Source organism: Microbacterium ureisolvens, assembly GCF_015278315.1.
GTDB classification, from domain to species: domain Bacteria; phylum Actinomycetota; class Actinomycetes; order Actinomycetales; family Microbacteriaceae; genus Microbacterium; species Microbacterium ureisolvens.
Genome location: NZ_JADIJE010000002.1, coordinates 111,626 through 224,996 on the forward strand (window position 1 = coordinate 111,626; position 113,371 = coordinate 224,996).

At 71.2% G+C, this 113,371-nt stretch carries 99 protein-coding genes (2 of these 99 cut by a window edge); 52 read left to right on the forward strand and 47 right to left on the reverse strand.

From position 1 onward, the window contains the following. From IM767_RS02880 to IM767_RS02905, 6 genes are all read left to right on the forward strand, one after another. Positions 1-1,219 carry the 3' portion of a DUF4407 domain-containing protein gene (locus IM767_RS02880; RefSeq protein WP_109208958.1) on the forward strand. It extends 392 nt beyond the left edge of the window, so 1,219 of the gene's 1,611 nt are visible here — the last part of the coding sequence; its start codon lies off the left edge, out of view; it ends in the stop codon at positions 1,217-1,219. 259 nt (positions 1,220-1,478) lie between these two features. Continuing rightward, entirely contained in the window at positions 1,479-3,212 is a 1,734-nt protein-coding gene (locus IM767_RS02885; protein WP_109208959.1) for an ABC transporter ATP-binding protein, read from the forward strand. Next, a complete protein-coding gene (locus IM767_RS02890; RefSeq protein WP_109208960.1) occupies positions 3,209-5,326 on the forward strand; it encodes an ABC transporter ATP-binding protein in 2,118 nt (705 codons plus the stop codon). Before IM767_RS02885 ends, IM767_RS02890 begins: the two co-directional genes overlap by 4 nt. A 53-nt stretch (positions 5,327-5,379) precedes the next feature. Then, a complete protein-coding gene (locus IM767_RS02895) occupies positions 5,380-6,393 on the forward strand; it encodes an aldo/keto reductase family protein (RefSeq protein ID WP_109208961.1) in 1,014 nt (337 codons plus the stop codon). Positions 6,394-6,405: 12 nt separating this feature from the next. Beyond that, positions 6,406-6,888: an NUDIX hydrolase gene (locus IM767_RS02900; protein ID WP_109208962.1), complete on the forward strand. Its 483-nt coding sequence runs from the start codon at positions 6,406-6,408 to the stop codon at positions 6,886-6,888. 187 nt (positions 6,889-7,075) lie between these two features. Then, on the forward strand, positions 7,076-7,438 hold the full coding sequence (locus IM767_RS02905; protein WP_109208963.1) for a VOC family protein: 363 nt from the start codon (positions 7,076-7,078) through the stop codon (positions 7,436-7,438). Between the two features lie 106 nt (positions 7,439-7,544). Here the strand turns inward: IM767_RS02905 and IM767_RS02910 are convergent, their stop codons facing one another. Then, the gene (locus IM767_RS02910; protein ID WP_109208964.1) at positions 7,545-7,889 is read right to left on the reverse strand and encodes a hypothetical protein; all 345 of its coding nucleotides are present in this window, start codon (positions 7,887-7,889) and stop codon (positions 7,545-7,547) included. A gap of 55 nt (positions 7,890-7,944) precedes the next feature. Between IM767_RS02910 and IM767_RS02915 the strand changes: the two genes are divergently transcribed. Further along, complete coding sequence (locus tag IM767_RS02915) at positions 7,945-9,411, forward strand: aminotransferase-like domain-containing protein (RefSeq protein WP_109208965.1); 1,467 nt, start codon at positions 7,945-7,947, stop codon at positions 9,409-9,411. 1 nt (position 9,412) lies between these two features. On the opposite strand, the gene IM767_RS02920 is transcribed toward IM767_RS02915, so the two are convergent. Genes IM767_RS02920 through IM767_RS02935 form a run of 4 tightly spaced genes read right to left on the reverse strand, consistent with a single transcriptional unit; the run spans position 9,413 to position 12,997 of the window. Next, positions 9,413-9,943, reverse strand: coding sequence for a ribonuclease H family protein (locus IM767_RS02920; RefSeq protein ID WP_109208966.1), 531 nt, complete (start codon positions 9,941-9,943; stop codon positions 9,413-9,415). Positions 9,944-9,953: 10 nt separating this feature from the next. Then, positions 9,954-10,445 (reverse strand): GbsR/MarR family transcriptional regulator, encoded by a 492-nt coding sequence (locus tag IM767_RS02925; RefSeq protein ID WP_109208967.1) that lies wholly within the window; start codon positions 10,443-10,445, stop codon positions 9,954-9,956. 6 nt (positions 10,446-10,451) lie between these two features. Further along, positions 10,452-12,071, reverse strand: coding sequence for an ABC transporter permease (locus IM767_RS02930; RefSeq protein WP_109208968.1), 1,620 nt, complete (start codon positions 12,069-12,071; stop codon positions 10,452-10,454). After that, positions 12,068-12,997, reverse strand: a complete 930-nt coding sequence (locus IM767_RS02935) for an ABC transporter ATP-binding protein (RefSeq protein ID WP_109208969.1) — start codon at positions 12,995-12,997, stop codon at positions 12,068-12,070. The genes IM767_RS02930 and IM767_RS02935 overlap by 4 nt, the downstream gene beginning before the upstream one ends. 107 nt (positions 12,998-13,104) lie before the next feature. On the opposite strand from IM767_RS02935, the gene IM767_RS02940 reads away from it, so the two are divergent. The 6 genes from IM767_RS02940 to IM767_RS02965 all read left to right on the forward strand — a co-directional run bounded on the left by IM767_RS02940 (position 13,105) and on the right by IM767_RS02965 (position 18,462). After that, positions 13,105-13,524, forward strand: coding sequence for a DUF1801 domain-containing protein (locus IM767_RS02940; RefSeq protein ID WP_109208970.1), 420 nt, complete (start codon positions 13,105-13,107; stop codon positions 13,522-13,524). 112 nt (positions 13,525-13,636) lie between these two features. Continuing rightward, the gene (locus tag IM767_RS02945; protein ID WP_109209164.1) at positions 13,637-14,365 is read left to right on the forward strand and encodes a GntR family transcriptional regulator; all 729 of its coding nucleotides are present in this window, start codon (positions 13,637-13,639) and stop codon (positions 14,363-14,365) included. Next, positions 14,362-15,888: an MmgE/PrpD family protein gene (locus IM767_RS02950; RefSeq protein WP_109208971.1), complete on the forward strand. Its 1,527-nt coding sequence runs from the start codon at positions 14,362-14,364 to the stop codon at positions 15,886-15,888. The genes IM767_RS02945 and IM767_RS02950 overlap by 4 nt, the downstream gene beginning before the upstream one ends. After that, positions 15,888-16,787, forward strand: a complete 900-nt coding sequence (prpB, locus tag IM767_RS02955) for a methylisocitrate lyase (RefSeq protein WP_109208972.1) — start codon at positions 15,888-15,890, stop codon at positions 16,785-16,787. Before IM767_RS02950 ends, prpB begins: the two co-directional genes overlap by 1 nt. Positions 16,788-16,811: 24 nt before the next feature. Further along, positions 16,812-18,002, forward strand: a complete 1,191-nt coding sequence (locus tag IM767_RS02960) for a bifunctional 2-methylcitrate synthase/citrate synthase (RefSeq protein WP_109208973.1) — start codon at positions 16,812-16,814, stop codon at positions 18,000-18,002. Between the two features lie 4 nt (positions 18,003-18,006). Next, on the forward strand, positions 18,007-18,462 hold the full coding sequence (locus IM767_RS02965) for a hotdog fold thioesterase (RefSeq protein ID WP_109208974.1): 456 nt from the start codon (positions 18,007-18,009) through the stop codon (positions 18,460-18,462). A gap of 196 nt (positions 18,463-18,658) precedes the next feature. Here the strand turns inward: IM767_RS02965 and IM767_RS02970 are convergent, their stop codons facing one another. Genes IM767_RS02970 through fadD5 form a run of 7 tightly spaced genes read right to left on the reverse strand, consistent with a single transcriptional unit; the run spans position 18,659 to position 26,642 of the window. Beyond that, positions 18,659-19,732, reverse strand: coding sequence for a branched-chain amino acid ABC transporter permease (locus IM767_RS02970; RefSeq protein WP_109208975.1), 1,074 nt, complete (start codon positions 19,730-19,732; stop codon positions 18,659-18,661). Then, positions 19,729-20,607, reverse strand: a complete 879-nt coding sequence (locus IM767_RS02975) for a branched-chain amino acid ABC transporter permease (RefSeq protein WP_109208976.1) — start codon at positions 20,605-20,607, stop codon at positions 19,729-19,731. Before IM767_RS02975 ends, IM767_RS02970 begins: the two co-directional genes overlap by 4 nt. 9 nt (positions 20,608-20,616) lie before the next feature. Next, positions 20,617-21,324 (reverse strand): ABC transporter ATP-binding protein, encoded by a 708-nt coding sequence (locus IM767_RS02980; RefSeq protein WP_109208977.1) that lies wholly within the window; start codon positions 21,322-21,324, stop codon positions 20,617-20,619. After that, on the reverse strand, positions 21,321-22,091 hold the full coding sequence (locus IM767_RS02985) for an ABC transporter ATP-binding protein (RefSeq protein ID WP_109208978.1): 771 nt from the start codon (positions 22,089-22,091) through the stop codon (positions 21,321-21,323). The genes IM767_RS02980 and IM767_RS02985 overlap by 4 nt, the downstream gene beginning before the upstream one ends. 3 nt (positions 22,092-22,094) lie before the next feature. Further along, positions 22,095-23,375 carry an ABC transporter substrate-binding protein gene (locus tag IM767_RS02990; RefSeq protein WP_162564202.1) on the reverse strand — a complete coding sequence of 427 codons (1,281 nt, stop codon included), beginning with the start codon at positions 23,373-23,375 and terminating at the stop codon, positions 22,095-22,097. Positions 23,376-23,393: 18 nt separating this feature from the next. Continuing rightward, positions 23,394-25,052 (reverse strand): alcohol dehydrogenase catalytic domain-containing protein, encoded by a 1,659-nt coding sequence (locus IM767_RS02995; protein WP_109208980.1) that lies wholly within the window; start codon positions 25,050-25,052, stop codon positions 23,394-23,396. 3 nt (positions 25,053-25,055) lie between these two features. Further along, positions 25,056-26,642, reverse strand: coding sequence for a fatty-acid--CoA ligase FadD5 (gene fadD5 / locus IM767_RS03000; protein ID WP_109208981.1), 1,587 nt, complete (start codon positions 26,640-26,642; stop codon positions 25,056-25,058). Between the two features lie 196 nt (positions 26,643-26,838). On the opposite strand from fadD5, the gene IM767_RS03005 reads away from it, so the two are divergent. Beyond that, a complete protein-coding gene (locus IM767_RS03005) occupies positions 26,839-28,071 on the forward strand; it encodes a TetR/AcrR family transcriptional regulator (RefSeq protein ID WP_162564203.1) in 1,233 nt (410 codons plus the stop codon). Between the two features lie 172 nt (positions 28,072-28,243). Here the strand turns inward: IM767_RS03005 and IM767_RS03010 are convergent, their stop codons facing one another. Continuing rightward, entirely contained in the window at positions 28,244-29,737 is a 1,494-nt protein-coding gene (locus tag IM767_RS03010; RefSeq protein WP_109208983.1) for an aldehyde dehydrogenase family protein, read from the reverse strand. Between the two features lie 156 nt (positions 29,738-29,893). On the opposite strand from IM767_RS03010, the gene IM767_RS03015 reads away from it, so the two are divergent. Then, positions 29,894-30,505 carry a TetR/AcrR family transcriptional regulator gene (locus tag IM767_RS03015; RefSeq protein ID WP_198425634.1) on the forward strand — a complete coding sequence of 204 codons (612 nt, stop codon included), beginning with the start codon at positions 29,894-29,896 and terminating at the stop codon, positions 30,503-30,505. A 113-nt stretch (positions 30,506-30,618) separates the two neighbouring features. Here the strand turns inward: IM767_RS03015 and IM767_RS20660 are convergent, their stop codons facing one another. From IM767_RS20660 to IM767_RS03040, 5 genes are all read right to left on the reverse strand, one after another. Continuing rightward, positions 30,619-30,879 carry an endonuclease domain-containing protein gene (locus IM767_RS20660; protein WP_239453141.1) on the reverse strand — a complete coding sequence of 87 codons (261 nt, stop codon included), beginning with the start codon at positions 30,877-30,879 and terminating at the stop codon, positions 30,619-30,621. A gap of 1,055 nt (positions 30,880-31,934) precedes the next feature. Next, the gene (locus IM767_RS03025) at positions 31,935-32,963 is read right to left on the reverse strand and encodes an NAD(P)H-dependent flavin oxidoreductase (protein ID WP_194398792.1); all 1,029 of its coding nucleotides are present in this window, start codon (positions 32,961-32,963) and stop codon (positions 31,935-31,937) included. Further along, positions 32,956-35,145, reverse strand: coding sequence for a 3-hydroxyacyl-CoA dehydrogenase NAD-binding domain-containing protein (locus IM767_RS03030; protein ID WP_109208985.1), 2,190 nt, complete (start codon positions 35,143-35,145; stop codon positions 32,956-32,958). The genes IM767_RS03025 and IM767_RS03030 overlap by 8 nt, the downstream gene beginning before the upstream one ends. A gap of 71 nt (positions 35,146-35,216) precedes the next feature. Beyond that, entirely contained in the window at positions 35,217-36,419 is a 1,203-nt protein-coding gene (locus IM767_RS03035) for an acetyl-CoA C-acetyltransferase (protein WP_109208986.1), read from the reverse strand. A gap of 11 nt (positions 36,420-36,430) precedes the next feature. Next, complete coding sequence (locus tag IM767_RS03040; protein WP_109209166.1) at positions 36,431-37,582, reverse strand: acyl-CoA dehydrogenase family protein; 1,152 nt, start codon at positions 37,580-37,582, stop codon at positions 36,431-36,433. Positions 37,583-37,773: 191 nt separating this feature from the next. Here IM767_RS03040 and IM767_RS03045 point away from each other — a divergent pair, with 191 nt between their 5' ends. The 4 genes from IM767_RS03045 to IM767_RS03060 are packed head-to-tail and all read left to right on the forward strand — an operon-like array spanning position 37,774 to position 42,051. Next, on the forward strand, positions 37,774-38,532 hold the full coding sequence (locus tag IM767_RS03045) for an SDR family oxidoreductase (protein WP_109208987.1): 759 nt from the start codon (positions 37,774-37,776) through the stop codon (positions 38,530-38,532). Beyond that, positions 38,529-39,755 carry an acyl-CoA dehydrogenase family protein gene (locus tag IM767_RS03050; RefSeq protein ID WP_109208988.1) on the forward strand — a complete coding sequence of 409 codons (1,227 nt, stop codon included), beginning with the start codon at positions 38,529-38,531 and terminating at the stop codon, positions 39,753-39,755. Before IM767_RS03045 ends, IM767_RS03050 begins: the two co-directional genes overlap by 4 nt. After that, entirely contained in the window at positions 39,752-40,840 is a 1,089-nt protein-coding gene (locus IM767_RS03055; RefSeq protein WP_109208989.1) for a phosphotransferase family protein, read from the forward strand. The genes IM767_RS03050 and IM767_RS03055 overlap by 4 nt, the downstream gene beginning before the upstream one ends. A 32-nt stretch (positions 40,841-40,872) precedes the next feature. Continuing rightward, on the forward strand, positions 40,873-42,051 hold the full coding sequence (locus IM767_RS03060; protein ID WP_109208990.1) for a thiolase family protein: 1,179 nt from the start codon (positions 40,873-40,875) through the stop codon (positions 42,049-42,051). Between the two features lie 8 nt (positions 42,052-42,059). On the opposite strand, the gene IM767_RS03065 is transcribed toward IM767_RS03060, so the two are convergent. Next, the gene (locus IM767_RS03065) at positions 42,060-42,362 is read right to left on the reverse strand and encodes a hypothetical protein (protein WP_109208991.1); all 303 of its coding nucleotides are present in this window, start codon (positions 42,360-42,362) and stop codon (positions 42,060-42,062) included. Between the two features lie 144 nt (positions 42,363-42,506). Here IM767_RS03065 and IM767_RS03070 point away from each other — a divergent pair, with 144 nt between their 5' ends. Both IM767_RS03070 and pulA read left to right on the forward strand, forming a co-directional pair. Then, positions 42,507-42,824 carry a hypothetical protein gene (locus tag IM767_RS03070; RefSeq protein ID WP_194398793.1) on the forward strand — a complete coding sequence of 106 codons (318 nt, stop codon included), beginning with the start codon at positions 42,507-42,509 and terminating at the stop codon, positions 42,822-42,824. Positions 42,825-43,043: 219 nt separating this feature from the next. Continuing rightward, positions 43,044-49,073 carry a pullulanase-type alpha-1,6-glucosidase gene (gene pulA, locus IM767_RS03075; RefSeq protein ID WP_109208992.1) on the forward strand — a complete coding sequence of 2,010 codons (6,030 nt, stop codon included), beginning with the start codon at positions 43,044-43,046 and terminating at the stop codon, positions 49,071-49,073. Between the two features lie 79 nt (positions 49,074-49,152). Here the strand turns inward: pulA and IM767_RS03080 are convergent, their stop codons facing one another. The 3 genes from IM767_RS03080 to IM767_RS03090 are packed head-to-tail and all read right to left on the reverse strand — an operon-like array spanning position 49,153 to position 50,126. Continuing rightward, on the reverse strand, positions 49,153-49,500 hold the full coding sequence (locus tag IM767_RS03080) for a hypothetical protein (RefSeq protein WP_109208993.1): 348 nt from the start codon (positions 49,498-49,500) through the stop codon (positions 49,153-49,155). A 37-nt stretch (positions 49,501-49,537) separates the two neighbouring features. After that, entirely contained in the window at positions 49,538-49,906 is a 369-nt protein-coding gene (locus IM767_RS03085; RefSeq protein ID WP_109208994.1) for a bleomycin resistance protein, read from the reverse strand. A gap of 40 nt (positions 49,907-49,946) precedes the next feature. Beyond that, positions 49,947-50,126 (reverse strand): hypothetical protein, encoded by a 180-nt coding sequence (locus IM767_RS03090; RefSeq protein ID WP_109208995.1) that lies wholly within the window; start codon positions 50,124-50,126, stop codon positions 49,947-49,949. Positions 50,127-50,253: 127 nt separating this feature from the next. On the opposite strand from IM767_RS03090, the gene IM767_RS03095 reads away from it, so the two are divergent. From IM767_RS03095 to IM767_RS03105, 3 genes are all read left to right on the forward strand, one after another. After that, complete coding sequence (locus IM767_RS03095; protein WP_109208996.1) at positions 50,254-50,718, forward strand: winged helix-turn-helix transcriptional regulator; 465 nt, start codon at positions 50,254-50,256, stop codon at positions 50,716-50,718. Beyond that, positions 50,715-52,028: an MFS transporter gene (locus IM767_RS03100; protein WP_109208997.1), complete on the forward strand. Its 1,314-nt coding sequence runs from the start codon at positions 50,715-50,717 to the stop codon at positions 52,026-52,028. The genes IM767_RS03095 and IM767_RS03100 overlap by 4 nt, the downstream gene beginning before the upstream one ends. A 95-nt stretch (positions 52,029-52,123) precedes the next feature. After that, positions 52,124-52,465 carry a YciI family protein gene (locus tag IM767_RS03105; protein ID WP_109208998.1) on the forward strand — a complete coding sequence of 114 codons (342 nt, stop codon included), beginning with the start codon at positions 52,124-52,126 and terminating at the stop codon, positions 52,463-52,465. Positions 52,466-52,534: 69 nt separating this feature from the next. Here IM767_RS03105 and IM767_RS03110 read toward each other — a convergent pair whose 3' ends face one another. Next, the gene (locus IM767_RS03110) at positions 52,535-56,374 is read right to left on the reverse strand and encodes a choice-of-anchor I family protein (protein WP_109208999.1); all 3,840 of its coding nucleotides are present in this window, start codon (positions 56,372-56,374) and stop codon (positions 52,535-52,537) included. A gap of 201 nt (positions 56,375-56,575) precedes the next feature. Here IM767_RS03110 and IM767_RS03115 point away from each other — a divergent pair, with 201 nt between their 5' ends. The 3 genes from IM767_RS03115 to IM767_RS03125 all read left to right on the forward strand — a co-directional run bounded on the left by IM767_RS03115 (position 56,576) and on the right by IM767_RS03125 (position 59,612). Continuing rightward, positions 56,576-57,748 carry an acyl-CoA dehydrogenase family protein gene (locus IM767_RS03115; protein WP_109209000.1) on the forward strand — a complete coding sequence of 391 codons (1,173 nt, stop codon included), beginning with the start codon at positions 56,576-56,578 and terminating at the stop codon, positions 57,746-57,748. A 28-nt stretch (positions 57,749-57,776) separates the two neighbouring features. Continuing rightward, on the forward strand, positions 57,777-58,679 hold the full coding sequence (gene mmsB / locus IM767_RS03120) for a 3-hydroxyisobutyrate dehydrogenase (protein ID WP_109209001.1): 903 nt from the start codon (positions 57,777-57,779) through the stop codon (positions 58,677-58,679). 126 nt (positions 58,680-58,805) lie between these two features. Next, positions 58,806-59,612, forward strand: coding sequence for an enoyl-CoA hydratase (locus tag IM767_RS03125; protein ID WP_109209002.1), 807 nt, complete (start codon positions 58,806-58,808; stop codon positions 59,610-59,612). A gap of 31 nt (positions 59,613-59,643) precedes the next feature. Here IM767_RS03125 and IM767_RS03130 read toward each other — a convergent pair whose 3' ends face one another. Further along, positions 59,644-60,180, reverse strand: coding sequence for a MarR family winged helix-turn-helix transcriptional regulator (locus IM767_RS03130; protein ID WP_109209003.1), 537 nt, complete (start codon positions 60,178-60,180; stop codon positions 59,644-59,646). A gap of 179 nt (positions 60,181-60,359) precedes the next feature. Here IM767_RS03130 and IM767_RS03135 point away from each other — a divergent pair, with 179 nt between their 5' ends. The 3 genes from IM767_RS03135 (at position 60,360) to IM767_RS03145 (ending at position 63,947) form a co-directional block, all read left to right on the forward strand. Continuing rightward, positions 60,360-61,136: an electron transfer flavoprotein subunit beta/FixA family protein gene (locus IM767_RS03135; protein ID WP_109209004.1), complete on the forward strand. Its 777-nt coding sequence runs from the start codon at positions 60,360-60,362 to the stop codon at positions 61,134-61,136. Positions 61,137-61,149: 13 nt separating this feature from the next. Continuing rightward, positions 61,150-62,115, forward strand: a complete 966-nt coding sequence (locus tag IM767_RS03140; protein WP_194398794.1) for an electron transfer flavoprotein subunit alpha/FixB family protein — start codon at positions 61,150-61,152, stop codon at positions 62,113-62,115. A gap of 446 nt (positions 62,116-62,561) precedes the next feature. After that, complete coding sequence (locus IM767_RS03145; RefSeq protein WP_239453143.1) at positions 62,562-63,947, forward strand: cytochrome b/b6 domain-containing protein; 1,386 nt, start codon at positions 62,562-62,564, stop codon at positions 63,945-63,947. Between the two features lie 22 nt (positions 63,948-63,969). Here the strand turns inward: IM767_RS03145 and IM767_RS03150 are convergent, their stop codons facing one another. Then, entirely contained in the window at positions 63,970-64,656 is a 687-nt protein-coding gene (locus IM767_RS03150) for a pentapeptide repeat-containing protein (RefSeq protein ID WP_109209168.1), read from the reverse strand. A 132-nt stretch (positions 64,657-64,788) separates the two neighbouring features. Between IM767_RS03150 and IM767_RS03155 the strand changes: the two genes are divergently transcribed. From IM767_RS03155 to IM767_RS03165, 3 genes are read left to right on the forward strand one after another with little or no spacing between them, the layout of a single operon-like run. Next, positions 64,789-66,054, forward strand: a complete 1,266-nt coding sequence (locus tag IM767_RS03155) for a sensor histidine kinase (RefSeq protein WP_109209007.1) — start codon at positions 64,789-64,791, stop codon at positions 66,052-66,054. After that, positions 66,042-66,749, forward strand: coding sequence for a LuxR C-terminal-related transcriptional regulator (locus IM767_RS03160; protein WP_109209008.1), 708 nt, complete (start codon positions 66,042-66,044; stop codon positions 66,747-66,749). The genes IM767_RS03155 and IM767_RS03160 overlap by 13 nt, the downstream gene beginning before the upstream one ends. Next, positions 66,746-67,603, forward strand: a complete 858-nt coding sequence (locus IM767_RS03165) for a DUF4097 family beta strand repeat-containing protein (RefSeq protein WP_109209009.1) — start codon at positions 66,746-66,748, stop codon at positions 67,601-67,603. The genes IM767_RS03160 and IM767_RS03165 overlap by 4 nt, the downstream gene beginning before the upstream one ends. 120 nt (positions 67,604-67,723) lie before the next feature. Here IM767_RS03165 and cofE read toward each other — a convergent pair whose 3' ends face one another. Together cofE and IM767_RS03175 are read right to left on the reverse strand one after the other, a co-directional pair. Continuing rightward, the gene (gene cofE / locus IM767_RS03170; RefSeq protein ID WP_109209010.1) at positions 67,724-68,527 is read right to left on the reverse strand and encodes a coenzyme F420-0:L-glutamate ligase; all 804 of its coding nucleotides are present in this window, start codon (positions 68,525-68,527) and stop codon (positions 67,724-67,726) included. A gap of 110 nt (positions 68,528-68,637) precedes the next feature. After that, positions 68,638-69,144: a GNAT family N-acetyltransferase gene (locus IM767_RS03175; RefSeq protein ID WP_109209011.1), complete on the reverse strand. Its 507-nt coding sequence runs from the start codon at positions 69,142-69,144 to the stop codon at positions 68,638-68,640. A 235-nt stretch (positions 69,145-69,379) separates the two neighbouring features. Here IM767_RS03175 and IM767_RS03180 point away from each other — a divergent pair, with 235 nt between their 5' ends. Then, entirely contained in the window at positions 69,380-69,940 is a 561-nt protein-coding gene (locus IM767_RS03180; protein WP_109209012.1) for a thioesterase family protein, read from the forward strand. 1 nt (position 69,941) lies between these two features. On the opposite strand, the gene IM767_RS03185 is transcribed toward IM767_RS03180, so the two are convergent. Beyond that, positions 69,942-70,247 carry a hypothetical protein gene (locus IM767_RS03185; protein ID WP_109209013.1) on the reverse strand — a complete coding sequence of 102 codons (306 nt, stop codon included), beginning with the start codon at positions 70,245-70,247 and terminating at the stop codon, positions 69,942-69,944. A 62-nt stretch (positions 70,248-70,309) separates the two neighbouring features. After that, complete coding sequence (locus IM767_RS03190; protein WP_109209014.1) at positions 70,310-70,624, reverse strand: DUF7882 family protein; 315 nt, start codon at positions 70,622-70,624, stop codon at positions 70,310-70,312. Between the two features lie 177 nt (positions 70,625-70,801). Between IM767_RS03190 and IM767_RS03195 the strand changes: the two genes are divergently transcribed. Then, positions 70,802-71,590 carry an EAL domain-containing protein gene (locus IM767_RS03195; protein ID WP_109209015.1) on the forward strand — a complete coding sequence of 263 codons (789 nt, stop codon included), beginning with the start codon at positions 70,802-70,804 and terminating at the stop codon, positions 71,588-71,590. 56 nt (positions 71,591-71,646) lie between these two features. Here IM767_RS03195 and IM767_RS03200 read toward each other — a convergent pair whose 3' ends face one another. After that, positions 71,647-71,907, reverse strand: a complete 261-nt coding sequence (locus tag IM767_RS03200; RefSeq protein WP_109209016.1) for a hypothetical protein — start codon at positions 71,905-71,907, stop codon at positions 71,647-71,649. A gap of 43 nt (positions 71,908-71,950) precedes the next feature. On the opposite strand from IM767_RS03200, the gene IM767_RS03205 reads away from it, so the two are divergent. Beyond that, positions 71,951-72,253, forward strand: a complete 303-nt coding sequence (locus IM767_RS03205; protein WP_109209017.1) for a DUF7882 family protein — start codon at positions 71,951-71,953, stop codon at positions 72,251-72,253. A gap of 31 nt (positions 72,254-72,284) precedes the next feature. Here IM767_RS03205 and IM767_RS03210 read toward each other — a convergent pair whose 3' ends face one another. Further along, entirely contained in the window at positions 72,285-74,219 is a 1,935-nt protein-coding gene (locus IM767_RS03210; RefSeq protein ID WP_239453146.1) for a diguanylate cyclase domain-containing protein, read from the reverse strand. Between the two features lie 240 nt (positions 74,220-74,459). Here IM767_RS03210 and IM767_RS20665 point away from each other — a divergent pair, with 240 nt between their 5' ends. Together IM767_RS20665 and IM767_RS03220 are read left to right on the forward strand one after the other, a co-directional pair. Next, entirely contained in the window at positions 74,460-75,095 is a 636-nt protein-coding gene (locus tag IM767_RS20665) for a hypothetical protein (RefSeq protein WP_239453147.1), read from the forward strand. A gap of 72 nt (positions 75,096-75,167) precedes the next feature. Beyond that, positions 75,168-76,538 (forward strand): hypothetical protein, encoded by a 1,371-nt coding sequence (locus IM767_RS03220; RefSeq protein WP_109209019.1) that lies wholly within the window; start codon positions 75,168-75,170, stop codon positions 76,536-76,538. Here IM767_RS03220 and IM767_RS03225 read toward each other — a convergent pair. Genes IM767_RS03225 through IM767_RS03240 form a run of 4 tightly spaced genes read right to left on the reverse strand, consistent with a single transcriptional unit; the run spans position 76,442 to position 79,090 of the window. After that, entirely contained in the window at positions 76,442-76,966 is a 525-nt protein-coding gene (locus IM767_RS03225) for a hypothetical protein (protein ID WP_162564204.1), read from the reverse strand. The two genes, IM767_RS03220 and IM767_RS03225, sit on opposite strands and share 97 nt — an antisense overlap. After that, entirely contained in the window at positions 76,951-77,496 is a 546-nt protein-coding gene (locus IM767_RS03230) for a hypothetical protein (RefSeq protein ID WP_109209021.1), read from the reverse strand. The genes IM767_RS03225 and IM767_RS03230 overlap by 16 nt, the downstream gene beginning before the upstream one ends. 7 nt (positions 77,497-77,503) lie before the next feature. After that, entirely contained in the window at positions 77,504-78,172 is a 669-nt protein-coding gene (locus IM767_RS03235) for a hypothetical protein (protein ID WP_109209022.1), read from the reverse strand. Between the two features lie 9 nt (positions 78,173-78,181). Further along, positions 78,182-79,090 (reverse strand): LysR substrate-binding domain-containing protein, encoded by a 909-nt coding sequence (locus IM767_RS03240; RefSeq protein WP_109209169.1) that lies wholly within the window; start codon positions 79,088-79,090, stop codon positions 78,182-78,184. Between the two features lie 185 nt (positions 79,091-79,275). Here IM767_RS03240 and IM767_RS03245 point away from each other — a divergent pair, with 185 nt between their 5' ends. Together IM767_RS03245 and IM767_RS03250 are read left to right on the forward strand one after the other, a co-directional pair. Further along, positions 79,276-83,046 carry a proline dehydrogenase family protein gene (locus IM767_RS03245; protein ID WP_109209023.1) on the forward strand — a complete coding sequence of 1,257 codons (3,771 nt, stop codon included), beginning with the start codon at positions 79,276-79,278 and terminating at the stop codon, positions 83,044-83,046. A gap of 157 nt (positions 83,047-83,203) precedes the next feature. Continuing rightward, positions 83,204-84,205: a LacI family DNA-binding transcriptional regulator gene (locus IM767_RS03250; protein WP_109209170.1), complete on the forward strand. Its 1,002-nt coding sequence runs from the start codon at positions 83,204-83,206 to the stop codon at positions 84,203-84,205. Positions 84,206-84,342: 137 nt separating this feature from the next. Here the strand turns inward: IM767_RS03250 and IM767_RS03255 are convergent, their stop codons facing one another. From IM767_RS03255 to IM767_RS03270, 4 genes are read right to left on the reverse strand one after another with little or no spacing between them, the layout of a single operon-like run. Then, positions 84,343-85,002 carry a YesL family protein gene (locus tag IM767_RS03255; protein ID WP_109209024.1) on the reverse strand — a complete coding sequence of 220 codons (660 nt, stop codon included), beginning with the start codon at positions 85,000-85,002 and terminating at the stop codon, positions 84,343-84,345. A gap of 2 nt (positions 85,003-85,004) precedes the next feature. Continuing rightward, positions 85,005-85,907 carry a carbohydrate ABC transporter permease gene (locus tag IM767_RS03260; protein WP_109209171.1) on the reverse strand — a complete coding sequence of 301 codons (903 nt, stop codon included), beginning with the start codon at positions 85,905-85,907 and terminating at the stop codon, positions 85,005-85,007. 11 nt (positions 85,908-85,918) lie between these two features. After that, positions 85,919-86,899: a carbohydrate ABC transporter permease gene (locus tag IM767_RS03265; protein WP_198425637.1), complete on the reverse strand. Its 981-nt coding sequence runs from the start codon at positions 86,897-86,899 to the stop codon at positions 85,919-85,921. 55 nt (positions 86,900-86,954) lie between these two features. Further along, positions 86,955-88,298, reverse strand: coding sequence for an ABC transporter substrate-binding protein (locus tag IM767_RS03270; RefSeq protein ID WP_109209025.1), 1,344 nt, complete (start codon positions 88,296-88,298; stop codon positions 86,955-86,957). A 266-nt stretch (positions 88,299-88,564) separates the two neighbouring features. Between IM767_RS03270 and arfA the strand changes: the two genes are divergently transcribed. The 7 genes from arfA (at position 88,565) to rocD (ending at position 95,320) form a co-directional block, all read left to right on the forward strand. Beyond that, on the forward strand, positions 88,565-90,076 hold the full coding sequence (arfA, locus tag IM767_RS03275; protein WP_109209026.1) for an arabinosylfuranosidase ArfA: 1,512 nt from the start codon (positions 88,565-88,567) through the stop codon (positions 90,074-90,076). Further along, positions 90,066-91,112, forward strand: a complete 1,047-nt coding sequence (locus IM767_RS03280) for an arabinan endo-1,5-alpha-L-arabinosidase (protein WP_239453149.1) — start codon at positions 90,066-90,068, stop codon at positions 91,110-91,112. Before arfA ends, IM767_RS03280 begins: the two co-directional genes overlap by 11 nt. Before the next feature lie 117 nt (positions 91,113-91,229). Next, positions 91,230-91,664 (forward strand): hypothetical protein, encoded by a 435-nt coding sequence (locus tag IM767_RS03285; protein ID WP_109209028.1) that lies wholly within the window; start codon positions 91,230-91,232, stop codon positions 91,662-91,664. Further along, the gene (locus tag IM767_RS03290; RefSeq protein WP_109209029.1) at positions 91,664-91,879 is read left to right on the forward strand and encodes a helix-turn-helix transcriptional regulator; all 216 of its coding nucleotides are present in this window, start codon (positions 91,664-91,666) and stop codon (positions 91,877-91,879) included. The genes IM767_RS03285 and IM767_RS03290 overlap by 1 nt, the downstream gene beginning before the upstream one ends. A 1-nt stretch (position 91,880) precedes the next feature. Then, complete coding sequence (locus tag IM767_RS03295) at positions 91,881-92,936, forward strand: NAD(P)-dependent alcohol dehydrogenase (RefSeq protein ID WP_109209030.1); 1,056 nt, start codon at positions 91,881-91,883, stop codon at positions 92,934-92,936. 228 nt (positions 92,937-93,164) lie between these two features. Continuing rightward, positions 93,165-94,073 (forward strand): dimethylargininase, encoded by a 909-nt coding sequence (gene ddaH / locus IM767_RS03300; RefSeq protein ID WP_339327382.1) that lies wholly within the window; start codon positions 93,165-93,167, stop codon positions 94,071-94,073. Positions 94,074-94,093: 20 nt separating this feature from the next. After that, a complete protein-coding gene (rocD, locus tag IM767_RS03305) occupies positions 94,094-95,320 on the forward strand; it encodes an ornithine--oxo-acid transaminase (RefSeq protein ID WP_109209031.1) in 1,227 nt (408 codons plus the stop codon). 65 nt (positions 95,321-95,385) lie between these two features. On the opposite strand, the gene IM767_RS20670 is transcribed toward rocD, so the two are convergent. Continuing rightward, positions 95,386-97,461: a molybdopterin-dependent oxidoreductase gene (locus tag IM767_RS20670; protein ID WP_239453150.1), complete on the reverse strand. Its 2,076-nt coding sequence runs from the start codon at positions 97,459-97,461 to the stop codon at positions 95,386-95,388. 84 nt (positions 97,462-97,545) lie between these two features. Here IM767_RS20670 and IM767_RS03315 point away from each other — a divergent pair, with 84 nt between their 5' ends. Genes IM767_RS03315 through IM767_RS03325 form a run of 3 tightly spaced genes read left to right on the forward strand, consistent with a single transcriptional unit; the run spans position 97,546 to position 101,149 of the window. Further along, positions 97,546-99,381 carry a circularly permuted type 2 ATP-grasp protein gene (locus IM767_RS03315; RefSeq protein ID WP_239453152.1) on the forward strand — a complete coding sequence of 612 codons (1,836 nt, stop codon included), beginning with the start codon at positions 97,546-97,548 and terminating at the stop codon, positions 99,379-99,381. Continuing rightward, positions 99,375-100,307 carry an alpha-E domain-containing protein gene (locus IM767_RS03320; protein ID WP_109209032.1) on the forward strand — a complete coding sequence of 311 codons (933 nt, stop codon included), beginning with the start codon at positions 99,375-99,377 and terminating at the stop codon, positions 100,305-100,307. The genes IM767_RS03315 and IM767_RS03320 overlap by 7 nt, the downstream gene beginning before the upstream one ends. Continuing rightward, positions 100,304-101,149: a transglutaminase family protein gene (locus IM767_RS03325; protein ID WP_109209033.1), complete on the forward strand. Its 846-nt coding sequence runs from the start codon at positions 100,304-100,306 to the stop codon at positions 101,147-101,149. Before IM767_RS03320 ends, IM767_RS03325 begins: the two co-directional genes overlap by 4 nt. A gap of 54 nt (positions 101,150-101,203) precedes the next feature. Here IM767_RS03325 and IM767_RS03330 read toward each other — a convergent pair whose 3' ends face one another. Then, positions 101,204-102,814: a DHA2 family efflux MFS transporter permease subunit gene (locus IM767_RS03330; RefSeq protein ID WP_109209034.1), complete on the reverse strand. Its 1,611-nt coding sequence runs from the start codon at positions 102,812-102,814 to the stop codon at positions 101,204-101,206. A gap of 61 nt (positions 102,815-102,875) precedes the next feature. After that, positions 102,876-103,019 carry a hypothetical protein gene (locus IM767_RS03335; RefSeq protein WP_194398795.1) on the reverse strand — a complete coding sequence of 48 codons (144 nt, stop codon included), beginning with the start codon at positions 103,017-103,019 and terminating at the stop codon, positions 102,876-102,878. 178 nt (positions 103,020-103,197) lie between these two features. On the opposite strand from IM767_RS03335, the gene IM767_RS03340 reads away from it, so the two are divergent. Further along, positions 103,198-105,459, forward strand: a complete 2,262-nt coding sequence (locus IM767_RS03340; RefSeq protein WP_109209035.1) for a beta-glucosidase family protein — start codon at positions 103,198-103,200, stop codon at positions 105,457-105,459. Positions 105,460-105,527: 68 nt separating this feature from the next. After that, positions 105,528-106,535, forward strand: a complete 1,008-nt coding sequence (locus IM767_RS03345) for a LacI family DNA-binding transcriptional regulator (RefSeq protein ID WP_109209036.1) — start codon at positions 105,528-105,530, stop codon at positions 106,533-106,535. A gap of 17 nt (positions 106,536-106,552) precedes the next feature. Here the strand turns inward: IM767_RS03345 and IM767_RS03350 are convergent, their stop codons facing one another. From IM767_RS03350 to rhaI, 5 genes are all read right to left on the reverse strand, one after another. Continuing rightward, entirely contained in the window at positions 106,553-107,542 is a 990-nt protein-coding gene (locus IM767_RS03350; RefSeq protein WP_109209037.1) for a serine hydrolase domain-containing protein, read from the reverse strand. Then, complete coding sequence (locus IM767_RS03355) at positions 107,539-108,960, reverse strand: rhamnulokinase (protein ID WP_109209038.1); 1,422 nt, start codon at positions 108,958-108,960, stop codon at positions 107,539-107,541. Before IM767_RS03355 ends, IM767_RS03350 begins: the two co-directional genes overlap by 4 nt. A gap of 136 nt (positions 108,961-109,096) precedes the next feature. Next, on the reverse strand, positions 109,097-111,133 hold the full coding sequence (locus tag IM767_RS03360) for a bifunctional aldolase/short-chain dehydrogenase (protein WP_109209039.1): 2,037 nt from the start codon (positions 111,131-111,133) through the stop codon (positions 109,097-109,099). 53 nt (positions 111,134-111,186) lie between these two features. After that, positions 111,187-112,068: an alpha/beta hydrolase fold domain-containing protein gene (locus IM767_RS03365; RefSeq protein ID WP_109209040.1), complete on the reverse strand. Its 882-nt coding sequence runs from the start codon at positions 112,066-112,068 to the stop codon at positions 111,187-111,189. Positions 112,069-112,219: 151 nt separating this feature from the next. Continuing rightward, positions 112,220-113,371, reverse strand: partial view of an L-rhamnose isomerase gene (gene rhaI / locus IM767_RS03370; protein ID WP_109209041.1) — the 3' portion only. Its footprint extends 15 nt past the window's final position; only the last 1,152 of its 1,167 coding nucleotides appear in the window; its start codon lies beyond the right edge, outside the window; it ends in the stop codon at positions 112,220-112,222.

The following is a 113,371-nucleotide window of genomic DNA, read 5'->3' on the forward strand; positions in this document are numbered from 1 at the left end:
CGCGCGTCGAGAGCGGACTTCGGGCTGGCGCAAGCTCGCCGTCCTCGGCGGTGCGGACGGCTCGGTGCTCGACGAGGTGCCGACCGAGACGCCGCGCTTCGTGCAGATGTTCTTCGTGATCGCCGGCACGGCGCTGATCTCGGCGATCTCGATGTACTTCGCGCTGACCACGGGAGTGCGGATCGTCATGTGGGGCGCGCTGCCGCTGGCGATCGTGTGGGCGCTCATCATCTTCAACCTCGACCGCTTCCTCACCTCGACGATGCGCTCCTCGCAGAGCATCGGGCGGCTGATCGCGCTCGCCATCCCTCGCGTCATCATGGCCGCCGTCATCGGCATCGTCGTGGCAGAGCCGCTGGTGCTGCAGATCTTCCACAACGACATCGCGCGCGAGGTCAACGCGACGAACATCACGCAGGCGCAGTCGGATCAGGACGCCGTCACCGCCGGCCCGGAGAAGCAGGCGCTGGACGCCGCGAGCGAGCGTGTCGCCGCGCTCGAGAGCCAGGCGGCGAGCGGCGTCGTGGCCGGAGCCGACACCACATCGGCGTCGGCGGCGTCGGCGCAGCAGACCGTCGACGACCTCACCGCGAAGCTCGCCGCCCAGCAGCAGGTGATCGACCAGGCGCGCGCCATCTACCAGTGCGAGCTCACCGGCCAGGGCGCAGGCGAAGTGCCCGGCTGCAGCGGCGTCGCCGGGGAGGGCGCGAGCTCTGGCGCCGCGGAGGCGCAGCTCGCGGCCGCGCAGGCGGCGTACGACGACCTGAACACGCAGCTGACGGCCGCCCAGGCCGACCTCGCCGCCGCGCAGGCGGCGGGCACGGCCGACGCGAGCGCGTCGGAGGAGGTCAACAAGCAGCAGGCGAGGGACGAGCTGCCCGGGGCGCGGGAGCAGTATCAGGCCGCGCTCGCCGCGTACGACGCGCGGGCGGCCGAGATCGCGAGCGGCAACTCCGGTGCGGTGGGCCTGTTGAGCCAGATCAGCGGGCTCGAGCGGCTGTCGGAGCGCGAGCCCACGCTCGCGTGGGCGCACTGGCTGATCGCCGGGCTGTTCTTCATGATCGAGCTGCTGCCGGTGCTCGTGAAGGTGCTCACGAGCTGGGGCGAGCCCTCGCTCTACGAGAAGGCCGACGCGCTGCGCCGCCAGGTGGCCCTCGATCGGGTGACCGCCCGCAGCTGGCGCGAGCGCGCCGACATCGCGCAGGGCGGCCCGGCCTGAGACGGACGACGGATGCCGCGGGCCGCGGCACCGTCCCGCCTGTCGGGATGCGGATGGCGCGTGGGAGCGGTCTCGCGCGTCGCGATATATCGTGTTAGAGTGACCCGCGGCCGCCACTGGGAGGCGGCCGCGACCTCCGTTCCGCCCTCAGTGAACGGGACTGCCGCGATGTCGGCGGCCCGTGCGAAGGTGGGTCGGCACCCTCAGATCCGTAGAGGCGGAGCCCTGCCAAGGCTTCGCCGCGTCCGGGAGAACCCTCGTGCTGGCAAAACTCCTCGTCCGATATCTCAAGCCGTACGGCTGGCTGCTGCTCGGCGTACTGCTGTTCCAGTTCGCCTCTGCCCTTGCATCGCTGTACCTGCCCAGCCTCAACGCCGACATCGTCGACAACGGCGTCTCGAAGGGCGACACCGACTACATCTGGCGCACCGGCCTGGTGATGCTCACGGTCTCGCTCGGGCAGATCGTCGCCGCCATCATCGCGACCTATTTCGCGGCGAAGGCCGCCATGCGCATGGGTCGCGACCTGCGCGACGCCATCTTCGAGCGCGTCTCGGGCTTCTCCGAGCGCGAGGTGACCGGCTTCGGCGCCGGGTCGCTCATCACCCGCAACACCAACGACGTGCAGCAGGTGCAGATGCTCGCGATGATGGGCGCGACGTTCCTCGTCTCGGCGCCCCTGCTCGCGATCGGGGGCGTCATCCTGGCGATCGAGCAGGCCGCCAGCCTCGCGTGGATCATCGCCGTCGCGGTGCCCGTGCTGCTCGTGGTGGCCGGCCTCCTGATCGCGCGCATGGTGCCGCTGTTCCGCAGCTTCCAGGGCAAGCTCGACGGCGTGAACCGCATCATGCGGGAGCAGCTCACCGGCATCCGCGTCGTGCGCGCGTTCGTGCGCGAGCCCATCGAAGAGGAGCGCTTCCGAGAGGCGAACACAGACATCATGGTCGTCGGCCGCAAGGTCGGGTCGCTCTTCGTCGTGCTGTTCCCCGCGGTCATGCTCATCCTCAACGTCACCGTGATCGGGGTGATCTGGTTCGGCGGCATCCAGGTGGATGCGGGCGAGATCCAGATCGGCACGCTGTTCGCCTTCATGCAGTACGTCATGATCATCCTGTCGGGCGTCATGATGGCGAGCTTCATGGCGCTCATGATCCCGCGCGCCGCGGTCTCGGCCGAACGCGTCACCGAGGTGCTCGGCACCCGCTCGTCCCTCGTCCGGCCCGACGACGCGCGCGCGCAGTTCCCGGCACCCGGTGCCGTCGCGTTCGAAGACGTCTCCTACACGTACCCGGGTGCGGCGCATCCGATCCTGTCCGGCATCACGTTCCGCGCGGAGCCGGGCGAGACCGTCGCCGTCGTCGGGTCCACCGGCGCCGGCAAGACCACGCTCGTCTCGCTCATCCCGCGCCTGTTCGACGTCACGGGCGGCGTGGTCCGCGTCGGTGGCGTCGACGTGCGCGAGGCCGACCTCGACGCGCTCTGGAGCACCATCGGCCTGGTGCCGCAGCGGCCGTTCCTGTTCACCGGCACGGTGGCGTCCAACCTGCGATTCGGCAAGGAGGACGCGACCGATGCCGAGCTCTGGCGCGCGCTCGAGATCGCCCAGGCGAGCGACTTCGTGAGCCAGATGCCGAACGGCCTTGACTCCCTCATCGCGCAGGGCGGCTCGAACGTGTCGGGCGGGCAGCGCCAGCGACTCGCGATCGCGCGAGCGATCGTGCACGCCCCCAGGATCCTCGTGTTCGACGACTCGTTCTCGGCGCTCGATCTCACCACCGATGCGAGGCTGAGGCAGGCGCTGTGGCGCGAGCTGCCCGACGTGACGAAGATCGTCGTCGCGCAGCGAGTCTCCACGATCACCGACGCCGACCGCATCGTGGTGCTCGACGACGGCGGGATCGTCGGACTCGGCACCCACGAGGAGCTGCTCGAGACGAGCCAGACCTACCGCGAGATCGTCGAATCCCAGCTCGGAGCGGAGGTCGCACGATGAGCGACGAGAAGCGCACACGCACCCGCGGCCGCAAGCCGGTCGAGCAGGTGCTCTCGGCGGAGGAGAAGCTCGAGATCGAGATGGGCGAGCAGGCCCGCATCGCGGCCGACGACTGGTCGGGCGCGGTCGCGCCCGGCAAGGCCGCCCGGTTCGGTCCGTCGTTCCGCCGGCTGATCGGGCTCTTGAAGCCCAACGCGGTGGCGTTCGTCTTCGTGTCGATCCTCGGAGCGATCGGCGTCGTGCTCGCCGTGCTCTCGCCCAAGGTGCTGGGTGAGGCGACGAACATCCTGTTCGAGGGCGTCGTCTCGGGCATGGCTCCCGCGGGCACGACCAAGCAGCAGGTCGTCGACGGTCTCCAGGCCGCCGGTCAGCAGGACCTCGCCAACATCGTCAGCGCGATGCAGAACTTCGTCCCGGGCGCCGGCGTCGACTTCATGGCGCTCAGCCGCGTGCTCCTCATCGTGCTGGCGCTGTACTTCGCGTCGTCGCTGCTGATGTGGGTGCAGGGCTATGTGATCAACGTGATCATGGTCCGCACCATGTGGCGTCTGCGCGAGCAGGTCGAGGCCAAGATCAACCGGCTGCCGCTCAGCTACTTCGACCGCGTCCAGCGCGGCGAGCTGATCTCGCGGGTGACCAACGACATCGACAACATCACCCAGATGATGCAGCAGTCGCTGTCGCAGGCGCTGACCGCCGTGCTCACGGTCATCGGCGTCCTCATCATGATGCTGTCGATCTCGTGGCAGCTGACGCTCGTCGTGCTCATCTCGTTCCCGCTGATGGGCGTGCTGTTCGGCGTCATCGGGCCGCGCTCGCAGAAGGCGTTCGGCATCCAGTGGCGCAAGGTCGGCCGCCTCAACGCGCGCGTCGAGGAGTCGTTCTCGGGCCACGCGCTCGTGAAGGTGTTCGGTCGTGAGCAGGCCTCGCGCGAGGCGTTCCGCGCCGAGAACGAGGAGCTGTACCAGGCCTCGTTCAAGGCGCAGTTCCTGTCGAACATCATGATGCCCGCGATGATGTTCATCGGGAACCTCACCTACGTCGGCATCGCCGTCTTCGGCGCGCTGATGGTCGCGGGCGGCCAGCTGCGCCTGGGCGACGTGCAGGCGTTCATCCAGTACTCCCAGCAGTTCACGCAGCCGCTGTCCGAGCTCGGCGGCATGGCGGCGGTCGTGCAGTCGGGCACCGCCTCGGCCGAACGCGTGTTCGAGCTGCTCGACGAGCCCGAGCAGGAGCCCGACGCCGAGGACGCCCCAGCACCGGTCGAGGGCGACGGCACGATCGAATTCCAGGACGTGGCGTTCTCGTACTCGCCCGACCGTCCGCTCATCCACGACCTGTCGTTCCGGGTCGAACCCGGGCAGACCGTCGCGATCGTGGGTCCGACCGGCGCCGGCAAGACGACGCTCGTCAACCTGCTGATGCGCTTCTACGAGCTCGACGGCGGCCGGATCCTCCTCAACGGTCAAAACATCGCCGAGCTCACCCGCCGCGACATCCGCGCCGAGACCGGCATGGTGCTGCAGGATCCCTGGCTGTTCGCCGGCACGATCCGCGAGAACATCCGCTACGGACGCGCCGATGCCACCGACGACGAGATCCTCGCCGCCGCACGCGCCACGTACGTCGACCGGTTCGTGCACTCGCTGCCGGACGGCTACGACACGGTCCTCGACGAGGACGCGTCGAACATCTCAGCAGGTGAGAAGCAGCTCATCACGATCGCGCGCGCGTTCGTGGCGCAGCCCTCGGTGCTGATCCTCGACGAGGCGACGAGTTCGGTCGACACCCGCACCGAGCTGTTGCTCCAGCACGCCATGGCGGCGCTCCGCGAGGGGCGCACGTCGTTCGTCATCGCCCACCGCCTGTCGACGATCCGCGACGCCGACCTCATCCTCGTGATGGAGAACGGCGGGATCGTCGAGAAGGGCACGCACGACGAGCTCATCGCGGCCAAGGGCGCGTACTTCCGCCTGTACAACTCTCAGTTCGAGCAGGCGGCGGCCGATCTCGACGAGGAGGCCCGTGCCCTCTCCGTCGACGCGGAGGGCGGCGGGGCCGCTGCCGCGACCGAGCATGACGCGACCGAGGACGAGACCGCTTCGGTGCGGTGACCTGGAAACGCTGCCCGCGCCGAGGAGGCCCTCGGGGCGGGTAGCGTTTTCTCATGGTCAATTACCGGTACCTCGGAAACAGCGGTCTCAAGGTCAGTGAGATCACCTACGGCAACTGGGTCACGCACGGCTCGCAGGTCGACGACTCGGCCGCCATCGCCACCGTCCACGCGGCGCTCGACGCCGGCATCACCACGTTCGACACCGCAGACGTCTACGCGAACACCGCCGCCGAGACCGTGCTCGGCAAGGCGCTCGACGGTCAGCGCCGCGAATCGCTCGAGATCTTCACCAAGGTCTACTGGCCGACCGGCCCCGGCGGCGCGAACGACACCGGCCTGAGCCGCAAGCACATCTTCGAGTCGATCAACGGGTCGCTCAAGCGCCTCGGCACCGACTATGTCGACCTCTACCAGGCGCACCGCTACGACTACGAGACGCCCCTGGAAGAGACGTTCCAGGCCTTCGCCGACATCGTCCGCCAGGGCAAGGCGCTGTACATCGGCGTCTCGGAGTGGACCGCCGAGCAGCTGCGCGAGGGCCACGCGCTCGCGAAGAGCTACGGTGTGCAGCTCATCTCGAACCAGCCCCAGTACTCGGCGCTGTGGCGTGTGATCGAGGAGCGCGTCGTGCCGGCGTCGGAGGAGCTCGGCATCTCGCAGATCGTCTGGTCGCCGATGGCGCAGGGCGTGCTGTCGGGCAAGTACCTTCCCGGCCAGCCGCTGCCCGAGGGCTCGCGCGCGACCGACGAGAAGAGCGGCGCGCGCTTCATCCAGCGGTTCCTCCGCGACGAGGTGCTCGAGGCCGTGCAGCGACTGAAGCCGGTCGCCGAGCAGGCAGGGCTGTCGCTGCCGCAGCTGGCGATCGCGTGGGTGCTGCAGAACAAGAACGTCGCTTCGGCGCTGGTGGGGGCATCGCGTCCCGAGCAGCTCGCCGAGACGGTCAAGGCCTCGGGCGTGGTGCTCGACGCCGACACGCTCGCTGCCATCGACGAGGCGCTCGGCGACGCGGTTTACCGCGACCCCGAGGACACCTACACGGTGTCTCCCAAGACCCGCGTGGCGTGACCGGCGGCTGACATGCCGAAGACGACCAGCGCCGGCGTCCTGCTCTACCGGCTCGAGCCCGAGCTCGAGGTGCTCATCGCACACATGGGCGGGCCGTACTGGGCGAGCAAGGATGCCGGCGCCTGGTCGATCCCCAAGGGCGAGTTCGTCGAAGGGGACGAGGGCGCGCTGGATGCCGCGCGCCGCGAGTTCCGCGAGGAGCTCGGCATCGATCCTCCCGAGCCGCCCTACGCCGAGCTCGGCACCTTCGCGTACTCGTCGGGCAAGCGGGTGACCGTGTTCGTCGCCGACGGCGCCGGGTTCTCGCTCGACGGCGTCGAGTTCGGCGAGTTCGAGCTCGAGTGGCCACCGCGGTCGGGGAAGACGGCCCGGTTCCCCGAGGTCGACCGCCTGGAATGGACGACCACGGATGCCGCGCGCGAACGCCTCGTGAAGGGCCAGCGTCCTGCGATCGACGCCCTCGAGAAGCACCTCGCCGAGGTCGCCTCCTCCTGATCCCCGGCTGCCCCGCCCCCGCCCCCGACGCCCGCCGCGCCCCTGGGCCCCCGCGAGAGTACAGCTGGTCGCCGAGAGCGTGGTTGGTTCCCTACCTCTCGTCCACCAGCTGTACTCTCGCGGGCCCTTGTGGGACGGCGGAAGGCCGCGGAGACTGACGGAGGCCGATCAGACGAGAGGAACCACCATGGCTCACGGCGACATCACGCACATCGACATCCCGGTCAGCGACTTCGGCAGGGCGACCGCGTTCTACTCCGGCCTCTTCGGCTGGCAGATCGCCGAGGTGCCTGGCTACGAGGGCTATCCGATGTGGCAGGCGCCAAACAAGATCTCCGGCGGCGGCCTCGCGCCGCGCAGCGATGGGTTCAGTCAGCCCCGCTCCTACGTCGAGGTCGACTCCATCGACGACACGATCGCGGCGGCGAAGGATGCCGGCGCCACGGTCGTCATGGAGAAGAGCGAGATCAGCCCCACCAGCTGGTGGGCCGTGATCAACGACCCCGACGGCAACGCGATCGGGCTCTACGAGGGTTCTACCGAGGGCTGACCGCGGCCGACTGACCGCGACTGCTGCACTTTCCTGCGACCGCGCCGCAGATCTATGCAGCACTCGCAGGTCGGTGCAGCAGTTGTGGGCGTCGCCGCGCCGGCGCTCAGGCGGGCAGAACCAGAACGGCGGGGACGGATGCCGGTGGCCCGGCCTCCGCGCCGCGCCCGGTGGTGCGAAACCCGGCGCCAGTCGCCGCGAGCGTCCCGGCGACCGCGGTCACGGAGCCCAGCGTGCGGTCGCGCATCAGCGGCGCGGAGCGGACGCGCGCGCCCACGGCCCGGACGAGCGCGATCGGCGACCGCGGAGTCAGGCCGGGCGCGGCATCCGAGTCGAGACCGGCGGCGAGGGCGGACAGCGCCGGACGCAGCGCTTCGTCGTGCGAGCGGGCCTCGTCGGCGGCGATCCACGCGAGGAGCTCTCCAATAGTCCAATCAGGCGCAACTGGCATGCGTGCGGCGGATTCTGTGGCGGCGGTACGGAACATTGGACCAGAATGCGGCGGTATGACGACCGTCGACAGGGCCAATGAGCGGCTGGTGGACCACAGGGTGGCCCTCGGCGGCACCGTCGAGGCCTCCCGCCTCGCCGGCCGCCTGGGCCGATGGGCGCACGGCGACGGCACCCTGACCGCGCGACTGGCGCAGGCGATCGCGGCGCTGATCGAGGGAGGCGAGCTCCGTCCCGGTGACCGCCTTCCGCCCGAGCGGGCGCTGGCGGGCGCGATCGCGGTGTCGCGGGGAACCGTCGTGGCGGCCTACGCACTGCTGAGCGAGGACGAGCTCGTGGAGCGCCGGCAGGGGAGCGGAACGCGCGTCGCCGGTCACCTGGCCGCCGCGCTGCCGGCACGCGAGCGCACCGCGCGCGGTGAGGGCCTGTTCTCGGCGCTCCCCTCGGGCATCGATCTGCTGCGGGCGGTGCCCGCGATGCCGCAGCTGGCCCTTGACATCGTCCGCGCGCACACACCCACGCTCGACCCGGTGACGCTCTCCGAGACCGACCCGGCGGGTCTTCCGAGCCTCCGCACCCGGATCGCGGCGCTCTTCGAGGAGGAGGGGACCACGGCGACCGCGGCGCAGATCCTCGTGACCCACGGCGCGCAGCAGGCGATCAGCCTCGTGGTCGACGAACTGGTCTCGCCGGGCGACGTCGTTCTCACCGAGTCGGTCACGTGGCCGGGTCTCGCGGATTCGGTGCGCCGCCGCGGTGGCCGCGTGCACGGCGTGACCATCGGGCCCGAGGGCGTCGACGTCGACGAGCTCGAGGCGGCGATCGTCGCACTGCGGCCGGTGCTCATCGCCGTGAACCCGCACCACCACAATCCGACCGGCACGCGCCTGCCGTCCGCGGGCAGGATCCGGATCGCCGACCTGTCGGCCGAATACGGCGTGCCCGTGCTCGAGGACCGCGTGCTCGCGCACGTGTCGTTCGACGGGGTCGTCCCCCCGACGCTGGCTGCGCTGCGGCCTGATGCGCCCACCATCGTGGTCGACTCGCTGTCGAAGTGGTCGTGGTCGGGGCTTCGCATCGGGTGGCTCCGCGCCGATCCCGTGCTGGTCCGGCGCCTGCGCGGCGTGCGCCAGCTCGTCGACCAGTCCACGAGCGTGCCCGCGCAGCTGCTCGCGCTCGACCTCGTCGAGGAGGCGCGGGCGCTGCGCCGCGCGGTGGGCGAGACGCACGCCGTCGCGTCCGCCCGGCTGCTGGCGGAGATGGCCGAGCAGCTGCCCGACTGGCAGGTGACGCCGCCGCGGGGAGGACTGGCAGTGTGGGCGCGGCTACCCGTCGGGTCGGCGACGGCGCTGTCGCGCCTGGCCGCGATGCGCGGCGTCGCGGTGGCCGGAGGCACCGAGTTCACGGCATCCGTCGTCTACGACGACCACATCCGCGTGCCTTTCACCGCCCCGGAGCCCGTGCTCGAGGAGGGGGTGCGGCGCCTGGGCGAGGCGTGGCGCGACTATCGCGCCCAGCTCTAGGTCAGCGGCCGTTCTTGGGGCGGGACGACACGTCGATGCGGTCCTGGGCGCCGAGCGACGACCAGGCGCTCGCGGTGCCCTTCGCCGCGTGCTCGGACGCGCGCACCGCGCGCTCGTCGGCCCACGCGTTGAGCACATGGCCCGAGTGCCCCCGCACGTGCTCGAGCACGACGTCGGGGAGGCCGGCGGCGCGGCGCGCATCGCGCGCGCTGATGAGCTGCTCGAGGATGTCGACGTTCTTCGTCGGCGAGCCGGTCGACGTCTTCCAGCCGCGGCGGCGGTGGCCGTCCATCCACTTGGTGTAGGTGTCGATGGCGTACTTCGAGTCCGCCTGGACGACCAGGTTGGCGACGTCGGCGTGGTCCTCGATAGCCTTCAGCAGCCCCGTGAGCTCGCCGACGTTGTTCGTGCCGGACGGGATCGACCCCGCGGCCCAGTGGCCGTCCTCGCCGACCCACGCCCAGCCCGTCGGTCCGGGGTTGCCCTTGCAGGCTCCGTCGGTGGCAACGATGTAGCGGGGCGCGTCTGTCACTCGGGCAAGGCTACCCGTCCGCGGCGTCCGCACCGCCCGCGGCGGTTTCACGCTGAGCCCGCCACTCGGCCGCGAGCTGCGGCATCCGCTCCGCCAGATATCGGAGGAAGTCGGCGATCTCCTGCGCGCGGGCCGCTGAGACCGGCGCGCCGGCGTTGTCGTCGGCGATGCGGTCGAGGTAGGCGGCCAGGCTGCCGTACAGCGGCGCGTTGGCTGAGATCATGCCCGACCACGAGTCCTCGGCGAGGTCGTACCGGTCGCGCCGGTCGCCGGGTCTCGACAGCCGATGGATCAGCCGCATCGACACGAGGTAGCGCACGGCGCCCGACACCGCGGCGGGTGAGACGCCGAGCCGTGCGGCCAGCTCGGCGGCGGTGTACCCCTCGTCGGGGGAGCCCGCCAGCGCCATCATGACGCGCGCCGGCATGCGCGGCATGCCCACGGCGGTCAGCATCGCCGCCGCCTGCTCGGCAGCCTCTGCACCCGGATGCTCGCTCGTCATGGCGATCTAGCCAGCCGTGGCCATCTCGCGCCGCCGCATGAGCGACAGCGACGCGGCCGCCCCGACGCCGGACGCGAGCACGAGCCACCACAGCCCGCGGAGGTCGACCTCGTCGCCGTCGACGAACGGGGTCACCGCGATCGGCGACAGGTGCACGAGCCAGTCGGGGAACTGGAAGAGCGGCCCGAACAGTCCCAGCATCATGCCCAGCAGCACGAGCGACCAGCCGAGCGGGATCGTCGCACGCGGCACCACGACGAACGCGAGCGCCGTGATGACGAGGAAGACGGATGCCGCGGCCACCTGCCCGGCGCCGGTCACGAGCACGGTCCGCATGAGGTCCCAGTCGCCGTCCTGGCTCGCCAGGCCCAGCGCGGCACCGCCGATCGCCGCGACCACCACGAGGATGATGCCGAGAAGGGCGACGACGAGGTAGTCCGCGAGCCAGCGAACGCGCCCGACGGGCGCGGCGAGCAGGGGTTCGGCGGTGCCGTGGGCCTCCTCCTGGCGCGCGCGGCACACGATCTGCACGGCACAGCAGGCCGCGAGCACGCCGAGCATCGTGAAGAACGTCGTGATCGTGCCCTGCTCGACGCTGCCCTCACCCGAGATCTGCCGCAGGATCTCTTCGACCGCCGGGTTGGAGGCGCCCACCTCCTTGACGATCGAGGCCAGCGACGTGGACAGCATGCCGGTGAGGAGGCCGCCGACCGCCCAGCCGAGCACCGCCCCGCGCGTGAGCCGCCAGACCAGGCCGGTCGGCGTGGAGAGCGCCGCGGAGGCGGTGGCCCGGCCGAGTCGCTCGGCCACGAAGCTGCCGCCGAGGTCGCGGGCCGAGACGAGCACGACCGAAACGACCGTGAGCACCAGGCCCACGCCGAGGCAGAGGAGAGCAGGCCACCACAGGTTCTCGTCGAAGGCGCGGGTGTTCTCGCCCCAGCCGAAGGGCGAGAGCCACGTGAGCCATGAGCTCTCCATGTGCGTGAGGTCGTCGCTCGGTGTGCCGGTGGCATTGCCGATGCCCGCGATCACGAACGTCGCCACGAGCGTCCACACGGCCAGCGAGTTGGCCCCGCGCGAGGTGCGCATGAGCTGGGCGGCGAAGAGTCCCACGCCGAGGAACACGATGCCGACCGCGCCCGCTGCCGACCCCGCGAGCAGCGAGCCTTCGGCATCCAGTCCGACGGCCAGGAACGCGGCGGCGGTCAGGGCTGCGAGGAGGGCGTTCGCGAGGACGCCGTGCAGCGCGGTCGCGAGGAACGGCATGGTGCGGGCGGCGGGTGTGGCCGCGACCAGCTCGGCGCGGCCGGCCTCCTCGTCGCCGCGGGTGTGGCGCACCGCGAGGAACGTGCTCATGAAGGCCGCCAGCATCGCCAGCCAGGGGAAGATGAGGAACACCATGAACGCGCCCTCGTCGGTGCCCGACGGAAGGCCGCGGAACAGCAGGATCACGGGGTTGGCCAGCGCCGCCGCGAGAAGGGACGTGCGGTCCTGCTCAGTGCCGTACGCGTCGCTCACCCCGATGAACGACGCATAGGCGAGGAGCGCCGTGCCCACTGCCCACAGCACCACCTGCAGCCAGTCGCGCCGCGCGCGTTGGCCCATCAGCGCGAGGAAGCGGCTCATCGCCGGTGACCGTTGCCCTCGAGCGCCGCGAGGTCGTCACCGTAGTGCCGCAGGAACAGCTCCTCCAGCGACGGAGGCGCGACCCGCAGCCCGGCGACGTTGCGGGCGGCCAGCTCGGGGAGCATCCCCGCGACCGCGTCGCTGTCGACGGTGAAGCGCACCCGCCCGTCATCGGCCACGACGTCGTGCGCGGCGGCGATACCGGCGGCGGCCGCGGCATCCGTCCCCTCGAAGGAGATCTCGGTGCGAGTCAGGTGCCGGAGGTCTGCCAGAGTGCCGGACTCGACGACCTTGCCCGCGCGGATGATCGACACGCGGTCGCACAGCTGCTCCACCTCGGAGAGGATGTGGCTCGACAGGAGCACCGTCGCGCCCGCCGCGCGCACGCGCGCGATCTCGGAGCGGAACATCACCTCCATGAGGGGGTCCAGGCCGCTCGTCGGCTCGTCGAGGATGTAGAGGTCGGCGGGCACGGCGAAGGCGGCGATGAGCGCCACCTTCTGCCGGTTCCCCTTCGAGTACGCGCGACCCTTCTTGCGTGGGTCGAACTGGAACGCCTCCGCGAGGCGCTCCTTCTCGGCCGTGTACGCCCGGTCGTGCCGTGATGCTCCGCGCAGTCGCGCCATGAGGTCGATCGCCTCGCCGCCGGACAGGTTCGGCCACACGCTGACGTCGCCGGGGACGTACGCGATGCGGCGGTGCAGCGCGACGGCGTCCCGCCACGGGTCCTGTCCGAAGACGGATGCCTCGCCGCCGGTCTTGCGCGCGAGCCCGAGCAGAACCCGGATCGTGGTGGATTTGCCGGCGCCGTTGGGGCCGAGGAAGCCGTGGATCTGTCCCTCGTCGACGGCGAGGTCGAGACCATCGAGGGCGTGGACGCGGCCATAGTGCTTGGCGAGGCCGCTGGTGCGGATGACGCTGGTCATGGCGCTGAAGGTACGCCCGTTTCACAAATTCCTGAATACTCCTCACGCTTTCCTCACGGCAGCGCCCCGGCCTGCCTGGCGCCGGTGCCGGCTGGTACGGTCGCGCCATGGCCGCCGGCATCGTCACCACCGACTCGACTCCGTTCCGCGAGAGCCTCGAGGGTCGCCCACAGGCCGTCCAGGAGATCGCGCTCGCCGCTCGCCGGCTGATCTTCGACGTGCTGCCGCAGACCGTCGAAGTCGTGTGGCCCGCGCAGCGCAGCTCGGGCTACGGCACCGGCCCGAAGAAGAACTCCGAGCAGTTCGCGTGGATCCTCGCGCACGCGGCGCATGTCGCGCTCGCGTTCCCGTACGGCGCCGAGCTCGACGACCCCGCGGGGCTGCTGGGCGGCACCGGCGCCAAGGTGCGAAACGTGCGGCTGAACTCGCTCGACGACGTCGCGGCGCCGGCGCTCCGCGCACTCCTCGAGCAGTCGATCGGCCACCGCGTGCCCCCGCCGCCGACTGCGGTCACTGTCGCCGACTGACCCGCCCTCGGTCCCCGCATGTATACCTAAAGCGGCCAGCTTCGATCTCCGATGGCACGGAGGGTGCTTTATGTATACACTGGCCGAGGTGTCGGACGAGGAGGTGATGCGCATGCGCGCCAGCGACCGTGCGTACGCGACCCTCCTCGACGAGATCCAGTCGGGCGTGCTGCGACCAGGCGCGGTGCTCGGCGAGGTCGAGCAGGCCGCGCGTCTCGGAGTCAGCCGCACGCCGCTTCGCGAGGCTCTCGGCCGGCTGGCGGGCGACGGGCTCGTCGCGCAGCAGTCGCCGCGCGTGACCGTCGTCACCGCGATCGACGCGGACGACATCCGCGAGATCTTCGAGGTGCGCCGCGCGCTCGAGGAGTCCGCCGCGCGTCTGGCGGCGGAGCGAGGGGATGCCGCAGCCTTCGCCGAGCTCGCCCACGAGTTCGCGCGGGTCGACCTCGGCGGCGGCGACGCCGGGGCCGACGGTCGCGACGCCTACTACGCGCTCATCGCGGACTTCGACCTCGCACTCGACACCGCCGTCGCGAACGACTACCTCACGGCCGCGCTGCGCACGGTGCGCACCCACCTCGTCAGGGTGCGACGGCTCGCACGCGACAATCCCGCCAGGCTCGCGGCATCCGTCGCCGAGCACCGTCTCATCGCGACGGCGATCTCGGCGCGCGACGCCGACCTCGCCGCGCACGCCACACACGTGCACCTCCACAACGCCCTGCACAGCATCCTCGAATCACTCGCCGCTTCGACGAGCTCGGCGACCGGCACGGTCCCCGCGACCGGTCCGGTCCCCGAGCCCGTCGAAGGGCCGCTCGACCTGAAAGGCCGGTCATGACCGTCATCCATCACCTCCGTGTCCACCGCAGCGACGAGAACCTCGCGCGCGAGGGCCAACTCGCGTGGCACATCGCCGAGGTCGCCGCCGACCCTGTGGAGGTCGACCAGGACGTCGTCGACATGATCATCAACCGCGTGATCGACAACGCGGCGGTGGCCGCGGCATCCCTGACCCGCGCACCGGTGAGCGCGGCGCGCCAGCAGGCTCTCGACCACGCCGTGTCGGTCGGCGGCTCGGGCGCCACGGTGTTCGGCTGCGCCCTCGACCGCAAGACGAGCCCGGAGTGGGCGGCGTGGGCGAACGGCGTCGCCGTGCGCGAGCTCGACTACCACGACACGTTCCTCGCGGCGGACTACTCGCACCCGGGCGACAACATCCCGCCGATCCTCGCCGTCGCGCAGCACGTCGGCGCCGACGGCGCCGCGCTCGTGCGCGGCCTCGCCACCGGGTACGAGATCCAGATCGACCTGGTGCGCGCCATCTGCCTGCACAAGCACAAGATCGACCACGTCGCCCACCTCGGCCCGTCGGCCGCCGCGGGCATCGGCACCCTCCTCGGCCTCGATGTCGAGACGATCTACCAGGCCGTCGGGCAGGCGCTTCACACGACGACCGCGACGCGCCAGTCGCGCAAGGGCGAGATCTCGACGTGGAAGGCGCACGCCCCCGCGTTCGCGGGCAAGATGGCGGTCGAGGCCGTCGATCGCGCGATGCGCGGCGAGACGTCGCCGAGCCCGATCTACGAGGGCGAGGACGGCGTGATCGCGTGGATGCTGGACGGGCCGGATGCCTCGTACGAGGTGCCGCTGCCGGGTGAGGGCGAGCCCAAGCGCGGCATCCTCGATTCGTACACGAAGGAGCACTCCGCGGAGTACCAGGCGCAGGCGTGGATCGACCTGGCCCGCAAGCTCCACGGCGAGCACCCCGAGCTCCTCGACCCCGCGAACGTCGAGGCCATCGTGCTGCACACGTCGCACCACACGCACTACGTCATCGGCTCCGGCGCGAACGACCCGCAGAAGTACGACCCGAAGGCCTCGCGCGAGACGCTCGACCACTCGATCCCGTACATCTTCGCGGTCGCGCTGCAGGACGGCGGCTGGCACCACGTCGACTCCTACACGCCCGAGCGTGCGGGGCGTGCCGACACCGTCGAGCTGTGGAACAAGATCACGACCGCCGAGGACGCGGAGTGGACGCGCCGCTACCACTCCGACGACCCGAACGAGAAGGCCTTCGGCGGTCGTGTGGAGATCCGCCTGACGAACGGCGAGACCATCGTCGACGAGATCGCCGTCGCCGACGCCCACCCGCTGGGCGCACGTCCGTTCGCCCGCGAGGACTACGTGCGCAAGTTCCGCCTGCTCGCCGAGCCGGTGCTCACGGCCGACGAGATCGAGCGCTTCCTCGACCTGGCCCAGCGCCTTCCCGAGCTCACCCCGGAGGAAGTGCAGCAGCTGACGATCGTCGCGGGCTTCGGCGTGCTGGCGGGCGCCCCGGCGCCGAAGGGACTGTTCTGATGCTGTACTCCACCGTGCCCGCGCACGAGAAGCGGCGGCTGTTCCGCGAGCGGCTCGCGTCCGGTGAGCTGCTGCGGTTCCCCGGCGCCTTCAATCCGCTCAGTGCCCGGCTCATCGAGCGCAAGGGGTTCGAGGGCGTCTACATCTCGGGTGCGGTGCTCAGCGCCGACCTGGGCCTGCCCGACATCGGTCTCACGACCCTCACCGAGGTCGCCGCGCGAGGCCAGCAGATCGCCCGCATGACCGACCTGCCGGCGATCATCGACGCCGACACCGGCTTCGGCGAGCCGATGAACGTCGCCCGCACGATCCAGACGCTCGAGGACGCCGGCATCGCCGGCACCCACATCGAGGACCAGGTCAACCCCAAGCGCTGCGGCCACCTCGACGGCAAGGCCGTCGTCGACGAGGACACCGCCGTCAAGCGAATCCGGGCCGCGGCCGACGCGCGACGCGACCCGAACTTCCTCATCATGGCGCGTACCGACATCCGCGCGGTGGAGGGGCTGGATGCCGCGACCGAGCGCGCGAAGGCGCTCGTGGATGCGGGGGCCGACGCGATCTTCCCCGAGGCCATGCGGTCGCTCGACGAGTTCGCCGCGGTCCGCGCCGCCGTGGACGTGCCGATCCTGGCCAACATGACCGAGTTCGGCAAGTCCGAGCTATTCAGCGTCGACCAGCTGAGAGACGTCGGCGTCAACATCGTGATCTGGCCGGTGTCGCTGCTGCGGATCGCGATGGGCGCGGCATCCCGCGCACTCGATACGCTCTCAGACGACGGGCACCTGACCTCGAAGCTCGGCGAGATGCAGCACCGCGCCGACCTCTACGACCTCATCGACTACGAGCAGTACAACCACTTCGACCAGGACGTCTTCAACTTCCAGATCGCCCGCTGAGTCACTGACCCCGAAGGAGCTGTCATGACCGAACCCGACATCAAGAAGGGGCTCGCCGGCGTCGTCGTGGACTACACGGCTGTCTCGAAGGTGAACCCCGAGACGAACTCGCTGCTGTACCGCGGCTACCCGGTGCAGGAGCTCGCGGCGACGCAGCCGTTCGAGTCCGTCGCCTACCTGCTGTGGCACGGCGACCTGCCGACCGATGTGCAGCTCGCGCAGCTGCGCGCCACCGAGCGCGCCTACCGGCACCTGCCGGCCGACGTCCGCGCCGCGATCGACCTCGTGCCGATCGACGCGCACCCGATGGACGAGGTGCGCACGGCGGTGAGCCTCATCGGCGCCCGGGATCTCGCCGGCACCGGCTCTGTGCTCGACGCGAGCGGCAGCGCGGACGAGAACCTCGCGCGCAGCATCCGTCTGTTCGCCGTCCTCCCGGCGATCGTCGCGTACGGCCAGCGGCGCCGTCGCGGCCAGCAGCCGGTCGCGCCCCGCGACGACCTGGACTACGCCGCCAACTTCCTCTGGATGACCTTCGGCGAGGAGTCCGACGAGGTCGTCGTCGACGCGTTCAACCGGTCGATGATCCTCTACGCCGAGCACTCGTTCAACGCATCCACCTTTACCGGCCGCGTCATCGCCTCGACGCTCAGCGATCTGTACTCCGCGGTCGTCGGCGCCATCGGCGCGCTCAAGGGGCCGCTGCACGGCGGCGCCAACGAGGCGGTGCTGCACATCTTCGACGAGATCGGGACTGCCGAGAACGTCGGCCCGTGGCTCGACCAGGCCCTCGCCGAGAAGCGCAAGATCATGGGCTTCGGGCACCGCGTCTACAAGCGCGGCGACTCTCGCGTGCCGACGATGAAGGCGGCGCTCGACACGCTCGTCGAGCACTACGACCGCCCCGAGGTCGCGGCGCTGTACGACACGCTCGAGTCGGAGTTCGTGAGCCGAAAGGGCATCTATCCGAACCTCGACTACCCGTCGGGCCCCGCGTACAACCTCATCGGCTTCGACACCCTCACGTTCACGCCGCTGTTCGTGGCCGCCCGGGTCACCGGCTGGACCGCCCACATCATGGAGCAGCTCGCTTCGAACGCGCTCATCCGCCCGCTGTCGGAGTACAACGGTCCCGACGAGCGTCACATCGAGGGGTATGTGGCGGATGCCGCACACCTGGCCGCCGCCGACCGCGAAGAGGAAGCCGCGGGGTGAGGCCATGAGCCTCTGGTTCGGCGACGTCGCGGGCATCGACCTGACCGCGATGGCGCCGGGGACCCTCATCGAGAACCTCGGCATCGAGATCGTCGAGATCCGCGACGACGCGCTGGTGGGACGGATGCCGGTGGACCGGCGCACCGTGCAGCCGGCAGGTGTGCTCCACGGCGGGGCATCCGTCGCGCTCGCCGAGACGCTCGCGTCGTGGGCCGGCTATCTCGCGGTCGACCGCGAGCGGTTCCACGTGGTCGGGCAGGAGATCAACGCCAACCACATCCGCCCGATCTCGTCGGGCTGGGTGACGGCCACGGTCGCCCCCGCCCACATCGGGCGACGCGCGCACGTGTGGGAGATCCGCATCGTCGACGAAGCGGGGCGCCTCGTCTGCATCTCGCGCTGCACCCTCGCGGTCATCGAGCAGCGCAGCACCTACGCGACGCCGGACGCGCGCGGCTGACCCCTTCGGTGTCGCAGCGTCGCTGCCGCTCCGCACGCGGGGGTTGAGGTGGCGCCAGTGGTGGCGTTCGGTGGGGTGTTGCGGCGTGTCGTGACACCTGAGCCGCCGCTTGCGGGACTGAGGTGGCACGAGTGGTGGCGTCGGGTGGGGTGTTGCGGCGCGTCGTGACACCTGAGCCGCGGGGCGGCTCGCCGTCTCAGGCGTCGCCGATGCGGCGCCCGGGGATCCGACGGACCGCCGGGCCGAGCGCGGCGCGCAGCAGCCCCACCAGCCCGTAGGGAAGGAAGAAGGCGAACACGATCAGCACCGCGCCGTAGACCGCGCCGGTCGCGGCCGGGCTGATCGTCGACGTGAAGGTCGGGACGTACTGCACGAACAGGGCGCCGAGGACCGCGCCAGGAACCGTGGCGAGGCCGCCGACCACGATCAGCGTCACGAACGAGATCGACAGCGTGAGGCCGAAGTTCTCGGGACCGATGAACTCGAGCAGGAGCGCGTACAGGCCGCCCGCGACCCCGGCGTACACCGCCGAGGCGGCGAAGAGGCGTGTCTTCGTCTGCCAGACGTCGACGCCGAGCGTCTCGGCGACGAGCTCGGCGTCGCGCACCGCGACGAACGACCGGCCCAGGCGCCCGCGGGCCAGCCGCCGCGTCACCAGGTACGCGAGCCCGGCCACCGCCAGCGCGAGGTAGTACACCCACTGGTCGTGCGCCAGCGGGATCCACCCGGGCGGATCGCCGTCGATCGCGATGCCCCGGCTGCCGTGGGTCCACGGCTCGAGCGCGCGGATGACCGCGGGCGTCGCCATCGCCATGGCGAGGGTCACGAGGCCGAGCTGCAGGCCGCGCAGTCGCAGGGCCGGCAGGCCGATGAGGTAGCCGACCGCGAACGGCAGGGCGCCGGCGACGACCAGCGTGAGCGGATGCGGCATCCCGGCCTCGCCAGCGACGGCCACGGTGTATGCGCCGATCGCGAAGAACGCCGAGTGCCCGAGCGAGACCTGCCCGCCGAACCCGACGAGCAGGTTCAGCCCGAGGCCGACGATGGCCCAGATCATCACGAGCGTCACGGTGAGGTTGATGTAGCTGGGGTTGACGAGGGGAACCGCGATCAGCCCCACGGCGGCGGCGACACCGAGCAGGATCGCCAGCCAGCGCGGCGGGGCGAGCGGCGGGCGCGGGCGGCGCAGCCATTCCGCCAGCGAGCCGGTCGGGCGCCGCGAAGCGAGGAGCGTGCGGACCGGTGAGGTCGTGCTCGTGGTCGAGGTCATGCGCGCACCAGCTCTCGGCGTCCGAAGATCCCCTGGGGTCGCAGCAGCAGCACTGCCACGATGATCAGCAGCGCGACCACCTGCTTGAGCTCCGAGCCGACCGCGGGGAGGTAGCTGCCGGCCAGGTTCTCGATCACCCCGACCGCGACACCGCCGACCAGCGCGCCGACGGGGGACTCGAGCCCGCCCAGCGTCGCGGCGGCGAACGCGTAGATGAGGACCGGCCCCATCATGCCGGGGTGGAGGAACAGCTCCGGGGCGATCATCGTGCCGGCGAGCGCGCCGACGGCTCCCGCGATCGCCCAGCCGATGGACATCGTGCGGCCGGTCGAGATGCCCGACAGCTCGGCCGACTCGGGCGCCGAGACCGCGGCGCGCATCCGCAGGCCCACGCGTGTGAAGCCGAACAGCGCCGTCAGGCCCGCCGCGACGACGAGCACCGAGAAGACGATGCCGACGTCCTGGCGCGAGACCGAGACGCCGCCGATGACGAACGAGCCTGCGCCGAAGAGGGCCGGCATCTCCTTGGTCTGGTAGGTCCAGACCCAGCCGATCAGGGCGTTGAGCGCAATCATCAGCCCGAGGCTCACGATGATGAGCGGCAGGTGCTGGTGGCGGCGCACGAGTGGGCGCACCAGCACGCGTTCGATGCCAGCCGACAGCAGTGCGAGAACCGCCATCGAGGCGAGGAGCGCGCCCCAGATGGGCACGCCCCACGCGGTGAGCTGCCACGACACGTAGGCGCCCAGCAGGGCGAGCTCGCCCTGCGCGAAGTTCAGCGTGCGCGAAGCGCGGTAGACGAGCACGATGGCCAGCGCCAGCGCGCCGTACACCGCACCCGTCGCGATGCCGTCGACCACCTGCTGCAGGAACATGCTGACTCCTCACATCCCGAGGTACGCGCGGCGCACCTCGTCCTGGTCGCGCAGCTCGGCGGCGGGCCCGCGCACGGTGACGGAGCCGCTCTCGATCACGATGGCCTCCTCGGCGATGCCGAGCGCCAGCTCGGCGTTCTGCTCGACCAGGAGCATCGCCGTGCCGGTCTCCCGTCCGATCTCGTCGAGGGTCGCGAACAGCTCCTGGGTGATCTTCGGCGCGAGCCCGAGCGAGGGCTCGTCGAGCAGCACCAGCCTCGGCGCGGCCATGTAGGCGCGGGCGATCGCGAGCAGCTGCTGTTCGCCACCGCTGAGACCGGACGCCGGCCGTCCGCTCCGCTCGGCGAGCCGCGGGAAGCGCTCGAGCCAGCGCGCGGCCTCCCGCGCGGCTTCCCGCGCAGGCCGGCTGGTGCCGCCGACCAGGAGGTTCTCGCGCACCGTGAGGTCGCCGAAGGTTCCGCGCCCCTGGGGCACGTGGGCGATGCCGGTCCCGGCGACCCGGTGCGGAGGCATCCCGCTGATCTCCGCTCCGTCGAAGCGGATGGACCCCGCCACGCGGCACATCCCTGAGATGCTGCGCAGCGTCGTCGTCTTGCCGGCGCCGTTGGCCCCGAGCACGACGAGTCGCCCGCCCTGCGGGATCTCGAACACGATGTCGCGCAGCACCGTCACCGCGCCGTAGCCGGCGGCGGCGATCTCGACCGACAGCAGCGTCATGCGGCGGCACTCCCGAGGTAGGCGGCCACGACCTGCGGATCGCGGGCCACCTCGGCCGGCGTGCCGGTCGCGATGACGCGGCCGAAGTTGAGGACGACGACGCGGTCGCAGACTGCGCCGACGAGGCCCATGTGGTGCTCCACCAGCAGGATCGCCGTGCCGCGCTCTGCGGCGAGGCGACGCAGGGTCGTGCCGAGCTCGAGCACCTCGCCGTGGATCAGGCCGTTGGCCGGCTCGTCGACCAGCAGGAGCCGGGGCTGCGCGATGAGCGCGCGCGCCAGCTCGACGCGCTTGAGCGTGCCGAACGGCAGGGTGCCGACCACGCGCGGCGCGGCGGCGGCCAGGCCCAGGTCGTCGAGCAGTTCGAGGGCCTGCGCACGCATCACCCGCTCGGTCCGCGCGATGTCGGGGAGGGCGAGCGCGCTCGCCCAGTACCCGCCGCGGGTGGCGTGGTAGGCGCCTGCCAGCACGTTCTCGAGCACCGTCTGCGAGGGCAGCAGGCCGAGGTTCTGGAAAGTGCGGCCGACGCCGAGCGCGGCGATGCGGTGCCGGGGGAGCCGAGTGACCTCGGCGCCCCCGACCCGGATGCTGCCCTGCTGCGGGCGGTAGAGGCCGCTGACGCAGTTGAACAGGCTCGTCTTGCCGGCTCCGTTGGGCCCGATCAGCCCGACGACCTCGCCGTCCGCGACGGTCAGACTCGGCCCGTCCAGGGCCTGCAGGCCTCCGAACGACAGCCGGACGTCCGAGATCTCGAGCAGAGCGGCCATGTGTCAGTCGCCGACCGTGTACGTGCCTTCGGCGAGGTCCCAGTTCTCGCCGTTGAAGACCTGCACCTTGATCTCGCGGAACACGAAGGGGTAGTCCGGCGTGGTGGTCACCGTGACCGGCGCCAGGTCGAGTTCGAGCTCGTCGAACGACGTCGCAGCCTCCAGCAGCGCCGTGCGCGTGCATCCGTCCATCTGCGTCAGCGCCGCCTCCAGCAGCTGCGCCGTCTGATAGCCGGCGGCGGCCGGGGCCGAGAGCGCGTTCACCTCGTCCGGGTGCGCCGCGGCGAACTCGGTCCAGGCGTCGAAGCCCGCATCGCCCGCCTGCGACGGGTCGGTGATGTCCTTCGTGTAGGCGATCGACACCACGCCGTCGGCCGCGCCGGGTCCGGCGGGCTTGAGGAAGAACGTGGCATCGGCGGCGGGCGCGTTGATCACCGTGGTCGCGTCCCAGCCGAGCTCGAGCTTCTTCTTCAGCGACTGCGTGGCGAACGCGCCCACCGCCCAGTTGAGGAACACGTCGGCGCCCGACGAGGCCAGCGTCGTCACCTGGCTGTCGACCGAGGCCGAGGCCACCTCGTACGACTCCGCGGCGACGAGCTCGACGCCGGTGCCCTCGAACGCCTCCTCGAAGCCGGCGCGGATGCTCTCGCCGAAGTCGTCGTTCTGGTACAGGATCGCGGCCTTCGCGTCGGGGTGGTTCTCGACGATGTACTCGCTGAGCGCCTGCACCTCGAAGCCGTACTGCGGCATGAACGCGGTCGTCCACGGCTCGGTCTCGTGGAGGCCCAGGATCGCGTCGCTGCCGGTGCCCGTGTAGAGGTTCGGCACGCCGGCCTCCTCGACGTAGGGTGCGACACTGATCGCGGCACCCGTGCCCAGCACGCCCGCGAGGGCGAACACGTCCTCCTGCTCCACGAGCGTGCGCACGTTGGCCGCGGTCTTGGCGGGGTCGTACCCGTCGTCGAGCACCGACACCGTGACCTCCCGGGTCACCCCGTCGGCGAACTCGAGTCCGCCGTCTGCGTTGATGTCGTCGAAGTACGCCCTGAGCGTCTGGCCGATCGCGCCGTACGCGGCAGCCGGCCCCGACAGCGGGATGCTGTTGCCGATCCGCACCTCGGTGTCGGTGAAGCCGGGGTCGCACTGCGCCTCTTCGGGGCCGGCGGCCTCGGGTTCGGGCTCGCGGCCGGCGCAGCCGGCCAGGACGAGGGCAGTGGCGGTGGCGCCGGCCGCGAAGAGCGGCAGCAGGCGGCGGGAGGGGCGGGTGGTGCGAAGGGTCGACATCATTCCTCCTCGAATGCGTCAGGTGCTGTGTGCTGCGGGAAGGGTGTCGCCGGTGGCGACGGGACGTTCCTCGACTCGCTCGAGGACGAAGTGGAAGGCGCGGCCGTGGTCGTCGGTGCCGCGTCCGGTCATGACGCCGAAGACCGCGCCGGGGCTCAGCCGCACGAAGTGGTCGATGATGGGCTGCCCGTCGTAGACCATCGACGCGGTCACGACCCCGTCGTGCTCGATCAGCCGGAGGCTCGCGCCGCCGCGGGCGAGCCGGGAATCCGACACGAGCGTGCCGTCGTCGGCCGTGCAGACGATCGGCGCCACGTCGTCGTCGGAGCGGAAGAGCTTGCCGTACCACCGGCTCCGCTCGAGCATGCGCCCGGCGCGGTGATCGTGCGTGGCGGCCCATCCGTGCCACAGGCCCCGCAGCTCGCCGGTCGTCACCGGTGGCAGTGAGCGCCAGAGCGCCGCCAGGTCGTCCTCGGGCAGGCCCGTGCGCAGGCGCTCGAGAAGAGGGAGAGCGGATGCCGCGGCCCCGGGCGCGGCAGGTTCAGCCGCCGGTGCAGCGCCCGGTGCAACCGCCGGCGTGGCGCTCGCGGTGGCCGCGGGCGCGGCATCCGTCTCGTCCATCACCAGGACCGGCTTGACCACTCGGCCCGCCCGCGCGTCGGCGATGGCGGTCGCGGCGTCGGCGAACGCGTACGGCGCGACGAGCCGTTCGACGGGAAGCCGTCCCGCCCGCCAGAGCGCGGCGAGCAGGGGAACGTCACGGGCGACGTCGGAGTCGCCTTCGATCACGCCGGTCAGCGTGCGTCCCCACAGCACGCGGGTCTGCGAGACCCTGACGGGGTTGGCGCCCGGCTTGAGGGCCACGGTGGCGGCGACGCCGCGAGGGGCGAGGGCCGCGATGGCGGTGTCGAGCGACTGCTGCGAGCCGACGGTGTCGACGACCTGTGTGAACACGGGCGACACCGTGAGCTCGTCGGGCGCGTGCGCCTCGGTCGCGCCCAGCTCGAGGGCGAGCGCCCGTCGGGCGGCGACGGGGTCGCTGACGACGATGCGGCCGACGCCGCGGTGCGCGGCGGCCATGACGGCGGCGAGCCCGGTCGTCCCGGCGCCGAGCACGAGGAGCGCATCGCCCGGCACCGGGCGCAGCACGTTCAGCACCGTGCCGGCGCCGGTCAGGATGCCGCATCCGAGCGTCGCGGCCACCTCCCAGGGCACGTCGGGTCCGATGGACGCCACGGCGGACTCGTGCACCACCACGTGTGTCGCCCACGACGACTGAGCCATCCAGCCCGTGGTCACGCGCTCGCCGTCGGCGGTGGCGGCGTCGGACCGCTGGGCGTAGTTCAGCTCGGCGAACCGCTCGCAGTACGCCGGGTGGCCGTCTTGGCAGGCGGGGCAGGCGCCGCACGAGCCGAAGCCCAGCACCACGCGGTCGCCGGGCCTCGTGCGCGTGACGCCCGCGCCGACGGCCTCCACGATGCCGGCACCCTCGTGGCCGAAGACCGCGGGGTAGCGGTCACCGGCGCCCCCGTCGATGCCGAACAGGTCGGTGGCGCACACGCCCGACGCCATCACCCGGACGACGAGCTCGTGCTCGCCAGGCGCCCGGAGGGCGACGTCGGTGAGCGCGACGGATCCGCCGCGCTCTCGGACGAGCGCGGCCACAGCGGCTGTCATGGGCTACGCCGGCGTCAGTTCGCGGTCGGCCGCGCGCAGCGCGACCTTGTTGACCTTGCCCGCCGCGTTGCGGGGGAGTGCCGGCACCACGACGAGGGCCTTCGGCTGCTTGAAGCGGGCGAGCTTGTCGGAGAGCCAGCCGTGCAGCTCCTCGATGGTGAGCTCCTCACCGGGCGCGAGTGCGACGGCCGCGACAGGCACCTCGCCCCAGCGCTCGTCGGCGCGGCCGTAGATCGCGGCCTCGATGATCTTCGGGTGGGCGAAGAGCACGTTCTCGACCTCGGCGCAGTAGATGTTCTCACCGCCGGAGATGATCATGTCCTTCTTGCGGTCGACGACCCACACGAAGCCCTCCTCGTCCTGGCGGACCAGGTCGCCGGAGTGGAACCAGCCGCCCTCGAACGCCTCGGCGGTCTCGGCGGGCTTGCGCCAGTAGCCCTTCATGAGGGTCGGTCCGCGGTACACGATCTCGCCGACCTCGCCGGGTGCGACATCCTTCATCTCGTCGTCCACCACGCGGTACTGGATGGTGGGGATCGGCTTGCCGACCGAGCCGAGCTTGCGCAGCGAGTCCTCGCCGCGCAGCACGCAGGTGATGGGCGAGAGCTCGGTCTGACCGAACACGGCGACATTCGTCGCGTGCGGGAAGGTGTCGGCCATGGCGTGCAGCAGCGTGTCGGACGCGGGTGCGGCACCCCAGCTGATGATGCGCAGGTGCAGGTCGCGCTCGGGGATCGAGGGATCGGCGCAGATCACCTGCCACTGCTGCGGCACGTTGAAGACGATGGTCGCCTTCTCGCGCTCCCAGGCGTCGAGGAGCTCGGTGGCGTTGAAGGCGCCGAGGGGGTGGATGACCGTCGGGATGCCGATGATGAAGTCGGCGGCGATCGACCCGAGCCCTGCGATGTGGAACAGCGGCGCCGTCATGAACGAGATGTCGCTCTCGTCGACGACGTTGTTCGCGCGGATGCACGTGATCGACTGCGCGTAGAGGTTGATGTGGTCGAGCATCGCGCCCTTCGGGCGGCCGGTCGTGCCCGACGTGTACATGATGAGCGCGGTGGTGTCCTCGGGCACGTCGGGCGCCTCGAATCCCGCCGGGTCCTCGGCGATGAGGTCGGTCCACGCCTCGTGCCCGTCGGTGAGCGCCGCGGTGTCGCCGATCACGATGACCCGCTTCACGCGGTCGGTGAGCTGGGCCACGGCTGCCACGAGCGGTGCCAGCGGCGCCTCCACGATGAGCACCTCCGCGTCGGCGTCGTCGACGATGTAGGCGATCTCGGGCGGAGTGAGCCGCACGTTGATCGGCACGGCGATCGCGCCGATCCGGTTGATGCCGAAGACCGAGATCACGACCTCGGGACGGTTCAGGGTCAGCAGGAGCACCCGGTCGCCGGCGGCGACGCCCCGGCGGGCCAGCGCGGCCGCGAAGGCGTCCATTCCGTCGCGGGTCTGCGTCCAGGTCGTGGTGGCTCCGAGGAAGCGGAAGGCCGCGGCATCCGGCTTCATCACCGCGTGCGTGGCGACCTGGTTCATCCAGTGGTTGCGGCGCGCAGCGGCGGGGATGGCGGTGGGGGCGGAGTCGGTCATCGGGTTGCCTCTCGTCAACGTCTTCGTCGCGATGCCGCATCGCTGCGGCACCGGTGGCTGGTGTCGAGTATGGCAGGAGAATCGGCGGATGTCACGATTTTTGTTAACGGAAATTCACATCGATGCCGACCGTCCAAGTGAACCGGACATCGCGCCTGCGGCCGCGCGCAGGGTCCACGCGGGTAGGCTGTCGCGCATGCCCGTCGCCGTGCCTTCTCCCGCCGCCGCCCGCACGAGGCCGCGCGACCGCAAGCGGCGCATCGAAGAGGCCGCCGCCCTCGCCTTCGCCCAGCACGGCTACCACGCGGTCGGCATGCAGGACATCGCCGCCGCGGTCGGCATCTCGGCGCCCGCGCTGTACCGGCACTTCCCGAACAAGTACGCGCTGTTCGTGCAGACGGCGTTCACGATGGCGCACCGTCTCATCGAAGACACCGACGCGGTGGCCGCGCTGCCGCTGGATTCCGCCGAAGAGGCCAAGGTGGCCCTCGACGCGCTCGTCGACGCGGTGATCGCCACCACCGTCGAGATGCGCGCGACCGGCGGGATCTACCGCTGGGAGGGCCGCTACCTCGAATCCGACGACCGCGAGCTGCTCACGGCCGAGTTCCGCACCCTGCGCGGGCGCTTCGAGAGCGCCCACGTGGTCTACCGTCCCGACGTCGACGAGATCGACCGCCGGCTCCTGGTGCTCGGCGCGCTGAGCGTCGTGGCGAGCATCACGGCGCACCGGACGGTCGTCGGCGCGAAGGCCCTGCGCACGCTGCTGGCAGACGCCGCCTGGCGCGCCCTCGACGGCACGCTGCCGGCCGCCGGCGACGCGACGGAGACGGATGCCGCACCCGCCGCCCGCGCGGACGACGAGCCCGCGTCCGAGCGAGGCAGGCGGGCGAGGCTCATCGACGCCGCGATCCGGCAGTTCGCCGCCCGCGGCTACAACGAGGTCACCATCGAGGACATCGCGGTCGAGGTGGACCTCACCCCGTCCGGCGTCTACCGCCACTTCGACGGCAAGTCGGCCCTGCTGCTGGCCGCCTGCGACCGGGCGGCGGTCGAGCTCGAGCGCGCGGCCCTGTACGCCCGCGAGTCCGCCTCGTCGCCCGAGGACGCGCTGCGGCGCCTCAGCCGCGCGTACGTCGACCACACGTTCTCGCACCTCGCGCTGATGCGCATCTACTTCTCGGAGATCGGGAACCTCGCGCCCGAGGAGCAGCGCCGGCTGCGCGCCGTCCAGCGCGCGCACATCGCGGACTGGACCGCGCTGCTGCAGGCCGTGCGGCCCGAGCTCAGCGGGCGCGAGGCCGCGGTGCTGGTGCACGCGGGGCTCGGCGTCGTGGCCGATCAGACGCCGCTGCTGCCGGTGCGCGACACCGCGGCGGCCGAGCGCCTGGCGCGGCTCGTCGAGATCGTGCTCGGCGTCGCGGCCTGACCCTCGCGTCGCTCGCGCTCGCGCTCGCGCTCGGGCCGGGCCGTGTGGAGCCCCGTTCTTCGGCGAGAGAACAACTGGTCGCCGAGATGAGGGTTGGTTCCCTACCTCTCGGCGACCAGTTGTACCCTCGCGGGGTTGCCGGGGCCGGCGCACCCGGCGTCCCCGGGCCGGGCTACTTGGCCTTGCCGTGGAGCATCGGGATCATGCGCTCCACGAGGTGCATGTCGCGCGGCGACCGCTCGAGGGTCAGCAGGTTGAGCGCGGCCTTGCGCGTCTGGCGCGCGATCGACTTCGGCGCGCTGAACTCGCGGAGGCCGTCGGCGCCGTGGATGCGGCCGAAGCCCGATCCCTTGACGCCGCCGAACGGCAGCGCGCCGATCGCGGCGAAGCCGAGCACGGAGTTGATCGTCACGACGCCGGCGCGCAGCTGCGCGGCCACGCGCTCGCCCTTCTTCGCGTCCTTTGTGAAGACGGCCGCGCCGAGGCCGTAGTCGGTGGCGTTGGCCCTGGTGATCGCCTCGTCGAGGTCGGCGACGGCGTTGATGACCACGGTCGGGCCGAAGGTCTCGCGCTGGACCGCGTCGGCCTCCTCCGGCACGTCTACCAGCACGATGGGTGACACCGTCCGGTCGGCGATCGACTCGGGACCGCCGAAGACCGCCTTGCCGCCGCGGGCGAGGGCGTCGTCGACGTGCGCCGCGACGACGTCGGTCTGGGCCGCGAGCGTCATCGGACCGTAGGTGGGTGCGTCACCCGTGACGACGATGCGCTTGGCGCGCTCCACGACCTTGTCGACGAGCGCATCGCGCGCGCGCTGCTCGACGTACACGCGCTCGACGCCGACGCACGTCTGGCCGGCGTTGCCGAGAGCGCCGAAGGCGATGAAATCGGCCGCGGCGTCGAGGTCGGCATCCGCCGCGACGATGAGCGCGTCCTTGCCGCCGCACTCCGCCACCAGGGGCGTCAGACTCTCGGCGCAGGCTGCCATGACCTTCTTCGCGCTCGCCGTCGAGCCGGTGAAGGCGACCTTGTCGACGCCGGCGCGCACGAGGTCGGCGCCGGTGCCTCGGTCGCCCGTGATCACCTGGAGCACGGGGCGGTCGCACGCTTCACGCCACTTCTCTGCGACCCAGACAGCGGTGCCCGGCGTGAGCTCGCTGGGCTTGAAGACGATGGCGTTGCCGGCGGCGAGAGCGTACGAGATCGAGCCCATCGGCGTGTAGAACGGATAGTTCCACGGCCCGATGACGCCGACCACGCCGTACGGCACGTAGCCGAGCGTGGCGTGCTGGTTGTAGTTGACGAGCCCGGCCTTGACCTTGCGCCGCTTGAGCACGTGCTCGGCATTCTTCGCGGCCCAGTCCAGGTGCCCCAGCGTGAGCATCACCTCGAGCAGCGCGTCGCCTTCCGGCTTGCCCGTCTCGCGGGCGATCGTCGCGGCGAGTGCCTTCGCGTCGCGCGCGATAGCGGCCTTGAAGGCCGTCAACACGCGCCGCCGGCCGGCGAAGCCGAGCGCTGCCCACCACGTGGCCGCCTCGCGGGCAGCCTCGACGGTGCGCCGCACGTCGTCGGCCGAGGCGACCGGATAGGAGGCGATCGTCGTGCCGTCCCGTGGGTCGGTCGTGGTGAGGACGGACGTGCTGCTGTCGTCTTGGAGCAGGGTCATGGCGGGCCTTTTCCATCTCGTCGCCGAGATCTCGTCGTTGAGGGCGGGCGGAAGTGAATGGTGATTCACGGTAACGCGGTGGGGATGCCGTGACAAGAGATCGACGGCATATTTTCGAATCCCAGTTAGAATGTGGAGGATCGAAAGGGGCCACCGGTGTCGCAGAGCGGCGAGGACGGCGCGACGCTGAAGTCGCAGCGCACACGGCAGCGGATCCTCGATGCCGCCGCGCAGGTGCTCAGCCGCAAGGGTTACGCCGGCACCCGGCTGACCGACGTCGCCGACGTCGCCGGCGTGCAGGCGCCGGCGATCTACTACTACTTCGGGTCGCGCGACGACCTCGTCGAAGAGGTCATGTGGGCGGGTGCGCACCGCGTGCGCGTGCACGTCGATGAGGTGATCGCCGCGATGCCCGCCGACGCGTCGCCGCTCGACCGCATCCTCGCGGCGGTCGATGCGCACCTGCGGTACGAGCTGCAGATCTCGGACTACACGACCGCCTCCGTCCGCAACGCCGGACAGGTGCCGGAGCACCTGCGCGTGCGCCCCGCAGCCGAAGAGGCGGCGTACAGCCGCATCTGGCGCGACCTCTTCCACGCGGCGCAGGACGCCGGTCAGCTGCGCGCCGACCTCGACATCAACATCTTCCGGCTGCTGCTGCTGGGCTCGATGAACTGGGCGGTGGAGTGGTGGAATCCCCGCACCCGCAGCCTCGACGAGCTCGTCCGCCAGACCCAGGACCTCGTCCGCCACGGCGCCGGCGCCTGAGCCGCGTTCTCGGCATCCACTCGCCCGCCGATGTCAGCCCGCCGGAATCGGAGATCCAGCGAGAATCGGCCGGTTCAGAGACAAGTCTCCGATCTTCGCCGGATGTCCGTTTCTCACCGCGCCCGATGGAGCCCCTGCGCGACTGCCCGCATGATCAGGTCCTGCACCTCGTGCCAGCGTTGCGTGATCTGGCCGTTGCCGACCCGGATCACGTGGTAGCCCAGAAGGGTGAGCTCGGCGTCGTGTCGGATGTCCTCCTCGCGCTGCGGGCCGACGTGCGTGCCGCCGTCCACCTGCAAGACGAGGCGGTCGCCGATGAGGAAATCCACGCGGTGGCGGGCGATCCAGATCTGCTGCCGGATCGGCAGCCGCAACCAGCGCAACCGCGGGATGACGGGCGATTCGAGCCCGGAATCCGACCAGACGCTCGCTTCGGCACAGAGCCTCCTGGCCGCGGGTGGCAGCTTGAGTCTCCTAAGGCCTCCTTCCTCACCGCTTCGCGCCGCAGCGCCGATTCCCAGATCGCAAGGGCGGCGTCATGCGGCTGGCACTGTGCGACGAGCACGAGGACGTTCTCGATCGGGTCCACAAGGGAATCCGGATGCCGCGGCACGGCGGGCGTCGCCCAGTGCAGGTGTGCCCGTTCGATGCGCCGCCTGCCGTTCGTGGCCAGCGCAAGATGCGGGACCGATTCGGCGACCTGCCACAACCCGAGCCGCCGGGCCTGCGTGATGCAGGTCAGGACCGCGCTCGCAGCGGCCGCCGCGCGGAGCTCCGGGTCGGTTCCCGGCAGCGAGATCCAACTGCGGCCGACCCGCTCGAACACCCCCTCCGCCACCAGCCGGGACCGAGCGTGCTCTCTGATGCCGAACGACTCCAGCGTGCGCGTGCGCGCGATGCCGCCCAAGGAGCGCAGGACCGCGGCTGCACCGTTCACGATGCGAGTCTGCGGGTCGACGGGTCGCAGACTCGCGGCGTCCGCCGCATCTGTGGATCCTGCTCATGACCCCCGGGCTGTGGAGGAGACGGCGAGGGCTTCCCAGGGGGTGAAACGCGGAGATCCGGCGAGAATCGGCCGATGGCGCGGCATCCGCCCGACTCTCGCCAGATCTCCGATTCCCACCCGCGGGCCTCGGGCTATGGCGCGCGAGCCCGCCGGGGCCTCGGTGCATGGCGGCAGTGTGCCGCGGGCGGAGTTGTTCGGCGAGGAGCGGACGAATCCCGGGTGAAACGCGGAGATCCGGCGAGAATCGGCCGATGGCGCGGCATCCGCCCGACTCTCGCCAGATCTCCGATCTTCACGGGTGCCGCCACCCGACCCCGACGAGCGCTCGCCTGCCACGGTGCGCGCGGGGGGTCGCGCACCGCGGCAGGCGAGCAGCGGGGAGGGACGGATGCCGGGGGGCGAGGCATCCGTCCCCGAAATGCGTCAGGCGAACAGCGACAGGCGCTGCGTCAGCACCTCGTGCGCCTGCGCCACGGTGCGACGGACGACGTCGCCGGCAGGCGGGATGTCGCGGATGAGGCCCTGCACCTGCCCGACGGTCCAGATGCCGGCCTCGAGGTCGCCGTTCTCGAAGACCTTTCGGCCGCGGGCGCCCGCGACGAGCTCGCGCACGTCGGGGAATTGTCCACCGTCGGCGAGGATGCGCACGACCTCGTCCGAGACGGAGTTCTTCGCCACGCGTGCGGTGTTGCGCAGGGACCGGAAGATGAGGTTCGTGTCGAGCTCGGTCGCCTCGACGATGCGCTCCTTGACCGCCTGCGACACCGGCGACTCGGCCGTGCACATGAAGCGCGAGCCCATGTTCACGCCGTCGGCGCCCAGCACGAGGGCCGCCGCGAGGCCGCGGCCGTCGGCGAATCCGCCTGATGCGATGAACGGGATGCCGAGGGCATCGGCCGCCGCCGGGATCAGCACGAGGCCGGGCACGTCGTCTTCGCCGGGATGGCCGGCGCACTCGAAGCCGTCGATCGACACCGCCGTCACGCCGACCTTCTCGGCCTTGAGCGCGTGACGCACCGAGGTGCACTTGTGGATGACGCGCACGCCGTGGTCGCGGAACATGTCCATGTGAGGCTCGGGGTTCGCGCCCGCCGTCTCGACGATCGTCACGCCGGCGTCGATGATCGCGCGCCGGTACTCGTCGTACGGCGGCGGGCTGATCGACGGCAGGATCGTGAGGTTCACGCCGAACGGCTTGTCGGTCAGCGCGCGAGCCCGTTCGATCTCCTTCACGAGATCAGCCGGCGTGGGCTGGGTGAGGGCCGTGATCATGCCGAGGCCGCCCGCCTCCGACACGGCGGCGGCGAGCTCGGCGCGGCCGACCCACATCATGCCGCCCTGCACGACGGGGTGCTCGATGCCGAGGGCCTCCGTGAACCGCGTGCGCAGGCGCGTGCGTTCCGTCTCGTCGCTGCGCTCCTCGCTCAACGACCGAGTGGCCGTGTCACTCATAGGTCTCACCCGCCTCCGCCTTCGCCACGAGCGACACCGGCGGACGGAAGCGCTCGCCGTACCGCTCGGCCAGCTCGTTCGCCCGCGCGATGAACCCCGGCAGACCCCCGGCGTACTGATTCACGTACTGCAGCACCCCGCCGGTCCAGGCCGGGAACCCGATGCCGTAGATCGAGCCGATGTTGGCGTCGGGCACCGAGGTCAGCACGCCGGCGTCGAGGCACGCGATGGTGTCGAGGGCTTCGGCGAACAGCATCCGCTCCTGCAGGTCCTCGAAGGGGAGCACAGTTCGTCCCGACCCGTACTTCTCGCGCAGACCGGGCCAGATGCCCACGCGCCGGCCCGACTCGTCGTAGTCGTAGAAGCCGGCCCGCTCGCGGCGGCCGATGCGCTGGGCGTCGTCGACCATCCAGTCCACGACCGCCTCGGACGGGTGCTCCACCCAGACCTCGCCAGAAGCTTCGGAGGCGGCCCGGGTCTCGAGACGGATCTTCTGCGTCAGCGAGATGGTGAGCTCGTCGAGCAGCTGGAGCGCGCCCGCGGGGTAGCCCGCCTGCAGTGCGGCCTGCTCCACCGACGCGGGTTCGACGCCCTCGCCGACCGCGGCGACCGCCTCGGCGATGAAGGTGCCGATGACGCGGGAGGTGAAGAAGCCGCGGGCGTCGTTGACGACGATCGGGGTCTTGCGGATCTGCTGGACGTAGTCGAACGTCTTCGCGAGCACCTCATCGCTCGTGCGCTCACCCCGCACGATCTCGACGAGCGGCATCTTGTCGACGGGGGAGAAGAAGTGGATGCCGATGAAGTCGTCGGTGCGCTCCACTCCCTCGGCCAGCAGCGTGATCGGAAGCGTCGAGGTGTTGGAGCCGAGGACGGCGTCGGGCTCGACGACGTGCTGGATCTCCTGGAACACCGCCTGCTTCACCGGCACCGACTCGAACACCGCCTCGATCACGAAGTCGACGCCGGCGAAGTCGGCCGGGTCCGCCGTCGGGGTTATCCGGGCCAGAAGCGCGGACGACTTCTCGGCGGTCGTGCGGCCACGCGCCAGCGCCTTGTCTTCCAAGCCGCGTGAGTAGTCCTTGCCCTTCTCGGCCGCCGCGAGCGTGACGTCCTTGAGCACGACCTCGATGCCGGCCTTCGCCGACACGTACGCGATCGCGGCACCCATCATCCCGGCCCCGACGACACCCACCTTGCGGGCCTGGTACTTCGGGTAGCCGTCAGGTCGTGAGCCGCCGGCATTGATGTGCCCGAGATCGAAGAAGAACGCCTTGATCATGTTCTTCGCGACCTGGCCGTGGGTGAGCTCGACGAGGTACCGGGTCTCGACCTTGGAGGCCGTGTCGAAGTCCACGTACGCACCCTCGACCGCCGCGGCCATCGCCGCGCGCGGGGCGGGAAGCGGTGCGCCCTTGAGCTGCTTGCGCAGCGTCGCCGGGAACGCCGGCAACGCCCCGGCGAGCGACGGCGAGTTCGGCGCCCCGCCGGGGATGCGGAAGCCCTTCTCGTCCCACGGCTTGACCGGTGCAGGGTGAGCCGCGATCCAGGCCTTCGCCGCGGGCACGAGTTCCTCCACCGAGGGCACCAGCTCGTCGACGATGCCGACGGCGAGTGCGTCCTCGGGCGAGAACTTCGTCGCGGGCAGGATCACGTCGGTCAGCGCCTTCTGCAGCCCGAGCATGCGCACGAGGCGCGTGATGCCGCCGCCCCCCGGCAGCAGCCCGAGCGAGACCTCGGGCACGCCGAACTGCGCGCCGCGGACGTCGGCTGCGATGCGGTGGTGCGCCGCCAGCGCGACCTCGAGGCCGCCGCCGAGCGCCGTGCCGTTCATCGCGGCGACGACCGGCTTGCCCAGCACCTCGAGCCGGCGCATGTCGGCCTTGACGGCGTCGATGTGCGCTGTCTCCTCCGCCGCCTTCGCCGGGTCGGCGGCGCGGAGGAGGTTCAGGTCGCCGCCGGCGAACCAGCTCTTCTTCGCCGACACCAGGATGACGCCGCGGATGCTCTCGCGCTCCGCCTCCAGCCGGTCGGCCGTCGCCTTGAGGGCGGCGACGAAGTGGGGGTTCATGGTGTTGACGGTGCTGTCGGGATCGTCGAGGGTGATGACGACGTCGCCGTCGGCATCCTGCTCCCATGCGTATCCCTGGTACACGGTCGTCTCGTCGATCGTGGTGCTCATAGGTGTGTTCTCTTCTCCGGTCGATTCGGACGGATACTTCGACTCGTGCCCCGCTCGGCACGAGTGCGGGGTCAGACCCGCTCGATGACGGTGGCGATGCCCATGCCGGCGCCGACGCACAGCGTCGCGAGGCCGCGCTTCTGGTCGCGTCGCTCGAGCTCGTCGAGCAGCGTGCCGAGGATCATGGCGCCGGTCGCCCCCAGCGGGTGCCCGAGAGCGATGGCGCCGCCGTTGACGTTGACCTTCTCGTGCGGGATGTCGAGATCCTTCATCCACTTCATGACGACGGCGGCGAAGGCCTCGTTCAGCTCGAACAGGTCGATGTCGGATGCCTCGAGCCCGGCCTTCGCGAGTGCCTTCTCAGTTGCGGGGGTCGGCCCCGTCAGCATGATCGTCGGCTCGGAGCCGGTGACGGCGGTCGCGACGATGCGGGCGCGGGGCGTGAGGCCGAGGCGCTCGCCGACCTCCTTGCTGCCGATCAGCAGGAGCGCGGCGCCGTCGACGATGCCCGACGAGTTGCCGGCCGTGTGGACGTGGTGGATGCGCTCGACCGCGTGGTACTTCTGCGTCGCGACGGCGTCGAATCCGGCGTTCTCGCCGAGCGCGACGAAGGCGGCGGGCAGGCCTCCGAGGCCCGAGGTGTCAGGTCGGCGGTGCTCGTCGGTGTCGAGGAGCGTCACGCCGTTCTGGTCGCGTACCGGCACGACGGAGCCCTCGAACCTGCCCTCGCGCCAAGCCGTGTCGGCGCGGCGCTGCGACTCGGCGGCGTACGCGTCGACGTCGTCGCGTGAGAAGCCCTCGATCGTCGCGATGAGGTCGGCCCCGATGCCCTGCGGCACGAAGTAGAGGTCGTAGTTCGTGGTGGGGTCCTGCGCGTACGCGCCGCCGTCCGACCCGATCGGCACGCGCGACATCGACTCCACGCCGCCCGCGAGCACGAGGTCCTCGAAGCCGGACGCGACCTTCTGCGCCGCCGTGTTGACCGCCTCCAGTCCCGACGCGCAGAAGCGGTTCAGCTGCACGCCCGCGACGGTCTCGGGCAGGCCCGCCACCAGCGCCGCGGTGCGGGCGATGTCGCCGCCCTGCTCGCCGATCGGCGAGACGACGCCGAGGACGATGTCGTCGATGAGGGCGGGGTCGACGCCGGGATTGCGCTCGAGGAGGGCGTCGATGAGTCCGACCACGAGGTCGACGGGCTTCGTGCCGTGCAGCGCTCCGCCGCGGTTCTTGCCGCGCGGCGTCCGCACGGCGTCGTAGATGTATGCGTCAGTCATCGATGAGCTCCTCACAGTCCGAGGCTCCGACCGACGATCTCCTTCATGATCTCGGTCGTGCCGCCGTAGATGGTCGTGATGCGCGCGTCCTCGTAGTCGCGCGCGATGCGGTACTCGCGCATGTAGCCGTACCCGCCGTGCAGCTGCAGGCAGCGGTTCACGACCTGCACGTACTGCTCCGTGGTCCAGAACTTGGCCGCCGCGGCATCTTCGGCCGACAGGTCGCCCGCGGAGTGCAGGGCGATGCACCGGTCGATGTAGGCGCGGCTCGCGTCGGTCGCGGTGATCATGTCGGCGAGCTCGAACCGGGTGTTCTGGAACGATCCGATCGGCTTGCCGAACGCCTTGCGGTCCTTCACGTACGCGACCGTGCGCTCCAGCACGCCCTCGCTCGAGGCGACGGCGGCCGCCGCGATCGACAGACGCTCCTGGGGCAGGTTGCGCATGAGCCCGAAGAATCCGTCGCCCTCGGCGCCGAGCAGGTTCGCGGCGGGCACGCGCACGTCCTGGAACACGAGCTCGCTGGTGTCCTGCGCGTGCAGCCCGATCTTCTCGAGGTTGCGGCCGCGCGAGAATCCCGGCGAATCCGTCTCGATCACGAGGAGGCTGAGCCCCCGGTGGGGATCCTCGCTGGTGCGCACCGCGGTGACGACGAGGTCGGCGTTCTGCCCGTTCGAGATGAAGATCTTGGTGCCGTTGACGATGTAGTCGTCGCCGTCGCGCACCGCCGAGGCGCGGATGCCCGACAGGTCGCTGCCCGTGCCGGGCTCGGTCATGGCGACCGCGACGATGAACTCGCCGGCGGCGATGCCCGGCAGCCACCGCTGCTTCTGCTCGTCGTTCGTCAGGTCGGTGAAGTACGGGATGACGATGTCGTTCGACAGCGCGATCCCGGCCATGCCGTCCGACACCGGGTTGCGCGCGAGCTCCTCGCCCATGATCGCGTGGAAGCGGAAGTCGTCGGCGCCGCCGCCGCCGTACTCCTCGGGGATCGCGAAGCCGAGGATGCCGGCCTCGGCGGCTTTGGTGAAGAGCCAGCGGTCGACTTTGCCCTCCGCGCTCCAGCGGTCGGCGTTCGGCCGCGCGTGCTGCTCGACGAAGGCCTGCACGACCTCGCGGAACTGCTCGTGATCCTCGTCGTAGATGTCTCTCGTCAGCGTCATCGCCGATACCTCCGGTTCCGGTGCGGCGTCATCGCCGCGAAGCATGTTTTTATTATGCATTAGAAACTGGATGCCGCAACCCGGCCGATCCCGGCGGATCGAGGCTTGTGCGGGTGGGGTTTCTTACGCACGATTAAACGCGGGCCGTCTGCTGCCGTACGGTGGAGCGGCCCTGAGGAGTGAGGACGAAGATGACCGAACTGCACGGACGCACCGCGATCGTGACGGGCGCGAGCCGGGGCATCGGCCTGGCGATCGCCGCACGACTGGCCGCCGACGGGGCGCGGGTGTGCCTCACGGCGCGGCACGCCGATGAGCTGGCCGAGGCCGTCGCCTCGCTCCCCGCCGGGCGGGCGATCGGCGTCGCCGGAGCCGCCGACGACGCCGACCACCGGGCCGCCGTCCTCGATCGCGTGGTCTCGGAGTTCGGCGGCCTCGACATCCTCGTCAACAACGCGGGCATCAACCCGGTGTACGGTCCGGTCGCCGAGCTCGACCTCGGCGCCGCCCGCAAGATCCTCGAGGTGAACGTCGTATCCACGCTGGCGTGGACGCAGGAGGCGCTGCGCAGCGGGCTCGGCGAAGGCGCGCACGGCGGCAGCGTGGTGAACCTGTCGTCGGTGACCGGGGCGGTGCCGTCACCGGGCATCGGGTGGTACGGCGTCACCAAGGCCGCGGTCGCCCACCTCACCACGACGCTCGCGGTCGAGCTCGCCCCCCGCGTCCGGGTCAACGCCGTGGCACCGGCCGTCGTCAAGACCCGGTTCGCGCGGGCGCTGTACGAGGGGCGCGAGGAAGAGGTCGCCGGCGGCTACCCGATGGGGCGGCTCGGGATCCCCGAAGACGTCGCGGGAGCCGTCGCCTTCCTGGTCGGCGACGATGCGTCGTGGATCACCGGCCAGGTGCTCACCCTCGACGGCGGACTGCTCGGGGCAGGAGGTGCGGCATGAGCGCGGCATCCGTTCCCGACGTCGGGGACGTCCGCGACCTCCGCGACCGCACGCGGGCGTTCATCCGCGAGGTCGTGCTGCCGGCCGAACCCGCACCCGGTGCGGCGCTCTCCGACGACGTCCGTGACAGCCTGCGTGCGCAGGCCCGCGACGCCGGCGTCTTCGCCCCGCATGCGCCGGTCGCCTACGGCGGCCTCGGGCTGCCCCTCGACCGATGGTCGCCGGTGTTCCAGGAGGCCGGTTACTCGCCCATCGGTCCCGCGGTGCTCAACATCATGGCTCCCGACGAAGGCAACATGCACCTCCTCCACGTGGTGGGCACACCCGCGCAGCGGGAGCGCTACCTGGCACCGCTCGTGCGCGGCGACGTGCGCTCGAGCTTCGCCATGACCGAGCCGCACCCGGGAGCCGGCTCCGACCCCCGCGCGCTGTCGACGACCGCGGAGCGTGTCGACGGCGGGTGGCGCATCTCGGGGCGCAAGCGGTTCATCAGCGGTGCGAACGGGGCGGCGTTCGCGATCGTCATGGCGCGGACACCGGCGAGCGCCGACGCGCCCGAGGGCGCGACCATGTTCCTCGTGCCGCTCGACGCGCCGGGCGTCACGGTCGGTCCCGACGTGCACACGATCGAGGGTGCGATCGCGGGCGGGCATCCGTACGTGAGCTTCGACGGATGCCTCGTCTCCGACGACGACGTGCTCGGGGAGCCCGGTCAGGGGTTCCGCTACGCCCAGGTGCGGCTCGGCCCGGCGCGGCTGACCCACTGCATGCGGTGGCTCGGGCTCGCGCGCCGGGCGCACGACACGGCCCTCGACCGCGCGAACGCGCGCGAGCTGTTCGGCTCGCGGCTGCGCGACCTCGGCGTCGCGCAGGCGCTGCTGGCCGACAGCGTCATCGACCTCGAGACGTCCGACGCCATCATCGACAAGACGGCCCGCGTGCTCGTCGCCGATCCCCGCGCGGGGGAGGCGCTGTCGTCGGTGGCCAAGGTGCACTGCTCCGAGGCCGTCTTCCGAGTCATCGACCGGGCGGTGCAGCTGTGCGGCGGCGACGGAGTCACCGACGCCCTGCCGCTCATCCAGTACCTCAACGAGGTCCGCCCGTTCCGGATCTACGACGGGTCGAGCGAGACCCATCGCTGGGCGATCGCGCGGCGCGCGGCATCCGCCCGCTCCCGCGAGGTCGAGGCGGGGGCCGCCCGCCTCGACGAGGTGACCCCGTGAACGTCCGCCCCGACGGCGTCGAGGTCGTCGCGTCGTGGGCCGATGCCGCGGGCCTCGACCGACCGCCGCTCCTGGTCGTCGACGCGGTCGAGGGGTACCTGCGCGCGGCCGGGTTCGGCGAGGGCGACCTCGCGTGGGAGCGCATCGGCGAGGGGCACTCCAACGTCACGTACGCCATCTCGTACGGCGCGCACGATCTCGTGCTGCGGCGCGGCCCCCGCCCGCCGCACCCGCCCTCCACGCACGACATGGCGCGCGAGGCCCGCGTGCAGCGCGTGCTGGCCGCCGCCGGCGTGCCGGTGCCGGCGATCGTCGGCGAGTGCGACGATCCCCCGGTGCTCGGCGTGCCGTTCTACGTCATGGCGCGGATCGACGGGGATGTGGTGACGGATGCCGTGCCCCCGGCACTCGACGATGCCGACGGCCGACGGGGCATCGGGTTCGCCGCTGTCGACGCACTCGCCGCTCTGCACGCGGTGCCGGTCGACGAGGGAGAGGTCGCCGCGCTCGGGCGCCCGGACGGCTACCTCGCGCGACAGGTCGGACGCTTCGCCGCGCTGTGGGAGGTCAACTCGCGGCGGTCGTTCCCGTCGGTGGCGGAGCTCGCCGCGTGGCTCGGGGAGCGGATGCCCGAGACGCAGCGGGCCTCGGTCGTGCACGGCGACTTCCGCATCGGCAACCTCATGTACGCGCCGGGTGCTCCGGCGCGGGTCGCCGCCATCCTCGACTGGGAGATGGCGACGCTCGGCGATCCCCTCGCCGACCTCGGCTACTTCACCGCGACGTACGCGCGACCGGGGGTGCGGCCGACGCCTCTCGAGCTGACGACCGTGACGCGGCTCGACGGGTTCCCCGAGACGTCGGAACTCGTCGACCGCTATGCGGCGCGGCATTCGCTCGATCTCTCGTTCCTGCCCTGGTACGAGGCGCTCGCCTTCTTCAAGGCGGCGGTGTTCTGCGAGGCGCTGTACACGCGCTGGCTCGACGGCCAGCGGCCGGGCGACACGTTCGGTCCGACGCTGGAGGAGGGCGTGCCCCGGCTGCTCGAGGCGGCGCAGGAGCGGGCGGCGGCGCTGGCCGGCTGAACCGCCGTAGGCTTCTGGGCAGGAGGTCTCTTATGCCCCAGGCCGTCATCGTCGATGTGGTCCGCACCCCGTCCGGGCGCGGCAAGCCGGGCGGAGCGCTGAGTGCGGTGCACCCGGTCGACCTCGCTGCGGGTGTGCTGACCGCGCTGCTCGAGCGCAACGGGCTCGAGTCCCGTCAGATCGACGACGTGCTCATGGGGTGCGTCAGCCAGGTCGGCGACCAGTCCCTCAACGTCGCCCGGCAGTCGGTGCTCGCGGCGGGGTTCGACGAGACGGTGCCGGCCGTCACGATCGACCGGCAGTGCGGATCGAGCCAGCAGGCCGCGCACTTCGCCGCGCAGGGCGTGATCGCCGGTGCCTACGACATCGTGATCGCGGCCGGCGTCGAGTCGATGAGCCGCGTGCCGCTGGGTTCGTCCGCCCACGGCGGCACCGTCTCCGACGGGGTCGCGCGACGTTACCCGGACGGCCTCGTGAACCAGGGTGTGTCGGCCGAGCTCATCGCCCAGCGGTGGGGCTTCAGCCGCGAGGAGCTGGACGCGTACTCGGCCGAGTCGCACCGGAGGGCGGCGGACGCCTGGAGCCACGGCCGCTTCGACTCGCAGGTCGTGCCGGTGCTGGCCGGCGGCCCCGAGGCCGTCGCGTTCGACGAGACGGTGAGAGCGGGCACCTCGGTGGAGTCGCTCGCGGGCCTCGCACCCGCCTTCCGCACCGACGCGCTCGCCGCGCGGTTCCCCGACCTCGACTGGCGCATCACCGCAGGCAACTCGTCGCCGCTCACGGACGCGGCATCCGCTGCGCTCATCGTGAGCGAGGAGAAGGCGGCGGCGCTGGGCCTCACGCCCAGGGCGCGGTTCCACTCGTTCGCCGTCGTCGGCGACGATCCGATGCTGATGCTCACCGGGCCGATCCCGGCGACCCGGCGCATCCTGGAGCGCAGCGGACTGGGGATCGACGACATCGACCTGTACGAGGTCAACGAGGCCTTCGCGTCGGTGCCGCTCGCGTGGCAGCGCGAGCTCGACGCCGATCCGGCGAAGCTCAACCCGTGGGGCGGTGCGATCGCGCTCGGCCACGCCGTCGGCGCGTCCGGCACGCGCCTGCTGGGCACCCTCGTGTCGGCTCTCGAGGCGACCGGCGGCCGCTACGGGCTGCAGACGATGTGCGAGGGCGGCGGCATGGCCAACGCCACCATCCTCGAACGCCTCTGAGCTCGGCTTCAGGCGGTGCGGGTGCCGACCACGGTCGACGCCGGGTACGGGCCCGACTGAGCGGTGCCCGCCAGGCGATCGCCGACGACGTGCAGCTCGAACCGGAGCGACATCGGCAGCGGCGCCATGAGGTCGAGGGTGAACGCCGCCCTGTCCCCGGTGGCCGTCCCGTTCCGCAGCGGAACCGGGCCCGTCGCGCTGATCGCCGTTCCGGTGAGCGAGGTCCCCGCGGTCGCGAGGATGAGGTCGTACCGCCGCGACCCCGCGAGCGTGGCCACTTCGATCGCCCACGATCCGTCGATGCTCGCCACCGCACGCCCCTCTTCTCGCGGCGGCCGAGCCGGTCGAACGGCCGCCGAGGCCATCCTGCCGCAGCCGCCCTCCATCACGGAAGGGACGGCGCGGCGGGCATCAGCGGGCTGCGCATCGGCGCCCCGTGCGGCGAGGATGTCGCCATGAACAGTGAGCACAGCATCGTCCGCATGTGGCGCGGAGTCATCCGCACCGAGGATCGCGACGAGTATGTCGACTACGTCGAGCGCACCGGCATCGAGCAGTATCGCTCGACTCCCGGAAATCGCGACGCGTGGACGCTGACCCGCGAACTGCCCGAGGGCCTCACGGAGATCGTGACGGTGTCGCGATGGGAGAGCCTCGAGAGCATTCGCGCCTTCGCCGGGGAAGACGTCGACCGGGCGGTGTACTACCCCGAAGACGATCGCTTCCTCGTGGAACGCGACGACGTCGTGCGGCACTACGTGCAGCGCAGCTGACGGGTTCAGCGCGTCGAGACCGAGGCTCCCGGGCGGCCGGTCGACCTGCAAGCGGTTGCGACGACGCTGATCGAGCGGATGCCGCGGCCCGCGGCATCCGCTCAATGAAAGCCTTCTCATACTGCAAGCGCTTGCAGTATTCCTCGACCCACTGCTAGCGTCGGTCGCACACTGCACCGCGGGGCACGTCGGCGTGCCCATCCCCACCCAGGAGCTCCTGTGTCGAAGTCGACCTCAGCCCGTGCCCGCCTCGTCGCCGCCAGCCTCACGGCGGCCGCCCTCATCGTGACCGGCGGAACAGTGGCGATCCCCCCCGCCGCGGCCGCCGAGCGCACGTTCGCGCTCGTGGGCAGCCTGCAGTCGGAGCTCGGCTGCACCGACGACTGGAAGCCCGACTGCGCGGCGACCGAGCTCGCCGCCACCGGAACCGCCGACCAGTACGCGGCGGAGTTCGACGTGCCGGCCGGCTCGTACGAGTACAAGGTCGCTGTGAACGACGGGTGGGACGAGAGCTACGGCGCCGACGGCGCGCTGAACGGCGGGAACATCCCGTTGACGGTCGCCGGACCGTCGCGCCTGCGGTTCGTGTTCGACGACACCACCCACCGCATCGGCGTCGAGGTGAAGAGCCTCCGGGCGGGCTACACGGCCGACGACGACGCGCTGGTCGCGGCGCCCGTGCGCCAGCCGGGCAGCGAGGAGCAGTTCTACTTCGTGATGACCGACCGCTTCGCGAACGGCGACACGACGAACGACCAGGGCGGGCTCACCGGCGACCGGCTCACCACCGGGTTCGACCCGACCGACAAGGGCTTCTACCACGGCGGCGACATCGCGGGCCTCCGCGAGCAGCTCGACTACATCGACGGCCTCGGCACGACCGCGATCTGGCTGACGCCGAGCTTCAAGAACAATCCCGTGCAGGGCGAGGGCGCGAACGCGAGCGCCGGCTACCACGGCTACTGGATCACCGACTTCACGCAGATCGACCCGCACCTCGGCACCAACGCCGAGCTCGAGGCGCTGATCGACGAGGCCCACGACAAGGGCATCAAGGTCTACTTCGACATCATCACGAACCACACGGCCGACCTGATCTCGAACACGCAGGGCCAGTACACGTACATCGATCAGGCGACCAGCCCGTACAAGGACGCCTCGGGCACGCCTTTCGACCCGGCCGACTACGCGGGCACCGGCACGTTCCCGACGCTCGACGCCGCGACCTCGTTCCCGTACACGCCCGTCGTGAACGACACCACGGCCAAGGTTCCCGCGTGGCTGAACGATCCGACGCTGTACCACAACCGCGGCGACTCGACGTGGTCGGGCGAGTCGGTGACGTACGGCGACTTCTCGGGGCTCGACGACCTCATGACCGAGCACCCGACCGTCGTGAACGGGTTCGTCGACGTCTACCAGAACTGGATCGACCTGGGCATCGACGGCTTCCGCATCGACACCGCGAAGCACGTGAACTTCGAGTTCTGGGAGCAGTGGACGACCGAGGTGCTCGACTATGCGCACGACGTCGCGAAGAAGCCCGACTTCTTCATGTTCGGCGAGGTCTACGACGCCGATCCGGTGAAGCTGTCGCCGTACGTCCGCGACACCGACATGAACTCGGTGCTCGACTTCACCTTCCAGTCCTCGGCCGTGAGCTTCGCCGCGGGCAACAGCGCGAAGGGCCTCCAGGGTCTGTACGCCGGTGACGACTGGTACACGACGCCCGATTCGTCGGCGACGGCGCTGCCGACCTTCCTCGGCAACCACGACATGGGCCGCGTCGGCTACATGCTGCAGTCGACGCCGAACGCCCTCGAGCGCGACCTGCTCGCGCACGACCTGATGTTCCTCGGCCGCGGCCAGCCCGTCGTCTACTACGGCGACGAGCAGGGCTTCGCAGGAACCGGCGGTGACAAGGACGCACGCCAGACGCTCTTCGCCACGCAGGTGGCGGAGTATCAGAACCAGAAGCTGATCGACGGCTCCACCGCAGGATCCGTCGCGCGCTACGACACCGACGCGCCGGTTTACCAGCGCATCGCCGACCTGGCCGCGCTGCGCGAGGCGCACCCGGCCCTGGTGACCGGCGCGCAGATCGAGCGCTACGCCGACAACGGTGCCGGCGTCTACGCCTTCTCGCGCGTCGATCGCGACGAGAAGGTCGAGTACCTGGTCGCGCTCAACAACACCACGGCCGCCAAGACGGTGAGCCTCACGACGCTCACGGCAGGCGCGTCGTTCGCGCCGGTCTACGGCACCGACACGGCGGTGTCGACGGATACCGCGGCCGCGGCATCCGTCACGGTCCCGGCCCTGTCGGCCGTCGTCTACCGTGCCGGGGCCACGGTGACCGCTCCGGAATCGCCGCTGGGCATCTCGGTGAGCGCGCCGACCGCCGGTGCCGCGCTCTCGGGCTCGGTCGCCGTCAGCGCCGACGTGGACGATGCGACCTGGCGGGAGACCAGCTTCTCGTGGCGCGTCGTCGGGTCCGACGAATGGCACGCCCTCGGCACCGCCGAAGACACCGACCCGCGCGTCTTCCACACGATCGAGGATCTCGCGAACGGCACGCTCGTCGAGTACCGCGCGGTCACGACCGACGCCGCCGGGCGCCACGCCGCCGCCTCGACGTATGCATCGGTGGGCAACGCCGTGTCGCTCGTCGTGGAGGAGGAGCCCGAGTCGCCGATCGACATGGTGACGGTGCCCGGAAGCCTCAACTCCGAGATGGGCTGCGCGGGCGACTGGACACCCGGCTGCGAGGCGGCGAAGCTCACGCTCCGCGCCGACGGCATCTGGGCCGGCACGTTCGACCTGCCCGCGGGCACCTACGAGTACAAGGTCGCGATCAATGGCACGTGGGACGTCAACTACGGCGCGAACGGCGCACCGGGCGGCGGGAACATCACCATCAGCCACACCGGCGGACCGATCACGTTCTACTTCGACCCGCGCTCCAACATCGTGCAGTCGACGGCGGAGGGCCCCATCGTGACGCTGCCGGGCTCGGCGCAGAGCGAGCTGGGCTGCGCCGGCGACTGGGCGCCCGACTGCCTCGCGACCCTCATGGCCGACGGCGACAAGGACGGCGTCTACGAGTTCTCGACCGACGAGATCCCCGCGGGGGCGTACGAGATCAAGGTCGCGCACGGTCTCAGCTGGAACGAGAACTACGGCGTGGGCGGAGCCCCGGGCGGCGCGAACTACTCGTTCAGCGCGAGCGACGGCAAGCTGATCGCCTTCCGCTACACCCTCGCCACGCACGTGCTCGAGATCGAGGTGACCGACCCGCCGCTGGCCGGCACCGGCGAGCTGCGAGCGCACTGGATCGACGCGCAGACGATCGCGTGGCCGGATGACCTCGGCGCCGAAGCGGCGGACGCCTCGTGGCAGCTGCATGCCTCCGCCGACGCGTCCCTCGCGCTCGTCGACGGCGAGGTCACCGGTGGCGACGCGATCGACCTCACGGTCGTCGACGGCGGTCTGACCGCTGAGCAGAAGGCCGGCTTCCCGGCTCTCGCGAACTTCGTCGCGCTCCGCGTTCCGGAGGGGACGGATGCCGCAGCCCTCGTCCGCGGCGAGCTGGCCGTGTCGCAGCGCGACGCCGAAGGCGTGCTGTCGGGCTTCACCGGGGTGCAGATCCCGGGCGTCCTCGACGACCTCTACGCGGACGCCGTGGCCGATGCCGACCTCGGTGTGACGTTCCAGGGCAAGAAGCCGACCTTCCGCCTGTGGGCGCCGACCGCGCGGTCGGCGACGTTGCTCACCTGGGACCCTTCGACGGGCTCAGGGACCGAGGAGCCGGTGCGTCACGACGCGACGTGGGACGCGGCATCCGGAATCTGGACGGTCGCGGGCGACAAGGCGCTGAAGGGCGACGAGTACCTGTGGGAGGTCGTCGTGTACGCCCCCACGACGGGCGCGATCGAGACGAATCAGGTCACCGACCCGTACTCGGTGGCACTGACCATCAACTCCGAGCGCTCGGTGGCGATCGACCTGGGCGACAAGGAGTGGCGCCCCAAGGGGTGGGAGAAGACCAAGGCGCCCGTGATCGACCGGCCGGTCGACCGCGCGATCTACGAGCTGCACGTGCGCGACTTCTCGATCACCGACGAGTCGGTGCCAGAGAACGAGCGGGGCACGTACGCGGCGTTCTCGCGCGACAGCGCGGGCACGGCCCAGCTGCGCGAGCTCGCCGACGCCGGCATCAACACGGTGCACCTGCTGCCGACGTTCGACATCGCGACGATCGAGGAGGATCGGTCGAAGCAGGCTGTGCCCGACTGCGACCTCGCGTCGATGCCGGCCGACAGCACGCAGCAGCAGGAGTGCATCGAGAAGGTCATCGACGCCGACGGGTTCAACTGGGGTTACGACCCGTACCACTACTCCACGCCGGAGGGCTCGTACGCCGTCGACCCCGAGGGCGGCGCGCGCGTCGCCGAGTTCCGCTCGATGGTGGGGGCGCTCCACGGCATGGGGCTGCAGGTCGTGCTCGACCAGGTGTTCAACCACACCGCGCAGTCGGGGCAGGACGCGAAGTCGGTGCTCGACCGGGTCGTGCCCGGTTACTACCACCGCCTCAACCTCGCGGGCGGCGTCGAGACGTCGACGTGCTGTCAGAACGTGGCGACCGAGCACCAGGTGGCGCAGAAGCTCATGGTCGACTCGGTGGTCACGTGGGCACGCGACTACAAGGTCGACGGCTTCCGCTTCGACCTCATGGGGCACCACTCGAAGGACAACATGCTCGCGATCCGCGCGGCCCTGAACGAGCTGAAGCTCGGCAAGGACGGCGTCGACGGCGAATCGATCTACTTGTACGGCGAAGGGTGGAACTTCGGCGAGGTCGCCGACAACCGCCTCTTCGAGCAGGCCACCCAGGGCCAGCTCGGCGGCACCGGCATCGGCACGTTCAGCGACCGGCTGCGCGACGCCGTGCACGGCGGCAGCCCCGTCGCGTCGGACTCGAAGTTCTTCCAGGGCTACGGCACGGGTCTGGCGACCGACCCGAACGGCCGGGAGGATTCGGCGCCGGGTGACGCGTTCGCGGACCTCGCGCACAAGACCGATCTCGTCAAGCTGGGGCTCGCCGGCAACCTGCGGGACTTCTCGTTCACGGCGTCGGACGGCACGGTGACGGCCGGCGACGAACTCGACTACAACGGGCAGCCCGCCGGCTACGCCGACCAGCCCGACGAGATCATCACGTACGTGGACGCGCACGACAACGAGACGCTGTTCGACCTCGGCGTGCTGAAGCTGCCGGCCGACACCCCGATGGCCGACCGCGTGCGCATGAACACGCTGTCGCTGGCGACGACCGCCTACGCCCAGACACCCTCGTTCTGGCACGCCGGCACCGAGCTGCTGCGTTCGAAGTCGCTCGACCGCAACAGCTACAACTCGGGCGACTGGTTCAACCGCATCGACTGGACCGGCCAGGAGTCGACCTTCGGCTCGGGCCTGCCGCGCGAGGCCGACAACGGCGAGCACTGGGACGACCTCCGGCCGCTCCTCGCCGACCCCGCGAACAAGCCGGGCGCCGCCGACATCGCCGCGGCCGAGGCATCCGCTCTCGACCTGCTCCGTGTGCGCGAGGAGGTGGGCCTGCTGCGACTGGGGTCTGCCGCCCTCATCGAGGAGAAGGTCACCTTCCCGGGGAGCGGGACGGATGCCGCACCCGGCGCCATCGTCATGCTCATCGACGACCTCGTGGGCGAGGACGCCGACCCCGAGCTCGACGGCGCGCTGGTCGCGTTCAACTCGTCGCCCGAGCCGATCACGCAGACCGTCGACGGCCTCGCAGGGCGCGGATTCGCGCTGACGCCGGCGCTCGCGGGCGGCTCGGATGCGGTCGTGAAGACGACCACGTGGGATGCCTCGACCGGCACGATCACGATCCCGGCGCGGTCCGCCGTGGTGCTCGTCGACCGCGAGCCGGTGGCGACGAAGACGCTGGTGGCCCCGACGAAGCTGCTGGCCAAGGCGGGGACCACGGTGCCGGTCGCCGGCATCGTGACCGCCGCCGACGGCTCGGCGCCCGAGGGCACGGTCACGGTCACCGCCGACGGCACCCCGGTGGCGACGGTCGAGCTCACGGCGGCCGACAAGGGTCGCGTGAAGGTGGGCGTGACGCTGCCGGGTCGCGGCGTCCACCTGATCCGCACCAGCTTCGAGGGCACGGGCGACTACAAGGACTCGCGCGCCGCGATCCCCGTCCCGGTCGTCGTCTACTGAGAACTCCGCCGGGCGGGCACGTCCCGCCCGGCGGGGTGCCCCGGCGGGCCGGCGCGGTACGGGAGAAGGCTCAGTCGAGTCAGAGACCGAGCCGGGCCAGCAGCAGATCCGAGGCGGACGAGATGGCGGCCAGCTGCCACGGCACGACGACCAGTGCGATGACCGCGAAGATCGCGATCGTCGAGAGGCTCCCGCGCCGGACGATGCGGTCGATGAGCAGTCCCAGCACCGCCGTGATCGCCACGGTCGCGCCCGCGACGCTCGCGAACGCCATCCGGACGTAGGCCGCATCGTCGGGAGCGGTGTAGCTGTTGAACAGCAGAGCGAGTCCGAAGGGCACGATCACCAGGCCCGTGATGAGGATGAGGGGCGCGGAGAAGCCGCGCAGGCTCGTACCAGGGCGGGGCTTCGTCGCGACGTCCGTCATGGCGCGAGCCTAGGGCACACGGTCTGTCGTGGGGAGCTCAGAGCGGGCTGCCGATGCGCAGCAGGTTGCCGCTGCGGTCCACCACGGCGAACTCGCGCATGCCGTAGTCGGTGTCGACCGGCCGCTCGATGCGGCTGCCGGTGGCGCGGTCGGGCTCGACGAGGTCGGCCCAGTCGTCGTACACCCGCTGCGCGTCGTCGACGTAGAGGTAGCACATCGCGGCGGTGCGGAGCGGGTCCACGGAAGCGTCCTCGGTGAAGTGCAGCTCGATCGTGCCGCGCCCGATGATCAGGTACTGCCACTCCTCGGGCGGCGCGCCGCGATTCTCGAACCCGAGGCGCTCGAAGAACGAGAGCGTCTCGGTGAGGTCGCGGCTGGGGAGGATGGGGACGGCGCGCTCGGTCACAGGCGCACACTAGCGCCCGGAGACCCCGCGCCGACAGTGCTCAGAGCGCGTCGAGGATGCCGGCGCCGAACACCGCCACCGCCGCGACGGCGACGCCGGCCATGGCGAGCGCGGCGATCCCCACCACCAGGATGTTGCCGCCGATGGTGAGCAGCAGCGCCGCGGCCGACGACAGCTCGCGACGATGGCGGACGGGGATCGAGGACGTGGTGCTGGCCATGTCTTCGACGCTACGGAGCGGCTCGTATGTGCGCGTCCACCCGGAGGCCCATCCGGGTCAGCCCGCAGGATGATTCCGGCGCCACGGATGGGTTGACAGGAGCGACTTTCTTGAAGAAAGTAGGTTCGTGCCGCTCCGCTCCGATTGGTCGACGTCGACCTGCCCGATCGCCCATGCCGCCGACGTGCTCGCCGACCCCTGGGTGCTGCTCGTCCTGCGCGAGGCGCTGTCGGGGCGCACGCGGTTCGACGAGCTGCGAGAGGCGACCGGGGCCGCCGACAGCGTGCTGGCGCGGCGCCTGCGGAGCATGGTCGAGAAAGGCCTGCTCGCCCGCGACGGCGCCCGGTACATCGTCACGGCGACGGGCGCCGCGGCGCTTCCGGTGCTCCACGCCTACGCGCGCTTCACGCGCGCGGTGGAGCCCGACGGCCCGTGGGGGCTCACCATCGCGTGCGCGCGATGCGGGACGGTGGCCGATGCTGCGGACTGGTGCGCGTCGTGCGCGCAGCCCCTCGATGCGCGGAGCACCACGTGGGCGCGCCGCAGCATGGGCGGCGAGCCGTTCCGGCTCCACGTCGGAGCGGCGGCATGAGCCGGCTCGACGAGCGTGGGGACGAGGCATCCGCTTCCCGCGCCCGTCGCATCCACCCCGCGTGGTTCGTCGCCGCGACCGCTCTCGTCGCGCTGATCGGCGCGGCGGGCTTCCGGGCGGCGCCCGGCGTGCTGATGCTGCCGCTCGAGGAGGAGTTCGGCTGGTCGCTCACCGAGATGTCTGTCGCGGTCACGCTGAACCTGCTGCTGTTCGGACTCACGGCGCCCTTCGCCGCCGCCCTCATGCAGCGATTCGGCCTGCGGGCGGTCACGGCGACGGCGCTCATGCTCATCGCGGCCGGCAGTGCGCTCAGCATCTTCGTCACCTCGCCGCTGCAGCTGCTGTTCACGTGGGGTCTGCTGATCGGCCTCGGCACCGGGTCCATGGCGCTCGTGTTCGCGGCGACCGTGACCGACACCTGGTTCGCCCAGCGCCGCGGTCTCGTGTCGGGCGTGCTCACGGCGGGCAGCGCGACCGGGCAGCTGATCTTCCTGCCGGTCATCGCCGTCGCCGCCGAGGACTACGGGTGGCGCATCGCGTCGCTCATCATCGCGAGCGGCGCGCTGCTGGTCGTGCCGCTCGTGCTGGCGCTGCTGCGGGACCGTCCCTCCGACCTCGGCGTCCGCCGCTACGGCGAGGACGAGAGCGTGCCGGCGCCGGCCGCCCCACCGCCGGTCGAGGGGCGCGGCGCGAGCGCCGCGAGTCTCGCGCTGCACGCGCTGCGCGACGCGTCGAAGGTGCGCGCCTTCTGGGCGCTCGTGGTCGGCTTCGCGATCTGCGGCGCCACGACGAACGGGCTCGTCGGCACCCACTTCATCCCCAGCGCCCATGACCACGGGATGCCGCAGACCACCGCAGCCGGGTTGCTCGCCGTCGTCGGCATCTTCGACATCGCGGGGACGGTGCTCTCGGGCTGGCTCACCGACCGTGTGAACCCGCGCATCCTGCTCGCGGTCTACTACGCCGGACGCGGGGTGAGCCTGCTGTTCCTGCCGAGCCTGCTGTCGGCCACCGTGCAGCCGAGCATCGTCGTGTTCATCGTGATCTACGGGCTGGACTGGGTCGCCACCGTGCCGCCGACCATCGCGCTGTGCCGCGAGATCTTCGGCGAGCGCGGGCCGCTGGTGTTCGGCTGGGTGTTCGCGGCCCATCAGGTCGGCGCCGGCATCGCCTCGGTGCTCGCCGGTGTCGTACGCGACCAGACGGGGCAGTACACCGTCGCCTGGTTCGCCGCCGCGGTCCTGTGCGCCGTCGCCGCCGTGATCAGCGGGGCCATCGCGCGGCGCCCGCGGTCGCGGATCTTCCGCTGAGAAATCCGCTCCGGCGAAGTGTCGAGTTCTCCCCGCTCCGTGCGACGCCCGGAGTGAGGCTGGCACGCGCCCGCCCCCAACGGAAGGATCAGACCATGAAGTACATGATGTTCGTCGTCACCTCGCTCGAGCCCGACGCCCAGCCCGATGAGTCCGACGTCGACCTGTGGGTCGACCCGCTCGACGCCAGCGGCAAGCGCGTCATCGGCGAGGTGCTGGCTCCCGTCTCGGAGTCGACCGTCGTCAAGGTGCGCGGGGGAAAGGTGCTGACCTCTCGCGGGCCGTTCGCCGAGACCGCCGAGGTGATCGCGGGCTTCGACATCCTCGAGGTCGAGAACCTGGAGGAGGCGATCGAGATCGCGTCGCGGCATCCGATGGCCCGGAACGGGCAGCTCGAGCTGCGCCCGTTCATGGTGTGGCCCGACGGAAGCGACTGACGGCCCGGCTGCCAGACGAAAAGGACGGCCCCCACCGGATGGTGGGGGCCGTCCTTTTGCGGTGATGCGTCAGCTCGCAGTGTTCTTGCGGCGCCTCCGGACCACGACGAACGCCGCTCCCGCGATCAGCAGGAGTGCGCCGCCCACCGCGAGACCCCACGGCAGGTCCGAGCCGGTGGTGGCGAGGGCGCCGGGGCTCACCACGGTGACACCCACCTCGATCGGATCGAGGCCCGCCGACGTGATCACCAGGCGGTGGTCGCCCAGTGCGAGGTCGGACGGGATCGCGACGCTGAAGCTCAGCCGGCCCTGCGCGTCTGCGGCGGGGATGCCGCTGACGACGATCGGGTCGCTGAAGAGCGTCGCCGCGATGGTCTGACCCGGCTCGAGACCCGACAGCGAGACGCGAAGCGTGCCGCCCTGCTCGACGCGACCGGAGCCGACGTCGACCTTCGCCCAGTCGCCGCCGCGCTGCGCGCCGGCTGCCGGCGGGGTGCCGCCGGGGTTGACCGGAACCGGCGGAGTGGTGCCGGAGCCGGTTCCGGGATCGGTGCCCGGGTCGGTGCCGGGGTCGGTGCCCTCGACCGGCGGCTGCGCCCCGATCAGGTACGCGCGGTCCGCCGGCGACGGGGCGACCGGGCCGCCCGCCGCCGCGAAGAAGTCGACCGTCGCCTGCAGGTCGATCTGGCCCGAGTCCTGCACGTTCTCGCCCTCGTCGAAGGTGAAGAAGTTGTCACCACCGGCTGCGAGGAACGAGTTCGTCACCACACGGAACGTGTCGGTGGGTGCGACCTCCTCGCCGTGGTACTGCATCGACACGATGTGCGCGCCGCGCGCGGCCGCCGGGTCGTATTCGAAGGTGAAGCCCTTCGAGACGCCGAGCGCGAGCTTCGGGCGCGACGCGCCGTCGGGCTGCCACTGCTGCTCGAGGATCTCCTCGATCTGCTCGCCGGTCAGGTCGAGCGTGACCAGGGTGTTCCCGAACGGCTGCACGTTCGCCACCTCGCGGTACGACATGGCGCCGTTGTCGTCGCCGAACAGCAGGTCATTGCGCAGACCGCCGGGGTTCATGAACGCGATCTGCGCGTCCTGGCCGCCGTAGCTCGGGTTCTGGCTCGTCGCCCACAGGTAGACGTCGGCCACCGTGTTGCCGAGCGTGGAGTGCACGCCGCGGTCCTCGCTGCCGGTGGCGGTCTTGCCGCGCAGGATGTCGGCGGTGATGGACCCGACCTGCACCTGTCCCTTTTCGATCGCGACCGCGACCGCCGCGTCGACCACGGCCTTGGTCTCCGGCTGCGGGTAGGCGATGTGCTGACCGACCACCGTGTCGTACAGCGACACCGTTCCGCCCGTGATCGATTCGAGCTCGCCGGCATCGGTCAGCTCGATGTCGAGCGTGCCGAGCGCGGTGCCGTACTGGTGCGCCTGGATCACCGGGCGCCCGCCGATCTCGTGCGCGTACCGCTGGTGCGTGTGCGCCGAGACGATGGCGTCGATGTCGTCCGATGCGTTCGCGACCAGGTCGCTGAAGGCGTTCTCCTCCTCGGGCGTGGTGATCGTTTCGATCGCCGCGTCCTCCGCGCCCTCGTGGGCGAGCAGGATGACGACGTCGGCGCCTTCCGCCACGGCATCCGCCGCCGCGTCGTTCGCGGACTCCACGAGGTCGCGGAACTCGATGTCGGCGATGCCGTCCGGGCTGACCATGCCGGCAGTCTGCGTCGTGACGACGCCGACGAAGGCGATGTCCGTGCCGTTCACCGACTTGATCGTGTACGGCTGCAGCGCGTGCTCGTCGGTGCCCTTCGTGAAGACGTTCGCACCGAGGGCGAAGTCGCTCATCGCGTCCGCGTCCTCATCGCCCTCGAAGCTCGGGATGACGTCGTTCACCAGGTCGTCGAAGCCCTGGTCGAACTCGTGGTTGCCGACCGCGCTCGCGTCGAGCCCGGCGGCGCGCAGCGCGTCGATCGTCGGGTCGTCGTCGTCGATGAACGACTCGAAGGCCGAGGCGCCGATGTTGTCGCCCGCGGAGACGAACAGGGTGTTCGGGTTCTGCTGGCGGTACTTCTCGACCGCGCCGCCCAGCACAGCCGCGCCCGCGACCCCGCCGGTCTCCTGCACGAGGCGTCCGTGGAAGTCGTTGATGGTGAGGACGCGGACGTCGGGCTGCGTGGCCGTCAGCTCCTCGACGTCCCACACCGTGGTGGTGCCCGACACCTCGCTGCCCACGACGAGCTGGGGCGTGCCGGTGGACGAGCGCAGCGCCGAGACGAACTGGATGCCCTCCGGGCCGAGGTCGCCCGCGGCCGGAGTCTCGACATCCGCCGCGAAGTCGCGGTTGTTGACGTACGTGACGTACTGCGCCGCCGCCGGGTTCGTGATGTCGTAGACCATCACGCCGCCGACGCGCTCGAGCCCCACGAAGGCGTAGGTCTTGCCGCCGACGACGCCGATCGTGACGTTCTCGGGCTCGGGGCCCTTGTCGTCGCTGCGGTCGTTGCTGTCGTTGTTGTTGTTGCCGGCGTTGAAGACCAGGCCCGGGATCTGCGACGTGATCTGCTCGAAGTCGTCACCCGAATCGAACACCAGGTTGCCCTTGGTGTCCCAGATCGAGAAGGAGCGCCCGCCGTAGGCGTAGAGCTCGCTGTAGCAGTCGGCGCCGGTGGCGATGCCGAGGTCCGTGACGACCTTGAGACGGCCGAGCACGTCGTCCTCCTGGATGTCCGCGATCCCCGAGAGCGGGCCGGTCGCGCAGATCGGGGCGAGGCCGTCCTCGCCGAGATCCTTGATCCGCGCCTCGTCGATGAAGTACGAGGCGGTGTCTTCCTCGCCCCACTCGCGCGCGTCGCCCTCGTTCGCGGTGATGAGGTAGGTCGCGGTCTTGCCGTCGACCGTCGCCGAGAACGACTGAATGCCGTCGGGCATGTAGAGACCCTTGAGGCCCGGGTAGGTCGCGATGCTGACCGTGGGGGCATCCTCGGGGTCGCGGTCGCTCGCGTCGAGGCCGTTGCCCGGTGCGCCGTAATCCTTGTAGCCGAGCGGCAGGATGGAGGTGACCTCCGGCTTGGTGAGGTCGATGACGGCGATGGCGTTGGCCTCCTGCAGCGCCGCGTAGGCGATGGTGCCGTCGACCGTGATGTACTCGGCCTCGAGGTTGCGGCTCACCCGGTTGGTGCCGAGCGGCTTGCTGCCCTGGTCGGGAGCGGCCACGTCGGGACCGAACACGCGCACCCGGGGATCGAGCACCTTCGTGCCGCCCGCTTCGAAGGCGCCGAAGCCCGCGGTCTTCACGGCGCTCTGCGCCGGCGCGCTCACGGTGGCGGGCAGGGTCACCACGCTCACCGAGCCCTCGGGGTCGACGGATAAGTCGTCGGCGGGCTCGCCCTCGTTCGCGACCACCGCGTACTTGCCGTCCTTCGACACGGTGACCATGTCGGGGAGCGCGCCCACGGCGACCGTGCCGAGGGTCGCGGCGTCGACCGAGTCCTGGTCGGCGTCGAAGAAGACGAGGTGGCCGGGGTCGGTCTTGGTCTCGGCCTCGAAGGCCACGACGCCGAGGCCGTCGTCGCGGATCGCGAGCGAGTTGGCCACACCGCTCGAGGCGATCGAGAACAGCTCGGTGGGGTCGGCGGGGTCGGTGTTGTCGAGCACGACGACCGTGCCGGCCTGCGCGTTGACGACGAAGAGCCGGTCGCGGTAGGCCTGGACGATCTCGGCCGCCGACTCCCCGAAGGCGTCGGACTCGAAGGTGCCCAACGGCGTGAGCCGAAGCGCGGCGTTGGGAGCGGAGTCGCTGAGCGGATCGGCGACGATGGCGGCGGATGCCGCGGTGCTGCTCGTCAGCGCCAGCGCGCAGACGGTCGCGGCCGTCGCGGTGAACGCGACAGCGCGGCGAAGAAGATGCGAAGGCATGCGTGTCCTCGGTCGGGGTTGCGGGTGTGACGCGGCGCGCGGCGGGGCGCAGACGGGTCGCCGCGAGCTTTCCCGGTGAAGGTGACGCGATCGTGAACGGCGGGCGAGCAATCAGGAATCCGGACGCCCGAAGAGATACATGGAAGTCCTAGTATCATGGGTGTGTGACGAAGCCGTCACCCTGACTCACCGGAGAGCTCCATGGACGCCACCACTGTCCCCGTGCTCGCTCCCGCCGCCATCAGCGACGACGAGCGCGCAGCCATCCTCGAAGCGGTCCGCGACTTCGCGCAGACCGAGCTCGCACCCCACGCACTGGAATGGGATGCGGCATCCGTCTTCCCCAGAGACACGCTGCGCCGCGGCGGCGAACTCGGTCTCGGCGGCATCTACATCCGCGAGGACGTCGGCGGCTCCGGACTCTCGCGCGCGGACGCGGTCGCGATCTTCGAGGAGCTCGCCCAGGGCGACCCCGCCATCGCCGCCTACATCTCGATCCACAACATGGTCGCGTGGATGATCGACAGCTACGGCGACGACACCCAGCGTCAGCAGTGGCTCCCGCTCCTGACGTCGATGGCCGGCTTCGGCAGCTACTGCCTCACCGAGCCGGGCGCGGGATCCGACGCCGCGGCGATCACGACGAGCGCCATCCGCGACGGCGACGAGTTCGTGCTGACCGGGGTCAAGCAATTCATCTCCGGCGGGGGCGAGGCATCCGTCTACATCGTCATGGCCCGCACCGACGCCGACGCCGGCGCGCGCGGGATCACCGCGTTCCTCGTCCCGGCCGACACCCCGGGGCTCTCCTTCGGAGCGATCGAGCACAAGATGGGCTGGAACGCACAGCCCACGCGCCAGGTGATCCTCGACGAGGTGCGCATCCCCGCCGCGAACGTCCTCGGCACCGAGGGCCAGGGCTTCAAGATCGCGATGTCGGCGCTCGACGGCGGCCGCATCAACATCGCCGCGTGCTCGCTCGGCGGCGCGCAGTGGGCGCTCGACCGCGCAGTCACCTACGTGCACGAGCGCTTCACGTTCGGGGAGCCGCTCGCCGAGAAGCAGGCCGTCGTGTTCGCCCTCGCCGACATGGCCACCGAGCTGCGGGCAGCGCGCGCCCTCGTCCGTGACGCCGCCGCGGCGCTGGATGCGAAGTCCTCCGACGCGTCGATGCAGTGCGCCATGGCCAAGCGCTTCGCGACCGACGCCGGCTTCTCGGTCGCGAACCAGGCGCTGCAGCTGCACGGCGGCTACGGCTACCTCCACGAGTACGGGATCGAGAAGGTGGTGCGCGATCTGCGCGTTCATCAGATCCTTGAGGGGACCAACGAGATCATGCGCGTGATCATCGGCCGCCAGCTGCTCGCCGGCTGACCCGCGCACACGGACGAGGGGTTTCCGCATGACGAAGATCGCATTCCTGGGCCTGGGCCACATGGGCCTGCCCATGGCGAAGAACCTGTCCGCCGCCGGTCACGAGGTGGTGGGCTTCGACGTCTTCCCCGCTGCGGTGGACGGCGCTCGCGAGGCCGGTCTCGTCGTGGCGGAGTCGGGGACGGATGCCGCAACCGCCGCCGACGTCGTCATCACGATGTTCCAGACCGGGACGCAGGTGCTCGACGCGTACCGGGGCGCCGGCGGGGCACCGGGACTCCTCGACGTGGCCGCACCGGGTGCCCTGTTCATCGACTGCTCCACGATCGCGGTCGACGAGGCACGGGCGGCACACGCGCTCGCCGAGGCCGCCCGCCACCGCTCGCTCGACGCGCCCGTCTCGGGCGGGGTCGTCGGAGCCGAGAACGCGACGCTCGCCTTCATGGTCGGGGGCACCGACGAGGACTTCGAGGCCGCCCGTGCGCTCCTCGAGGCGATGGGCCGCCGTGTGGTGCACTGCGGCGGAGCCGGGCTCGGCCAGGCCGCGAAGGTCTGCAACAACATGATCCTCGCGGTGTCGCAGATCGCCGTCGCCGAGGCGTTCGTGCTGGGGGAGCGGCTCGGGCTGTCGCATCAGGCGCTCTTCGACGTCGCCTCGAATGCCTCGGGCCAGTGCTGGGCGCTCACCACCAATTGCCCCGTGCCCGGGCCCGTGCCCACCAGCCCCGCCAACCGGGACTACCAGCCGGGCTTCGCGGGCGCGCTCATGAACAAGGACCTCGGTCTCGCCGAGCAGGCCGTCCAGCTCACCGGCGTCGACGCCCGCATGGGCATGCTCGCCCGCGAGATCTACGCGCACTTCGCCGACGGGCCGGGGGCGGGGCAGGACTTCTCGGGGATCATCAACTCGATCCGGGAGTTCTCCGACTGACCCGCGGCCCCGGGCCATCGGGACCGCACGACAGCACCTTGCGGCGGGAGGGCACGGTGCTCTCGTGCGTTCTCGCCGCATCTACCATCGAAGAGGCCGCGCCGAGGCGGCCGGGACGGAGCACGCATGACCGAGCACCAGACGGCCGAGGGCCAGGCCACCGAGTACGAGACGATCCTCGCCGAGACGCGGGGACGCGTCGGATGGATCACCCTCAACCGGCCCGAGGCGCTCAACGCGCTCAACACCCAGGTGTGCCGCGATGTCGTGGCCGCGGCATCCGTCTTCGACGCCGATGAGGAGATCGGCGCGATCGTCGTCACCGGCTCCGAGCGCGCCTTCGCCGCGGGCGCCGACATCAAGGAGATGGAGTCCAAGACGGGGCTCGAGATGCTGATGGGCGACCACTTCGGCGGCTGGGCCCAGTTCGCGGCGGTGCGCACGCCGGTGATCGCCGCGGTGTCGGGCTACGCCCTCGGCGGCGGCTGCGAGCTCGCGATGATGTGCGACATCATCCTCGCCGCCGACACCGCGAAGTTCGGGCAGCCCGAGATCAACCTCGGCGTGATCCCCGGCATGGGCGGCTCGCAGCGTCTCATCCGGGCGGTCGGGTACTACAAGGCCGCCGAGCTCATCCTCACGGGACGGATGATGGATGCCGCGGAGGCCGAGCGTTCCGGACTCGTCTCGCGCGTCGTGCCCGCCGCCGACCTGCTCGCCGAGGCGCAGAAGACGGCCGACACGATCGCGTCGAAGAGCCTGCCGTCTCTGTACGCGGCCAAGGCCGTGCTGGACGCCGCCCAGGAGACCTCGCTCGCGGAGGGCCTGCGCCTGGAGCGGCACGTGTTCGCGAGCCTCTTCGACACCCAGGACCAGAAGGAGGGCATGGCCGCCTTCCGCGAGAAGCGCGCCCCCGAGTTCACGGGACGCTGAGCCATCGGGGCCGGGCCCGCCGGCCCGGATGTCAGAGGGGGTCGGGCTGGGGGCGCGGCTCGGTGAAGTCGCCGGAGTCCTTGCGGAACCGCGCGATGATGCGCACGAGCTCCGTCGTATCGGCATCGGTCAGCCCGGGCGACTCGAACACCTCGGTGTTGAGGGCGACGGTGGCCCGCTCCACGAGCTCGCGGCCGGAGTCGGTGAGCACGAGCATCGCCGCCCGCCCGTCGGCCGGATGCGGCTCCCGGGATACCAGCCCGTCGCGGGCCAGACGGTCGACGGTGTTCGTGACGCTCGTGGGGTGCACCTGCAGGCGGGCGATGGCGCTGGCCATCGGCATCCGTCCCTCCCGTGTGAAGCCGAGCAGGCGCAGCATCTCGTACCGCGCGAACGAGAGGCCGAAGGGCTTGAGGGTCGAGTCGATGCGCGCGAACAGCAGCTGCTGCGCGCGGATGATCGACGTGACCGCGGTCATGCCCGCAGCGGCCGGCTCCCAGCCATGGGCGATCCACTGGCGCTTGGCTTCGGCGATCGGGTCGACCGGAAGACGCTTGGGTGCTGCCATGACGACCTCCTCGATCCACCGTACCGGTCCGGGGGCGGACAGACGGACGACGGATGCCGCGAAACGGAGTTTATGTATACACACAGGCGGTCAGAGGTCGGTCACGCTCGGTTCATGTCGCGGGATTGGGTACATTGCGCTGCGCGCCATAGACTCGTGGCCAGCGTGAGGAGATCGTCATGAAGATCGTCGTCCTGGTCAAGGAAGTCCCGGATACCTACGGGGATCGCAAGCTGTCGCTCGAGACCGGGCTGGCCGATCGCGGTGCGAGCGAGACCGTGCTCGACGAGATCGGCGAGCGTGCGCTCGAGGTGGCGCTGTCGTACGCCGACAAGAACGCGGGCACCGAGGTCGTCGTGCTCTCGATGGCCCCCGAGTCGGCGTCCGCGACGGTGCGCAAGGGCCTCGCGATGGGCGCGGCGTCGGCGGTGCAGGTCGTCGACGAGGGTCTGCTCGGAGCCGACATGGGCCTCACGGCCGAGGTGCTCGCCGCGACGCTGCAGCGCACCGGGTTCGACCTCGTGATCGCGGGCAACCAGTCCACCGACGGCGTCGGCGGCGTGCTGCCGGCGATGGTGGCCGAGATCCTCGATGTGCCGTCGGCGACCTACCTGAGCTCGGTCGAGATCCGCGAGGGGGAGGTGCTCGGCACGCGGGCCTCCGACGGGGCGACCCAGCAGGTGACGGCGGCGCTTCCGGCGGTGATCTCGATCACCGAGGCGCTGCCCGACGCGCGCTTCCCCAACTTCAAGGGCATCATGGCGGCCAAGAAGAAGCCGTTCGAGACCCTGTCGCTCGCCGAGCTCGAGATCGACCCGCACGACCCCGATGCGGCTCGGTCGATCGTGATCGCGCTCAGTGAGAAGCCGCCGCGCGAAGCCGGCGTCAAGATCGTCGACGAGGGCGACGCGGGCGAGAAGCTCGCGGACTTCCTCATCCAGAACCGGCTCGCGTGAGGATGCGTGTGTGATGACTTTTGCCGATGACTCGATCCTCGTCCTCCTCGACACGACCCCGTCGGGCGGCCTCGCCAAGTCGGCGGCCGAGCTGCTCGGAGCGGCGTCCTCGGTGGGCACGCCGGTCGCGCTGATCGTGGGCGACGCTGCGCTGGCGACGGATGCCGCGGCCCTCGGCGCCGCGACCGTTCTGGTCGCCGCGCCCGGCGAGGGGCTGAACGTCCCCACGGTCGACGCGCTGACCTCGGCGGCCGACCAGGTGCGGCCGGACGCGATCCTGGTGTCGCACTCGATCGAGGGTCGCGAGGTCGCCGGTCGCTACGCGGCGCGCACCCGCTCGGGTCTTGCGATCGACGCCGTCGGCGTCTCGCGGGACGCGGAGGGCGTGGTCGCCCAGCACTCGGTCTACGGCGGCGCCTACAACGTCGAATCCGCCGTCACATGGGGTGCGCCGGTCATCACGATCCGCCAGGGGTCGGTCGACGCCCGCGCCGAGGCGGTCGCGAGCCCCGAGGTCGAGCAGCTCGAGGTGCGCGCCTCGGGCAGGCGCGCGGCGACGATCACGTCGGTCGACGAGGCCGTGGTCTCGTCGTCCCGCCCGGAGCTGCGCGGTGCGACGAAGGTCGTGTCGGGTGGGCGGGGCCTGGGCTCGGGCGACAAGTTCGCCCTCGTCGAGCAGCTCGCCGACGCGCTGGGCGCCGCCATCGGCGCCTCCCGAGCCGCGGTGGACGCCGGCTACGTGCCCTACTCGTATCAGGTCGGCCAGACCGGCGTCTCGGTCTCGCCGCAGCTGTACGTCGCGCTCGGCATCTCGGGCGCGATCCAGCACAAGGCCGGCATGCAGACCGCGAAGACGATCGTCGCGATCAACAAAGACGCCGACGCCCCGATCTTCGAGATCGCCGATTTCGGCGTCGTGGGCGACCTGTTCCAGGTGGTGCCGCAGCTGATCGCCGCGCTCGAGGCGAAGAAGGCGTAACCCGCATGGCGACGTACGGTTCTGCGGTGCGGCGCGGTCTGCCGCGCGTGCCCGGCGGCGACCCGTGGCCGCCAGCCGGGGCCGCGCCCGTGCCGAACGGCGACGGCCCGGTGGTCGCTGCGGCGTCGGCCGCTGCCGCCGTTGAGGCCGACCGCGCCACTTCTCTGCGACCGCTGCAGCAATCGGAGCCGCAGTCGCAGGAAACTGCCGCAGTCGCGACCCCGGTCGCTGGCGCGACCCCGGCGGCTGAGGTCGCCCCGGCGGCTGAGGTCGCCGGAACTGCGGGCGCTGGCGCCGGGACAGCGGGCCGGGCGATCCGCCGGGGACTGCCTCGCGTGCCCGGCGGAGAGCCGTGGCCCCCGGCATCCGCTCTCCCCTCCACCGCCGCAGCAGCCGACGCTCAGTCGGCGCAACACGCGGGAACGGATGCTGCGACCCCGCGTGTCGTGACCACCGAAGCGGTCGCTCCCACTCCGCCGGACCGCCCAGCCGACGTTCAGTCGGCGCAACATGCGCGAACGGATGCCCCGACCCCGCGTGTCGCGACCAGTCAGCCGGCGGCCGGCGAGGGTGCGAAGCCGCTGCGACGTGGCCTGCCCCGAGTAGCCGGAGGCGAGCCCTGGCCCCCCGCCGGCTTCGCACCGGCCGCGACCGCGGCGATCGCCGACACCACCGAGGTCGTGCCCGCCGCCGCGACGGTGACGGATGCCGCATCCGCGCCGATCACCGAGACGCCGGCGGCGGCGCCGGCAGAGGTGGCGGCATCCGTCGTCCCCTCCGCGCCGGCCGCACCGGCCGTGCCGGCCACGGCGACCGGCGTGCCGCTGTCAAAGCCGTTGCCGTTCACCCGCACGGTGTGGGCGGGTGCCGGTGCTGCCGCTGCCCGGCCGACCCCGGCAGAGCCGAAGCGGATCGGCCCCTTCACCCGCCTGCAGTGGGCCGGCGCGGTGATCGTCGGCGGTGCCGGGCTTTTGATCGCGGCAGGCATGGCGGTCGCCCTGGTGCGCTGGCTGCTGTCGACGTCGTGGGGCGTCGACTTCCTCGCCGCGTATCCGGGCGAGTACCACCTGCCCGAGGGGGCGCCGGTCGGCCTGCCGGCGTGGCTGGGGTGGCAGCACTTCTTCAACGTGTTCCTGATGGTGCTGATCATCCGCACCGGTCTGCAGGTGCGCACCGAGAAGCGGCCTTCCGTTTTCTGGTCGCCGCGCAACAACAACCGGCGCAAGATCAGCCTGAACCTGTGGTTCCACCAGTCGCTCGACATCCTGTGGCTGGTGAACGGCGTCGTCTTCGTCGTGCTGCTGTTCGTGACCGGGCAGTGGATGAGGATCGTGCCGACATCGTGGGAGGTGTTCCCCAACGCCGTCTCGGCGGCACTCCAGTACGTCTCCCTGGACTGGCCCACCGAGAACGGCTGGGTGAACTACAACTCGCTGCAGCAGCTCGCGTACTTCGCGACCGTGTTCCTCGCCGCGCCGCTGGCCGCGATCACCGGTGTACGCATGTCCGGCGTGTGGCCGAAGAACGCCGCCGGCCTCAACAAGGCGTACCCGGTGGAGTGGGCGCGCGCCGTGCACTTCCCGGTGATGCTCTACTTCGTGGTCTTCATCGCCGTGCACGTATTCCTCGTGTTCGCGACCGGAGCGCTGCGCAACCTCAACCACATGTACGCCGCGCAGGGCTCGACAGATCCGAACGCCTACGCCGACAACTGGACCGGCTTCTGGTTCTTCGTCGCCTCGCTGGTCGTCATCGCGGCGGCCTGGGTCGCCGCAAGGCCGCTCGTGCTGGCGCCCATCGCGCGCCTGTTCGGCAAGGTCTCGGGGCGCTGAGCCCGGGCGTCCGGGGGCGGCCTCACGGCTCCACGACGATGCCGGCGAGCTCGGCGAGGGCGGGAGCCATGAGCTGCAGCTGGTCGGGCGAGATCGTCGCGCCGCGGAGGCCGTCCAGCCCGATCACCTGACCGACGTCTGCGCCGCGCAGGTCGACGTCGGCCAGCCGTGCCCCGCTCGCGTTGAGGGCGGCGATGCGCGTCGATGCGAACGCGACGCGTCTGGCCGAGGCATCCATCAGGTCGATCTCGTCGATCGTGCAGTCCTCGAACGCCACGTCGAGCAGTTCCGCCGCGCGCAGGTTCACGTAGCCGAGCTTGCAGCGGACGAAACGGATGCCGCGCCACTCGCCGTCGTAGGCCTCGACCGATCCGAATCTGCTGTCGCGAAGCTCCACATCCCGCCAGCCGCCCCGTGCGGCCGAGACCGCCGGCACGTTCGCACCCGAGAAGACCGACTCGACGACGCGGGCGCCACGCAGCGTCCAGGCGCCCAGGACCAGGCCCTCGAAACGGCAGGCTTCGACGGTGTCGCCCACGTCGAGCTCCCAGGAATCGCGCTCGATGCCCGCGTACGCGACGCCGTCGAGACGGCCGGCATCCAGGGTCGCCCCGTCGCCGGGCTCGAGGGAGCCGAGGGCGGACTCGTCGAAGTCGAACGAAGGCTGCTGCGTCCCCTGGGTCTTTCGGGATCTGGCGGCTGCTGACATCGACGCCACCCTAGCGCGCCTCGAATCCCGGAGATCGCTTGCGCAGGGCAACCAGGGGTGGGGGATAACCCGAAGAGAAGACTCCGGATGGCTCAGGCGCGCTCGGCGCGGCACGCGCCTACCGTAAGTGGCATGACCTCTCCGGACTCTCCCTCCGTCCGCCCGGTGACCCGGCCGGCGCAGGTGGCAGGCGCCATCGCGCAGCTCGCCGCCCTCGGCGTCATCGGCGCGGCGGCCTTCTCGCTCCTGTTCTCTCTCCTGGGCCTCGGCATCGGCCTGCTGTTCGTGATCGGCATCGGCCTGATCGTCCTCTTCGCGCTCGTCTACGTGCTCTTCGCGCTCGGGTGGCTCGAGACCCAGCGGGTCGACGGGCTGTACCGGTTCGGCCTCCCGCCGGTTCGTCCGCGCTCGAGCGGGCGCCCCGGTTTCGGCGGCTTCCTTCGAACGGTGTGGATGCAGGCGATCGACCCGGTCACCTGGCGCGCCATCGCGAATCTCGCGATCGCGACGATCCTCGGCTGGGTGGTCGTGGCGCTCGCCGGCCTGCTCGCCTCGGGAGCCGTGCTCGCCTTCGCTCCGCTGTTCGCCGACGCGAGCGCGGTGCGCCTCGCCCGCACCGGCATCGAGGTGCCGATCTCATGGGCCGTGCCGGTGGGCATCATCGCCGTGCTCGTCTCGGCCGCCGGAATGATCGGGCTCGGCGTGCTCCACGGCATCATCGCGCGGGCCATCATGGTGCCCTCGCGTGAGGCGCAGCTGGCCGAGGCCGCTCGCACCTCCAGCCGCCAGCACGCCGGCGCGGTGCGCGCCGCCGACGTCGAGCGCACGCGCATCGAGCGCGACCTCCACGACGGCGTGCAGCCGCGACTGGTGTCGGTGGGTATGACGCTCGGGCTCGCGCAGCAGAAGATCGACGCCGACCCCGACGCCGCAAAGGCGCTCATCACCGAGGCCCACACCTCGACGAAGGCGGCCATCACGGAGCTGCGGCAGCTGGCCCGCGGCATCCACACGTCCGTGCTCGACGATCGGGGCCTCGACGCGGCGCTGTCGGCGCTCGTCGCCCGCTCGGTCGTGCCCGTTCACATGGACGTGCGACTCGACGGACGCTGCAGCCGCGAGACCGAAGCGGCCGCCTACTTCGCCATCGCCGAGGCGCTGACCAACGCGGCCAAGCACTCGCGGGCCACCGAGGTGCGGCTCGTCGTGCGACTGCGCGAACCGGGCGTCCTGTGGGCGCGGATCGAAGACAACGGTGTGGGCGGCGCCCGCGTGATCCCCGGCGGCGGTCTCGACGGCATCGTCAACCGCGTCCTGGCCGCGCGCGGCGAGGCCCGCATCGACAGCCCCGCCGGCGGGCCGACGAGCGTGGAGGTGAGCATCCCGTGCGCATCCTGATCTGCGAGGACTCGGCACTCCTGCGCGCCGGACTGGTGCGCGTGCTGGAGGACGCCGGGCACGTGGTGGTCGCCGCCCTGCCGGACGCCTCGCACCTCGACGCGACCGTCGATGACACGGCCCCGCAGCTGTGCATCCTGGACGTGCGGCTGCCGCCGAGCTGGACCGACGAGGGCGTCCGCGCGGCGCTCTCGCTCCGGGCGCGGCTCCCCGAGCTCGCGGTGCTCGTGCTGTCGCAGTACGTCGAGGAGCGCTACGCCGCCGACCTCATCTCGTCCAGCGGGGGCGCGCTCGGCTACCTCCTCAAGGACCGGGTGGCCGACGTCGCCGACTTCCTCGAAGCCATCGAGCGGATCGCGGCCGGGGCCACCGTCCTCGACCCCGAGGTGGTCGCGCAGCTGCTCAGCCGGCGCACGCGCGACGACCGGATGCAGCGGCTCACCGAGCGCGAGGCATCCGTCCTCGCCCTGATCGCGGAGGGGCGCTCCAACCAGGCGATCGCCAAGACGCTCCACGTGACCGAGGGAAGCGTCGAGAAGCACATCACCGCGGTCTTCCAGAAGCTGGATCTCGAACCCGACGAGTCGGGCAACCGCCGCGTGCTGGCGGCCCTCGCCCACCTCGAGCACGGCGGCGCCACGCCGCCCCCCACGACACCGAGCGGCCACGGGCCGCAGACAGGAACGAACCGATGAGCACCACCCTCACTCCTCCTCCGGCCGCTCCCGACCGCACGGCCGAGGCGCCCCGTCCGCCCGCCGGCGGATCGCGCGCCGTGGCGATCGTCGTGATCGTCCTGGGCGGTCTCGTGCTCCTGGGCACGATGATCTCTGCTGCGGTAGGCACCATCGCCTCCGCGTCGGTCCAGACCACGTCCCGTACGCTCGACGCCGCGGGCGTCGACGAGCTCACCGTGGACGCTTCCGCCGGCACGCTGCGCGTCGAGTTCGGCGACGTGTCGGAGGCCGAGCTCCAGGTCACCGGCTCGTGGGGCGCCGTCGACTGGCGCTTCGAGCGCCACGGCGACACCCTCGAGGTCTCCTCGCCCGACCGGTTCGGCTGGTTCGGCTGGCGCGGATGGTTCGGCGGTCAGGCGACGGATGCCGTCCTCCTGCTGCCGTCGTCGCTCGAGGGCCTCGACGCAGACGTGTCGCTCGCTGCCGGCGAGTTCGTCACGGAAGGCGAGTTCGGCATCCTGGACCTGTCGCTGGCTGCCGGTTCGTTCGACGTCTCGGGCGCGGCCGAGTCGCTCACGGCGGACGTCAGCGCCGGCCGCGGCACGATCGAGCTCGCCGACGTGAGCGCAGCCGACCTGCAGGTCAGCGCGGGGTCGCTCGACGCGACGCTGACCGGCGCCCAGCCCGACACGGTCCAGCTCGACGTCAGTGCCGGATCGCTGCGCGTGACGGTCCCCGAGGGCGAGTACGACGTGACCTCGGACGTCTCGGCGGGCGGCTTCGACAACCGCATCGGCTCGACCCCGGGCGCCTCGAGCACGGTCCAGGTGCAGGTCTCGGCCGGGGAGGCGGTGCTCTCCGCCGGGCGCTGACCTGCTCCGCCTCTCGTCGAAGCCTCTCCTCCTCGAACCGTCCGCCCGGGTACGCCTGGGCGGGCGGTTCCGTCGCTCAGGGAGCGGTGCGGGCGGTGAGTGCGGGAGCGGACGCGGGCGCTACGGACCCGACGAGAACGCCTCGTGCTCCGAGTCGCGGCCCTTCGCCAGGCCGGCGGCGAATCCCTCGGCGTACGCCTCGTCGGCGCCCAGGCGGAACATGTCGCGCTCCAGCGGCCGCACGATCGAGCGCGCGCCCGGAAGATCCAGGGCGCCGACCAGATCGGCGCGGCCTCTCACGACCGCGACGGGGCGCCGCGACGCCTTGCCCTTGACGAGGTCGGCGGCCGCGGCGAGCTCGTCGGCGACGCACGGCATTGTGACGACGAGCGGGCGGCCCTCGGCATCCGTGCCCCCGCGCAGGTCTTCGAAGACGTGCACGCCGCCGGCGCCGATCGCGTGATCGGTCTGGCCATCGCGCCAGGCGCGGCCGAGCGTGTCCGACACGATGACGCCGACCTGCACGCCCAGCCGCCCGCGCAGGCCCGACGCGATCGCTCGCGCCGAGGCATCGGGATCGACCGGGAGCAGCAGCACGGTGCCGTCGGGGGTGTTCGAGGCGTCGACCCCGGCTGCGGACGACACCATGCCGAGGCGGTTCTCGACGATGCGGGTCGTGGAGCCGTTCGGGGTGGTGCGCGAGGCGACGACGCGCACGGTCTCGGCGGTGATCGCGTCTTCGCGGTCGTCGGCGACCACGAAGCGGTCCTCGGCCTTCGAGATGATCTTGGAGGTCACCACGAGGATGTCGCCGTCGGCCAGACCGTCGCCCGCCGCGCCGGCGATGACGTCGACGAGGTCTGTGCCCGCCTCGATCTCGGGAATGCCCTCGAGGGGCCAGACGGTGAGCGCGTGAGACGGCATGGGTCCAGTCTTCCGGATTCCGCGGGCATCGAGCGCCAGGCTCGTGCGGCCCCGGAAACGGCGAGAGGGCGCGCCCGGCGAACCGGACACGCCCTCCTGCGGCGGGCTCGTCAGCGCACGAAGCGCACCTCGGTGAGCGTCTCGCCGAGGAAGGGTTCGGTGTGCGTCGCACCGTCGAGCGTGAAGCCGTTGCGCGTGTAGAAGCGGTGCGCGCGGGGGTTGTCGTCGGCGACCCAGAGGTAGAGGCCTTCGGCCTGCTCGACGACGCTGTCGAAGAGCTTCTGGCCGATGCCGGTGCCGTGGTACGCGTCCAGCAGGTAGATGAAGTACAGCTCGCGGAAACGCGGGGCGTCCTTGTCGCGGGCGGGACCGGAACCGGCGAATCCGACGATCTCCCCGTTCACGAGCGCGGCGAACATCTTGAACTCGGGACCCTGGACTGCCCAGTGGGTCCAGAGCTCGGCGAGCCGCTTGGGCGAGACTGCCTCGAGGGCGGCCTTGCTGATGAGATGGTCGTACGTCTCGTGCCAGGCGGTCGCGTGGACGCGCCCGAGGGCCTCGGCGTCGACGTCGCGCACCGGACGGACGACGATGTCGGTCTGGGTTTCGGCTTCCATGGGCCAGACTCTACGCGGCCGGGGCCGAGACCCGAAATCGGGCGAACGGGCGGTGAACAGGGGTTGACAGGCGGGGTCGCGGCGGTGGTGCGACGGCCGAGGGTGCGGTGACGCGGACGGGGCGGACGGATGCCGGCGGCGCTGCCCGTGCGTCGGCACGGAGAGCGCGCCCGCCGATGTCGGGAATCGACAACCGAATCGGCGTCGGCGTCGAGGATCGCTACCATCGCACCTCGTGAACGTGATGTGGCGGACCTTGATCGTGATGCTGACCGCGCGGCAGCGCCTGCGGCGCGGCGGGCGGCTGGCCCCGACCGGCATCAGTCGCATCCGGCTGACGACGCTGCTCACCGACATCGATCTGCTGCGTCACATGAACAACGGGCGCTACCTGTCGCTGTTCGATCTCGGCCGATGGGACCTGCTGGTGCGCACGGGGCTCTGGGACGTCATGAAGGCGCGCGGTTGGTACGCGGTCGTGTCGAGCGAGACCGTCACGTTCCGCAAGTCGCTGAACCTGTGGCAGAAGTTCGACGTCGAGTCGCGCATGATCGGGCACGACGACAAGGCGGTGTACCTCGAGCACCGCGCTGTCGTGGGTGGCGAGGTCTACGCGCGCGCCATCATCCGCGCCCGCATGATGAAGCGGTCCGGCGGCACCCTCTCGCACGAGGAGCTGCTCGCCGCCGTGGGGCGGCCCGAGGGCATCCCCGAGGTCGACGCGTGGGTGCACGACTGGGCTGCGGCATCCGCTCTCCCGCCCACCCGTGCCGAGGCACCCAGCGTCTGGAACTGAGTCAGCGCAGGATCGCGGTCGCGATCAGCGAGATCGCCGCGACCATGCCGACGTTGACGGTCGTGAGCAGCAGCGTCCAGAAGCGGCCGGGGCTCGTGAGGTGGTGGTGATCGACGGCGTCGAGCGCCGCGCCGAGCGAGCGGTAGGTGCCCACCCTGCGGCCGCCGCGGGTCGCGGTGAAGCCGTGAGCTTCGCGCCGGACCTCGCCTAAGGCCCGGCCGTTGCGGTCGGCCGCCCACGCCCCGCGCGCCGGCTTCGTCCAGTGGACGCCTGCGTCCGTGGCGATGGCGTCGACGTGCTGTGTCATGCAGAGACGGTACGCACGTCGCCCCCGACGATGTCGGCTCTTGACAGGGCCGGGGCTCGCGATTAAGCGGTGCCCGTCGGCGGGTCCGGCTCGGGGACGAGCGTCAGGCCGCCCGGCGAGTTCGCCGACTTCGTCAATGCCTCGACCCATCCCGGGTTGAGGCGGGGCTGCCGGCCGCCGAAGTACTCGAACGTCAGCGAGACGCTCGGGCTCAGCCAGATCGAGGTGCGACCGAGCCCGCTGCGCATCGGGTCGGTCCACGTGAACGGGAACGACTCGCCCCGGCGCAGCTTCGCCCAGATGACCGCTTGAAGGTGCGCGAGGATGCGATCGTCGAACGATGCGGTGACTCGGGAGTCGTAGGTCAGCGTGCCCATCGTCTCTACAGTAGTCCGCCGGTCCGCCGTCGGCACGGTCACGATCGAACCCCCGGTGGCCGGGGGCCCGCGAAGCGGCTCCGCAACGCTCTGATTCAGGGGTGCGCGCATTATAGCCAAGTGGCGCGCCCGTGTCCGGTGTTGCGTACGAGAAGCGCAGTGCCCGAGTGTTGGATCATGGTCAGCTCGCCTCAGCTCACTCGGGATCTGCGTGCGGCGCTCTCTGCAGGTGAGTTGTCGATCGCTTTTCAGCCTCAGTACGACTTGGCGCCGTCGGCGCCCGATGCGGTTCTCACCGCGCCGCCGCCGGTCGCTGTCGAAGCCCTCTGCCGCTGGGAGCATCCCGTGCTGGGGACGATCCCACCCGACCGGTTCATCCCGCTCGCCGAGGAGGGCGAGTTCCTCGACGAGGTGGACGGCCACGTGTTCGACCGCGCCGCGGCACAGGTCGCGCAGTGGCGCCGCGCCGGGCACGAAGTGGGTCTGGCGGTCAACGCCTCGCCGGCTCACTTCTCCCGTCAATACGCCGACTCCGTGATGTCGCGGCTGGACGCGCTGGGGCTGGAGCCCGGCGTGCTCACGATCGAGATCACCGAAGCCCCCGCACCTCAGCTGCGTCCGCCGATGCTGTCGGCGATCCAGACCCTCCATGCTGCGGGAGTGGCGATCTCGGTCGACGACTTCGCTGCCGGCGACACCACGGTCGCGATGATCGAGGTGCTGCCCATCGACGAGGTCAAGATCGACCGCTCGCTCACGCAGCGCACGGATGCCGCCGCCGACGAGGCCATCGCCGCAGTGGTGGAGAGCAGCGCGGGCCACGGCTGGCGAGTGGTGGCCGAGGGCATCGAGACCCTTGCCGACCTGGAGCGCTCCCGCGCACGGGGCTGCCACCGCGGTCAGGGCTTCCTGTGGGGGCTGCCGCTTCCCGTCGCCGATATGGACGAGCTGCTCGCCCGCGCCTGAACGACGTCAGCCGGTCGGCTCAGGTCTGAGCGGACCGGCGCGGCGACTCGCCGCCGTCAGAGCTCGTAGTCGGCGACGTCGTCGAGCGGCGGCTCGTCCACGGGCGGGTTGGAGTCGCCCACTTCGAACTGCGACCACGTCACGGGCATGCCCGGCGAGAAGAGGATGTCGACGCCGGGGCCGCCGCGCAGCGGCGGGACGTTCACGTAGCCGCCACCGGCCTTGATCGCCTCGAGGATCTTGCCCTTGAGCTCGGTGACGGGGTCGGGGAGGAAGTAGTCGCGTCCGTCGACGGTGAGTCGGTTCACGATCGCCATGGCCCCACACTACCCCGCGCGAAGCGACCCGTAGGATCGATGGGTGGGCACACTTCACTACGGGTCGCCTCCGGCCTCCTTCAAGATCGATGACCGCACGCTCGCGCATGTCGAGCTCGTCATCATGGCCAAGCTGCGGCGGCGCGAGAACCTGTCGTTCGCCCTCGTCGACGAGAAGACGGCGCTGCGCCAGTCGGTGTGGATCTCTCCCGTCACCACGCTCCGCTTCGAGTACGACGCGCCGATGCCCGAGATCAACCGGCTGTGGCTGCAGGAGCTCGTCGACACCGCGAACTCGTCGAGCGGCCTCCGCATCGTCCCTGAGCCCGAGCTCCCCTCACGCTGAGACGCGGCCGGTGGAGCTGGGAAGCCGGCCCTCACGCTGAGACGCGGCCGCCGCCCCCGCGCTTCGCGCGGTACATCGCCGCGTCCGCGGCGTCCAGCAGCTGGGCGGGCGCCATGCCCCGCTCGGCCGCGACGACGCCGGCGGAGCCGTTGACGGTGATCTCGATCCCGCGCACGACGATCGGGTGCGTGATCGCCGCCAGAGCGCGGCCGGCGATCGCGGCGGCTTCTTCGGCGCCGGCGTCCACGCACACGATGACGAACTCATCGCCGCCGAGCCGCACCACCACGTCGGAGGTCCGGGCGACGCCGCTCAGCCGCTTGCCGATCGCGGCGAGGACCCCGTCGCCCATCTCGTGCCCGTGGGTGTCGTTGACGAGCTTGAAGTCGTCGAGGTCGAGGAAGACCAGCGAGACCGGCTTGTCCGAGCCGCGGAGCAGGTCCTCGAGGCGATCGTCGAGGAAGCGGCGGTTGTGCAGGCCGGTGAGCGCATCGCGCAGCGCCAGCTCGGCGAGCTCGGCCTGGGTGCGCGCCACCATGGCTGCGCGGATCTCCTCGCCGAGGTCGAAGGCGTCCTGTGCGTGCTCGCCCCACGGCAGGCTGCGTCCGGTGACGCTCTCGCGCCAGGCGGAGAACGACCGTCGCGGCGACAGCGGGGAGTCGCGGTTCTCCGGCCGCTGGTCGCCCAGCCAGTCGATGGACCGCGAGACCTCGCTGCGCACGAAGACGAGCGCGTCGCCCTCACCACCCAGCGGCACGACCAGGAGGCCGGTGACCCCCGGCACCTCGACCGCCAGTTCCGGCCGTTCCAGAGGAAGGGCCTCCCAGAGGAAGCGTCCTGCGCCGAGCTCATCGATCACGGCGAAGAGCTTGTCTGCGGGAGGAACCACGCCCACGGTGTGAACGGCGTCTGCCAGACGCAGCAGCGCTCCGTCGGCGGGGACGATGTCGAGGACCGTGCGCTCTCCCGACATGAGGACGGTGCCCACGTCGGCGCGACCGTAGAGCGGGGCGATGATCGAGATCCGGCGCTCCCGCGCCTCGAGCTGCCGGCGCAGCCGGCGGATCTGGTCCGCCGCGGCGAGCTGACTGGCGACCTGAGATGCCATGACCTCGATCGCACGGCGCAGGAGCACCGGGACGCGCCGGGGCGATCGGTGCGCGCATGTGAACATCCCGACGAGGCGGTCGTCGATGATGAGGCCGAACGACACGGTGGAGGCCTGGCCCATGTTGCGCATGAATTCGAGGTGATGCGGCGACACGGCGCGCAGCTCGGTGGCGCCCAGGTCGACGGGCTCCGCCTCGGGCAGCAGGGTGTGGATGGCCAGCCCCGGGTCTTCGGTGGAGGCGATCACGCGCGAACGCTTCTCGATGTACAGCTCGCGCGCCTGCGAAGGGATGTCGGAAGCGGGGAAGTGGAGTCCGAAGTAGGACTCCATCTCGGGCTCGCGCTCGTCGGCCACGACCTGCCCGTGCCCGTCGTCGTGGAAGTGGTAGCACATCACCCGGTCGAAGCCCGTGACGGCCTTGATCTCGCGGGCCGCGCGCTGACGCAGCTCGTCGGGATCGGTGATCCCGGCGAGGCGCTGGATGGCGCTGACGACGCCGGTGCGGACGTAATCGAGATCGGGGACGACGGGCTCGAGCTCCAGCAGAAGGGGAGACGTACCCCGGTGAGGGATGACGTCATAGGTCTGTCCCTCGAACTCGGCGCGGACCGGGTCGACCGCGACGCCGTGGCCGATCGCCCACGTGAGGACGCTGCTCTCCGCCTCCCGCAGGTCGCGGCCGAGCCAGTGCTCGGCATTCTCGCTGGCGACGACGACGACGCCGGTCACCTCGTCGACGCCGAAGAGGAGTCCGTGCGACTGGATCCGCCCGATCGTGCGGATGGGCTCGGTGGAGCATTCCTGGAGTCGCAGGAGTTCGGCGTCGTCGCGAGAGCGATCTCCGTCGAAAGTCAAAGCGGGTAGGTCAGACAACGCTGCCCTTCAGATGGCGGGGGGACAAGGGGTGGTGCCCAGCGAGGCTTACATCATAAGCGGGAGCGGCTGAGAGCCGGCAAGATCCGTCCACAGGCGCCTGCCGGACGCTCGTAGCGCACCCGCGACGGCCGCGCAATGGGTGTACCGTGCCTTCGCGGCGCGGTTCCCTGACGGTGGTGGCGCCGGCACCCGCCGGCGCCGGAGGGAGAAGGAGGGGCCGTGGACACAACCACCCTCATCTGGATCATCGTCGGCATCGTGATCGTCCTCGTGATCGTCGTCGTCGCGCTCTTGCTGACCGCCCGGGGGCGCCGCGAGCGTCGCGCGCAGGCCCAGCACGACCGGGCCGAGAAACTGCGCTCCGAGGCGCGCGAGTCCGAACTGCAGGCGCGCGAGCATGAGGCGCAGGTCGCGCAGGCACGCGCCGACGCCGCGTCCGCGGTGGCGGCCGCCGAGCAGGCGAAGGCCCGCGCAGCGCAGGCGTCGATCGACGCCGACAAGCGCCGGAGCACGATCGACGAGCACGAAGCCGACGCCGCCAAGTATCGCGCCGAGCAGGAGGAGACCCTGCGCAAGGCCGACGAGGTGGACCCGTATGTGACCGAGTCGGGCACCACGACGCGGGCGGCTGACGCCGACCAGCGCACCGATGCCCGCACCGACCCGCGAGTGCAGGACGCCCGCACCGACCCGCGGGCGGCGGACGCCCGTACCGACGCGTCCGTCGACGCAGCCGATGACAGCGTGCGCCGCGAGTATCGCGACGACCGCGTCGACGACGCGACCGTGTCATCCCGCAGCACCGCCGATCCGGTCGACGACAACACGCGGACGCGTCGCACCGACGGCGTCTGACCCGTCTCGCCACGTGAGTGCCCGGGCCCCGGCCCGGGCACTCCTGCGTGCGGGCGCGCTACCGTGGGCTCCGTGACCGCCCTGCTCGCCGTGCCGCGCACCGCCGGCCGCCTGCTGCTGCGGCACTGGCCGGTGCTGCTCGCTCTGTACCTGGCGGCGCTCCTGGCCCGCTACATCGTGATCGAGGCGGCGGGCTGGGTCGGCTCGTACAACGCCGTGGCCGGCTCGCTGCTGTTGCCGGTCGCGATCCTCGCCCGCCTCGTCGCGCTGGTCGCGATGTTCCTGGTGCTGCGCGACGGTATGCGCGAGCTGCGCGCGATCGCGCCGCTGCCATCCGATGGCACCGCACGACGCCGCGAGTTCTTCGCCGCGCTGATGGCCGGCATCCTGCCGTTCTTCGCCTTCTATGCGGCGTGGGGATACCTGCGTGAAGACGCGGCGGCCTATTCGGCTCGCGTCCTCGAGCTGAGCACGGGGCGTCAGATCGCGGAGGACGTGCTGGGGACGGATGCCGGAGGTGACGGTCTCGCGGGGGAGCTGACGCTGACGCCGATCACGGTGGCGATCGTCGTCGTGGCTTTCGCGCTCCGCTGGCTGCTCAAGCGCTACAAGGACCGGCTGCCGCGCTGGTTCGGCATCTTCGCCGCCTACCTCGAGGCGGTGTGGGTGTACTTCGCCGCCGTCGTGATCTCGATCGGCGTGGGCTTCGTGACCTCGTGGGTGGCGACGCGTCAAGGCATGGTGTGGCTCGCCGACCTCCGCGAGTCCATCGCGTCGGTCTTCGTGCCCTTGGCGTGGCTTTGGGAGGCTGTCGAATGGCTGCTCGGTGAGGCGGGCGGGATCATCCTGCTTCCCGTCGCGTGGCTCACGATCGCGGGCGTGGTGTACGGGCAAGCAGTGGTGGCTCAGGCGGTGCCGACCGAGGAGCTGGGCGGGGATGTCGGCCGCCGGCTTCGTTCCCGCTACCGGTCGCTGCCGCAACGGCTGCGGTCGAGGCTCGCCGACCTCTGGTCCGACCTCGTCTCACGCTTCACGCCGATCGGCAGAGCGCTGGTGCTGATGTGGCGGGCGGGACCGGTGCTCATCGGCGGGTTCGTGCTGCTGTACACGCTGCTGCTCGGGCTGCAGGGCCTTCTCGAGTGGGCGGTGCCCCGCGTCTTCGGTCCGCAGGATCTCGATGAATTCTGGCTGACCAACGACCAGCTGATCTTCCTCATCGCACCGCTCCTCATCGAACCCATCCGCATCGCGCTCGTGGCGGGCGGGTACGACTCGGTCATCGGCACGCTGCGGCGGCGCGCGGCGGTGGAGGGACAGCAGGCGGATGCCGCGTCATCCGTCCCCGATCAGGGCTCGACGACCGCGCGCACGAACTCGGGCAGCCCGGTCGCCGAGACGAGCTCCACGGCGAACGGGCCGGACGCGTCGGCCGGCACGAGGTAGTCCAGCTCGAGTTCGTACGGTGTCGTGTCGTCCGGGTCGCAGAACGTGTGGACCTCGGGATCCCACTCGCGGCCGAGATCGTCGGTCGCGTTCCACTGGCGCTGCGCTCCGGTCGTCTCGCGCAGCAGGGGTGCGGTGCAGCCGAACGCCGGGGAGCCGGGTTCGATCCGAATCGTGACCGTGACGACGCGCGAGTCCTGCGGCGCGAGCGGGAGATCCGTGAACTCGGCGGCGGCCGGACCGACGGTCGCCCCGGCGTAGGACGTCGACGCACCCGCGTCGAGAGTGATCGGGTGGTCGCCCCTGTTGGCGTCGACGCCCGATCGCTCGTTCCACGAGATCGTCACGATGAGAGCCGGGACCAGCAGCGCGATGGCGCCGACGGCCAGCGCGTTCGCTCGCCACCAGCCGCTCACGGATTCGTCCATTCCGACGCCGCGAGCTCGGCGGTCGTCACCTCGGCTACTTCGCCCAGGTCCACCTCGAGCACGATCATCGAGTCGAGCCGGGTGTCGGCGGCGAGGGCGAGTTCGAGCGTCCCCGTGCCGGCGTCAAGGCCCTCGGGCAGCTCGAACGCGAGGCTGCCCGAGACCGGGACACCAGCTGACAGGGCGGCGCGGCTGAGCGAGTCGGGCCGGTCGCTTGCGCTGAAGCGCACGCCGTCGATCTCCAGCATCGCGTGGTTCAGGTGGGCGTTCTCCTCGGCGACGACGGCCGCGGCGTCCAGGTCCACGACGAGCCAGTTGCCTTCGGCCGACCAGCCGCCCGCGCTCACCTCTGAGGCGCGGCGGAGGTCGGTGATGGTCACGGCGACGTTGCGACCGGTCGCCTCCTCGCCGACGGCCGCTGCAACCGCGAACGCGGACTGCGCCTGCTGCTCGTCCGGGGTCGCGAGCGCGACGAACCATGCGGCCACGATGAAGCCGACGCCGAGGGACCACGCCACCCAGGCGGGCATTCTGCGCTCAGCCGTCACCGTCGGTCTCCTGGTCGGCGCCCGCTCCGACGTCCTCGAGGGCAAGCGTCATCCGCGCCGCCGGCGACGGATCGTCCCACCACTGGCCCTGGGTCACGAACGAGCCGGTGTACAGGGACAGGTCGGCAAGGGTCACCGTCAACTGGTCACCGGCCGAGTAAGCATCGGCGTCCACGGCCCAGACGTAAACGAGCTCGGCCGGCACCCCGGGTTGCAGAACCGGCCCGATCGTGGCGTCATCGATACGCGCGACTGACGACTGGGCGTCATCGTCGAGCTCCTCGATCCAGAACGAGGCCGCCACGCCGCCCGCTCCGGTCGACAGCAGAGGTTGGTCCCACTCGTTCACCGCCTCGACGACCACCGCGAGCACGCGCTGCCCGTCCTCGAGGATGAGCCCCGTGCCCGGCAGCTCGTCGATCAGGACAGCCCGCTGCACCGTGAGCGACCGCTGCGAGGTCAGGTGCTCCTCGCCGGGCTCGAGACGGGCGAGCTCGGCGGGGGCGGCCGTCGCGAGGCCGCCGAACGCGGCGGTGGCGACGAGGAACAGGCCCGTCGCGATGCCGGCGAACCACGCAGTGGGAACACGATCGCTCGCCGCGCGGAGCCACCGGAAGCGGCGCTGCGGCGCGCGGGCGGCGTCGGGCGAGTCGGACACCCGCCCAGCCTAGGGCGCAGGCCCCGCGGTGACGCGTCCGGCCGCCGGGAAGGCGTCGCGGAGGGCCCGGCGCACCTCGAGGATGCCGGCGCGACCTCGGGAGGCCGTGCGTTGGGCCGTGAAGATCTCGCGCGCCGGGCGACCGGGAAAGTCCAGGAGCGACACCGCCGGCGACGTGCCCTCCCACAGCAGGTCCGGCAGCACGGCGACCGCTTGACCGGCCGCGACGAGCCGAGCATGGGCGGACAGGTCTGCGAGCTCGTAGCGGACATCCGGCTCGAAGCCCGCCGCACGGCATTGCTGCACCGCCCACAGGCGCGAGGCTGTGCCGCCGGGCTCCATCACCCACGCCCGGTCGCGCAGATCCTCGAGCGACCGTGCGGAATCGCCGGATGCCACCGCCAGGCGGATCGGGTCGGTCCCGAGCGTCTCGCGCTCCAGGCCGTCCGCGTGCGCCCGCGTGTGCCCGGGGTACTGCTCGGCGATCACGAGGTCGACGCCGCGGGCCGTCAGCTCGAACAGCCCGACCTCGGGCGCGAGCTCGACCAGCTCGACGCGCAGCCGGGGGGCGCGTTCGCCGAGGATGCCCAGCGCGGCGGGCACGATCGCCAGCGCCGCGGTCTGCATGACGGCCACACGCACCGGCGCGAGGCCCGGGTGCAGCGACTCGAGCTCACCGCGCGCCTGCTCGTCGAGGTCGAGCGCGCGGGCTGCGTGGGCGGCGAGGACGCGGCCGTGCTCGGTGAGCCGCACCCGGCGGCCCTCGGGCGCCAGCAGCGCGACACCGGCCTCCTTCTCCAGCTGCGCGAGCTGCTGCGAGATGGTGGAGGGGCTGTACGACAGTGCCTCGGCGACCGCGGCGAGGGTGCCGCGGAGCGCGAGCTCGTGAAGCAGCCTCAGCCGTCGCAGTTCGAACACCGGCATCCCATCGATAATCCCGAACGATACAGATCGTAGATGATCGCTTTTCACGAATGGACGGATGCCGCACCCTTGACCTCATGCAGCAAGTCGAGCCGACTGTCCACAATGCGGCGCCTGCCGGGCGCATCGGGGTGCAGGCTGGAAGCACGGAGTCCGACGACGTGACATCGGGAGTGCGAATGGAAGACCTGTCCGAGGAGCGCCTCGCCACGGATGCGGTGGCCCTCGCGCAGCGATGGATCGCCGAGAGCGCCGAGGCCGAGGTCGACCCTGCGGCCGAGCGCCTGGCCGGCGTGCTCAAGGATCCGAACGGGCTCCCCTTCACGATCGGCTTCGTCGACGGCGTGATGCGGCCCGAGAGCCTCTCGGCCGCGGCATCCCATCTCCATCGCGTCGCCCCGCTCGTGCCGGAGTTCCTGCCGTGGTACCTCCGCGGCGCCGTGCGCGTGGGCGGCGCGGTCGCGCCGGTGCTGCCGTCGCCGGTGGTGCCCATCGCCCGCCGTGTGCTGCGCGAGATGGTCGGGCACCTCGTGGTCGACGCCCGCCCCGACAAGCTCGGTCCGGCGATCGCGGCGCTGCGCGAGAGCGGGGCACGGCTGAACCTCAACCTGCTCGGTGAGGCGGTGCTCGGCGAGCAGGAGGCGCTGCGACGCCTCGACGGCATCCACGAGCTCATCCGCCGCCCGGACGTCGACTACGTCTCGGTGAAGGTCTCTGCGATCGCGAGCCACATCTCGATGTGGGCGTTCGACGAGGTCGTCGACAAGGTCGTCGAGCGGCTGCGGCCGCTGTACCTCACCGCCGCCTCCGACGGGACCTTCATCAATCTCGACATGGAGGAGTACCGCGACCTCGATCTGACCATCGCGGTGTTCACCCGCCTGCTCGAGGACCCGCGGCTGCGCCGCCTGGAGGCGGGCATCGTCCTCCAGGCGTACCTGCCCGACGCGCTGCCGGCGCTCGAGCGCCTCACCGCGTGGGCGCAGGCGCGCGTCGCGGCCAGCGGCGCACGCATCAAGGTGCGGCTGGTCAAGGGCGCGAACCTCGCGATGGAGCGGGTGGATGCCGTCATGCACGGCTGGGACCTCGCCACGTACGACGCGAAGGTCGACTCCGACGCGAACTACGTCCGCTGTCTGCGCTTCGCGCTCGAGCCCTCGCACACCGCGGCGGTGCGCATCGGCGTCGCCGGTCACAACCTCTTCGACATCGCTTACGCCTGGCTGCTCGCCAAGGCCCGGTCGCTGAGCCTCTCGACGAGCGCTTCGACGGGCTCGGCGACGCCGGACATCGAGTTCGAGATGCTGCTCGGCATGGCGCAGGGCCAGGTCGCAGCCGTGGCGCGCGAGGTCGGGCACGTGCTCCTGTACGTGCCGGTCGTGCGCCCCGACGAGTTCGACGTCGCGATCAGCTACCTCGTGCGGCGCCTGGAGGAGAACGCCTCCAGCGACAACTTCCTCTCCGCCGCCTTCGACCTGGCCGACGACCCCTCGATGTTCGAACGGGAGCGCGACCGGTTCCTCGCATCGCTCGCCCGCGCCGATGACCCGGCGCTCGCGAGCGGGCCCAACCGCGTGCAGGACCGCGCCGCCGAGGCGGCATCGCCGGCCGGCCCGGGCGACGCCGCTCCAGCAGAGTCGCCGCGTGCCCAGGCGCGGCTGCGCCGCGCCGCAGCCGCCGACGAGTCCGGGCTCACGCAGGCCGTGATCGGCATCGCACGCTCCGCCGTGCCCGGCGACACGGCGCCGATGGAGCGCTCCGTGCCCGAGCAGGTCTTCGGCGCCGAGGCATTCGTGGAGACCGCCATCTTCGCGCCGCGGGAGTCGGCCGCGCGGGCCACCGGCGCACCCGGATTCCGCAACACCGCCGACAGCGACCCGGCGCTGCCCGGCAATCGGACCTGGGCCCGCGGCATCCTGTCGCGCATCGAGACGTCCGGCGCAGGCGACGCCACCATCGCCGCCGCGCTGGTGACCGACGGGCCCGCGCTGGAGGAGATCATGACGCGCGTGCGGAACGCCGCGGCAGGATGGGGCGCCCTCCCCGCTGCGGACCGCGCCGGCGTGCTCACTGCGGCCGCCCGGGCACTCGAGGCCCGTCGCGGCGAGCTCATCGAGGTGGCGGCATCCGAGACCGGCAAGGTGTTCGCGGAGGCGGACGTCGAGGTCAGCGAGGCTGTCGACTTCGCGAACTACTACGCCGCGACCGCGCGAGAGCTGGACCGCGTGAGCGGCGCCGTGTTCGAGCCGGCGCGCCTCACCGTCGTCACTCCGCCGTGGAACTTCCCCATTGCGATCCCCGCCGGGGGAGTGCTGGCCGCGCTCGCCGCGGGATCGGGTGTGGTCTTCAAGCCGGCCCCGCAGGCGCGGCGCTGCGCCGCGGTCGTGGCCGAGGCACTGTGGGAGGCAGGGGTCCCGCGCGACGTGCTGGCGCTCGTCGACATCGATGAGGGCGGCCTCGGGCAGGCGCTCGTGTCGCACCCCGATGTCGACCGGGTGATCCTCACCGGGTCGTGGGAGACGGCGGCGCTGTTCCGCTCGTGGCGCCCCGAGCTGCCCCTCCTGGCCGAGACCAGCGGCAAGAACGCCATGATCGTGATGCCGACCGCCGACCTCGACCTCGCGGCATCCGATCTCGTCAAGAGCGCGTTCGGGCACGCCGGGCAGAAGTGCTCCGCGGCGTCGCTGGCGATCCTCGTCGGTCCGGTGGGCCACTCCCAGCGCTTCGCGCGTCAGCTGGTGGATGCCGCCACCTCGCTCCGCGTCGGCCCGCCCTCCGATCCGCTCAGCGAGGTCGGACCGGTCGTCGAGGTGCCGCGCGGCAAGCTCGAGTGGGCGCTCACGACCCTCGAGGAGGGGGAGTCGTGGCTCGTCGAGCCTCGCCGTGTCGACACCGCGCCGGAGTATGCCGGCAGGCTCTGGACCCCCGGTATCCGCACGGGCGTGCAGCCGGGGTCGCGGTTCCACCGCGAGGAGTTCTTCGGCCCCGTGCTCGGCATCATGCACGCCACGTCGCTCTCGCACGCGATCGAGCTCCAGAACGCCGTCGACTACGGGCTCACGGCCGGGCTGTACACGCAGCATCCCGACGACCTCTCGCACTGGCTCGAGCGCGTGGAGGCGGGCAACCTCTACGTCAACCGCGGCATCACCGGCGCGATCGTGCAGCGCCAGCCGTTCGGCGGGTGGAAGCGCTCGTCGGTGGGCGCCGGCGCGAAGGCGGGCGGACCGAACTACCTCGTCGGCCTCGGCCGCTGGCGCGCGACCTCCGGGGCGCCGGCATCGGCGACGCTGCACCTGCGTGGCCTCGACACCCGCATCGCGGCGCTCATCGAGGCGGCCCAGCCGTCGCTGGACTACGAGGCGTTCGAGGGGCTGCGCCGTGGCGCTCTGTCTGACGCGATCGCGTGGGACCGCGAGTTCGGCCAGGTGAAGGATGTCTCGGGGCTGGGCGTGGAGCGCAACCTCTTCCGCTACCGGCCCATCCCCGCCGTCGCCTTGCGCGCGACCGCGGACGCGCCGTGGCACGCGGTGCTGCGGGTCGTGGTCGCGGGACTCCGCGCCGGATCGGCGCTCACGCTCAGCGCCCCCGTCGGACTGCCGGCCGCCGTGCGGCGGGTGCTCGCCGAGGAGGACGTCCCCGTCTTCGTCGAGACCGACGCGCAGTGGCTGCAGCGCCTCACGGCCGACGACCTCATCGCCGCGGTCGCCGACGCGGATCCGGCGCCCCGGCCGACGCGCGTGCGGCTGATCGGGCGCGCCGCGTCGGTCGCGGAGCTCCATGCCACCGTCGCGGGGGCGGTGGACGGCGACCCCGACCTCGCGATCTACGACGGCGAGGTGACCACCGCCGGCCGCCTCGAGCTGCTGCCGTTCCTCCGCGAGCAGTCCGTGACCATCACGGCGCACCGCTTCGGCAACCCCGACCCCTGGTCGGAGTCGGTGATCTGACCTGCGCTGGATCCGCGGAAACACGCGGCGGATCACTAGAATCGCGAGAGTGACCACCGACGACGCGCAGCCCGGCGACGACCCGGGTGAAGGCGTCCCGGCGCCCCCTCCCGTACGCCCCTCGCCGTTGCGGCGCAGCCCGCGCGCGGCGGTGACGATGCACGAGGTCGCAGCCCGAGCCCGCGTGTCGATCAAGACGGTGTCGAACGTGGTCAACGGCTACCCGCACATCCGCCCGGCCACGAAGGAGCGGGTCGAGAAGGCGATCGCGGAGCTCGGCTACAAGGTCAACATGTCGGCGCGGAGCCTCCGCAAGGGGCGCGCCGGCGTGATCGGCCTCGCGCTTCCCGAGCTGGCTCTGCCTTACTTCGCCGAGCTCGCCGACGCCGTCATGGTGGCGGCCGAGAAGCACGGCGTCTCGGTGCTCATCGAGCACACCGCCGCACAGCGCGAACGCGAGTTCGAGGTGCTGCGCAGCCCCCGTCGCAGCCTCACCGACGGACTGCTGTTCTCGCCGCTGGAGATGAGCCAGGACGACGTGGGCGCGCTGAGCGTCGACTACCCCCTCATCCTCCTCGGGGAGCGCATCTTCGGGGGGCCGGTCGACCACGTGACGATGGCCAATGTCGAGGGCGCCCGCGCCGCGACCGCGCATCTGATCGAACGCGGAGCCCGACGCATCGCGGTGGTCGGCGGCCACGCAGGCGAGCTCGTCGGCTCGGCGGCGCTGCGCACCACCGGCTACCGGCGCGCGCTCGAGGATGCCGGCATCGCGTTCGATCCCATGCTCGTGCGCGAGGCGGGGCTCTGGCACCGGTCGACGGGCGCCGAGGCGACGCGGCGCCTGATCGACGACGGCGTGGAGTTCGACGCCGTCTTCGGCCTGAACGACGCGCTGGCTCTCGGCGTGCTGCACGAACTGCATCAGCGGCACATCGACGTGCCCGGCCAGGTGAAGGTGATCGGCTTCGACGACATCGAGGATTCCGCCTACTCGACACCGACGCTCTCGACGATCTCGCCCGGCAAGGCCCAGATCGCGCAGACAGCCGTCGACTTCATCGTGGAGCGGATCATGGAGCCCGATCTGCTGATCGGTCCCCGCTACGTCGAGGCCGACTTCGCCGTCGTGGCCCGGGAGTCCACCGGCGGCGCCTGAGCCCTGACCGGCGCCAGCCCTGGCGCTGCGGCGCCCGCGACGCGGCGAGCGCCCGCGACGCGGCGAGCGCCCGAGTCACCGGACCGCGCCAGGGTCACGGACCGGGTCACCGGACCGGGCCCGCCTCGCCGCGGGTGTCAGCGCGGCGACTCGCTCCCCGCCGGCGCCAACGCGGACGCGGCGATCCACCCCGTCACCAGCACCGGAAGGGCCAGTCCGAACAGCACCGCCACGGGAGCGACGACGGCGTACACCCAGCCGATCGCCGCGAGGCTCACCAGGATCGCGAGACCGCGGCCGGGATGCAGCGCCGGAGCGAGCAGCAGGTATCGCACGCTCGCCGCCCACGGGTCGTCGAACTCGCCCGCGACGACCGGCAGATACGCCAGAGCCACGACGGCGTACACCGAGACGACGACGAGCGCGATGCCCATCGCCGCCCGCACTGCGCCGTCGCTGTGCGCGACGGCCCACGCGTCGACCGCGAGGAGGACCGCGGCGCCCCAGAACGGCAGCGCGAGCAGGTTGGCGCGCCGGAACGACTCCCGCCAGGCCCTCCAGAACTCCCGCCACATCGCCAGTCCCGCGGTGCCGTCGGCCAGGTGCGCGGTGATCGAGCGCGCGGCGGTGGCCGCCGGGGCGAGTCCCGCCACGACGCCGCCGGCGAGCGTGCCGAGCACGATCAGCACATGGACGCCGACGAGCTGGGTGACCGCGCGGAGGACGAGCATCACCACCCCCGCCCAGCCGGGGACGTCGGCGAGGTCCGCCGCGGTCGGGCGCCGGTGGGCGGTCACGGTCAGCCCTTCGTCCCGGTCAGCGCGACCGACGCGATGATCTGCCGCTGGAAGATCAGGAACACGATCAGGATCGGCAGCAGCGCGACGACGCTCGCGCCCATGATGAGCGGGTAGTCGCGCTGCGTCGCGAACTCGACGTTGAGGTTCGCGATCACCACCTGGAGCGTCTGGTTCGCCGGGGTGTTGAGGTACAGGATCGGGGCGAGGTAGTCGTTCCAGATCGCCATGAACCACAGGATGAACTGCGCCGCGATGGCGGGACGGATGAGTGGCACCACGATGGTGGCGAACACCCGGGGGTGGGATGCGCCGTCGATGTACGCGGCCTCGATCAGCGAGTCGGGCACGCTCGCGAGGTACTGGCGGATGAAGAAGATCATGATGATGTTGCCGAACAGCAGCGGCACGATCAGCGGCAGCAGGGTGTCGACCCAGCCGAACTGCGCGAACATCACGAACTGCGGGATCATCAGGGTCGGGTAGGGGATCATCAGCCCCGCGAGGAGCCCCAGGAAGATCGCGTTCTTGTAGGGAAGACGCATCTTGGCCAGCGCGTACGCGGCCATCGTGGACGTGATGGAGCCGATGATCGTCACCGTCAGCGAGACGATGAGGCTGTTCTGGATTCCCGACAGGATGGGCGCGGCATCCCACATCCGGATATAGGTGTCCCACTGCGGATCGGCCGGCCACAGCACGGGCGGGAGCGCGAAGACCTCGACCTTCGTCTTCAGCGACGTGGTGAACATCCAGATGAGGGGCGCGAGCATCGCGATCGAGCCGACTGCGAGCACGACGAAGAGGATCGCGTTGACGAGCCGGCTCTGGCTCTTCTCGGTGGAAGGGCGCAGGCGCCGCTTCTTGGCGTCGGGGACGGTGAGGGTGCGGGTGTGATCTGACATGGCGGGACCGTTCACTCGATGCTGAAGTCGTTGCGCTTGTTGAGGCGGAACTGGATCAGGGTCACGACGAAGATCAGGATGCCGAGCACCACGGCCATCGCGGTCGCGTAGCCCATCTCCTGGTACCGGAACGCCTGCCGGAAGATGTACCAGACGACCGTGGCCGAGCTGAACTCGGGACCGCCGTTGGGCGTCATGATGTTGACCTCGGTGAACAGCTGCGCTCCGCCGATGATGCTGGTCACGACCAGGAAGAAGGTCACCGGCCGCACCATCGGCACGACGATGTTCCACACCCGCTGCGTTGCGCCGGCGCCGTCGAGCTTGGCCGCCTCGATCAGCGAGGGCGGCACAGACTGGATGGCGGCCAGATACAGCAGCGTGGAGTAGCCGAGGCCCTTCCATACCGCCATGATGATGAGGGCGGGCTTGACCGTGGCGGTGTTCTGCAGCCAGTCGGGGCCCTGGATCCCGAACAGGGCGAGGAACTGATTGACCAGGCCGTAGTCGCCGTTGTAGGCGAACTGCCACACGATCGCGACGGCCGCCAGCGACGAGATGACCGGCACGTAGTAGATCGTGCGGAACGCGGTCTGCCCGAAGATGCCCCGGTTGAGTGCGAGGGCGAGCAGGAGCGACAGGACGAGGCCGATCGGGATGCCGATCATGTAGAACGCCGTGTTCCACAGCGACGTCAGGAAGTACTGGTCCTTGAACAGCCGCACGTAGTTCTCGACGCCGATGAAGGTCGTCTGGCCGAGGCCGTTCCATCGCGTCAGCGACGCGTAGATCGCGTACCCGAGCGGGTAGGCCGTGAAGGCGACGAAACCGATGATCGGCGCCGCCATGAACAGGAGGGCCCAGCGGTGTTCCACGCGGTGAAGGCGGTTGACCTCGCGCTTGGAGCGCATGGTCGGTTCTTCGGGCTGTGGGGTCAGCGCTGCCTTCGTGGCGGATCGCAGCGCGGCCGGTGTCGGGATCTGTGTCGTCATGGTCGCTCCAGGTCGGGAGCGGGCGCCCCAGGAGGGACGCCCGCTCGGTGACGCGTCAGCCCGCGGAGGCCGCCTGCTCGGCGCGCATGTTGGCCTCGTCCAGGAGGGTCTGCATGCGCGGCTGCACCTCGGCGAGGTAGTCCTCGGCGGTCTGCTCGCCGTCGAGGACCGGCTGGATGTTGGTCCACAGCTCGTCGTACCAGGCCGCGCCGTAGGTGTACGCCGCCGGCATCGCGCGGCCGGTGTTCTGGGCGATGTTCACGAACTCGGCGCGGTTGGCCGGCTCCGCACCCTCCTCGGCGGCCCACTCCTCCGCCATGTCGATGAGGTTCGGGATCTGGATGTTGGCGGCGACGAGGCTCTCCTGAGCCTCGACGTCGGTCGACAAGTAGGTGACGAGGTCGACGGATGCCTCGGGGTTCTTGCTCGTCGCGGAGACGCCGATGCCGAGACTTCCGAGCCACGTCGCCTGCTCGCCGGTCGAGCCGACGGGCCAGGGGATGAGGTCGTACTCGAAGTCGAGGTCGTTGTAGACCGAGACGTCCCACGGGCCTACCGGGAAGAACCCGATCTCGCCGGCCATCCAGCGCTGATAGGTGTCGAGCGTCGCCGCGTCGGAGGCGCTCGGGGTGACCTTCTCGACGTTGGTGAGGTCGGCGAACCATTGCAGCGCCTCGGCGAACTCAGGGGTGTCGACGGTGACCTCGGTGCGGTCCTCGTTCGTCCAGTCCCCGCCGTTGCTCCACACGAGCGACTGCAGATTCCACTGGACGTTCAGGCCGGTGCCCCACTGGTCGACCGTTCCGTCGCCGTTCTTGTCGACGGTGAGCTGCTTGGTGACGTCGACGAACTCGTCCCACGTGTATCCCGTGGCCGGGTCGGGAAGGGGGATGCCGGCCTCTTCGAGCATCGTCTTGTTGTAGCCGAAGGCGAACGGGCCGACGTCCTTGGGCAGGCCGTAGAGCTTCCCCTCGGGGGTTCCCTGCAGCGTGCCGTCGAAGCGGTAGCTGTCGACCCCGAACTGCCAGATGTTGTCGAGGTCGATGTCGCTCTCCTCGACCAGGTCGGTGATGTCCATCAGCACGCCGGAGTGCACGTAGGACTGGAGGTTGGCCTGCTCGATGTAGAAGACATCGGGGACCTTGCCGCCCGACACCGCGGCCTGAAGCTTCGTGGCGTACTGGTCGGCGTCGGTGACGATCATGTCGACCTTCACGCCGGTGTCCTCGGTGAAGCGCTCGATCGCCGCTTCGTAGGCCGCCTTCTCGTCAGGTCCGCCTCGGAACATGAACTGGATGGTGTCGGCGTCGCCTTCGCCGGCCCCGCCGCCGCAGGCGGTCAGGGTGAGCGCGGCGACGGATGCCAGCGCCGCAGCCGCGACGATCTTGGTCTTCCTCATTGGTGCCTCCGGTGTGGGTGGGAGGTCGCGGGCTCTCGTTCACTTCTGCGTGAGGTGGTAGCCGAGGTGTGTCGCCTTTGACCGGTGGATCCCGTGATCCATTACAACGTTAGAGATAGTGCGACATCCACTCGGCTCTGTCAAGTGAATCAACGGATCGGGGAGGAATTGACACCTCGATGAACCGCTGTGTATCTTCGCTCTACAACGATGTACACATTCGCGCCACGACACGGTCGTCCGGCGCCCGGGAGGAGACCCCCAGCATGCGCGCAGCGCGTTTCACCCTCGACCCCGCATTCCAGGTCGGACCGGTGCGTCGACGCACCTTCGGCTCGTTCGTCGAGCACCTCGGCCGCTGCGTGTACACCGGCATCCACGACCCCGAGCACCCCACCGCCGACGAGAACGGATTCCGCGGCGACGTCATCGACCTCACCCGCGAGCTGGGGGTGTCGACCGTGCGCTACCCCGGCGGCAACTTCGTCTCGGGCTACCGCTGGGAGGACGGTGTCGGTCCGGTCGACCAGCGCCCGAGCCGGCTCGATCTCGCGTGGCACTCCATGGAGCCCAACACCATCGGGGTGGACGAGTTCATGACCTGGGCGGCCAAGGCCGGCGTCGAGCCGATGATGGCGGTCAACCTCGGCACGCGCGGCGTCGAGGAGGCGCTCGACCTGCTCGAGTACTGCAACGTGCCCGCCGGCTCCGCGATGGCGAAGTGGCGCCGTGACAACGGTGTCGAGGAGCCGTATCGCGTGCGCATGTGGTGCCTCGGCAACGAGATGGACGGCCCGTGGCAGATCGGCCACAAGACCGCCTCCGAGTACGGCCGGCTCGCGGCCGAGACGGCGCGCGCGATGCGCCTCATGGACCCCGGCCTCGAGCTCGTCGTCTGCGGATCGTCGAGCTCTGCGATGCCGACCTTCGGCGAGTGGGAGCGGGTGGTGCTCACCGAGACCTACGAGCACGTGGACTACATCTCGGCGCACGCCTACTACTGGGAGGACGACGACGACCTCGGGTCGTTCCTCGCCTCGTCGGTCGACATGGACGGCTTCATCGAGGACGTCGTCGCCACCGCCGACCAGGTGCGGGCCGCCGGGCGTCACTCCAAGCGGATCAACATCTCGTTCGACGAGTGGAACGTCTGGTACCAGAAGCGCGCGGAGTCGCGACCGCCGACCGGGGACGACTGGCCGGTCGCGCCGGTCCTGCTCGAGGACCGGTACACGGTGGCGGATGCCGTCGTCGTGGGCTCGCTGCTGATCAGCCTGCTGCGCCACACCGACCGCGTGCACGCGGCATCCCTCGCGCAGCTGGTCAACGTGATCGCGCCCATCATGACCGAACCCGGCGGGCGGATCTGGAAGCAGACCATCTTCCACCCCTTCGCGCAGACGTCGAACCTGGCGAAGGGCGTAGTGCTGCGCCCGGTCATCGCCGCGCCGACGTACGAGACCGCGCGCTTCGGCGAGGTTCCCCTCATCGACGGCGTCGCGACGTACGACGAGGAGTCCGGCGAGATCGTCGTCTTCGCCGTCAACCGGTCCGAGAGCGACACCTTGACCCTCGAGGTCGACGTTCGCAACGGCGCCGTCGAGGTCGTCGAGGCCACCTCCTACGCACACGAGGATCCGCGCTGGACGGCGACCGTCGACGACGACACCACCGTGCTGCCGCGGGCCAACGACACGGCCGCGCTGACGGACGGCGTGGTGACGATGCAGCTGCCGCCGGTGTCGTGGAACGTGATCCGGCTCGGTCGTGCCTCGTAGCCTGCGGCTGCTCCTCCTGATGATCGCCGTCGCCGTGACCGCCGCCACCGCCACCGCCTGCGCCGCCGCTCCCGCCGCCACTGAGCTCGAGCTCGAGGGCGACATCACGGTCCACGACCCCGCGCTCGTCGTCGGCGCCGAGGGCGAGCCGTGGTACGTGTTCTCGACCGGCGACGTGCGCGAAGGCCTGGGAGCGCCTCAGATCCGGCGATCGACGGATGAGGGTCTCACATGGGAGTACGTCGGGACGGTGTGGGACGCGGGTTCGCGCCCCGAGTGGGCCTACAAGGCCGTGCCGGGCGTCCAGAACTTCTGGGCCCCCGACGTCTACGAGCACGACGGCACGTACTACCTCTACTACTCGGCATCGACCTTCGGGAAGAACACCTCGGCCATCGGCCTGACGACCAACACCACGCTGGATCCCGACGATCCCGCGTACGAGTGGGTCGACCAGGGCCTGGTGTGGCGCTCGACGGCAGGCGAGGACGACTACAACGCGATCGACCCCGGCATCGTCGCGCACCAGGACGGGACGCCCTGGATGGCCTTCGGATCGTTCTGGGGCGGCATCCAGCTCATCCAGCTGGAGTGGCCGAGCGGAATGCCGGCGCCCGGCGCGGAGCCGGTCACGATCGCGAGCCGCATCGGGCCGCCGAACGCCATCGAGGCCCCGTTCATCTACCCGCGCGACGGCTGGTTCTATCTGTTCGTGTCGGAGGAGTCGTGCTGCAAGGGCACCGATTCCACCTACCGGATCGCGGTCGGCCGCTCGCGCGATGTCACGGGACCGTACGTCGGTCCAGACGGCGCGGAGCTGACGATGGACGGAGCGCATCTGATCCTCGAGGCCCACGGCGACATGGTGGGCCCGGGCGGGCAGTCGGTGTCGGCCGGCCGGCTGGGGTTCCACTTCTACGACGCGGCGCAGGGCGGGCTGATGCAGCTCGCGATCCGCGAGCTCGCGTGGACCGAAGACGGCTGGCCCGTCGCCCGCACCGCCGACGAGCTCGAGGCCGCCACCGAGAAGCAGTAGCCGCGCGCTCGAGGCCACGAGGGCGGGCCCGCGAAGTCGATGTAAAAGATTATTGACACGGATGCCGCCCCGGCGTACCGTTGCCGATGTCAAAGATTCTAGACATCGGAGGTCGTCATGGTCTACGAAGAGCGCAACGTCTGGGCAAGCCTCATCGTCAGCGTGCTCGGCGTGAGCGTCTACGTCGTGCTGGTGCTCCAGCAGGCCGGCGGCGGGCCGCTCACCGACGTCGACTGGGTGCCGCTCATGCTGTGGACGATCGGCGCAGGCATCGTCGCCGCGATCCTGGTCAGCATCGTGTGGGGGATCCTCGCCGGCATGCGTGACCCCGACGGCGTCGGCAAGAGCGACCAGCGCGACCGCGACATCGCCCACATGTCGACCCGCGTCGGGCAGGCCTTCCTCGTGATCGCGGGCCTCGGCGTCATCGTGCTGTGCGCGTTCGAGGCCGACTGGTTCTGGATCGCCAACACGATGTTCTTCGGGTTCGCACTGTCATCGATCATCGGCGGTGTCGCGAGCGTGATCGCCTACCGCCGGGGGCTCGTCTGATGGTCAAGCCCACCAAGGTCACCAACTCCATCCGCGCCGTGCGCGAGGCGGCCGGTATGACCCAGGCCGATCTCGCGCGGCGGGTGGGCGTCACCCGGCAGACCCTCATCGCCATCGAGCAGGGGCGGTACTCGCCGACCCTCGAGCTCGCCTTCCAGCTGGCCCGCGCGTTCGGCGTCGGCCTCGACGACCTCTTCGACTATCCGGAGGCATGACATGTCCGACCGCTCCCGCAACGTGCCCGGCACGTTCCGCTCCGACACCATGCCGGCCTGGCGCCAGCATCGGTACGGCGAAGCCGACACCGTCGCTCTCGAGACGGCTGCCGTCCCCGCGCCCGGACGCGGCGAGGCGCTGCTGCGCCTGCGCGCCACGGGCCTCAACAACGGCGACACCCGGGTCATGCGCGGCGAGCCGCGTCTCGTCCGGCTCGCCTTCGGCCTGCGCCGCCCGCGTCAGGCAGTCCGAGGAATCGATGCCGCCGGCACCGTCGTCGCGGTGGGCGAGGGCGTCACCTCCTTCGCCGTCGGTGACGAGGTCGTCGGCGAGCTGCCCGCCGGGGGAGGGCTCGCGCAGTACGCCCTCGCACCCGCCGCCCGTCTCGTGCGGCGTCCCGCCGACCTGGATCCGGTGGTCGCGGCGGTCTTGCCCGTCGCCGGTGGCACGGCGTGGCAGGCGCTGGAGCTGGCGGGGGTGACGGATGCCGCCGCCCGGCGTCGCTCCGAGCCGCCCCGCGTGCTGGTGATCGGAGCCGGCGGCGGCGTGGGCACCTTCACGGTGCTGCTGGCCGCACTCCGCGGCGCGCGGGTGTGGGCGCTGTGCGGGGAGCGCAATCGCGCGCTGGTGGAGAGCCTCGGGGCCGAGCGCGTGTTCGACTACCGGGCGGTGCAGCCCGGTTCGCCGGAACTGCCCGACGGTGGATTCGATGCGGTGATCGACATCGCCGGCACGGCGCGGCTGCGTGCGCTGCGTGGCCTCGTGCGCGACGGCGGCCGGGTCGCGCTCGTGTCGGGCGAGGGCGGCCGCCTCCTCGGACCGATCGGCCGGATCATCGCCGCCACCGTGCGGTCGATCGGGTCGAAGCGGCCGCTGCGGCCGCTCGCGGCCACGCCGAAGACCGAGGTGCTGGAGCGGCTGCTCCAGCTCGCGGCATCCGGTGCCCTCCGGCCGGTGATCGACCGGCGGTACCCCTTCGCCGAGGCCGGCGACGCGCTCGCCTACGTCGCCGACGGCCACGCCACCGGGAAGGTCGTCGTGCTCGCAGCCCCCTGAGACCCTGAGAGCGCGCGAACTGTCGGTCCGGAGGCGGATCGCGGAGGGTTTCCGCGCTCTCGACCACGCCGCGATGCGGCATCCGCTCGACTGTCCTCCCAGGGGGCGCGCAGCGGTCGTGAGAGAATGATCCTGGCGTGCCCGGTTGTCCTTCGACAGGCTGAAGAGCCGATGAACGAAGCCGCCGGGCCTCTGGACAGCGTCCGCCGCGCCTTATACAGGAGCAAGATGTCCACGCAGAACACCGCGCCCGCACCCGCTTCGACGAGCACAGCGACCGAAGAGAACGGCTCAGCGACCGGACCCGGCCGGATCCAGCAGGTCCGCCGCTACCTCATGTGCCGGCCGGAGCACTTCACGGTCAGCTACACCATCAACCCGTGGATGGAGCCGGCGAACCCGACCGACACGGCCCTGGCGGTGCGCCAGTGGCAGGCGCTGTACGACACCTATCTCGCGCTGGGGCACGAGGTGCACCTCATCGATCCCATCGAGGGTCTTCCCGACATGGTCTACACGGCCAACGGCGGATTCGTCATCGACAACATCGCGTACGGCGCGAAGTTCCGCTTCCAGGAGCGCGTGCCCGAGGGCCCGGCCTTCATGGACTGGTTCCGGGCCAACGGCTTCGAGGTCGCCGAGCCGGCCGAAGTCAACGAGGGCGAGGGCGACTTCCTCCTCGTCGGCGACACGATCCTCGCCGGCACCGGCTTCCGCTCGACCGGCGACAGCCACCGCGAGCTCGCCGACGTGTTCGGCAAGGAGGTCGTGAGCCTCACCCTCGTCGACCCGCGGTTCTACCACCTCGACACCGCCATCTCGGTGCTCGACCCCGTTCAGGGCCCGGGCGGCGTCGAGAAGGCGAACATCGCCTACCTCGAGCACGCGTTCGACGAGCGCAGCCAGGCGATCCTCGCCGAGCGCTACCCCGACGCGATCCGCGTCGCGGATGCCGACGGCGCGGTCTTCGGGCTCAACTCGTCCAGCGACGGCCTCAACGTCATCATCTCGCCGCGTGCGAAGGGCTTCGAGGCGCAGCTGCGCGAGCGGGGGTACAACCCGGTGCTCGTCGACCTGTCCGAGCTGCTGCTCGGCGGCGGCGGCATCAAGTGCTGCACGCTCGAGCTGCGGCGCTGACGAGGCGGAGGAGGAGCATCATGACCGCCACTTCCGCCTCGATCGATGCGGTGATGGGCCAGATCATCGCCGCCGAAGAGGAGCACGTCGCGCACAACTACCACCCGCTGCCCGTCGTGATCGCGCGCGGCGAGGGGGCGTGGGTCACAGACGTCGAGGGCAAGCGGTACCTCGACCTGCTGTCGGCTTACTCGGCGCTCAACTTCGGCCACGGGCATCCCGCGATCCTCGCCGCCGCGCAGGAGCAGCTGGGCCGGCTCACGCTCACCAGCCGGGCGTACCACAACGACCGGCTCGGCCCGTTCGCGGCCGCGCTCGCCGAGCTGTGCGGCAAAGACCTCGTCCTGCCGATGAACACCGGCGCCGAGGCGGTCGAGACCGGCATCAAGGTCGCGCGCGCGTGGGGCTACCGCGTGAAGGGCGTCGCGCCGGACGCCGCGAAAATCGTCGTCGCCCACGGCAACTTCCACGGCCGCACGACCACGATCGTCGGCTTCAGCGACGACCCGCAGGCACGTCAGGACTTCGGGCCGTTCACCCCCGGCTTCATCTCGGTGCCCTACGGCGACGCGCGGGTCATCGACGCCGCGATCACCGCCGACACCGTGGCTGTGCTCATCGAGCCGATCCAGGGTGAGGCTGGCGTGGTGGTTCCGCCCGTGGGCTACCTCCGAAAGGTGCGCGAGACCTGCACACGCCGCGGCGTGCTGCTGATCGCCGACGAGATCCAGTCCGGACTCGGCCGTGTGGGTGAGACGTTCGCGTGCGACCGCGAGGGCGTCGTGCCCGACGTGTACCTGCTGGGCAAGGCACTCGGCGGCGGAATCCTCCCCGTCTCGGCGGTCGTCGCCGACCGCGACGTGCTGGGCGTCATCCACCCCGGCGAGCACGGCTCGACCTTCGGCGGCAACCCGCTCGCCGCGGCCGTCGGGCTGCGTGTCGTCGAGATGCTGAAGACCGGCGAGTTCCAGAGCCGCGCGAAGCTCCTCGGCGAGCACCTGGAGACCAAGCTCCAGGAGCTCGTCGGCCACGGCGTCACCGGCGTGCGCATCGTGGGGCTGTGGGCGGGCATCGACATCGATCCGGCCGTCGGCACCGGTCGCGAGATCGCCGAGCGTCTCATCGGTCGCGGCGTGCTCGTCAAGGACACGCACGGCCAGACCATCCGCATCGCGCCGCCGCTCGTGGTGCGCGCGACCGAGCTGGACTGGGCCGTGGAGCAGCTGCGGGTCGTGCTCGCGGGCTGACCCGCGGACACACCTGCCGGCCGGCTCGCGGCTCGGCGCCGGCTTCGCGGCAGCGCCGCGTTCGCTCAGTCGAAGACCGACACCGTGCGCCAGTGCCAGCCGGTCGCGCCGTCGGGGGCGGGAGGAGCGGTCTGCTCCGTCTGCACCTCTCCCGTCGTGCTCGTCGCACGGCACTGGATCACATGATCGCCTGGGGTCGCGGTCCACGGAAAACTCCACTGCACCCAGGTGTCGTCGGAGATCGCGTCGGCAAGGGTCGCCGGCATCCACTCGCCTTCGTCGATCCGCACCTCGACGGCCTCGATGCCGACCTGCTGCTGCCACGCGACTCCCGCGATGACGACCTCGCCGGCTTTGAGTCCCTGCCCGCGCCGCGGCACGTCGATGCGCGACTGCAGCTTGATGGGCCCGCGCTCTGACCAGCCGCGCGTCGTCCAGTAGGCGGTCGCGCGGTCGAATCGCGTCACCTCGAGGTCGGTCACCCACTTGGTGGCCGAGACGTAGCCATACAGCCCGGGAACGACCAGGCGCGCGGGGAACCCGTGCTCCAGCGGCAGCGGCTCGCCGTTCATGCCGACGGCGAGGATGGCGTTGCGCGCGTCGGTGAGGGCTTCCAGCGGAGTGGATGCCGTGAACCCGTCGATCGACCGCGACAGCACCATGTCGGCGTCGGCGTCGGGACGCGCCCGCGCGAGCAGCTCGCGCACCGGATAGCCCAGCCAGCGCGCGTTGCCGATGAGCGTGCCGCCGACCTCGTTGGACACGCAGGTGAGGGTGGTCCAGGACTCCTCGAGCGGCAGAGCGAGCACGTCGTCCCACGTGAGCACGACCTCGTTCGCGACCATGCCGTGGATGCGCAGCCGCCAGTCCGCCGGGTCGACCTCGGGCACGATGAGGGCGGTGTCGATGCGGTAGAACCGGTCGTTCGGCGTGACGACGTCGGCGAGCCCCGGAAGACCCAGTTCCGCACCGGCGGGGACAGCGGATGCCGCGACCGCCGGCACCGGGAGCCGCAGCGCCCGCCGCGCCGCGGCGACACCCGCCGACGCCGTCGAGCGGATGCTTCCGACCGCCACCGCGAGGATCCCCACCGCCGCGGCGGCTCCGGCCCAGGCGAAGAACGTGCGCCGGCTCGGGCGCTCCGGGCGCTCCGACGCCTCCGGGCGGTCGGGGTGGTGCGGGCGGTCCGGGCGGTCGGGGTGGTGCGCGTCGGCGGGGTCGGCGGGGCCGCCGTTCGCGCTCATTCGTTCCCGCGGATCCGCGGCTGCGGAGATGCCGGGCGACACGCCGGCGGGGGATGCCGCAGCGCGGCGTGTCGCGGCTTCCGTCCGCTCCCGCGGATCCGAGGTTGTGTCGAGCGACGGGCCCGAGTTGGCGGCATCCGTCCGCTCCTGCGGATCCGAGGTTGTGTCGAGCCACGGGCCCGGGTTGGCGGCTTCCGTCCGCTCCGGGCGGTCGGGGTGGTCCACGTCGGCGGGGTCGGCGGGGCCGCCGTTCGCGCTCATTCGTTCCCGCGGATCCGCAGCTGCGGAGATGCCGGGCGACACGCCGGCGGGGGATGCCGCAGCGCGGCGTGTCGCGGCATCCGTCCGCTCCTGCGGATCCGAGGTTGTGTCGAGCGACGGGCCCGGGTTGGCGGCATCCGTCCGCTCGTGCGGATCCGAGGTCGTGCGGGACGCCGGCGGCACGGCGCGGCGGAGGAGGCGCGCCAGCAGCCACAGGGTGACCGCGCCCGTGGCGCCCGCGACGACCGACGGGAGCCACGCGAGAGCGCCGGCGGCCGGTCTCGTCGCGGCGATGACGGCCCCGGCGAGGCCGAATGCCCCCACGACCACCGCGCCCCAGGGCGCGAAGCGCACCTCGAGCCAGCCGGCGAAGGCGGCGAGCACGAGCATGACCAGCGCGATCCCGGCGACGAGCGCGATCTTGTCGGCGGTGCCGAAGAGTGCGATCGCGGTGTCTTTCGCCCAGGGTGGGGCGAGGTCGATGAGCGCCGCGCCGATGGCGGCGACCGGGCTCGATGCCGGCGCCACGAAGCCTGCGACCAGCTCTCCGAGCCCTGCGCCGAGCACCACGGCGGCGATCCCCGCCACCCACGCGAGGGGAGCCGGGATGCCGCGGGCAGAGGCGTTCGCCGCCATGCAGCAAGCGTACGTCGGGGCGGAGGACGGGGGCAGGCGGGCTCGGAAACACGAGCGCAACGAACCCCGCATTAGGCTCTTCGCATGGGTGATCTGTTCGACGGCTACGGCTCCACGCTGGCGCCGCGCAAGACGCCCTCGGGGGTACCCGCGTTCGACGAGATGTTCGGGAGCCCGGCGCATCCGGGCGCTCCGGCCGAGTCCCGCGAGGCCTATCGAGAGCTCTACCAGGCGCTCGCGCAGATGACCCAGGAGGAGCTGCGCGGCCGCACCGACTCCCTCGCGAGCTCGTACCTCGCGCAGGGCGTGACCTTCGACTTCGCCGGCGAGGAGCGGCCCTTCCCGCTGGACGCCGTGCCGCGCGTGATCACGTACGACGAGTGGTCGCGCATCGAGGCCGGCGTCAAGCAGCGGGTCCGAGCGCTGGAGGCCTTCCTCGACGACGCGTACGGGCACCAGTACTGCGTGCGCGACGAGGTGCTGCCAGCGGGGCTCATCGCGTCGAGCCAGTACTTCTACCGCCAGGCCGCCGGCATCCACTCCGCCAACGGCGTGCGCATCCAGGTGTCGGGCATCGACCTCATCCGCGACGAGCACGGCGAGATGCGCGTGCTCGAAGACAACGTGCGCGTGCCGTCGGGCGTGAGCTACGTCATCTCGAACCGCCGCGTGATGGCCCAGACCCTGCCCGAGCTCTTCGTCTCGATGCGCGTGCGCCCGGTCGGTGACTACCCGAACAAGCTGCTCGCGGCGCTGCGCGCCTCGGCGCCCGCCGGCATCGAGGACCCGAACGTCGTGGTGCTCACGCCCGGCGTGTACAACTCCGCGTACTTCGAGCACACGCTGCTGGCCCGCCTCATGGGCGTCGAGCTCGTCGAGGGCCGCGACCTGCTCTGTATCGGCGGCAAGGTGTTCATGCGCACCACACGCGGGCCCAAGCGCGTCGACGTCATCTACCGCCGCGTCGACGACGACTTCCTCGACCCGCTGCAGTTCCGTGCCGACTCGATGCTCGGGGCTCCCGGGCTCATGCTCGCGGCGCGCCTGGGCAACGTCACGATCGCCAACGCGGTCGGCAACGGCGTCGCCGACGACAAGCTGCTCTACACCTACGTGCCCGACCTCATCCGCTACTACCTGGCGGAGGAGCCGATCCTCAAGAACGTCGACACGTGGCGGCTGGAAGATCCGAACGCCCTCGAGGAGGTGCTCGACCGGCTCGACGAGCTCGTGGTGAAGCCCGTCGACGGGTCGGGCGGCAAGGGCCTGGTCGTGGGACCGGATGCCTCGCCCTCGGAGCTCGAGAAGCTCCGCCAGCGCCTGCTCGCCGACCCCCGCGGCTGGATCGCACAGCCCGTCGTGATGCTGTCGACGATCCCGACGCTCGTGGAGGACGGCATGCGCCCGCGCCATGCCGACCTCCGGCCCTTCGCGGTCAACGACGGCGAGGACGTCTGGGTGCTCCCCGGAGGCCTCACCCGCGTCGCGCTGCCCGAGGGGCAGCTGGTCGTCAACTCGAGCCAGGGCGGCGGCTCGAAGGACACCTGGATCGTGGGCGGCTCCGCGCCGTCGACAGGGGAGTACGGTCCGGGCCGTGTGCCCGAGCTCGTCGCCGACCAAGCGGCGACCGTGACCGAGGCCATCCCGATCATCTACGACCCGCAGAGCGAGCCCACGCACTCGCCGCAGGACCGCCCCCGCTCGCGCGTCGAGCAGCAGGAGCAGCAGCAGCAGCAGCAGGCGTCCGCGGTGGCCGGGGCCGAGGCATCCGCTCCTCCCTCATCGCTGAGTCCTCCGTTATCACTGAGTCCTCCCTCATCACTGAGACGACAGCTGACGGACGAGACATCGGGTGATACCCGGGGTCTCGGCGGCCAGGTGTCGTCTCACGGTCGGGGTGGGGGTGACGGGACATGCTGAGCCGAATCGCCGAGAGCCTGTTCTGGATCGGGCGGTACATCGAGCGCTCGGACGGCACCGCGCGCATCCTCGACGTGCATCTGCAGCTGCTCCTCGAGGATCCCTGGATCGACGAGGACACCGCGTGCCGCTCGCTCCTGAGCGTCATGGGCTCGCTCCCGCCCGAGGGCGTGGACCAGGTGCGCCGCGAGGACGTGCTGGCCCGGCTCGCGGTCGACCGCATGAACCCGTCGAGCATCGCCTACGCGCTCACCGCGGCCCGCGAGAACGCCCGCCGTGCCCGCGAGATCGTCTCGACGGAGCTGTGGGAGACGCTCAACACCACGAGCGCACGGATGCCGCGGCGCCTCCAGAACGACCGCGTGCACGAGTTCTTCCAGTGGGTGCGCGAGCGCGCCGCGCTGGCGATCGGCATCGTCGACTCGTCCACCAGTCGCGACGAGGCCTGGCAGTTCTTCACGCTCGGGCGCAGCATCGAGCGCACCGACATGACCGCACGCCTGCTGGCGACGAGGTCGCTGACTGAGGCATCCGGCCCGTCGTGGACGACCATCCTCCGCTCGTGCGGCGCCTACGAAGCCTACCTGCGCACCTACCGCGGCATGCCCAGCGCCCGCAACGCCGCGGAGTTCCTGCTGCTCGACCGGCTCTTCCCGCGCTCGATCATCTACTCGATCCAGCGCGCCGAGGAGTGCATGAGCGCCATCGATCCGCGCGCCGACCGCGTCGGCCACTCCAACACCGTGCTCCGCGCGCTCGGCCAGATCCGCAACGACCTCGAGTACCGGCCGATCTCCGAGATCCTCGGCGAGCTGCCGACGCACATGGACCGCGTGCAGAAGGTGACGCGCGAGGCGTCCGAAGCCATCCGCGGCCGGTTCTTCCCGACGCAGGCCGAGCCCAGCTGGATCGGAGAGATCTCATGAAAAGACTCCGCATCGAGCACCAGACCGGCTTCAGCTACCAGGGCGACGTGACCGCCTCGTACAACGAGGCCCGCATGCTGCCCGGCTCCACCGACAGCCAGTTCGTGCTGAACTCGTCGCTCGACATCGAGCCGTCGACCTCGGTCAACCAGTACGTCGACTACTTCGGCACGCGCGTCGCCGCGTTCGACGTGCTCTCGCCCCACTCGTCGCTGACGATCACGGCGCGCTCGCTCGTCGAGGTGCGCCCGCGGCCGCTCGAGCACATCGACGTCACGTGGGACGCGCTCGCGCGCGAGGCAGGGCGCTCGCTCGAGACGGTCGAGCAGCTCTCGCAGACGCGCCGCACGACGCCGCATCCGGAGGTCGCCGAGCTCGCCCGCTCGATCGCCGCCCAGCACGACCACCCTGGTCGCGCCGCGCACGCGATCGCGGTCGCCATCGGCGACGCCGTCGAGTACATGCACGGCATCACCGGCGTGCACTCGACCGCGTCGGAGGCGTGGGAGGCCCGCAAGGGCGTCTGCCAGGACATGGCCCACATCGCGCTGGGCGCCCTCCGCGAGGTCGGCATCCCCGCGCGGTACGTCTCGGGGTACCTGCACCCGCGCCCTTCCGCCGAGGTGGGCGTCGCCGTGACGGGTGAGTCGCACGCGTGGGTCGAGTGGTTCGCGGGAGAGTGGCAGGGCTTCGACCCCACGAACAACATCGAGATCGGCGACCGCCACGTGCTCGTCGGCCGCGGCCGCGATTACGGCGACGTGCCGCCGCTGCGCGGCGTGTACGCCGGCCCGTTCAAGAGCAACCTGCACGTCAAGGTGACCATCACCCGCGAGGTCTGACGCGCGGCGCCGGCCGGCGGCGGCCGCCGATCCTGGAGGGACGGATGCCGCGCCTCAGGCGGGCTCGGCGGCTTCGACCTCGTCGGCCGGATCCTCCTGCGGCCTCGCACCGGCGCCGAGCGACAGCGTGGCGAGGAGGCCGACGGTGAGGAACCCGGCCGCCGCGAAGCTCGCGTACTTCGTGCCGTCGGAGAAGGCCGCCTTCGCATCCTCGGCGAACTGCTCCGTCTGCGGCGACTGCTCCAGGCCGGCGATCGACCCGCCCGCGCTGTCGACGACGGACGACACGAGCTGGTCGCGCTCCTCGGCCGGAAGACCGCGGTCGTCCAGCGTCGCGCTGAGCACCGACGCGGTGGTCGAGAACAGGATCGTGCCGAGGATGGCGATGCCGAGCGCCGCTCCGAGCTGTCGGGCCGTGGACTGCGTGCCCGACGCCTGGCCGCCCTCGGCGGGCGGCACGTCGGCGAGCACGACGCCGGTCAGCTGGGCCGTCGCCAGGCCCACGCCGAATCCGTAGATGAACAGCGCGGGGATCAACGGCGCCCACGAGGCATCCGGTGCGATCAGGAACCCGACCGCCGCGACGCCGACGATCTCGGCGACGATGCCCGCGCGCACGATCCAGACCGGAGCCACCCGGCTGCTCAGCGCGCCCGCGAGGCCGCTCGCGGCGAACGACCCGATGGCCAGCGCGAGCAGGATGAGCCCCGTCTGGACGGCCTCGAACCCGAGCACGAACTGCAGCCACAGCGGCAGGGCGAGGATGAGCCCGAATTCGCCGAGCGACACCACCATCGCCGCGATGTTTCCGTTGCGGAACGAGGGGATGCGGAACAGCCCGAACGCGATCACGGTGGGCTTGCCGGCGCGGCGGCGATGCAGACCCCACGCGATGAACGCCGCGATCCCGAGCGCGCCGACGAGGAACGCGACCGCCACGGGGGAGAGATCCCACGGCCAGGTCCAGTCGCCGATCGTCAGCGCCTTTTCGGTCCACAGCCAGCCGTAGGTGCGGCCCTCGATCAAGCCGAAGACGATGGCGCCGACGCTCACGACCGACAGGAGAGCGCCCACTCCGTCGATCGAGTCGGCGTCGCCGCGGGACTCGTCGACGGTCAGCAGCACTCCGACGACGATCGCGATGCCCAGCGGCACGTTGATGAGGAACGCCCAGTGCCACGAGAACTCCGTCGTCAGCCACCCGCCGAGCAGCGGGCCGACGGCCGCCATCCCGCCGATGGTCGAGCCCCACACCGCGAAGGCGATGGCACGCTCCCGGCCGCGGAAGGTCGCGTTGAGGAGAGACAGCGTCGTCGGCAGCATCATCGCGCCGCCGACGCCCTGCACCAGGCGGGCGCCGATGAGGAACCCGCCGGTCGTGGCGAGTGCCGCCCCGACGGAGGCGAGGGTGAAGATCACGACGCCGACGAGCAGCATCCGCCTGCGCCCCACGCGGTCGGCGAGACTGCCGAACACCAGCAGCAGCGAGGCGAACACGAGCGTGTACGCCTCCTGCACCCACTGCACCTCGCTGGAGGTGATGCCGAGGTCGTCGACGATCGCCGGGATGGCGACGTTGACGATCGTGGAGTCGACGATGATGAGCGCGACGGCGACGCTGATGAAGACCAGCCCCGCCCACCGGCGGCGTGAACCCGTGACCATATTGCTAGCTTATCTAGCGATCTGACTCACAGGCGCGACGTCGAGCGTCGCGCGTTCTCGGTCAGGCCGGCGGGTTGTCGGGGTCGAGCGTCTCGAGCATGTCCTCCTCGACGGCGTTGTCGGCCTCGAGCTGCTCCTCGGTGGTCTCGTCTCCGCCCACGGGGTTGTCGCCGGTCGGGGTCTCGTCTTCTCGCCGTTCGTCCATGAGACACACGCTAAACCCGCACGGATGCCTCGGGGCCGGGTTCCGTGGACCGAGTGAGCCGCGGATCGAAACTCGGTCCCGCCGTTCTCTTGACTCGCTCGTCCGAAAATGTAACCGTAGAGCGGTCTACAGAATGTAGAGCGGTCTACAGGCCGCTCCTCGATGGAGAGGATCGACGATGACGTTGTTCGAGAACGGCCGGAGGACGCGCGGGGCACGCGTGCGCCGACGGACGACCGCCCTGCTGCTGGGAGCGACACTGGTGGCCACGGGAGCGGTGGTCGCGGTCGCCGCGCCCGCTGCGGCGGAGGACTGCTCCAGCGTCCCATGGATGGACACCGCGAAGTCCGCCGACGAGCGCACGCGGGCGCTGCTGGGCGCGAGCTCGCAGCACCAGAAGTACCGCTGGCTCGTCGAGCAGCCCGCGAACAGCCCCGCGCGCACGACCTGGAACCCCGGGTTCCCGGGCGAGGCGCCCGTCGTCTACCCGGCGCAGGTGCCCTGCACGCCGGAGGTCATCTACGCCAACGGACCCGACGGCGTGTACCGCTCTGCGGGAACGACCGCGTGGCCCGGCCCGATCGCGGTGGCGGCGACGTGGAACCTCGAGCTCGGCGAGCAGAAGGCGGTCGCGCACGGCGCGGAGTCGTTCGACAAGCGCAGCGCAGTCATCCTCGGACCGGGCATCGCCTCGGGGCGCACGCCCCTCTCGGGCCGCGGCTCGGAATACTTCGGCGAGGACCCCGTGCTGTCGGGCCTCATGGCGGCGGCGAACGTCCGCGGTCTGGAAGACGGCAACCCCGACAAGCCGGTGATCGCCAACCTCAAGCACTACGTGGCGAACGAGCAGGAGATCGCACGCGAGGAGAGCTCGTCGAACATGGACGAGCGCACCTTCAAGCAGATCTACGACCTCCCGTACGAGATCGCCGTCCGCAAGAGCGACCCGGGGAGCCTCATGTGCTCGTATAACCAGGTCAACGGCGTCTACGCGTGCGAGAACGAGATCCTGACGACCAGCCTGCGCGAGGACTACCCCTTCCGGGGCTACGTCATGAGCGACTTCGGGTCGGTGCACTCGACGGCTCCGTCACTGAACGCAGGTCTCGACCAGGAGCTGAACCGCCCGGTGTGGTTCACGCCCGCGCGACTGGACGCCGCGCTCGCCGCCGGCGAGATCACGCAGCAGCGCATCGACGAGGCCGCCTACCGGGTGGTGCACTCCTACATCGCCGGAGGACTGTTCGATCACCCCGTGCCGGCGACGCCCGTCGCGAACGTGTCGACGCCGGAGCACAAGGCGCTCGCCCGCGAGATCGCGGAGCAGAGCACCGTGCTGCTCAAGAACGACGGCGCGCTGCCGCTGGCCGCGGGCGACCTCACCGTGGCTGTCATCGGACAGACCGCGTCCAGCGTCCCGACCGACGGTGTCAGCGCCAAGACCGCGTGCGCGTGGGACTTCCCGTTCGGCCCTCCCGGGGGCACCGCCCTCAACTGCGACGCGCTGGTCGACCCGCTGACCGCGCTCACCGACCGCGTCGCCCAGGCCGGTGGCGAGGTCGTCTACGACAACGGCGCGAACGCGGCGCAGGCGGCAGCTGTGGCATCCGCCGCCGACGTCGCGATCGTCTTCGGGCACTACACGATGGGTGAGACGCAGGATCTTCCCGACCTGCGGCTCGACGGCAACGGCGATGAGCTGATCGCCGCGGTCGCGGCATCCGCCCCGTCCACCGTCGCAGTGCTGAACGCCGGCTCCGCCGTCGAGATGCCGTGGATCGACGACGTCGACGCGGTGTTCCACGCGTGGCACTCGGGCGAGCAGTTCGGCCCGGCGCTGGCCAGGCTCGTCTACGGCGACGTGAACCCGTCGGGCAAGCTGCCGATGACGTTCCCGGTGTCGCTCGAAGACACCCCGACGGCGGGATCGGAGGCGCAGTACCCGGGCGTCCCCGACGAGGAGGGCATCCTGCAGGTGGACTACAGCGAGGGCCTGAAGGTGGGATACCGCTGGTACGAGGCCGAGGGCATCGAGCCGCTGTTCGAGTTCGGCCACGGCCTGAGCTACACCGAGTTCTCGTACGACAAGGTCACGGTGACCCCGCGCTCCACCACGGGCGACAAGGAGATCCGCGTGCGGTTCAAGCTCACGAACACCGGCGACGTCGCCGGCACCGAGGTGGCCCAGGTCTACCTCGAGCTGCCGGACGCGTCGGGTGAGCCGTCGAAGCGCCTGATCGGGTGGGAGCGCGTGACGCTCGCGCCGGGGGAGCACCGCAACGTGCAGGTGACCCTCTCGCCCGCGGACCTCGCCGACCTGCACCTGCTCGAGTACTGGGATGCCGCCGCTTCGGCGTGGACCACCGCCTCGGGCAGCTACACGGTGACCGTCGGCGGCTCGGTCGACGCCGACGCCGCGGCGACGTTCTCGATCCGCTGAAACATGACGCCGGAGGGGGCGGTGACCCCGTGCACCGCCCCCTCCGGCATCGCCATTACCCTCGTCTCATGACTGTCGAGCGGCCGCGTGCGGCGACCATCGAGGACGTCGCTCAGGCGGCGGGCGTCTCGCGCGCGGCGGTGTCGAAGGTGCTGCGCAACGCCTACGGCGTGAGCGACGCGATGCGCGAGCGCGTGACCGCCGCGATGACCGCGCTGAACTACCGCCCCCGGATCGCCGCACGTGCGATGCGCGGTCGCACGTACACGCTCGGCATCGAGCTGCCCGACCTCGCGAACCACTTCTTCGCCCGCATCGTGCGCGGTGCGACGGGCGCCCTCGAGGGCACGCCGTACCAGCTGATCATCGCCCCCGCCGAGGCAGGTTCCCGCGAGGGGCTTCGTGCGCTCGAGGCGCTCGTGGATCGCCAGGTGGACGGGCTCATCGCGGTGTCGCCTCGCGTCGACGAGGCGGGCCTGGAGCGGATCTCGGCCTCCGTGCCCGTCGTGATGTTCGGGCGGCACGACACGTCGGACCGCTACGACGTGGTCGCGGGGGACGACGCGGCCGGGGCGCGGGCGGCGGTGCGGCACCTCCTCGAGCTCGGGCACACGCACATCGCCCACCTCACGCTGCCCGAGTCCGACCACGCCGAGCCGTTCCCCCACGGCGTGCGGCTGCGGGAGTACTACGCCGCCATGGCGGCCGCCGGGCTCGAGGAGCACGCCGTGGTGTGGCGCACCGACGAGGGGGAGGGGATGTCGTACCAGGCCGTGCGGCGCATCCTGCAGGAGGGCACCCCCGTGACCGCGGTGTTCGCCGCCCACGACGAGCTCGCCTTCGGCGCGATGCGGGCGGCGGCCGAGCTCGGCCGACCGCTCTCGGTCGTCGGCTACGACGACGTGCCGATGGCTTCGCACCCCGCCCTGGGCCTGACGACAGTGAACCAGCCGGGCGAGGCGATGGGCGCGCGGGCGGTGGAGATGCTCCTCGAGCGCTTCGCCGGGCGCACGGAGCCCGTGCACGAGGGCTTCGACATCGAGCTGAAGGTGCGCACCTCGACCGCGGCGCCGTGACCGCGGCCGGCCGGGGGTCAGATGCCCGACACCACCGCGTTGTCGAGCTCGTCGGGGTCGACGCCCGGGCGCTCGCCCTGGTTCGTCAGCAGGACCCACGCGACCCCTGCGGACGGGTGCACCCAGAACTCGGTGCCCGCCCAGCCCGCGTGGCCGTAGACGTCGCGGTCGATCAGCCCGGGAGCCCGCGTGCGCAGGTTGAACGTGAACCCCCAGTCCTGCCCGCGCTCGGCGGGGTAGGGCTCCAGTCGGGGGACGTCGCCGGTGAGAGGGCGGCGCATCATCGCCAGCGTCGCCGGCTGCACCACGCCGCCCGTCTCGCCCTGGCCGATGCGCAGGAGCGCGGAGCCCAGGGCGAGGAGATCCTCGGCGGTGCCGATCATGCCGGCGCCGGGGTTGCGGTGGCTCCCGAACCCGCCCATGTCGAGCCCGAGCCGCTCCGCATCGACCACCGTGTGCGGGTCGGCGGCGGGGTCGAGCGTGAACCCGGTCGCGCCGAGCGCGGCCGCCCACGCCGCGACGTCGGCATCCCACGTCTGTCCGGTGGTGTGCCGGACGAGCTCGGCGATGCCGTCGAACGCGACGGTGGAGTAGCGCGAGGCCGAGCCCGCGGCGAAGTCGCGACCGGGCGCGAGGAGCGCCGCGCGCAGGCCCTCGGCCGGATCGAGCGTGGGCTCGGGGATGCCGGACGTGTGGCTCACCAGGTGACGCAGCCGCACGACGTCGTCGCGTCCGCGGCCGAAATCGGGGAGCGCGACGGTGAGCGGCGTCTCGGCGGTGAGGAGGCCCCGCTCGATCGCACGCGCCGCCGTGAGACCGGTGAGCACCTTGGTGATCGAGAACAGCCAGTAGGCATCCTCGACGCGCGCCGGCCGGCCGTTCGTCGCGCCGAACGCGTCGAGCGCCACGACGCCGCCGGCGGTGGCGACGCCGACGACGGCGGTGGGCAGGCGCCCCTCGTCGACCTGACGTCGCGCCCAGTCGAACGCGGCCCCGTAGCCGGTCACGAGCGCGGCTCGTACCGCTCGGGAGAGACGGATGCCGCGACCACGCGCCGCAGGTCCTCGAGGGTCGCGTCGGGCCCGAACCAGCCGTGCGCGCGCCCCTGCACGAGAACGTTGCCCAGTGCGGTCGCCTCGACGGGCCCGGCGAGGACCGGCAGCCCGGAGCGGTCGGCGGTCGCCTGGCAGAGCAGCCGGTTGAGGGCGCCGCCGCCCACGATGTGGATCACGTCGATGTCGCGGCCGGTCAGTCGCGCGGCCGTGGCCACCGCGTCGGCGAACGCCTGCGCGATGCTCTCCACGATCGTGCGCGCGAAGGCCTCGCGGGTGGCCGGCACCGCCGCGCCCGCCTCGCCGAGCACCGCTGCGATGCGCGCGGGCATGTCACCGGGCGCCGAGAGGCGCGGGTCGTTGGCGTCGAACAGCGGGATGTCGCCGGTGACGGCGGCTGCGGCATCCAGCAGTCCCGGAAGATCGATCGCGGCGCCGTCCTCGGCCTCCCACGTGCGCACGGCCTCGCTGAGCAGCCACAGGCCGGTGACGTTGTGGAGGAAGCGCACACGGCCGTCGACGCCGCCCTCGTTCGTGAAGTTGGCCTCGCGCGCAGCGTCGCTGACGACGGGCTCGTCGAGCTCGACGCCCACCAGGCCCCACGTGCCGCACGAGATGTACGCCGCGTCGGGGGTGCTGAGCGGCACCGCGACGACGGCGGAGGCCGTGTCGTGCGAGCCGACCGCGATGACCTCGAGCGGGGCGCCCACGCGCTCGCGCGCCTCGCCGTGCAGCGTGCCGAGCACGTCACCCGGGTCGACGAGCGGAGGGAGGACGGATGCCGGGATCCCGAGCCGCGCCGCGAGCTCGAGGTCCCACTCGCCCGTGGCGACGTCCACGAGCCCCGTCGTCGAGGCGTTCGTCCGCTCGGCGAACCGGGCGCCGGTGAGCAGGAACGCCACGAGGTCGGGGATGAGGAGCGAGACCTCGGCGTCGCCCAGGCGCTCTTCGACCGCGTACTGGTACAGCGTGTTGAAGGGGAGGAACTGCAGGCCGTTGCGACGGTACAGCTCCTCGAACGGCGCCTCGCCGTGCACGGCCTCGACGCCGCGGGCGGTGCGCTCATCGCGGTAGTGGAAGGGCTCGTCCAGCAGTTCCCCGGCGTGGACGAGGCCGTAGTCGACGGCCCACGAGTCGATGCCGATGCTCGCGATGCCGGGCTCGCGGCGCAGCGCCTCGGTGAGCCCCTCCACGATGTGCCGGTACAGCGCCGTGAAGTCCCAGTGCAGTCCGCCGTCGGGCCCGGGGACGGGACCGTTGGGGAACCGCGCGACCTGCTCGAGGCGCAGCATCCGCTCGTCCACGTACCCGAGCATGACGCGCCCGCTGGTGGCGCCGAGGTCGACCGCTGCGACGACGCCGCCGGAGGTCATCGTGCGACCCCGGTCGTGCGACGCCGGTCGGTCGTCGAGATCGCGGTTTCTCGTCGAGCGACCACGCCGTCGGCGCCCACAACGTGCTGTCTCGACGAGATCGCGGTTTCTCGACGAGGTGCGGATGTGGAGGCCGTCATCGCAGGAAGGCGGCGGCGACGCCGGAGTCGACGGGGATGTGCAGGCCGGTGGTGCGCGAGAGCTCGGGGCCGGTCAGCACGTAGACCGCGTCCGCGACGTTCTCGGGCACGACCTCGCGCTTGAGGATCGTGCGGTTGGCGTAGAACTGGCCGAGGTCCTCTTCCTTGACGCCGTAGGTGGCGGCGCGGTTGGCGCCCCAGCCCGAGGCGAAGATGCCCGAGCCGCGCACGACGCCGTCGGGGTTGATGCCGTTGACGCGCACGCCGTGCTCGCCGAGCTCCACCGCGAGGAGGCGCACCTGGTGGGCCTGGTCGGCCTTGGTGGCCGAGTACGCGATGTTGTTCGGGCCGGCGAAGACGGAGTTCTTCGAGGAGATGTAGACGACGTCGCCGCCGAGCTTCTGCTCGATGAGGATCTTCGCGGCGGCCTTGGACACCAGGAACGAGCCCTTGGCCATGACGTCGTGCTGCAGGTCCCAGTCCTTCTCGGTGGTCTCCAGCAGCGGCTTCGACAGCGACAGGCCGGCGTTGTTGACGACGAGGTCCACGCCGCCGAAGGCGAGCACCGCGTCGTCGAAGGCGGCCTGGATCGCGTCGGCGTCGGCGACGTTCGCAGCCACGCCGATCGCGACATCCGTGTTGCCGAGTTCTGCGGCAGCGGCCTGCGCCTTCTCGAGGTCGAGGTCGGCGACGACGACGCAGGCACCCTCGGCCGCGAGACGGACCGCGATGGCCTTGCCGATGCCGGAGGCGGCGCCGGTCACCAGGGCGATGCGGCCCTGGTGGGTCTTGGGCTTGGGCATGCGCTGGAGCTTGGCCTCTTCGAGGGCCCAGTACTCGATGCGGAACTTCTCGGCGTCCGAGATCGGCGTGTAGGTCGAGAGGGCCTCCGCGCCGCGCATGACGTTGATGGCGTTGACGTAGAACTCGCCGGCGACGCGCGCGGTCTGCTTGTTCGCGCCGTACGAGAACATGCCGACGCCGGGGATGAGGACGATGAGCGGGTCGGCGCCGCGGATCGCGGGCGACTCCGCCGTGGCGTGCGCGTCATAGTACGCCTGGTAGTCGGCGCGGTACGCCTCGTGCAGCTCCTGCAGCCGTGCGATGCTCTCCTCCACCGACGCCGAGGCCGGCAGGTCGAGGATGAGCGGCTTGACCTTCGTGCGCAGGAAGTGGTCGGGGCAGCTGGTGCCGAGGGCGGCGAGGGCCGGAGCCTTCTCGGAGGCCAGGAACTCCAGCACGACGTCTGCGTCGGTGAAGTGCCCGACCTGGGGCTTGTCGGTCGACGCGAGCCCGCGGATCGTGGGCGCGAGAGCGGCGGCCTTCGCGCGACGCTCGGCCTCGGGGAGCGCCTCGAAGCCTGCACGGACGCCGCCGAAGGGGTCGCTCTTGCCGTTGCCTGCGATGTAGGCCGCGGCCGTCTCGATGATCCACAGCGAGTTCTGCTCGGCCTCGTCGGAGGTGTCGCCCCACGCGGTGATGCCGTGTCCGCCGAGGATCGTTCCGATGGCCTGCGGGTTCTGCTCCTTGATCGCCGCGATGTCGAGGCCGAGCTGGAAGCCGGGGCGGCGCCACGGCACCCACACCACCTTGTCGCCGAAGATCTTCGCGGTGAGCTGCTCGCCGTCGGCGGCGGTCGCGATCACGATGCCCGAGTCGGGGTGCAGGTGGTCCACGTGCGCGGCGTCGACGAGGCCGTGCATCGCGGTGTCGATCGACGGTGCGGCGCCGCCCTTGCCGTGCAGGCAGTAGTCGAACGCGGCGACCATCTCGTCCTCGCGCTCCACCCCGGGGTAGACGTCCACCAGGGCGCGCATGCGGTCCAGGCGCAGCACGGCCAGGCCCGCCTCCTTCAGCGTGCCGAGGTCGCCGCCGGAGCCCTTGACCCACAGCAGCTCCACGGGCTCGCCGGTCACCGGGTCGGTCTCGGTGCCCTTGGCCGACGTGTTGCCGCCGGCGTAGTTGGTGTTCTTCGGGTCGGCGCCGAGGCGGTTCGACCGCGTGATCAGGTCGGTGACGGCCGGGTTGGTCATTGTGGTTCCTTCGTGTGTGGTCCGGGGCGGATCGCGGCGGGGCGGTCCGCGGGTCAGGCCGCCGGGGCGTCCTGGGGGGTGAGGGCGGGAGCGGGGGTTCGGATCGACAAGCCGGCGAGGCGGGTCGCGAAACGATCGAGGGTGACGGATGCCGCGGCTTCGTGCGGCCGGTTGAGGTGACCGTGCTCGGTCCCGAGCTCGGTGACCGCCTCGACGGCGCGGCCGGCCGTGCGCAGCGACGCGGCGAACACCTCACCCGAGACGCGAAGCTCGTCGACGTCGCCGTTGACGATGAGGGTGGGCGGGAACTGGACGAGATCGACGGGTCGGGCAAGGCCGGGGATCGCGCCGAGCGGGGCGCGCTCGAGGGAGCCGCCGAGGTAGTTCTCGTACATCGCGCGCACGGCGTCGGCGCCGAAGCGGTCGGCCTCGGGCTGGGCGTCCAGCGCGGCGCGGAGGGCCGCATCGGGCGCCGGCTGCACGGCGAGCAGCGTCGGGTAGGCGAGCAGCACGAGGGCCGGCAGCTGCGCCGCGCGGCGCTCGATGAGCCGCAGCGTGGCGCCTGCCGCGAGGTTGCCGCCCGCGCTCGTGCCACCGATCGCCAGGCGTTCGCGGTCGATCCGCAGGCGGTCTGCGTTCGCGACCGCCCAGGCCCATGCGGCCAGCATGTCGTCGGAGCCGGCGGGGTAGTGATGAGCGCCGCCCGCGCGGCCCGCCGCATCCCATCCTGGCGGCACGGGCGCCAGACGGTAGTCGACGGAAACCACGGTCGTGCCGCGCGCGGCGAGCTGGGAGGCGACCCAGTCGGACTCGGGCATGTCGAGGTCGCCGAACGCGAACGCGCCGCCGTGCGCCCACACGAGTCCGGTGCCGTTCGGCTCGCGCGCGGGGTAGACGCGCACGAGTCCGTCCGCGGCGGAGTACGGCTCGCTCATCTGTGTCCTTGGGGTTCGGGTCGGCACCGGTGCCGGGATCGAAGTGGTGCACCAGGGGCGCGGGGAGGTCCGCGTTCGCGGCCGGGGGTTTGGGGCGAAGCCCCATCCGGCACGGCATCCCACGCCCCCGGTGGCTGGAGGGCTGCGGCGCTTACGCGCCCCAGCCGGCCTGGGTGCCGCCGACGCGGTCGGCCGCGATCTGCTGCTGGTAGCCGGATGCCGCGTACGCCGCCATCGGGTCGGCGGCGAGTCCGCGCGACTCGCGCCACTGGGCGAGGGCGGGGCGCACGTCGGTGTAGAACGCGTCCATGAAGACGGCGTTCGCCCCGAGCACGTCGCTCTGCTGCTGTGCGGCGGCGAGGGCGTCGCGGTCGACGAGGAGGGCGCGGGCGGTCATCTCCTGGACATTGAGCACCGAGCGGATCTGCCCCGGGATCTTGTCCTCGACGTTGTGGCACTGGTCGAGCATGAAGGCCACGTCGGGGTTGTTCAGGCCGCCGCCGCGCACCACCTCGAAGATGATGCGGAACAGCTGGAACGGGTCGGCGGCACCGACGATGAGGTCGTCGTCGGCGTAGAAGCGCGAGTTGAAGTCGAACGAGCCGAGCTTTCCGAGGCGGAGCAGCTGCATCACGATGAACTCGATGTTCGTGCCGGGCGCGTGGTGGCCGGTGTCGAGGCAGACCATCGCCTTGTCGCCGAGGCTGGCCACCTGGGCATACGAGGTGCCCCAGTCCGGAACGTCGGTGTGGTAGAACGCCGGCTCGAAGAACTTGTACTCGAGCACGAGACGCTGCTCGTCGGACAGCCGGTCGTAGATCTTCTGCAGCGAGTCCTGCAGACGGTCCTGGCGGGCGCGGATGTCGGTCTGGCCCGGGTAGTTCGAGCCCTCGGCGAGCCAGATCTTCAGGTCGCGGGAGCCGGTGGCATCCATGATGTCGATGCACTCGAGGTGGTGGTCGATCGCCTTCTGGCGGATGCGGTCGTCGTGGTGCGTGAGCGCCCCGAACTTGTAGTCCTCGTCCTGGAAGGTGTTCGAGTTGATGGTGCCGAGGCTGACGCCGAGGTCTTCGGCGTGCCGGCGCAGATCGGAGTAGTCCTCGACCTTGTCCCACGGGATGTGCAGGGCGACGTTCGGAGCCAGCTTCGTGTAGGCGTTGACCTGCGCGGCGTCGGCGATCTTCTCGTAGGGGTCGCGGGGCGTGCCGGGCGTGGTGAAGACGCGGAAGCGCGTGCCGGAGTTGCCGAACGCCCAGCTGGGCAGCTCGATGCCTTGGCCTTCGAGAGCGGTGAGGATGTCGGG

What these genes read in the sequence shown, in the direction of transcription:
- IM767_RS02890 (WP_109208960.1), top strand. Translation starts at nt 3,209, where the DNA reads ATGAGCGACGAGAAGCGCACACGCACCCGCGGCCGCAAGCCGGTCGAG.
- IM767_RS02895 (WP_109208961.1), top strand. Translation starts at nt 5,380, where the DNA reads ATGGTCAATTACCGGTACCTCGGAAACAGCGGTCTCAAGGTCAGTGAG.
- IM767_RS02900 (WP_109208962.1), top strand. Translation starts at nt 6,406, where the DNA reads ATGCCGAAGACGACCAGCGCCGGCGTCCTGCTCTACCGGCTCGAGCCC.
- IM767_RS02905 (WP_109208963.1), top strand. Translation starts at nt 7,076, where the DNA reads ATGGCTCACGGCGACATCACGCACATCGACATCCCGGTCAGCGACTTC.
- IM767_RS02910 (WP_109208964.1), bottom strand. Translation starts at nt 7,889, where the DNA reads ATGCCAGTTGCGCCTGATTGGACTATTGGAGAGCTCCTCGCGTGGATC.
- IM767_RS02915 (WP_109208965.1), top strand. Translation starts at nt 7,945, where the DNA reads ATGACGACCGTCGACAGGGCCAATGAGCGGCTGGTGGACCACAGGGTG.
- IM767_RS02925 (WP_109208967.1), bottom strand. Translation starts at nt 10,445, where the DNA reads ATGACGAGCGAGCATCCGGGTGCAGAGGCTGCCGAGCAGGCGGCGGCG.
- IM767_RS02930 (WP_109208968.1), bottom strand. Translation starts at nt 12,071, where the DNA reads ATGAGCCGCTTCCTCGCGCTGATGGGCCAACGCGCGCGGCGCGACTGG.
- IM767_RS02935 (WP_109208969.1), bottom strand. Translation starts at nt 12,997, where the DNA reads ATGACCAGCGTCATCCGCACCAGCGGCCTCGCCAAGCACTATGGCCGC.
- IM767_RS02940 (WP_109208970.1), top strand. Translation starts at nt 13,105, where the DNA reads ATGGCCGCCGGCATCGTCACCACCGACTCGACTCCGTTCCGCGAGAGC.
- IM767_RS02945 (WP_109209164.1), top strand. Translation starts at nt 13,637, where the DNA reads ATGCGCGCCAGCGACCGTGCGTACGCGACCCTCCTCGACGAGATCCAG.
- IM767_RS02950 (WP_109208971.1), top strand. Translation starts at nt 14,362, where the DNA reads ATGACCGTCATCCATCACCTCCGTGTCCACCGCAGCGACGAGAACCTC.
- prpB (WP_109208972.1), top strand. Translation starts at nt 15,888, where the DNA reads ATGCTGTACTCCACCGTGCCCGCGCACGAGAAGCGGCGGCTGTTCCGC.
- IM767_RS02960 (WP_109208973.1), top strand. Translation starts at nt 16,812, where the DNA reads ATGACCGAACCCGACATCAAGAAGGGGCTCGCCGGCGTCGTCGTGGAC.
- IM767_RS02965 (WP_109208974.1), top strand. Translation starts at nt 18,007, where the DNA reads ATGAGCCTCTGGTTCGGCGACGTCGCGGGCATCGACCTGACCGCGATG.
- IM767_RS02970 (WP_109208975.1), bottom strand. Translation starts at nt 19,732, where the DNA reads ATGACCTCGACCACGAGCACGACCTCACCGGTCCGCACGCTCCTCGCT.
- IM767_RS02975 (WP_109208976.1), bottom strand. Translation starts at nt 20,607, where the DNA reads ATGTTCCTGCAGCAGGTGGTCGACGGCATCGCGACGGGTGCGGTGTAC.
- IM767_RS02980 (WP_109208977.1), bottom strand. Translation starts at nt 21,324, where the DNA reads ATGACGCTGCTGTCGGTCGAGATCGCCGCCGCCGGCTACGGCGCGGTG.
- IM767_RS02985 (WP_109208978.1), bottom strand. Translation starts at nt 22,091, where the DNA reads ATGGCCGCTCTGCTCGAGATCTCGGACGTCCGGCTGTCGTTCGGAGGC.
- IM767_RS02990 (WP_162564202.1), bottom strand. Translation starts at nt 23,375, where the DNA reads ATGTCGACCCTTCGCACCACCCGCCCCTCCCGCCGCCTGCTGCCGCTC.
- IM767_RS02995 (WP_109208980.1), bottom strand. Translation starts at nt 25,052, where the DNA reads ATGACAGCCGCTGTGGCCGCGCTCGTCCGAGAGCGCGGCGGATCCGTC.
- fadD5 (WP_109208981.1), bottom strand. Translation starts at nt 26,642, where the DNA reads ATGACCGACTCCGCCCCCACCGCCATCCCCGCCGCTGCGCGCCGCAAC.
- IM767_RS03005 (WP_162564203.1), top strand. Translation starts at nt 26,839, where the DNA reads ATGCCCGTCGCCGTGCCTTCTCCCGCCGCCGCCCGCACGAGGCCGCGC.
- IM767_RS03010 (WP_109208983.1), bottom strand. Translation starts at nt 29,737, where the DNA reads ATGACCCTGCTCCAAGACGACAGCAGCACGTCCGTCCTCACCACGACC.
- IM767_RS03025 (WP_194398792.1), bottom strand. Translation starts at nt 32,963, where the DNA reads ATGAGTGACACGGCCACTCGGTCGTTGAGCGAGGAGCGCAGCGACGAG.
- IM767_RS03030 (WP_109208985.1), bottom strand. Translation starts at nt 35,145, where the DNA reads ATGAGCACCACGATCGACGAGACGACCGTGTACCAGGGATACGCATGG.
- IM767_RS03035 (WP_109208986.1), bottom strand. Translation starts at nt 36,419, where the DNA reads ATGACTGACGCATACATCTACGACGCCGTGCGGACGCCGCGCGGCAAG.
- IM767_RS03040 (WP_109209166.1), bottom strand. Translation starts at nt 37,582, where the DNA reads ATGACGCTGACGAGAGACATCTACGACGAGGATCACGAGCAGTTCCGC.
- IM767_RS03045 (WP_109208987.1), top strand. Translation starts at nt 37,774, where the DNA reads ATGACCGAACTGCACGGACGCACCGCGATCGTGACGGGCGCGAGCCGG.
- IM767_RS03050 (WP_109208988.1), top strand. Translation starts at nt 38,529, where the DNA reads ATGAGCGCGGCATCCGTTCCCGACGTCGGGGACGTCCGCGACCTCCGC.
- IM767_RS03060 (WP_109208990.1), top strand. Translation starts at nt 40,873, where the DNA reads ATGCCCCAGGCCGTCATCGTCGATGTGGTCCGCACCCCGTCCGGGCGC.
- IM767_RS03070 (WP_194398793.1), top strand. Translation starts at nt 42,507, where the DNA reads ATGAACAGTGAGCACAGCATCGTCCGCATGTGGCGCGGAGTCATCCGC.
- IM767_RS03080 (WP_109208993.1), bottom strand. Translation starts at nt 49,500, where the DNA reads ATGACGGACGTCGCGACGAAGCCCCGCCCTGGTACGAGCCTGCGCGGC.
- IM767_RS03090 (WP_109208995.1), bottom strand. Translation starts at nt 50,126, where the DNA reads ATGGCCAGCACCACGTCCTCGATCCCCGTCCGCCATCGTCGCGAGCTG.
- IM767_RS03100 (WP_109208997.1), top strand. Translation starts at nt 50,715, where the DNA reads ATGAGCCGGCTCGACGAGCGTGGGGACGAGGCATCCGCTTCCCGCGCC.
- IM767_RS03105 (WP_109208998.1), top strand. Translation starts at nt 52,124, where the DNA reads ATGAAGTACATGATGTTCGTCGTCACCTCGCTCGAGCCCGACGCCCAG.
- IM767_RS03110 (WP_109208999.1), bottom strand. Translation starts at nt 56,374, where the DNA reads ATGCCTTCGCATCTTCTTCGCCGCGCTGTCGCGTTCACCGCGACGGCC.
- IM767_RS03115 (WP_109209000.1), top strand. Translation starts at nt 56,576, where the DNA reads ATGGACGCCACCACTGTCCCCGTGCTCGCTCCCGCCGCCATCAGCGAC.
- mmsB (WP_109209001.1), top strand. Translation starts at nt 57,777, where the DNA reads ATGACGAAGATCGCATTCCTGGGCCTGGGCCACATGGGCCTGCCCATG.
- IM767_RS03125 (WP_109209002.1), top strand. Translation starts at nt 58,806, where the DNA reads ATGACCGAGCACCAGACGGCCGAGGGCCAGGCCACCGAGTACGAGACG.
- IM767_RS03130 (WP_109209003.1), bottom strand. Translation starts at nt 60,180, where the DNA reads ATGGCAGCACCCAAGCGTCTTCCGGTCGACCCGATCGCCGAAGCCAAG.
- IM767_RS03135 (WP_109209004.1), top strand. Translation starts at nt 60,360, where the DNA reads ATGAAGATCGTCGTCCTGGTCAAGGAAGTCCCGGATACCTACGGGGAT.
- IM767_RS03140 (WP_194398794.1), top strand. Translation starts at nt 61,150, where the DNA reads ATGACTTTTGCCGATGACTCGATCCTCGTCCTCCTCGACACGACCCCG.
- IM767_RS03150 (WP_109209168.1), bottom strand. Translation starts at nt 64,656, where the DNA reads ATGTCAGCAGCCGCCAGATCCCGAAAGACCCAGGGGACGCAGCAGCCT.
- IM767_RS03155 (WP_109209007.1), top strand. Translation starts at nt 64,789, where the DNA reads ATGACCTCTCCGGACTCTCCCTCCGTCCGCCCGGTGACCCGGCCGGCG.
- IM767_RS03165 (WP_109209009.1), top strand. Translation starts at nt 66,746, where the DNA reads ATGAGCACCACCCTCACTCCTCCTCCGGCCGCTCCCGACCGCACGGCC.
- cofE (WP_109209010.1), bottom strand. Translation starts at nt 68,527, where the DNA reads ATGCCGTCTCACGCGCTCACCGTCTGGCCCCTCGAGGGCATTCCCGAG.
- IM767_RS03175 (WP_109209011.1), bottom strand. Translation starts at nt 69,144, where the DNA reads ATGGAAGCCGAAACCCAGACCGACATCGTCGTCCGTCCGGTGCGCGAC.
- IM767_RS03185 (WP_109209013.1), bottom strand. Translation starts at nt 70,247, where the DNA reads ATGACACAGCACGTCGACGCCATCGCCACGGACGCAGGCGTCCACTGG.
- IM767_RS03190 (WP_109209014.1), bottom strand. Translation starts at nt 70,624, where the DNA reads ATGGGCACGCTGACCTACGACTCCCGAGTCACCGCATCGTTCGACGAT.
- IM767_RS03195 (WP_109209015.1), top strand. Translation starts at nt 70,802, where the DNA reads ATGGTCAGCTCGCCTCAGCTCACTCGGGATCTGCGTGCGGCGCTCTCT.
- IM767_RS03200 (WP_109209016.1), bottom strand. Translation starts at nt 71,907, where the DNA reads ATGGCGATCGTGAACCGACTCACCGTCGACGGACGCGACTACTTCCTC.
- IM767_RS03225 (WP_162564204.1), bottom strand. Translation starts at nt 76,966, where the DNA reads ATGGACGAATCCGTGAGCGGCTGGTGGCGAGCGAACGCGCTGGCCGTC.
- IM767_RS03230 (WP_109209021.1), bottom strand. Translation starts at nt 77,496, where the DNA reads ATGCCCGCCTGGGTGGCGTGGTCCCTCGGCGTCGGCTTCATCGTGGCC.
- IM767_RS03245 (WP_109209023.1), top strand. Translation starts at nt 79,276, where the DNA reads ATGGAAGACCTGTCCGAGGAGCGCCTCGCCACGGATGCGGTGGCCCTC.
- IM767_RS03250 (WP_109209170.1), top strand. Translation starts at nt 83,204, where the DNA reads ATGCACGAGGTCGCAGCCCGAGCCCGCGTGTCGATCAAGACGGTGTCG.
- IM767_RS03260 (WP_109209171.1), bottom strand. Translation starts at nt 85,907, where the DNA reads ATGTCAGATCACACCCGCACCCTCACCGTCCCCGACGCCAAGAAGCGG.
- IM767_RS03265 (WP_198425637.1), bottom strand. Translation starts at nt 86,899, where the DNA reads ATGACGACACAGATCCCGACACCGGCCGCGCTGCGATCCGCCACGAAG.
- IM767_RS03270 (WP_109209025.1), bottom strand. Translation starts at nt 88,298, where the DNA reads ATGAGGAAGACCAAGATCGTCGCGGCTGCGGCGCTGGCATCCGTCGCC.
- arfA (WP_109209026.1), top strand. Translation starts at nt 88,565, where the DNA reads ATGCGCGCAGCGCGTTTCACCCTCGACCCCGCATTCCAGGTCGGACCG.
- IM767_RS03285 (WP_109209028.1), top strand. Translation starts at nt 91,230, where the DNA reads ATGGTCTACGAAGAGCGCAACGTCTGGGCAAGCCTCATCGTCAGCGTG.
- IM767_RS03290 (WP_109209029.1), top strand. Translation starts at nt 91,664, where the DNA reads ATGGTCAAGCCCACCAAGGTCACCAACTCCATCCGCGCCGTGCGCGAG.
- IM767_RS03295 (WP_109209030.1), top strand. Translation starts at nt 91,881, where the DNA reads ATGTCCGACCGCTCCCGCAACGTGCCCGGCACGTTCCGCTCCGACACC.
- ddaH (WP_339327382.1), top strand. Translation starts at nt 93,165, where the DNA reads ATGTCCACGCAGAACACCGCGCCCGCACCCGCTTCGACGAGCACAGCG.
- rocD (WP_109209031.1), top strand. Translation starts at nt 94,094, where the DNA reads ATGACCGCCACTTCCGCCTCGATCGATGCGGTGATGGGCCAGATCATC.
- IM767_RS20670 (WP_239453150.1), bottom strand. Translation starts at nt 97,461, where the DNA reads ATGGCGGCGAACGCCTCTGCCCGCGGCATCCCGGCTCCCCTCGCGTGG.
- IM767_RS03315 (WP_239453152.1), top strand. Translation starts at nt 97,546, where the DNA reads ATGGGTGATCTGTTCGACGGCTACGGCTCCACGCTGGCGCCGCGCAAG.
- IM767_RS03320 (WP_109209032.1), top strand. Translation starts at nt 99,375, where the DNA reads ATGCTGAGCCGAATCGCCGAGAGCCTGTTCTGGATCGGGCGGTACATC.
- IM767_RS03325 (WP_109209033.1), top strand. Translation starts at nt 100,304, where the DNA reads ATGAAAAGACTCCGCATCGAGCACCAGACCGGCTTCAGCTACCAGGGC.
- IM767_RS03330 (WP_109209034.1), bottom strand. Translation starts at nt 102,814, where the DNA reads ATGGTCACGGGTTCACGCCGCCGGTGGGCGGGGCTGGTCTTCATCAGC.
- IM767_RS03335 (WP_194398795.1), bottom strand. Translation starts at nt 103,019, where the DNA reads ATGGACGAACGGCGAGAAGACGAGACCCCGACCGGCGACAACCCCGTG.
- IM767_RS03340 (WP_109209035.1), top strand. Translation starts at nt 103,198, where the DNA reads ATGACGTTGTTCGAGAACGGCCGGAGGACGCGCGGGGCACGCGTGCGC.
- IM767_RS03345 (WP_109209036.1), top strand. Translation starts at nt 105,528, where the DNA reads ATGACTGTCGAGCGGCCGCGTGCGGCGACCATCGAGGACGTCGCTCAG.
- IM767_RS03355 (WP_109209038.1), bottom strand. Translation starts at nt 108,960, where the DNA reads ATGACCTCCGGCGGCGTCGTCGCAGCGGTCGACCTCGGCGCCACCAGC.
- IM767_RS03360 (WP_109209039.1), bottom strand. Translation starts at nt 111,133, where the DNA reads ATGACCAACCCGGCCGTCACCGACCTGATCACGCGGTCGAACCGCCTC.
- IM767_RS03365 (WP_109209040.1), bottom strand. Translation starts at nt 112,068, where the DNA reads ATGAGCGAGCCGTACTCCGCCGCGGACGGACTCGTGCGCGTCTACCCC.